Source organism: Enterobacter sp. MG-EB028 (genome assembly GCF_056673305.1).
Genome location: NZ_CP195079.1, coordinates 4,685,792 through 4,801,134 on the forward strand (window position 1 = coordinate 4,685,792; position 115,343 = coordinate 4,801,134).

Consider the following 115,343-nt stretch of genomic DNA (forward strand, 5'->3'; position numbering starts at 1 on the left):
AGTGCCGCTTCAACCTGGTCTTTACGGGTGATGTGCTGGCCAGGAATGCCGAAGGCGCTGGCCAGAGTGAGGAAATCGGGGTTATCGGTCAGGGTTGTTTCGCTGTAACGCTCCTGGAAAAACAGCTGTTGCCACTGGCGAACCATCCCTAAACGCTGGTTATCGAGCAAGACGATCTTCAGCGGTAACTGCTTGCGCTTCACGGTGCCCAACTCCTGAACGTTCATCATGAAGGAGCCGTCACCGGAGATACAGATAACGGTATCGTTCGGGCGGGCTACCTGTGCGCCTACGGCTGCCGGCAGGCCAAACCCCATGGTGCCTAAGCCGCTGGAGGTGATGAAGTTTTCCGGGCGGGTGTAGGTCATGTGCTGTGCGGACCACATCTGATGCTGTCCCACATCCGTTGTCACCACGCTGTCTGCCGGCTTACGGTCGGAGAGTTGCTTCAACAGCAGCGGCGCGTAGATGGCCTCGCCGGGATGGTCGTAACGCCAGGCGTGCTCGGCGCGCATGTCTGCGGTGTGCTGACGCCATGCATTGATATCCAGCGGCTGCTGCAGTGCCGGTAACAGCGCGTTGAGATCGCCCTGCAGCGCGATATGCGCCTGACGCAGCTTGTTCATCTCCGCCGGGTCGATATCCATATGAATAACTTTGGCATTCGGTGCGAAGGTATTGAGCTTGCCGGTGACGCGGTCGTCGAAACGAGCCCCCACGGCAATGAGCAGATCGCACTCCTGCACCGCCAGGTTTGCCGCCTTGGTGCCATGCATTCCCAGCATGCCGAGGTAGTACGGGTAGTCCGCGTCGACTGCGCCCAGACCTTTCAGCGTGCAGGTAGCGGGCATCTGCGTCACCGCGATAAATTCGCGCAGGGCAGGAACGGCCTGCGCCATGCCTACACCACCGCCGACATAGAGCATCGGCTGTTTCGCCTGCGCCATCATCTGACGCGCCTCTTCAACGTCTGCATGCGGGAATGCTTCGTTGCTTTCAACGGTAGAGAAGTGCGGCTCCAGATCGCCGAGTGCAACCTGAATATCTTTCGGGATATCCACCAGAACCGGGCCAGGACGGCCAGAACTGGCAACCTCGAACGCTTCGGCCATCACGCGAGGCAGCTCTTCGAGAGATTGAACGAGGAAGCTGTGCTTGGTGCAGGCCAGCGATAAGCCGAGGACGTCCACTTCCTGAAAGGCATCGGTACCAATGAACGGAGAGGCTACCTGACCGGTAATTGCCACGACGGGGACGGAATCGAGCAGCGCGTCAGCCAGGCCGGTGATCAGGTTCGTTGCACCCGGACCTGAGGTCGCCATGCACACGCCTGTTTTACCTGTCGCACGGGCATAGCCAATGGCTGCCATCGCTGCACCCTGCTCGTGTCGGCACAAGAGGTGTTCCACGCCGCCGTCATACAGTGCATCGTAAATCGGCATAATTGCGCCACCCGGATAACCGAATACTGTCTCGACTCCCTGCGCGCGCAACGCATGTACTACCCATTGTGCCCCATTCATAGTTAGTTCCCCGTCATAAATCTGGAGAAACAGAATTTTATGCTAGTGTTCATTCTCTGCTCCTCGTTTAAGTTTTTTAGTCATAAAAAAACCCCCGGACCTTTCGGTGCGGGGGTCTTAGTTCGTTAAGGCTTGATTTCTAAGCCTTTCCTCGTCCAAGTGCAGCCCCGCACGGTGGGATAATAATCACCACCACGCTAATCACGACCAGGCTAATCACTCGTAGAAGGGCTGTCATTTTCAGTTCTTTTTGCATCTTGTTCGAAGGAATACCTAAAGAGTTATCACAGTTTTTAAATTAAACACAAGATTTATTTATGACGGACTTGGTTAGCCAGCGAATCATTTCCCATGAAGCCATTGTTTTATATAAGGAAATTTGGGGATGAATATTTTTCATTTTTTTCCTGCCGTTCTTAACGTCAAAACGGGGCTTTTTATACTCTGCGAGAGTGCTTCCACAGTTATGCAATGGTTTCACTGTGCTACCAAAATCTCTGAACAGGCAGCGTAAATACGCCAAAAGACGCTAAACAGAGAAAACGGGCAATGGCACAGTCACACCAGGAGGTAGTACAAATGTCACTGTCAGTTGTTTATACGCGAGCGGCTCTCGGGGTGAAGGCTCCGCTTATTTCCGTAGAGGTTCATTTGAGTAATGGCCTCCCCGGACTCACGCTTGTTGGGTTACCTGAAACCACGGTCAAAAAGGCCAGGGACCGCGTTCGTAGTGCAATAATAAACAGCGGTTATACCTTCCCCGCAAAGAAGATCACCATCAACCTTGCCCCCGCTGACCTGCCTAAAGAGGGTGGGCGATATGATTTACCTATCGCAATTGCGCTTCTCGCGGCTTCTGAGCAACTTAATACGACCAGGCTAGGCTCGTACGAGTTCGTGGGTGAACTCGCGCTCACAGGCGCATTGAGAGGCGTTCCCGGTGCGATATCGGGAGCGCTGGAAGCAATACGTGCAGGGCGGCAAATCGTTGTGGCCAATGAAAACGCATCAGAAGTGAGTCTTATTGCAGAAAAGGGATGCCTCATCGCAGGGCATCTCCAGGAAGTGTGCGCCTGGCTGGAGGGCCGGCACGAACTGTCCGAGCCGGAAGAGTGTGACGAGGCTATAGCGGATGCGCCAGAAGACCTCAGCGAGATCATGGGACAAGAGCAAGGGAAACGGGCGCTGGAGATTACGGCAGCGGGTGGTCACAATCTTCTGCTGATTGGCCCGCCGGGTACGGGCAAAACCATGCTGGCAAGCAGGCTGAGCGGGTTGCTCCCGCCGCTTAATAACCATGAAGCGCTGGAAAGCGCTGCCATCTATAGCCTTATCAGTTCAACGTCGTTGCATAAACAGTGGCGCCGCCGTCCTTTTCGTTCCCCGCATCATAGCGCTTCGCTGACGGCAATGGTCGGCGGTGGGTCTATTCCGGGGCCGGGTGAGATCTCACTGGCACACAATGGCATTCTGTTCCTCGATGAGCTGCCTGAATTTGAGCGGCGCGTGCTGGATGCACTGAGGGAGCCCATTGAATCCGGTGAGATACATATCTCACGCACGCGAGCCAAAATAAGCTATCCCGCCCAGTTTCAGCTTGTCGCAGCGATGAATCCCAGCCCGACGGGTCACTACCAGGGAAACCATAACCGCTGTACGCCAGAGCAAACGCTGCGCTATCTGGGAAAGCTTTCCGGCCCGTTCCTCGATCGTTTCGATTTATCACTGGAAATCCCCCTTCCGCCGCCGGGCCTGCTAAGGCAGACGCGTACACAGGGTGAAAGCTCAGCGACTGTACGCGAGCGGGTTATCGCGGCGCAGGCACGGCAGTACGCTCGACAAAACAGACTGAATGCACGGCTGGATAATGCCGGGATCCGACAGTTTTGTTCTCTTAACGCTGAAGATGCGGGATGGCTGGAAGAGACGCTGACGCGCTTTGGGCTTTCCATACGTGCGTGGCAGCGCTTGTTAAAAGTAGCCAGAACCATTGCTGACGTGGAGGGCTGTACTGGCATTGAGAGGAAACATTTGCAGGAAGCGTTGAGCTATCGGGCGATCGATCGTTTGCTTTTGCATCTACAAAAGTTACTGGCATAAAAAAGGGGCCGTAGCCCCTTTTTCTTAATCGTCAGACTCGGTGTAGTCTTCTGCACCTTCCATCTGCGGTTTACCGCCAGACAGCGTATGGAAACGTTTTGGACGCTTAATGCGAGCCATGTACTTGATCCATACACGTTCTGCTTCAGACTGCGGCTCACGCTCACCACGGCACACCGAGACAAACTGCTTTTCATCTTCGGTTGCAGGCTCACGTTTACCCAGATCCAGCTCGTTAAAGGCATAACCATGACGCTCAAGCAGCTGCGCCTCTTTGATGGTGAAATCGCCGTGACGAGAGAACCCGCGCGGATAATGTTTATTGTCGAAAAAACGATTAGTCGTCGTAAAGCTTTCCGCCATCCTACACGCTCCTAATTCTTTGGCCGAGCTATTTATGGCGCGGAGTATTAGTTACGCTTGACAGAGTGTAAAACAAAACATTTAAATCATAACGACAAATTATTTTGCGGAGAAAGATGTGGATACGGAATTGCTAAAAACTTTCCTTGAAGTGAGCAGAACGCGCCACTTCGGGCGAGCAGCTGAAGCCCTTTACCTGACGCAGTCAGCAGTCAGTTTTCGTATTCGACAGCTGGAAAATCAACTGGGTGTGAATCTTTTTACCCGTCACCGCAACAACATCCGTTTAACGCCCGCCGGTGAGAAACTGCTCCCGTATGCCGAAACGCTGATGAACACATGGCAGGCAGCACGCAAAGAGGTTGCCCATACGTCGAGGCACAATGAATTCTCAATAGGGGCCAGCGCGTCTCTGTGGGAATGTATGCTCAGTCAGTGGCTTACCCGGCTATATCACTCCCATGGCCATTTGCAATTTGAAGCCCGAATTGCGCAACGTCAGTCGCTGGTTAAGCAACTTCATGAGCGCCAGCTTGATCTTCTGATCACAACTGAAGCCCCCAAGATGGACGAATTTAGCAGCCAGATTGTGGGGCAGTTTGGTCTGGCGCTTTATGCCTCTGAGCCTTCGATGATGAAAGCAGACCTGACCTATTTACGCCTGGAATGGGGGCCAGATTTTCAACAGCATGAGACGGGATTGATTGCTCCTGATGATGTTCCACAGCTAACAACCAGTTCTGCCGAGATTGCCTGTCAGCAACTTCCCCTGTTGAAGGGTTGCACCTGGTTACCCGTTCGTTGGGCAGACACCAGGCCTGGATTGCATACCGTGGTGGATTCCACCACCCTTTCGCGACCACTATATGCAATTTGGCTGCAAAACAGTGATAAGCAATCGCAGATAAAAGATCTATTAAAAATCAATGTAATGGATTAATGATGAGGCCAGCAGAGATGCTGGCTGCATTTTAGAATGCGGAAATTTTCCCGAATTTCAGGCAAAAAAAATCCTTTGCCGAAGCAAAGGATTCTATATGGCAGGGGCGGAGAGACTCGAACTCGCGACACCCGGTTTTGGAGACCGGTGCTCTACCAACTGAGCTACGCCCCTAAAGTTTTTTGCCATTAAGCCTGCCATCACTGGCAGGCTTAATGTCTTAATAAGTGGCGGAACGGACGGGACTCGAACCCGCGACCCCCTGCGTGACAGGCAGGTATTCTAACCGACTGAACTACCGCTCCACCGAAGACTGCTTGTAACCACCGGATTAATGCACCGGCTTACTACTAAATTTGATGCCTGGCAGTTCCCTACTCTCACATGGGGAGACCCCACACTACCATCGGCGCTACGGCGTTTCACTTCTGAGTTCGGCATGGGGTCAGGTGGGACCACCGCGCTAAAGCCGCCAGGCAAATTCTGTTAATCTGTATCAGGCTGAATATTGTTTGTGTCTCTCACCGCCAAAACACCTTCGGCGTTGTAAGGTTAAGCCTCACGGTTCATTAGTATCGGTTAGCTCAACGCATCGCTGCGCTTACACATCCGACCTATCAACGTCGTCGTCTTCAACGTTCCTTCAGGAGACTTAAAGTCTCAGGGAGAACTCATCTCGGGGCAAGTTTCGTGCTTAGATGCTTTCAGCACTTATCTCTTCCGCATTTAGCTACCGGGCAGTGCCATTGGCATGACAACCCGAACACCAGTGATGCGTCCACTCCGGTCCTCTCGTACTAGGAGCAGCCCCCCTCAATTCTCCAGCGCCCACGGCAGATAGGGACCGAACTGTCTCACGACGTTCTAAACCCAGCTCGCGTACCACTTTAAATGGCGAACAGCCATACCCTTGGGACCTACTTCAGCCCCAGGATGTGATGAGCCGACATCGAGGTGCCAAACACCGCCGTCGATATGAACTCTTGGGCGGTATCAGCCTGTTATCCCCGGAGTACCTTTTATCCGTTGAGCGATGGCCCTTCCATTCAGAACCACCGGATCACTATGACCTGCTTTCGCACCTGCTCGAGCCGTCACTCTCGCAGTCAAGCTAGCTTATGCCATTGCACTAACCTCCTGATGTCCGACCAGGATTAGCTAACCTTCGTGCTCCTCCGTTACTCTTTGGGAGGAGACCGCCCCAGTCAAACTACCCACCAGACACTGTCCGCAACCCGGATCACGGGTCCACGTTAGAACACCAGCCATTAAAGGGTGGTATTTCAAGGACGGCTCCACGCAGACTGGCGTCCACGCTTCAAAGCCTCCCACCTATCCTACACATCAAGGACCAGTGTTCAGTGTCAAGCTATAGTAAAGGTTCACGGGGTCTTTCCGTCTTGCCGCGGGTACACTGCATCTTCACAGCGAGTTCAATTTCACTGAGTCTCGGGTGGAGACAGCCTGGCCATCATTACGCCATTCGTGCAGGTCGGAACTTACCCGACAAGGAATTTCGCTACCTTAGGACCGTTATAGTTACGGCCGCCGTTTACCGGGGCTTCGATCAAGAGCTTCGCGTTGCCGCTAACCCCATCAATTAACCTTCCGGCACCGGGCAGGCGTCACACCGTATACGTCCACTTTCGTGTTTGCACAGTGCTGTGTTTTTAATAAACAGTTGCAGCCAGCTGGTATCTTCGACTGATTTCAGCTCCACCCGCAGGGGCTTCACCTACATATCAGCGTGCCTTCTCCCGAAGTTACGGCACCATTTTGCCTAGTTCCTTCACCCGAGTTCTCTCAAGCGCCTTGGTATTCTCTACCTGACCACCTGTGTCGGTTTGGGGTACGATTTCGTGTTACCTGATGCTTAGAGGCTTTTCCTGGAAGCAGGGCATTTATCACTTCAGCACCGTAGTGCCTCGTCATCACGCCTCAGTGTTAGAGTGAACCGGATTTGCCTGGAACACACACCTACACGCTTAAACCGGGACAACCGTCGCCCGGCTGACATAGCCTTCTCCGTCCCCCCTTCGCAGTAACACCAAGTACAGGAATATTAACCTGTTTCCCATCGACTACGCCTTTCGGCCTCGCCTTAGGGGTCGACTCACCCTGCCCCGATTAACGTTGGACAGGAACCCTTGGTCTTCCGGCGAGCGGGCTTTTCACCCGCTTTATCGTTACTTATGTCAGCATTCGCACTTCTGATACCTCCAGCAGCCCTCACAGGCCACCTTCGACGGCTTACAGAACGCTCCCCTACCCAACAACGCATAAGCGTCGCTGCCGCAGCTTCGGTGCATGGTTTAGCCCCGTTACATCTTCCGCGCAGGCCGACTCGACCAGTGAGCTATTACGCTTTCTTTAAATGATGGCTGCTTCTAAGCCAACATCCTGGCTGTCTGTGCCTTCCCACATCGTTTCCCACTTAACCATGACTTTGGGACCTTAGCTGGCGGTCTGGGTTGTTTCCCTCTTCACGACGGACGTTAGCACCCGCCGTGTGTCTCCCGTGATAACATTCTTCGGTATTCGTAGTTTGCATCGGGTTGGTAAGCCGGGATGGCCCCCTAGCCGAAACAGTGCTCTACCCCCGAAGATGAGTTCACGAGGCGCTACCTAAATAGCTTTCGGGGAGAACCAGCTATCTCCCGGTTTGATTGGCCTTTCACCCCCAGCCACAGGTCATCCGCTAATTTTTCAACATTAGTCGGTTCGGTCCTCCAGTTAGTGTTACCCAACCTTCAACCTGCCCATGGCTAGATCACCGGGTTTCGGGTCTATACCCTGCAACTTAACGCCCAGTTAAGACTCGGTTTCCCTACGGCTCCCCTATACGGTTAACCTTGCTACAGAATATAAGTCGCTGACCCATTATACAAAAGGTACGCAGTCACACCACGAAGGTGCTCCCACTGCTTGTACGTACACGGTTTCAGGTTCTTTTTCACTCCCCTCGCCGGGGTTCTTTTCGCCTTTCCCTCACGGTACTGGTTCACTATCGGTCAGTCAGGAGTATTTAGCCTTGGAGGATGGTCCCCCCATATTCAGACAGGATACCACGTGTCCCGCCCTACTCTTCGAGTTCACAGCCTGTGTGCTTTCGTGTACGGGAGTATCACCCTGTACCCTGCGACTTTCCAGACGCTTCCACTAACACACAAGCTGATTCAGACTCCGGGCTGCTCCCCGTTCGCTCGCCGCTACTGGGGGAATCTCGGTTGATTTCTTTTCCTCGGGGTACTTAGATGTTTCAGTTCCCCCGGTTCGCCTCGTTAACCTATGTATTCAGTTAACGATAGTGCAACGAATTGCACTGGGTTTCCCCATTCGGACATCGCCGGGTCAAAGGTTCATATCACCTCGCCGGCGCTTTTCGCAGATTAGCACGTCCTTCATCGCCTCTGACTGCCAGGGCATCCACCGTGTACGCTTAGTCGCTTAACCTCACAACCCGAAGATGTTTCACTTCTGATTGCGAAAATTTGAGAGACTCGAACACACATTAACTGTGTGTCGTTTCAATTTTCAGCTTGATCCAGATTTTTAAAGAGCAAAACTTCGCAGTGCACCTTTTCAGGTTCACTCTGAAGTTTTCTTGTGTTCGCAGTAAAAGATGGTGGAGCTATGCGGGATCGAACCGCAGACCTCCTGCGTGCAAAGCAGGCGCTCTCCCAGCTGAGCTATAGCCCCATCGTATTACAAATCTCTGTACCGGTAATTTTTCCTGAGACAAGGCGTGGAAACGCGAAGCATACATCAGTATGTGAGCGTTGCCGCAACGCAGTATCAGGGAAAATTTGGTAGGCCTGAGTGGACTTGAACCACCGACCTCACCCTTATCAGGGGTGCGCTCTAACCACCTGAGCTACAAGCCTGCAGAGATTTTTACTGCTGTTTTTCATCAGACAATCTGTGTGAGCACTGCAAAGGCAGGTTCTTTAAGGTAAGGAGGTGATCCAACCGCAGGTTCCCCTACGGTTACCTTGTTACGACTTCACCCCAGTCATGAATCACAAAGTGGTAAGCGCCCTCCCGAAGGTTAAGCTACCTACTTCTTTTGCAACCCACTCCCATGGTGTGACGGGCGGTGTGTACAAGGCCCGGGAACGTATTCACCGTGGCATTCTGATCCACGATTACTAGCGATTCCGACTTCATGGAGTCGAGTTGCAGACTCCAATCCGGACTACGACGCACTTTATGAGGTCCGCTTGCTCTCGCGAGGTCGCTTCTCTTTGTATGCGCCATTGTAGCACGTGTGTAGCCCTACTCGTAAGGGCCATGATGACTTGACGTCATCCCCACCTTCCTCCAGTTTATCACTGGCAGTCTCCTTTGAGTTCCCGGCCTAACCGCTGGCAACAAAGGATAAGGGTTGCGCTCGTTGCGGGACTTAACCCAACATTTCACAACACGAGCTGACGACAGCCATGCAGCACCTGTCTCAGAGTTCCCGAAGGCACCAAAGCATCTCTGCTAAGTTCTCTGGATGTCAAGAGTAGGTAAGGTTCTTCGCGTTGCATCGAATTAAACCACATGCTCCACCGCTTGTGCGGGCCCCCGTCAATTCATTTGAGTTTTAACCTTGCGGCCGTACTCCCCAGGCGGTCGACTTAACGCGTTAGCTCCGGAAGCCACGCCTCAAGGGCACAACCTCCAAGTCGACATCGTTTACGGCGTGGACTACCAGGGTATCTAATCCTGTTTGCTCCCCACGCTTTCGCACCTGAGCGTCAGTCTTTGTCCAGGGGGCCGCCTTCGCCACCGGTATTCCTCCAGATCTCTACGCATTTCACCGCTACACCTGGAATTCTACCCCCCTCTACAAGACTCTAGCCTGCCAGTTTCGAATGCAGTTCCCAGGTTGAGCCCGGGGATTTCACATCCGACTTGACAGACCGCCTGCGTGCGCTTTACGCCCAGTAATTCCGATTAACGCTTGCACCCTCCGTATTACCGCGGCTGCTGGCACGGAGTTAGCCGGTGCTTCTTCTGCGGGTAACGTCAATCGACAAGGTTATTAACCTTATCGCCTTCCTCCCCGCTGAAAGTACTTTACAACCCGAAGGCCTTCTTCATACACGCGGCATGGCTGCATCAGGCTTGCGCCCATTGTGCAATATTCCCCACTGCTGCCTCCCGTAGGAGTCTGGACCGTGTCTCAGTTCCAGTGTGGCTGGTCATCCTCTCAGACCAGCTAGGGATCGTCGCCTAGGTGAGCCGTTACCCCACCTACTAGCTAATCCCATCTGGGCACATCTGATGGCAAGAGGCCCGAAGGTCCCCCTCTTTGGTCTTGCGACGTTATGCGGTATTAGCTACCGTTTCCAGTAGTTATCCCCCTCCATCAGGCAGTTTCCCAGACATTACTCACCCGTCCGCCACTCGTCACCCGAGAGCAAGCTCTCTGTGCTACCGTTCGACTTGCATGTGTTAGGCCTGCCGCCAGCGTTCAATCTGAGCCATGATCAAACTCTTCAATTTAAGTTTGATGCTCGTGAATTAAACTTCGTAATGAATTACGCATGTTCACTCAGAGACTTGGTATTCATTTTTCGTCTTGCGACGTTAAGAATCCATGTCACTTTGAGTGCCCACACAGATTGTCTGATAAATTGTTAAAGAGCAGTTGCAACGCGGCTTTCAGCTCACCGTTGCGAGGTCCCGTATATTACGTTTTCCTCATTCAGAGTCAAGCGATTATTTTCACTTTTCTCTGTTGGCATTCATCTCTGAACTCCGCTAACCCGGCGGCTTGCAAGCCGTTGTTCCGTGTCAGTGGAGGCGCATTATAGGGAGTTCTCAGACGTTGACAACCCCTCTTTTAAAAAAAACTTTCAACCGTCTCTTTTTTGCTCAAAACCGTGCTACAGCGCCAGTTTTTCGAGCGTTTCAAAGCCATAACGGCGTAAAACGGGTAAAAGTTGCTCAGTCTCTTTCGTAATGGCCATGCAAAACGCGATATTCGCATCGGTAGATTTCGCATCCGGCGCTTCATGCTCCAGCAGCCAGGCCGTACGACGGGCGATTGCCGCACCGGAATCCACTAGGCGCGTCCCCTCCGGAAGCACTTCTAATAGCTCTTCCTGCAATAGCGGAAAGTGGGTGCAGCCCAGCACAACCGTATCCGGTGGTTCGGGCATACGCAGCCACGGACGAAGAATACGACGCAGCTCTTCAAGCGATACCGTCTCGCCGTGCAGTTTCGCTTCCGCCATCTCCACCAGCTCTGCGGAGCCAAGCATTGCAATCTGGCATTCGTTAGCAAAACGGTCGATCAGCTCGCGGGTATAAGGACGCTTCACCGTGCCACGCGTGGCCAGTAACCCTACGATGCCGTTAGCCGTGAGGCGCGCGGCAGGCTTTATGGCAGGAACAACGCCCACAACCGGGAACTGGAATTTTTCACGCAGGGCAGGAAGGGAAACGGTGCTCGCCGTATTACAGGCAATGACCGCCAGCGAAAGGGGATAGCGCTTTTGTACCGCGGTGACGATTTCAACCACACGCTCAACGATAAAGTCTTCACTCTTTTCCCCATACGGGAAAGCGACGTTATCGAAGGCGTAGATGTAATGGAGATCCGGCAGGAGATGCCGAATCTCATCATAAACCGAAAGCCCACCGACGCCGGAATCAAACACCAGCACGGTGGAACGCGGATTAGAAGGTGTAGCTGCCAGACAAGGTGTATTCCCGTCCTGCAGTTTGGTAGCCATAAACTGTCTCGTAATCTTTATCGAACAGGTTGGCTATTTTACCACGAACTGTGAGATGTGAGGTGACAGGATATGAAACTGCGACATCCCAAAGGCTCACACCGCCCATTTTAACTTTCTCTGACGGATACGAACCAAAATCAGTGTCGTAACGCGTGCCGAGATAGTGATACGTCAGGCTCCAGTCGAAATCATAGATCTGCGTATCGAGCTGATATTTCACCTGCTGCTTAGCACGACGGTCCAGAAGTTCGTTGGTCGCTGCGTTGCGGGCATCCACATAGTCGTAGCCAACGGTATGCGTCAACGGACCCGTATCAAATGAAGCTGTCGCCTCCACACCCTTAATGCGTGCTTTGCCGACGTTGTAATATTGCTGAAGGTTATTATTGAAGTCGATGAGATTTTCAACGTCATTACGATAGCCGGACACGCGCCAGCTCACGCCTGCCGTCAGGCCTTCAAACGCCCCTTCCCACTGCTTGCTCTCTTCTGGATCAAGATGGTCATTGCCATAGAAGCCATAGAGTTGCCCCAGATTCGGTGCTTTATAGGCCGTGCCATAAGAAGCAATGAAGCGGTAACCGTCCACGAACTCCCACGCTGCACTGCTTTGCCAGGTGCCGTGGCGACCAAACTGCGAGTTGTCATCGCTGCGAACCGCCCCTTCCAGGGTGAAATCACCCAGTTGCTGCAGTCCGGTCAGGTAGACGCCGGTATTACGCAGGTCGTAGCCGTTGGTAACGTAGTTTGTACCCGGCTCGGTGCTCTGCTTCTGCCAGTCAACGCCCGCGCCAATGTTCCCGTGACCCACATCAACAGAGTTGAGCCACTGAACGTTGTACTGTTTGATTTCATCCAGTGTGGCCGTTGAATCGTAACGGCCCAAATTTGGATCGTAGTTATAGTCCTTGCTATGGCTATAGCTGGTGAGCAGCTGTGAATGGAAGATGTCACCGTTGAAGCGTAATCCTGCGTCCCAGGTCTGGCTATAGAGCTGGCGGGTATCGACCAGTACGTCAGGGGTAAATGAACTGTAGTAACCGTCGTAGGCCGTACGGTTGCTGTAGCCAAAGCCGCGAACAAATCCGCTCCACTGGTCTGAGAATGCGTGATCCAGTGCGCCGTAGAGCGTTTTATTCATAAAGCCGTCGCGATCGGTCTGGGCAAGGCCGCCATTGTTGCCGTCCGCAACCACATCAAAACCTTTGGTATAAGTGTAATCACCCGCAAGCGTGACGCGCGTGCTGTCGCCCAGCGTTTGCTGGGTACTGCCGCCATAATTCTGATAGCCGTGCGAGCCTACGCCGGCATTCAGCGTCGTACCATCCTTCGCGCGGGTGGTAATAATGTTGACTACACCGCCAATTGCGTCAGAACCGTACACCGCCGAACGCGGTCCACGAACATATTCGATACGCTGCACCAGGGAGATTGGGAACTGGCTGAGATCGGACGACCCCGTGACGCCCGCCTGGTTAAGGCGGACCCCGTCAACGAGAATCAGCACGTGGCTGGAGTTTGTGCCACGAATAAAGAGAGAAGAGAGTTGCCCCATCCCGCCATTTTGCGCCGTATCCACGCCAGGCAGGCGACGCATAACGTCCAGCACCGAGGTTGACTGCCAGCGGTCAATATCGGCACGCGTCACCACCGAGGTTGCTGCCAGAATAGTTTTTTCAGGTTGTTCAAAACGATTTGCCGTCACCACCAACGAGTCAGCGCTATCCTGCGCCCAGCCCGAAAATGCCGTGACGGACAGCGCCGTCAACAGCGATACTTTTTTAATCATTGATAAAGCATCCACAATATAAGAAGGATGCCGCAGGCCTCATCTATAGCACGCGATGATGAAACCAAATGCGACGTGATCCCGGCAGGTCTTCGGGCTGGGTGGCGTTATACGGATGAAGACTTCCCATTTTCACAGTGTCTACAGCTCTCATCCCGCCAGTCTTTACCGCTGCGCGTCAGCTCCAGATTTTCACTGGATTCCCTTTTCACTCTCAGGAGACCGGAAACAGAATGCTACAATTAGACACGTATAGATGTCCAGACAGCTATTGGCCATTAAATCTGGACATCCACTGCACAATCCCTACAATCCCCGCGTAATTCTTTATCATTCAGGACGCATCATGACCCCCGAACACCTCCCGACAGAACAGTACGACGCGCAGCTGGCAGAGAAAGTTGTCCGCCTGCAAAGTATGATGACGCCTTTCAACGCGCCCGTTCCCGAGGTGTTCCGCTCCCCTGTCAGCCACTACCGCATGCGCGCCGAGTTCCGCATCTGGCACGACGGCGACGACCTGTATCACATCATTTTCGATCAGCAGACCAAATCCCGCATTCGCGTGGACAGCTTCCCGGCAGCGAGCGAGCTCATCAACCAGTTGATGACGCTGATAATTGAAGGCGTGCGCAACAATCCGGTGCTGCGCCACAAGCTGTTCCAGATTGACTATCTGACCACGCAAAGCAATCAGGCGATTGTCTCTCTGCTGTACCACAAAGCATTGACCGACGAGTGGCGCGAGCAGGCAGAAGCCCTGCGCGATGCGCTGCGCGCGCAGAACATCAACGTGCACCTGATTGGCCGCGCGACCAAAACCAAAATCATGCTGGATCAGGATTACGTCGACGAACGTCTGCCGGTGGCGGGTAAAGAGATGATTTACCGTCAGGTGGAGAACAGCTTCACCCAGCCGAACGCGGCGATGAACGTGCAAATGCTGGAGTGGGCGCTGAAGGCGACGGAAGGGTCTAAGGGCGACCTGCTTGAGCTGTACTGCGGTAACGGCAACTTCTCGCTGGCGCTGGCGCGTAACTTCGATCGCGTCCTGGCAACCGAAATCGCCAAGCCGTCAGTGGCCGCCGCGCAGTACAACATTGCCGCCAACCATATCGACAACGTGCAAATCATTCGTATGGCCGCAGAAGAGTTCACGCAGGCCATGAATGGCGTGCGGGCGTTTAACCGCCTGGAAGGGATCGATCTCAAGAGCTACCAGTGTGAGACGATTTTTGTCGACCCTCCACGCAGCGGCCTGGACAGCGAAACAGAGAAGATGGTGCAGGCGTACCCGCGCATTCTGTACATCTCCTGCAACCCGGAGACGCTGTGCAAGAACCTGGAAACATTAAGCCAGACACACAAGGTTGAACGTCTGGCGCTGTTCGATCAGTTCCCGTACACGCACCACATGGAGTGCGGTGTACTGCTCACGGCGAAGTAATTAGCCGGCGTTTTTGGCTGGCGGCGCTTCGCTTACCTGCCCTACTCAAGCCTCATTACTCTGGCAGTTGGCTCTTGCGGCTACGCATGCGAGAGCCAATCCAGAACACCAGCGCCACAGACAGTACCGCAGGGAAGAAGTTAGAGCCGATATCCGGATACTCCGCGCGAACCACGGTGCTATACAGCAATACGCCCAGAATAAAGCAGGCGGCGGCCAGACCCGGTAACCCCACCGGCATGGTGCGGTTCAGGTAACGTTGATGCAGGCAGTAAACCGTCAGCACCAGCGCAATAAGCGGGAAAATCGAAAATGGAACGATTGAGCTAAAAATAGCGGCAAACGTGCCATTAATGGATAAGCCAGCGATCAATGCCAGCAACAGCGTCCCTTTATCCTGACCTGACTGTTTCATTACTCACCTTCACTCTTCGGTTTGATGTGCCAGTTTCTCTTGTTCACGGCGATACCAGTAATACGCGCCTTTGGAGATCATCCTGAGCTGCAGTACCAGTCGCTCTTCGAGCTGCTTGCGTTGTTCAATGCTGACATCCAGCGCTTCGGCACCCGCGCTGAATACAATCGTCACCATCGCTTCGGCCTGTGCTTCGGTAAACGCACGCGGCATATGGTTTTCGAGTTCAAGATAATCGGCAAGTTCCGCGATGAAGTGCTGAATTTCCCGCGCGACGGCGGCACGAAACGCAGCCGATGTGCCCGAACGTTCGCGCAGAAGCAGACGAAACGCGTTGGGGTTATTGCCGATAAATTCCATAAAGGTCGACACGGAGGTACGGATCACGCTGCCTCCTTTGGCGATACGCTGACGCGCCTGGCGCATCAGCTGGCGCAGCATGAGTCCGCTCTCGTCGACCATGGTCAGGCCCAGTTCATCCACGTCACGAAAGTGACGATAGAAGGACGTTGGCGCAATCCCGGCCTCGCGAGCGACTTCGCGCAGGCTCAAACTGGCAAAACTCCGCTCAGCACTCAGTTGACTGAATGCGGCTTCCACCAGCGAACGCCGGGTTTTCTCTTTTTGTTGTGCTCTTACGCCCATCACAATAGTTGAATCCTTCCAAAGGCCTGATGGCACTATACCAGAGAATAAAATTAATCTGTTTGCCCTGCTTTGTGAATGATTGTTTTCGTGCGGTTTGTGCTCCACTGCCGGAAAAAAGCACAACGATAATTGGGTTACCCTGGTAATGATGTTATGATTCTGTTGCTTTTATGTATAAGAACAGGTAAGCCTTACCATGCCACATTCCTACGATTACGACGCAATAGTTATTGGTTCCGGCCCCGGCGGCGAAGGTGCTGCTATGGGTCTGGTGAAACAGGGAGCCAGAGTAGCGGTCATTGAGCGCTACCATAATGTCGGCGGCGGTTGCACCCACTGGGGCACCATCCCTTCGAAAGCCCTCCGCCACGCCGTTAGCCGCATCATCGAATTTAACCAGAACCCTCTTTACAGCGACCACTCCCGACTTCTTCGTTCCTCCTTTGCCGACATCCTGAATCACGCGGATACCGTCATTAACCAGCAGACGCGCATGCGTCAGGGCTTTTATGAGCGTAACCACTGTGAAATTCTGCAGGGCAACGCGCATTTTGTGGATGAACATACCCTGGCACTCGAATGCCACGACGGATCGGTTGAGACAATCACCGCTGAAAAATTTGTTATCGCCTGTGGTTCACGCCCTTACCATCCGGCCGACGTCGACTTCTCGCACCCGCGCGTCTACGACAGCGACTCGATTCTGAGCCTGCACCATGAACCCCGCCACGTCATTATCTATGGCGCAGGGGTCATCGGCTGCGAATATGCGTCGATCTTCCGCGGAATGGATGTGAAAGTAGACCTGATCAACACCCGGGATCGCCTGCTGGCGTTCCTCGATCAGGAGATGTCAGACTCCCTCTCCTACCACTTCTGGAACAGCGGCGTGGTGATTCGCCACAACGAAGAGTACGAGAAGATCGAAGGCTGCGATGACGGCGTGATCATGCACCTGAAGTCTGGTAAAAAGCTGAAGGCAGACTGCCTGCTGTACGCCAACGGCCGTACCGGCAATACCGATTCATTGCGGCTGGAAAATATCGGGCTTGAGACCGACAGCCGCGGCCAGCTCAAGGTCAACAGCATGTACCAGACCGCGTTGCCGCACGTTTACGCGGTCGGCGACGTGATCGGCTACCCGAGCCTGGCATCTGCCGCTTATGATCAGGGCCGCATTGCCGCTCAGGCGCTGGTGAAGGGTGAAGCAACGGCGCACCTGATTGAAGATATCCCGACGGGTATCTACACCATCCCGGAAATCAGTTCCGTGGGGAAAACCGAGCAGCAGCTGACGTCAATGAAGGTGCCTTACGAGGTGGGTCGTGCGCAGTTTAAACATCTGGCGCGGGCGCAAATCGTGGGGATGAGCGTGGGAACGCTGAAGATCCTGTTCCACCGCGAGACGAAAGAGATCCTCGGTATTCACTGCTTTGGTGAACGCGCGGCGGAAATCATTCATATCGGCCAGGCGATAATGGAGCAGAAAGGCGGTGGTAACACCATCGAATACTTCGTTAACACCACCTTTAACTACCCGACCATGGCGGAAGCCTATCGGGTAGCCGCGCTGAACGGCTTAAACCGCCTGTTTTAACGCGCTGTCGAAATGGCCATCCATCGAACCACGGATGGCCTCTGCCAGCTGCTCATAGCGGCTGCGCAGCGGTGAACCCGGACGATACACCAGACCAATAGTGCGACGCGGTTCCGGCTTAATGCACGGCAGGTACACCACGCCATCACGCTTACGCTCGCGCGGCACGGCCAGCGCAGGCAGCAGCGTAATACCGCTTCCCGCCGCCACCATATTACGCAGCGTTTCCAGGCTGGTTGCGCGGAAATGGGTATCTTCATCGGCACCCGCTTCGAAGCAGAAGCCCATCGCCTGATCGCGCAGGCAGTGGCCGTCTTCCAGCATCAGCAGCTTTTCCCCGGCCAGATCGGCCATCGGAACGCGATCGCGGTTCGCCCACGGGTGATCTTCATAGATCGCCAGCATCATCGGCTCATCGAACAGCGGCACTTCGATAAAGGCTTCACTCTCTTTTACCAGCGCCAGAATGGCACAGTCGAGCTTGCCGCTGTCCAGCTGCGCCAGCAGCTGATGGGTTTGCGCTTCATGCAGGTACATTTCGAGTTTCGGGAACGTCTGGTGCAGCATCGGAATGATGTGCGGCAACAGGTACGGGCCAACGGTTGGGATCAGGCCAATATGCAGCGGGCCTGACATCGCCTCCCCCTGCTGGCTTGCCATTTCCTTGAGCACTTTGACCTCGCGCAGCACGGTGCGCGCCTGATCCACCAGCAGCAGACCGGCCTGGGTGAACAGCACCTTACGGCTGGTGCGCTCCAGCAGCATCACGCCCAGCTCGTCTTCCAGCTTGCGGATCTGGCCGCTCAGCGTCGGCTGGCTGACGTGGCAGGAATCTGCCGCGCGGCGAAAGTGACGATGCTCGGCTAACGCTACCAGGTATTCAAGATCACGAATATTCATTATTCATCCTCCGTCGCCACGATAGTTCATGGCGATAGATAGCATAGCAACGAACGATTATCCCTATCAAGCTTTCTGTTGAATAATACACCACATAGACGAGGCGGCCCGTGTTTGACCCTTGACGTCCCCGCACCGTCATCGAGTTTCTCTCAAAACTCGAACAACTAAAGCCAACGTGAACTTTTGCGGACCCCGTGGTCCGCTTTTTTTTGCGTAAAAAAGCCCGAGGTAAAAGCAAAATGGCAACCGAAGTTGCCATTTTTAGTGTTTGCTCCCTCTCCCTGTGGGAGAGGGCCGGGGTGAGGGCACCAGCCCGCACAAATCAAACCAACCGGTTTTTCGCATCCGCTATCGCCTGCGCTACTTGCTTCGGCGACACGCCGCCTTTTGCTGCACGCTTATCCAGGCAAGACTGCAGCGCCAGAATCGGATACACATCATCCCCGATAACCGCGCTGAACTTCTGCAGATCGGCCAGCGCCAGATCTTCCAGCGGTTTACCCTGACGAATGGCTTCCACTACCGCTTCACCCACAATATGGTGCGCTTCACGGAACGGTACGCCTTTCGCAACAAGGTAGTCCGCCAGCTCGGTAGAGTTCGCATAGCCCTGCTGCGCCGCTTCCTGGCAGCGCGGACGTTTCACCTGAATGCCGTCCAACACCAGCGCGCCCATATGCAGACAGTCCAGCCAGGTGTCGAGCGCGTCGAACAGCCCTTCCTTGTCTTCCTGCATATCTTTGTTGTACGCCAGCGGCAACCCTTTCAGGGTCATCATCATGCCGGTCAGCGCACCCTGCACGCGGCCACACTTGCCGCGGATCAGCTCCAGCGCGTCCGGGTTTTTCTTCTGCGGCATCAGGGATGAGCCTGAGGTCACGCGGTCGGACAGTTCAACGAAACCCGCTTCGCCAGAGTTAAAGAAGATCAGATCCTCGGCAAAGCGCGACAGGTGCACCATTCCGATAGACGCATTGGAGAGCAGCTCCAGCACGTGGTCGCGGTCGGAGACGCTATCCAGGCTGTTACGGGTGGCGGAGGCAAAGCCCAGCCAGCCTGCCAGCTGCTCACGGTCGATTTCATACGCCGTACCGGCCAGCGCGCCGCTGCCCAGCGGGCTGACGTCCAGACGCTTAAGGGTATCCTGCAGACGGCTTTCGTCACGCGCCAGCATCTCAACGTAGGCCAGACACCAGTGCGCAAAAGTCACCGGCTGCGCGCGCTGCAGGTGGGTATAACCCGGCATCACCGCGTCCTGGTTGTTCTGCGCGGTTTCCACCAGCGCGCTCTGCAGCTGACGGTTGGCCGCCAGCAGTTCGCCAACGGTCTCTTTACACCACAGCTTCAGATCGGTCGCGACCTGGTCGTTACGGCTGCGGCCGGTGTGCAGCTTTTTACCCAACTGGCCAACTTTGTCGATCAGCTTGCCTTCCACCCAGCTGTGAATATCTTCGGCATCGCTCTGCAGGATTTGCTGCGGATCCAGACGCACCTCTTCCAGCAGGTTGTTCAGCGCCTCTTCCAGCTGCTGCTGCTCGTCTGCGGTCAGCACGCCAACGGTCACCAGCGCTTTGGACCAGGCCACAGAGCCGACGATATCCTGTTCGGCCAGGCGGTAGTCGAAGCGCAAAGAGTCGTTGAACTGTTTGAACCGCTGATCCGCTGCCTGTGTAAAACGCCCACCCCAAAGTGCCATAACATGCTTCCTTAATATCTTTGAATTTCATTGCCCGGTGGCGCTACGCTTACCGGGCCTACAAAACATTAAATCGATTACGCTAAAATACGCGTGCCAATCGGCGTGCCGTTAAACAGTGCCGGGAGCTGCTCCGCGTGACGCCAGGAGGCGATATCAACCGGGCGGCCCAGCGTGCGTGCGGCATCCAGCGCGGCGTTCACTTTGACGATCATGCCGTCGGTAATAATGCCCTGAGCAATCAGCTGCTCGGCTTTCTCAGCCGTCATTTCCGCAATGCGCTGGCCTTTACCGTCCAGAATGCCGCTCACGTCGGAGAGCAGGATCAGGTCCGCGCCCAGCGTTGCCGCCAGCGCGGTTGCCGCCTGGTCCGCGTTAACGTTCATCAGCTCGCCCTCTTCGGTCACGCCGATAGAGCTCACCACCGGCAGGAACCCCCCTTCCAGCAGCGTGTTAATCAGCTTAGGCGAACCTGGCTGCGCCAGTCCAACGTGGCCGAGCTCTTCGTCGAGCTGGGTCACTTTTACGCTGTCGCCATCGCCCAGATAGAGGCCCACGGACGCGATGTGGTGTTTCTTCGCCCACGCCAGCAGCGTTTTGTTCGCCGTACCCGCCAGCGCGCCGGTAATGATGTCGATCTGGTCAGCAGGCGTCACGCGCAGGCCGTTCTTCTTTTTCACCGGCAGGTTGAGCCCTTTCATCAGCTCATCCACCACGCAGCCGCCGCCGTGCACGATCACCAGCGGACGCTGGTGGGATTCGCGATAGTTCACCAGCGCGGTAAACAGACGCTCCAGCGCTTCTTCGCTGTCCAGCAGTACACCACCGAGTTTGATAATTAATGGGTTCATCATCACACCTTAAATAAGAGCCTGCGTTTCAGGGAAGCCGAAACGAATATTTGCACACTGCATTGCCTGTGCGGCAGCGCCTTTGAGTAAGTTATCTTCTGCGGCGACAACGATGAGATGCTCGCCCTGCACAGCAAAGCCGATGTCGCAGAACGGCAGACCAACCACGTTTTTCAGCGCCGGAACGCCTTTGTCGTAAAGTCGCACCAGCGGTTTATCCGCATACGCCTGGGTGAAGGCCTCGTTCACCTGCTCTTTGGTCACGCCAGGCTTCAGGCGGCAGGTGATAGTTTCGAGGATCCCGCGCGGGAAGCTGCCCAGGTGCGGGGTGAAAATCACCTCGGCGCCCAGATGCGTCGTGATTTCAGGGTGATGACGGTGATTAAACACGCCATACGGCTGAAGGCTCACTTCGCAGAAGCTGTTTGAGATAGCGGCCTTGCGACCTGCTCCGCTCACGCCGCTGGTGGCGTTGATCACCGGCCACTGGCTCAGATCCAGCAGACCCGCGTCGATCAGCGGCTTCAGGGAAAGCTGAGCCGCCGTCGGATAGCAGCCCGGCACGGCAATCAGGTCCGCTTCCTTTAGCTTGTCTGCGCTCCACTCCGCCAGGCCGTACACCGCTTTTTCAAGCAGATCCGGATGCTGGTGGGTGAAACCGTAATATTTTTCATAGAACGCGCCGTCGTTAACGCGGAACGCGCCGGAGAGGTCGAACACCACGCAGCCGGCAGCCAGAAACTGCGGTGCCAGGTCGTGACTGACCTCGTGCGCTGTGGCTAAAAAGACCACGTCAACGCCGTCGGTAAACTCGCTGATGTCAGACATGGGCTGCAAAGGCAGATCGACAATGCCCTTAAGCCACGGATGCAAATCGGAAATTAACTTTCCTGCATCATTGCTTTGCGCTGACACGGTCAAAGCGGTTATGGTCATATGTGGATGGCGATTCACGTAGCTTACAAGCTCTGCGCCCGCATAACCGCTAGCGCCTACAATCAGCGTATTCAACATCGGGTTCCTTTATGCTCAACGTTAATGTATTTTTATTCACATTTATTGCATGAATATTGATACTATCACGACCTAAGGTGTGTCAACAATGAAAATGAACTTACCGCCATTTATCGAGATCTACCGCGCCCTGATTGCCACTCCTTCCATCAGCGCAACGGAAGAAGCGCTGGATCAGAGCAATGAGTCTTTAATCAATCTGCTGGCGGGTTGGTTTAGCGATCTTGGGTTTAACGTTGAGGTTCAGCCCGTCCCCGGAACACGCCACAAATTTAACCTGCTCGCCAGCACCGGAAACGGTGCGGGCGGCCTGCTGCTGGCCGGTCATACTGACACCGTACCGTTTGACGATGGCCGCTGGACGCGCGACCCGTTTACCCTGACCGAGCACGACAACAAGCTCTACGGTCTGGGCACCGCCGACATGAAAGGCTTCTTCGCCTTTATCCTCGACGCGCTGCGTGACGTAGACGTGACGAAGCTGAAAAAACCGCTCTACATTCTGGCGACCGCCGATGAAGAAACCAGCATGGCGGGCGCGCGCTACTTCTCTGAAAATACGTCGATTCGCCCGGATTGCGCGATCATCGGCGAGCCAACCTCTCTGCAGCCTATCCGCGCGCACAAAGGTCATATTTCTACCGCCGTGCGCGTGCTGGGCCAATCCGGCCACTCCAGCGATCCGGCGCGCGGCGTGAACGCCATTGAGCTGATGCATGATGCCATCGGCCGCATCATGACCCTGCGCGACGATCTGAAAGAACGTTATCACTACGAGGCGTTCACCGTGCCGTACCCGACCCTGAACCTGGGCAGCCTGCACGGCGGCGATGCCTCGAACCGTATCTGCGCCTGCTGCGAACTACATATGGATATCCGCCCGCTGCCGGGCATGACCCTGAGCGATCTCGACGGCCTGCTGAACGAAGCGCTGGCTCCGGTAAGCGAGCGCTGGCCTGGCCGTCTGACGGTCTCCGAACTGCATCCGCCGATCCCGGGTTACGAATGCCCGCCGGACCATCAGCTGGTTGAAGTCGTGGAAAAGCTGCTCGGTGAGAAAACCGACGTGGTGAACTACTGCACCGAAGCGCCGTTTATTCAGACGCTGTGCCCGACGCTGGTCCTTGGCCCTGGCTCCATTAACCAGGCCCACCAGCCGGATGAATATCTGGAAACTCGCTTCATCAAGCCGACCCGCGAACTGATTACCCAGGTTGTGCATCACTTCTGCTGGCATTAAAACCGCACCGAAGAGTCCCCTCTCCCTTTGGGAGAGGGTTAGGGTGAGGGCAACAAATCGCATGATCTCTGTCACATTTCCATAAGCATCTCTTATCTGACGCAATGCGAATTAAATTTCGTAAATTGCCCGCATTTATTCGTTTGCTGAACCGTTTTCGCAGCAATTGACGACGGGGGTTTTACGTGGCTTTATAAAGGGAGATGACAAAATAATGTCCAGAAGATTTTCGCCTGGGCATAAACAAAAATGATGGGGTGACTGGGTTTTTATGAACGAACAATATTCCGCGTTGCGTAGTAATGTCAGTATGCTCGGCAAAGTGCTTGGAGATACCATCAAAGATGCGTTGGGGGAGAATATCCTCGACCGCGTTGAAACCATCCGCAAGCTATCTAAATCTTCCCGTGCCGGTAACGAGGCCAGTCGTCAGGAGCTGCTCACCACCTTGCAGAACCTCTCTAACGATGAGCTGCTGCCCGTTGCACGCGCATTCAGCCAGTTCCTGAACCTGGCCAACACCGCTGAGCAATACCACAGCATTTCGCCAAATGGCGAAGCGGCCAGCAACCCGGAAGTCATTGCCCGCACCCTTCGTAAACTGAAAGACCAGCCAGACCTCAACGAAGCCACCATCAAAAAAGCGGTGGAGTCCCTTTCGCTGGAGCTGGTCCTGACCGCACACCCAACCGAAATTACCCGTCGTACACTGATCCACAAGATGGTGGAGGTGAACAACTGCCTCAAGCAGTTGGATAACAAAGACATTGCCGACTACGAACGCAACCAGCTGATGCGCCGTCTGCGCCAGCTGATTGCCCAGTCCTGGCACACCGATGAAATTCGTAAGCATCGCCCAAGCCCAGTCGACGAAGCCAAATGGGGCTTTGCGGTGGTAGAGAACAGTCTGTGGGAAGGGGTGCCTAACTACCTGCGCGAGCTAAACGAACAGCTGGAAGCAAACCTTGGCTACCGCCTGCCGGTCGACTTTGTTCCGGTGCGCTTCACCTCCTGGATGGGCGGCGACCGCGACGGTAACCCGAACGTGACCGCGGAAATCACCCGTCACGTCCTGCTGCTGAGCCGCTGGAAAGCAACCGACCTGTTCCTGAAAGACATTCAGGTGCTGATCTCCGAGCTGTCGATGGTGGAAGCAACGCCGGAACTGCGCGCGCTGGCCGGGGAAGAGGGTGCCAGCGAGCCGTACCGTTTCCTGATGAAAAAACTGCGTGGGCAGCTGATGGCCACCCAAGCCTGGCTGGAAGCGCGCCTTAAAGGCCAGCGCCTGCCGAAGCCGGAAGGCCTGCTGAGCCAGAACGAGCAGCTCTGGGAGCCGCTCTACGCCTGTTATAAATCGCTGCAGGCCTGCGGGATGGGCATCATCGCCAACGGCGAACTGCTCGACACCCTGCGCCGCGTGAAGTGTTTCGGCGTGCCGCTGGTGCGTATCGACGTGCGTCAGGAAAGTACCCGCCATACCGAAGCCCTGGGCGAGCTGACCCGCTATCTCGGCATCGGCGACTATGAAAGCTGGTCCGAAGCCGACAAACAGGCCTTCCTGATCCGCGAGCTGAACTCCAAGCGCCCTCTGCTGCCGCGCAGCTGGGAGCCAAGCAACGAAACCCGCGAAGTGCTCAACACCTGCAAAGCGATCGTTGATGCACCGAAAGGATCGGTGGCCGCCTACGTGATCTCCATGGCGAAGACCCCGTCCGACGTGCTGGGCGTACACCTTCTGCTGAAAGAAGCGGGTATCGACTACGCCCTGCCGGTCGCCCCACTGTTTGAGACCCTCGACGACCTGAATAACGCCAACGACGTCATGACTCAGTTGCTGAATATCGACTGGTACCGCGGCTTTATTCAGGGCAAACAGATGGTGATGATTGGCTATTCCGACTCCGCAAAAGATGCGGGCGTGATGGCGGCATCCTGGGCGCAGTATCAGGCGCAGGACGCGCTGATCAAAACCTGCGAGAAAGCCGGTATTGAGCTGACCTTGTTCCACGGACGTGGCGGCTCCATTGGCCGCGGCGGCGCGCCTGCTCACGCGGCATTGCTGTCACAGCCGCCGGGAAGCCTGAAAGGCGGCCTGCGCGTCACCGAGCAGGGCGAGATGATCCGCTTCAAGTACGGCCTGCCGGAAGTGACCATCAGCAGCCTGTCGCTCTACACCAGCGCGATCCTGGAAGCCAACCTGCTGCCGCCGCCGGAGCCAAAAGCGTCCTGGTGTCATATCATGGACGAGCTGTCTGACATCTCCTGCGATCTGTACCGCGGCTACGTGCGTGAAAACAAAGATTTCGTCCCTTACTTCCGCTCGGCCACGCCTGAGCAGGAGCTGGGTAAACTGCCGCTGGGCTCGCGTCCTGCGAAGCGTCGCCCGACCGGCGGCGTCGAATCTCTGCGCGCCATTCCATGGATCTTCGCCTGGACGCAGAACCGCCTGATGCTGCCCGCCTGGCTGGGTGCTGGTGCCGCGCTGCAAAAAGTGGTGGAAGACGGCAAACAGAACGAACTGGAAACCATGTGCCGCGACTGGCCGTTCTTCTCTACCCGTCTGGGCATGCTGGAGATGGTCTTCTCGAAAGCGGACCTGTGGCTGGCGGAATACTACGACCAGCGTCTGGTGAAACCGGAACTGTGGGCGCTGGGTAAAGAGCTGCGCGAGCTGCTGGAAGGCGACATCAAAGTGGTGCTGGATATCGCCAACGACTCGCATCTGATGGCGGACCTGCCGTGGATTGCCGAGTCTATTCAGCTGCGTAACATCTACACCGACCCGCTGAACGTTCTGCAGGCAGAGCTGCTGCACCGTTCGCGTCTGGCGGAAGAAGAAGGTAAAGAGCCGGATCCGCGCGTCGAACAGGCGTTGATGGTGACGATTGCAGGCGTTGCGGCAGGTATGCGTAACACCGGCTAATGCTTTATGCCCGGCGGCGCTGCGCTTGCACGGGCCTACGTTAAGTAGGCCGGGTAAGCGTTAGCGCCACCCGGCAATACCCTGGTATCCACCATGCACCACGACATTACCCACATCCTGACTGACCTGATCAACGGCACAACGACGCTGCGTCAGGTGCATTTTGCAAACCCAGCCATCTCCGCACCCGACCTTGCCTTAAAAGTTGATTTCCCACGTCTGGAGATCGTGCTCGACGGTTCGGTGAAAGACCAGGCAGCTTCCGTTTTACAGCAGGGTGATGTTTTATACGTCCCGGCTGGCGGCTGGAACGATCCACAATGGCAAACACCCGCGACGACGTTGAGCATCCTGTTTGGCAAACAGCAGCTTGGGTTTAGCCTTTTGCACTGGGATGGTGTTGAAGTGCGTAACCTGGCAAAGCAGCACGTTGCTCGCCGTGGCCCCCGCATTGGCTCCTTCCTGCTACAGACGCTTCATGAAATGCAGATGCAGCCGCACGAGCAGCAAACCGCACGCCTGATCATCGCCAGCCTACTTAGCCATTGCGTCGATTTGCTGGGTAGTCAGATCCAGACCGCCTCACGTAGCCAGGCTCTGTTTGAAGCCATTCGCGTTTATATTGATGAACATTATGCGACCCCGCTAACCCGGGAATCCGTCGCCCAGGCGTTTTATATCTCTCCGAACTATTTATCGCATCTTTTCCAGAAAACAGGCGCGGTAGGTTTTAATGAATACCTGACTCACACCCGGCTGGAGCACGCGCGTCAGTTGCTGAAAGGGTATGATTTAAAGGTGAAGGAGGTGGCGCATGCCTGCGGGTTTGTCGACAGTAATTACTTCTGCCGCTTATTCCGTAAAAATACGGAACGTTCGCCGTCAGAGTACCGTCGCCAGTATCACAGCCAGCTGACAGGGAAAGCGGTCAGTCCAGAATGACCTGAGTATGCTGCGGCGCGGATACCATTTTACGTACTGCAGCCATGACCTTGTGCGGATCGCGCAGGAAAGCATTAATCCCGCACTTCACATAGCGGCAGGATTCAAATCGCTCGCTGCCCGCCAGCTCAATATCCGTAATAAGCAATACGACATCAGCGCGCCGGATATCGTCCTCCGTCAATTCACTTTCAATGCCTAACGCCCCCTGAGTCTCAATGCGGGCTGACCATTTCTCCTGCTGGCAAATCCGCTCCAGCCGTTCTGCGGCCATGTAAGTATGCGCCACGCCGCTCACGCATGCGGTTACCGCCACCAGATGACGCACTGCCGTTACTGTCATTTTCAACCTCCCACGGTGACATGAAACCCTTTACGTTCCGCCATACGGCGAAAGACTGCAACTTCGTCAGTTGTCGGAGGTATCACCTCCCGCATCACCCATTGTTGCCCAAGCAGGCGGTATTTTGGTTCGCCATACGCGTGAAACGGTAATAAATGCAGCTGACGTATCCCTGTAGGCAGCAAAAATGCCAGCACGCGCGCCATGTTGGTTTCCGTCAGCGTATAGCCAGGAATAAGCGGTACGCGGGGGATGACGTTTATGCCTTCCGCCACCAGTTGCTTAATGTTATCCAGCACTCTTGGCAGATTCACCGCCGTCACCGAACGCGCCTGCTCTGGATCCATAATCTTCAGGTCAAACAGTACTTCATCGCACTGTCGTGTCAGCGGTAGCAATCGTGACAGGGGCGCATCTCCCGCCGTCTCAATGGCGGTGCGTATACCGTAACGGCGCAAACGCGCAAGCAGCTGCGTCGCAAAAGGTGCCTGCATCAATACTTCCCCGCCCGACAGCGTCACTCCGCCACCCGAAGAGCGGAAGAAAACATCGTCTTTCATCACCTCGCGTTCAAGCTCGTCCAGCGTCACGTCGCGTCCGATGCGCTCAAACGCACCGGAAGGACATTCGTCCGCATCACGCAGGCAGGGCGTGCAGCGCAAACATTTACTCTCCCGGCGAACCGTCTCAATTTTTGGGGAGATCGACTCCGGGTTGGCACACCACGGGCAGCGGTGAGGGCAGCCTTTAAAAAAGACCACCGTGCGAATACCCGCCCCGTCGTTTAACGAATAGCGCTGAATATTGAAAATACGCGCCACGTCGGCGCGTGTTTCAACGACGTCACAGCTGATGCGCGGTGCGGCGGATAATGTCATCCTGGATCTCCTTCGACAGCTCAACAAAGAAGGCGCTGTATCCGGCAACGCGCACCACCAGCCCAGCAAAATCCTGTGGACGCCGCTGCGCTTCACGCAGGGTTTCCGCGTTCACCACGTTGAACTGGATGTGTTGCAACTTAAGCTGCGTGAACGCACGCAGGAAATCTGCCAACTTTTGCAGCCCTGTGTCGCCTTCCAGCGTCGCCGGTGTGAATTTAACGTTTAATAGCGTACCGTTAGATAACAGATAGTTATCCAGCTTACTCACCGATTTGAGTACCGCGGTTGGGCCCTGCATATCTTGCCCAAGCATCGGTGAAAGCCCGCCGTCCGCCAGTTGCTCACCGGCAAAGCGTCCATCCGGTGTTGCCCCCACAACCGCCCCCAACGGCACGTGTGCCGATACGGTATAAGACCCCGGCGTAAATTGCCCGCCGCGCGGGTTACGGTATTTTTCGACCTCTTTGCAGTAGTGGCGCAGCAGTTCAGCGCTGATGTTGTCGACATCATCGATATCATTGCCGTATTTTTCGAAGCGATTGATCAGCCTTGCTCGCACTTTTTCGCCCTCCGGGGTGGCAAAGTTCGCTTTTAACACGGCTAAGAGCTCATCAAAACTTAAGCGTTGCTGTTCAAAGACCAGCCCTTTCAGGGCATGCAGTGAATCGCTCAGGTTGGCTATTCCGATCCCTTGTACACCAGAGAAGTTATAGCGCGCCCCGCCGTCGGTAATGTCTTTCCCAGATGCCAGGCAATCGCTGATAAAAGAAGAGAGCAACGGCACCGGAGCCCAATCACGATGGCCGATATCGCAGATATTGCTCCCCTCAACCATCAGCGCAATGTAGTGATTAATTTTGGCGCGAATATTCTCCAGCAACCCTTCATAACTCAACCCTGCGTTGCCTTCATTCTCGTGCATCGCGATTTCCATCACCTTCAGCAGGTTAAACATGGCAATATCGTGCAGACCGTAGGTTTTACCCGGAATCGACAGCTCAACACAGCCGACGACAGCGTAGTCGCGCGCGTCCTCCAGCGACACGCCGCGATTGAGGAAGGCAGGCACCACCACTTCATCGTTAAAAATCTGCGGAATGCCGGTGCCCAGGCGAATGGTCTCTGCGGTTTTAAGCAGGAAAGGCCGGTCGATAAGTTCATTCACCCGCACGCCGAGGTTCGGCTGAGGAAGCTGAACGCTTTGGTAGGCATCCAGGCACAGGAAGGAGAGCACGTTTACCGCACTACGGCCGCTTTCCGTCAGGCCGCCTAACAGTGCGGTATACCCGGTCGGGAACCCGGCGAAATAGCGGGCGCTGCTGGTCGAGCGTAAAAGCACGACGTCATTGCACTTCACCCACAGCGACTCAAGAATCTCTTTCAGGAACGCGGGCTCATCGCCTTGTGAGAGCGAGGCCTGATAAAACGGCAGCATGTACTGGTCAAAGCGCCCGATAGAGAGCGAACTGGCGTTGGATTCGTACTGCAAAATGATGTTCATGTACCAGAAAAGCTGACACGCCTGCCAGAACGTCTGTGGCTTCTGCTGTGCGTTGTGCCGCGAGATGTCGGCAATTGTCAGCAGTTCCTCTCGCCGCGGCACATCGCTGACCCAGGCCAGCTCTTCAGCCAGCGCCGCGTAGCGCAAAATATGGCGCTGGGAAGCCTCAAGCAGGATCAGTGCCGCTGCATAGAAAGTGTTATGGGGATCGCGGGCGCAGTGTTCACGCAGTTCCTCCACCAGCACACCCAGGCCGTTATTAAGCAGGCGTGGATAATCAATAATGATATGCCCCTGCCCTTTATCCGTCTGGTTGATGCTGAAAATCTGCGTCCCTACCGCGGTTTTCACCTCATCTGTCATCTGGCTGTTGATGAAATCCTTCATTGACCGGTTTTCCCAGTAGGGGTACAGCACGTCACGGTAGGTCTGCTTATCCTCATCGCTGATTTCAAAGCGGTCCTGCGGACGTGTGGCAAACTGATCCAGCTCCTTAAGCAGCCAGTACGGATCCATCTCCGGAGACATAATGCCTGCACGCGGTTTAACGGTGCGGTTCCCGGCAATCAGCTCCTCATCACGAATCGCGATTTTTACATGGTCGAGTATGTACGCCGTCGCTTTCGCGCGCCGGATAATCACCGGCTCACCTTCCGTCTGCTGGTGGCTGGCGGTATAGAGCAAAGCACGCTCAAGCGAGATTTCACGCGGGCTGGCAAAAAGAGCGTCTTTCAAACGCTGGGTACGATTCGTCATGAGGGAACTCCTGTAACGGTAAAACGAGCCCGCCCCGAAGGGCGGGAGAGCATCAGGCGGTTTGTGCCAGGTGGGCATCAATTTTGTTCATGATGGCGTCGGCACGTTTTACCGCGTCGCTGATATTGACGCGTACGGTGGTTTTTCCGGCAAAACGCTCTTCGAATTTAATGCCAATATCCTTGGTCAGGATCACCACATCCGCGGCGGCAACGTCTTCTGCCGTCAGCTCATTCTCAAGACCGATCGATCCCTGTGTTTCTACTTTCACTTCCCAGCCTTTCGCTTTTGCGGCGCTTTCCAGCGCTTCAGCAGCCATATAGGTATGGGCAACGCCAGACGGACATGCTGTTACTGCGATAATTCGGGCCATGTTCTCTTCCTCACTCAGTTAATTTCGAAATCCAGATCCAGGTCATCCTCTTTTTCCTCGACCTGTTTTGTATTCTTACGGGCAATACGCTTCAGCACGTTGACGCTGATTGCCGTTACCACTGCACCCACAGCAACTGCCGCGATATAGCCGAGCTTGCCGTCCACCACGGGAAGCACAATCAACCCACCCCAACCGGCATAGCATTGCGCGCCCATCACGGCAGCCGTGACCGCACCACACGCGGAACCCAGCATGATGGAAGGAATCACGCGCAGAGGGTCAGCAGCGGCAAACGGAATTGCCCCTTCGGTGACGCCAACACAGCCCATCACCAGCGCCGCTTTCCCCGCTTCACGTTCTTCATCGGAAAAATTCTTGCGGCCGACTAACGTTGCCAGGCCTAACCCCAGCGGCGGTATGCAAATAGCCACGGCGGCAATCGCAACGACGGTATAGATGCCCTGCGCAACGCAAATCAGCATGAAGGCATACGCCACTTTGTTAACCGGGCCGCCCATATCGAACGCCAGCATAAGGCCGAGAATGATGGCAAGTACCACGATGCTGCCCTGCTGCATGCCTTGCAGCCACTGAGTGAGGCTGGTGGTCAGCGCGCCTACAGGCTCGCCAAGACCCCACATCATGATGCCCGCGGTAATAGAGGTGCCGATAATCGGGATGATGAAGATGGGCATGACGGAACGCAGCACTTTCGGGACCGGCAGTTTTTTCAGGTACCAGACGATAATTCCACCGAAAATCCCAGCGATAATCGCGCCGAAGAACCCCGCGCCAAAGCTGTTGCCCACCCAGGCGGCAATGGCACAGGGAGCCAGCGCGGCGCGTTCTGCAATCGAGTAGCCAATGTAAGCGGCCAGGAAAGGCACCATCAGCGTTAAACCCGCCACACCAATATCAAAGAGCTTTTTCAGATTGGGATCGGTTGCGGCATCCGGTACCGCGCCCTTGCCGTATAGCATTACTGAAACCGCCAGCAGAATGCCGCCCGAGACCACGAACGGGATCATATGCGACACCCCGGTCATCAGATGCTGCCGCGTGTTCTTGAGAATGTGCACCAACGCTTTCATATGTCGCTCCAGGCCTAAAACCATAAAGATGTTGTGGCAAACAATAGGCAATCAGAAAGACGGCGGACAGTAGACAAAAAGGCCATTTACTGGATTTTTGTAATATCGAAATAAAAATGCGATCCGCCTCGACATTTCACACCGGCGATGCATTACGCAAAACGTCAGAACCTGTGAGTGAAATCTCATTTTTAGCGTCACATTACATTTGTCCAGCTTTTGGCAGTTTTGTCACATGGCGTGCCTCATCCTCACGCTCGTATGCTCTTTCGCATCATTGATGATTGGTTTCAGGAGTGTGTATGGCTCTGGTAGTGGAATTTACCTGTGAATTGCCCAACGGTGTTCACGCGCGTCCGGCAAGTCATGTGGAAACGCTGTGCAATACGTTTGTCTCGCAAATCGAGTGGCATAACCTGCGTACGGACCGTAAAGGCGATGCCAAAAGCGCGCTGGCATTGATTGGTACCGATACGCTGGCAGGCGATCCCTGCCGTCTGGCAATCTGCGGTGAAGATGAGCAACATGCCCATCAGCGGCTGGAGCAGTGGCTGAGAGAGGAGTTTCCGCACTGTGACGCACCGCTTGAAGGAGTTATCAGCACGGAACTGGAGCCCTTACCAGAATCACTGACACGCCTGAACCCGACGCTTTTTCGCGCCACTCCGGTATGCAGCGGCAGTGGGCAGGGCATCCTGACGGTACTGACATCGCTGGATCTCAACGCCCTGACCGATTTACCCGAAGCACAAAACGTGGAAGCTGAGCAATCGGCGCTGGATACCGGTCTGACGCTGCTGGTCAAACACATTGAGCTGCACGCGCTGGAAGGCGACAGCACCGCCAGCGCCATTCTTGAAGCCCACCGCTCGCTGGCTACGGATACCTCGCTGCGCCAGCATCTCCTGTCAGGGGTCAACCGGGGCTTAAGCTGCGCTCAGGCCATCATCGCCACGGCCAACCATTTCTGCGAGACGTTCTCTCGTTCCAGCAGCAGCTATCTGCAGGAACGCGTACTGGACGTGCGCGACGTCTGCTATCAGCTTTTACAGCATATCTACGGTGAAGCTTGTTTCCCGTCTCCGGGGCAGCTGACGCAACCGACCGTCTGCCTTGCTGACGACCTCACTCCCGGCCAGTTCCTGGAACTGGATAAAACCATGCTCAAAGGGTTGCTGTTAAAAAGCGGCGGAACCACCTCGCACACCGTGATCCTCGCGCGCTCCTTTAATATCCCGACGCTGGTGGGCGTCGACGGTGAAAGCCTGCTGCACTGGCGCAATCAGTCTGTCTTTGTGGATGGCAATGCCGGTGCGGTCGTAGTCAATGCCAGCGATGCGGTAGCGCGCTACTACCAACAAGAAGCGCGGGTACAACAGGCGATACGCGAGCAGCAGCGCATCTGGCTCGATCGTGAAGCCAGAACGGCCGACGGTCTGCGCATAGAGATTGCCGCGAACATCGCCCACGCGGTGGAAGCCCAGGGGGCATTTGGCAACGGCGCCGAGGGCGTGGGCCTGTTCCGCACTGAAATGCTTTATATGGATCGCACCAGCGCGCCCGGCGAAAACGAGCTATACAACATCTTCTGTCAGGCGCTGGAGAGCGCAAACGGGCGGAGCATTATTGTACGTACCATGGATATTGGCGGTGATAAGCCGGTGGAGTATCTGAATATTCCGGCAGAGAACAATCCGTTCCTCGGTTACCGCGCCGTGCGCATATATGAAGAGTATGCAACCCTTTTCACCACCCAGCTTCGAGCGATCCTGCGCGCCTCTGCTCACGGCAATCTGAAGATCATGATCCCGATGATCTCCTCGATGGAAGAGATCCTGTGGGTCAAAGAGAAACTTGCCGAAGCGAAACAACAGCTTCGCAATGAACATATTCCGTTTGATGAGAAAATCCCGTTCGGCATTATGCTGGAAGTGCCTTCGGTGATGTTCATCATCGATCAGTGCTGCGAAGAGATTGATTTCTTTAGTATTGGCAGCAATGACCTGACGCAGTATCTGCTGGCCGTCGACCGCGACAACGCCAAAGTCACGCGCCACTACAACAGCCTGAATCCGGCCTTCCTGCGCGCGCTGGATTACGCGGTGCAGGCAGTGCATCGCCAGGGGAAATGGATTGGCCTCTGCGGTGAACTGGGCGCGAAAGGGTCAGTGCTGCCGCTACTGGTAGGTCTTGGTCTGGACGAGCTCAGCATGGGCTCACCTGCCATTCCCGCTACCAAAGCGCGCCTGGCCCAGCTTGATAGCCGCGCCTGTCGCCAGCTACTGAACCAGGCTATGGCGTGTCGTACATCGCTCGAAGTGGAGCATCTGCTCGCCCAGTTCCGCATGAATCAGCAGGATACGCCGCTGGTGACGCCACGCTGCATCTCTCTGGATAACGACTGGAATAGCAAAGAAGAGGTCATGAAAGGGATGACCGATAACTTACTGCTCGCCGGGCGTTGCCGCTATCCGCGCAAGCTGGAAGCCGATCTGTGGGCACGCGAGGCGGTCTTCTCCACCGGGCTGGGTTTTGGTTTCGCCATTCCACACAGCAAATCGGAGCATATTGAGCAATCCACCATCAGCGTTGTACGCCTGAAATCCCCCGTCATGTGGGGAGATGAAGAAGCACAATTCATCATCATGCTGACGCTGAACAAACACGCCGCGGGCGATCAGCATATGCGTATTTTCTCCCGCCTGGCCCGCCGCATCATGCATGACGATTTCCGCAGCGCGCTGGTCAACGCCAGCTCAGAAGAGGCTATCGCCTCCCTGCTACAACACGAATTAGAACTCTGAAACGAGGAAGAGTAATGGAACTGTACCTGGATACCGCCAACGTGGCGGAAGTAGAACGCCTGGCGCGCATTTTTCCCATAGCGGGCGTCACCACAAATCCGAGCATCATTGCCGCCAGCTGCGAATCCATCTGGGACGTGCTGCCGCGTCTGCAAAAAGCCATTGGACCGGAAGGCACGCTGTTTGCTCAAACCATGAGCCGCGACGCCGAAGGCATGGTGGCGGAGGCCAAACGCCTGAGTAACGCCATCCCGGACATCGTGGTGAAAATCCCTGTCACGGCTGAGGGCCTTACCGCGATTAAGGCGCTTCAAAAAGAGGGCATTACCACGCTGGGCACTGCCGTTTATAGCGCCGCACAGGGTTTGCTGGCCGCGCTGGCAAGCGCGAAGTATGTCGCGCCATATGTGAACCGCGTCGACGCACAGGGCGGCGACGGTATTCGCATGGTCCAGGAGCTGCAATCCTTGATGGAAAAGCACGCGCCGGAAAGCAGGGTGCTGGCTGCCAGCTTTAAAACGCCGCGTCAGGCGCTGGACTGCCTGCTTGCCGGGTGCGAGGCAATCACGCTTCCCTTAGACGTAGCGCAACAAATGCTCGGCACCCCGGCGGTAGAGTCAGCCATAGAGAAGTTCGAGCAGGACTGGAAAAACGCGTTTGGTAACCTCAACCTCTAAGGGAGAAACGTTATGGACCGTATTATTCAATCGCCGGGGAAATATATTCAGGGCGCTGACGTGCTTACTCGCCTCGATGACTATCTGAAACCCCTGGCCAATCGCTGGCTGGTGGTCGGCGATAAATTTGTGCTGGGTTTTGCTGAAGAGACCCTGCGTCAGAGTTTCAAAAAAGCCGAACTGCACGCTGAAATCGCGCCGTTTGGCGGCGAATGTTCGCAAAATGAAATCGATCGCCTGAAAAAGCTGGCAGACAGTGCCGACTGTCTCGCGGTGTTGGGCATCGGCGGCGGTAAAACGCTGGATACCGCCAAAGCGCTGGCGCATTTCATGGACGTGCCGGTGGCCATTGCGCCGACCATTGCCTCTACCGATGCGCCGTGCAGCGCCCTTTCCGTCATTTACACCGACAGCGGCGAGTTCGATCGCTACCTGATGTTGCCGCACAACCCGAATATGGTCATTGTCGACACCAAAGTGGTGGCGGGTGCGCCTGCGCGCCTGCTGGCCGCCGGGATAGGCGATGCGCTCGCGACCTGGTTTGAAGCACGCGCCTGCTCGCGCAGCGGCGCAACCACCATGGCGGGCGGCAAGTGCACCCAGGCGGCGTTAGCGCTGGCCGAGCTGTGCTACAACACGCTGGTTGAAGAGGGTGAGAAGGCAATGCTGGCAGCGGAACAGCACGTGGTAACGCCAGCGCTGGAACGCATTATCGAAGCCAACACCTATCTCAGCGGCGTGGGCTTTGAAAGCGGCGGTCTGGCGGCGGCACACGCCATTCACAACGGCATGACGGCAGTGCCGGATGCGCATCACTTCTATCACGGTGAAAAAGTGGCGTTTGGCACGCTGACGCAGCTGGTGCTGGAGAACGCCCCGGTTGAAGAAATAGAGACCGTCGCCGCGCTTTGCCACAGCGTGGGGTTGCCGATCACGCTGGCACAGCTGAATATCAAAGAGGATATTCCGGCCAAAATGCGTCTGATCGCGGAAGCGTCCTGTGCCGAAGGGGAGACCATTCACAACATGCCGGGCGGCGTGACGCCGGATCAGGTTTACGCGGCGCTGCTGGTGGCTGACCAGTATGGACAGCGGTTCCTGCGGGAGTGGGAGTAATAAAAAGCCGGGCGGCGGCTGCGCCTTACCCGGCCTGTATTATTGGCAAAAATATCCCCGCCGTGGCGGGGATATTTATTTATCGCAGATCAAAACGATCCAAATCCATTACCTTCGCCCAAGCGGCAACGAAGTCACGGACGAACTTCTCGTGCGCATCGCTGCTGGCGTAAACCTCTGCCAGCGCGCGCAGGACAGCGTTCGAGCCAAAGACCAGGTCGGCGCGGGTCGCGGTATATTTCACTTCACCGCTGGCGCGATCGCTTCCGGCAAACAGTTCATTAGATTCGTCGGTCGCCTTCCACTGGGTGTTCATGTCCAGCAGGTTCACGAAGAAATCGTTGCTCAGCACGCCTTCGCGGTTGGTGAATACGCCATTCTTGCTGCCATCGAAGTTTGTACCCAGCACGCGCAGGCCGCCGATCAGCACCGTCAGTTCAGGCGCGGTCAGGGTCAGCTGCTGGGCCTTATCAATTAGCAGTGACTCCGTCGTGGACACATCCACCTGCGCACGGTAGTTGCGGAAACCGTCGGCAACCGGCTCGAGCAGGTTGAACATCTCGATATCCGTCTGGTCCTGACGCGCATCCACGCGGCCCGGGGTGAACGGTACGTTGACATAAACGCCCGCCGCTTTCGCCGCCTGCTCAACGCCCACGACGCCCGCCAGCACGATAATATCGGCCAGCGAGGCTTTATTGGTGGTGCGCTGGATAGCTTCCAGAGCCGGCAACGCGCGAACCGCCGCGGCGTTCACATCCCAGTCGCGCTGAGGAGCCAGCGCCAGACGCGCGCCGTTGGCACCGCCGCGCTTGTCGCCGCCGCGGAAGGTCGATGCAGACGCCCAGGCAACGGAAACCAGTTCGCTCACGGAGAGGCCGGAGGCCGCAATTTCCGCCTTCAGGCTTTCAATGTCCTCTTTCGACGGATTGAACACCGCCTGCGGCAGCGGATCCTGCCAAATCAGATCTTCTTTCGGCACTTCCGGACCGATGTACCGTGCTTTTGGCCCCATATCGCGGTGGGTCAGTTTGAACCACGCACGCGCGAAGGCTTCGTTAAAGGCCTGCGGATCGTTCAGGAAGCGACGGGAAATTTTCTCGAATTCCGGGTCAAAACGCAGCGTCAGGTCGGTGACCAGCATGGTAGGTTTGCGTTTCTTCGACGGGTCGAACGGATCGGGCATGATTTCCGGCGCATCCACGGCTTCAAACTGAATCGCGCCTGCCGGGCTACGGGTCTGCACCCATTCGTATTTGAACAGGTTCTCGAAGAAGTAGTTGCTCCACTGGGTCGGAGTTTGTGACCAGATGACTTCCAGCCCGGAGGTGATAGCATCAGCACCAATACCGGTGCCATGCGTGCTGGCCCAGCCTAAGCCCTGCGCTTCAATCGGCGAGGCTTCCGGATCGGTACCAACGTGCGTGGCTTCACCCGCGCCGTGGGTTTTACCGAGCGTATGGCCGCCTGCAATCAGCGCGACGGTCTCTTCGTCGTTCATCCCCATGTTGCCGAAGGTTGCGCGAATTGCCGCAGCCGCCGACAGCGGTTCACCGCTGGCGTTTGGCCCTTCCGGGTTCACGTAAATCAGGCCCATTTCAGTGGCACCCAGAGGACGCTTCGCCAGCGCTTCCGGGTCACGGTGGGTCAGCCAGGCTTTTTCATCGCCCCAGTTCACGTCCAGATCCGGTTCCCAGACGTCTTCACGACCGGCGCCAAAACCAAAGGTGCGGAAGCCGGAGTTCTCCAGCGCCACGTTACCCGCGAGGATAAACAGGTCGGCCCAGGAGATTTTTTGTCCGTATTTTTGCTTGATTGGCCACAGCAGGCGGCGCGCTTTATCCAGGCTGACGTTATCAGGCCAGGAGTTCAGTGGCGCAAAGCGCTGCTGACCGCGTCCGGCACCGCCGCGTCCGTCAACGGAGCGATAGGTACCGGCACCGTGCCAGGCCATGCGAATAAACAGGCCAGCATAGCTGCCCCAGTCGGCAGGCCACCAGGGTTGAGAGTCGGTTAACAGGGCTTTGAGATCGCCCTTGAGGGCGGAATAGTCGAGCTTGCTGAATTCTTTGCGGTAGTCGAAGTCTTCACCCAGAGGGTTAGAACGGTTGGAATGTTGATTTAGAAGATCGATGCGGAGTTGTTTAGGCCACCACTCTTTACTGCCGGTACCTGCGCCCGCGCTGTGATCGACGCCGCCCTGATGGAACGGACATTTGCCGGCGGATGCCGCGTTATTGGTCTCGTCTGACGTGCTCATCGCTATGCTCCCTTTACAGTGTTACCGTTACGATATACACCACTAGCAATAAGATATAGTTGAATTAATCCACAGATTCGATAGTTAATACCTTTTAACTTTCTACCTGACTAAAAAGCCCTCAATTTTATGAGGGCTTTTTGCTGATTACGCCGGGCGAACGCCGAGCGTGTGACAAATGGCGTAGCTCATCTCCGCACGGTTCAGCGTGTAGAAGTGGAAATCTTTCACCCCTTCGCGGCTTAAAATCTTCACCATGTCCATCGCGATGTTGGCCCCCACCAGCTTGCGGGTTTCCGGGTCATCGTCCAGCCCTTCGTACATTTTGGACATCCACAGCGGAATGCGCACGTTGGTCATATCGGCGAATTTCTTCGCCTGTTTGAAGTTCGAGACAGGCAAAATGCCAGGGATGATTTCGACGTCGATACCAGCCGAGACGCAGCGGTCGCGGAAGCGCAGATAGCTTTCCACGTCAAAGAAGAACTGGGTGATGGCGCGGTTGGCACCAGCCTCCACCTTACGCTTCAGGTTAAGCAGATCCGCCTGGGCGCTTTTCGCTTCCGGATGAACTTCAGGGTAGGCGGCTACGGAGATATCGAAGTCGGCCACCTCTTTCAGCAGCCCGACCAGGTCGGCCGCATACATCTCTGGCTTGCCGCTGCCGGGAGGGAGATCGCCGCGCAGGGCAACGATATGGCGAATACCGTTGTTCCAGTAGTCCTGGGCAATGGCGCGCAGTTCATCGCGAGTGGCGTCGATACAGGTCAGGTGCGGTGCCGCTTCCAGACCGGTTCTGTCCTTAATGCCTTTAATGATGCTGTGCGTACGGTCACGCTCGCCGGAGTTCGCACCGTATGTCACGGAGACAAACTTTGGCTTCAGGCTGCTCAGGCGATCGATAGAGCTCCACAGGGTTTGCTCCATTTCACTGGTGCGCGGCGGGAAAAATTCAAAAGAGACGTTAATCTGGCCGTTTACTTCGGCCAGGCTCTGATTCAGTGCTTCCCGCTGGTTGGCGTGAAAAAAGCTCATACCTTACCTCTATCTTTCGCGTGTCGTTGTCTGTTGTGTTGTGAACTTCTATACGTTTAGACGTCCAGATGTAAAAATGACGGAAAAGCGAAGGGACGTCAACATAAATAATCAACAATAACGGTGAGGTTTGCTCAGGGAAGATGAGAGAAATTCATGATGAGGGGGAAAAGACCGCACCGAGCAGTCCCCTCTCCCCTTTGGGGAGAGGGTTAGGGTGAGGGGTTACAGCAGCTTAGCCAGACGGTTGATGTCGGACTGGATCGCCCCGGCGGTGACGTCGCGCCCCGCGCCCGGACCGCGGATCACCAGCGGGTTATCGCGGTACCAGCGGCTTTCAATGGCGAAGACGTTATCGCACGGCAGCAGCGCCGCCAGCGGATGGTCAGGACGCACCGCTTCGACACCCACGCGCGCCTTACCGTTCGCCTCGAAACGCGCCACGTAGCGCAACACCAGCCCCATCTCATTTGCCGCTTCCAGACGCTGCACCATCTGGTCATTCAGCTCGTCACCGTTCTCGAAGAAATGGTCAACGGACCCTTCCTCGCAGCCCGCAGGGACCAGCGACTCGACGCGTACAGAATCCGGCTCGATGTCATAACCGGCTTCGCGCGCCAGGATCACCAGCTTGCGCATCACGTCTTTACCGGAGAGATCAACGCGCGGATCGGGCTCGGTTAAGCCCTGCTGCCACGCCTGATCCACCAGGTCGGTGAATGGTACGGTGCCGTCAAACTGCAGGAATAGCCAGGAGAGCGTGCCGGAGAAGATCCCGCTCAGCGCCAGAATGCTGTCGCCGCTTTCAATCAGGTCGCGCACGGTGTGGTTAACCGGCAGGCCCGCGCCAACGGTGGCGTTATAGAGCCAGTGGCGGCCCGTTTTTTCGAACGCGTCGTGGATCTGGCGGTATTTATCGGTGCTGCTTGCCCCCGCCAGCTTATTGGCGCTGATGACGTGGAAACCGTGGCTGGCGAAATCCAGATACTGATCGGCAAGCTGTTCGCTGGCGGTAACGTCCAGCACCACCAGATCGTCATACGGGTGCGCGCGCATCCACAGGAACAGCGCTTCTTCATCCTGCTCTACGGCTTCATCGTTAAAGAAGGCAAGCGCGCGGCTTGCGTCCAGCCCTTCGTAGTTCAGCAGGCTGCGGCGGCTGTCCACCACGCCCGCAAGAATAAATTCAAATCCGGTACGCGCCGAGAGCGTGACCTGCTCGCGGGCAAACAGCTCCAGCCAGCGGGAGCCGATGTTGCCTTTCCCAAACAGTACCAGCCCAATGCGTTTTTCCGCGCGGAACAGGGAGGTGTGCAGGCCCTGAATCAGGCTCTCGGTTGGCCCTTTCCGCAGGACCGCGACCAGGCTGATGCCCTCTTCCGACTGCCAGGTGAACTCCACCGGCTGGCCTTTCAGCTGCTGCCAGAAGCGGTGGCAGTGCAGCGGGTTACGGGTGACGCCCGCGCCCACCATCGCCACCAGCGCCAACCCCTGACGCAGGCGAAGCTCGCCCGGCAGGCCCGCTTCATCCAGAATTTTCAGCGCGCTGTCCGCCACTTCGGCGGTATAGCAGAACTGCAGCAGCTGACGGTCATTGTGAACGCCAACGGCCAGCGGACGCACCTGGGCGCGTTTCAGGATCGTGTCGATATCTTTATGTGCCAGTTTGAAATCCTGACCGGCAGGGACCTGGAACTCAATCAGGCAGATGTCGTCGTGGCTGGTGACAATACGCGCGCCCGTGCCGGACGCCAGCACGCGCTCAATGCGCGTGGAACCCTGGTCCGGCGTATAGCTACAGCGCAGCTGCAGGTCGATATCGCTGCCGGAAACCGGCTGCAGCGTGCGCGCGTGCAGTACCGGCGCAGCCAGCCGTGCCAGCTCGCTGGCTTCGTCGAGACGCAGCAGCGGCAGCAGACAGGCATCTTTCACCTTACGCGGGTCCGCGCTGTAAACACCGGCCACGTCGCTCCAGATGGTGACGCGGGACACGCCCGCCAGGGCACCAATCTGCGTTGCCGAGTAGTCCGAGCCGTTACGGCCCAGCAGCACGGTTTCGCCCGCGTTGCTGCGGCTGATAAAGCCGGTGACGACAATACGTTTGCCCGGATGCTGCACCAGCAGCTGCTGTAGCAACGGGTAGGACAACCCTTCATCCACCTGCGGCTGCGCGGCGCGTTCCGCGCGCAGGAAATCGCGCGCGTCGAGCCAGGCCGCTTCCACGCCCAGATGTTGCAGCACGGCGGCCATCAGACGCGCGGACCACACTTCACCGTGGCCCACCACTTCGGCATACACCGCGTCGGTAATCCCGCTGTCCAGCAGGGCAGCAAGACGCTCAAGATCGTGCGTGAAAGCGCTGATCAGCCCGTCCGCCACGTCCGCAGGCAGCAGGCCGGCAATCAGCTCGCTCTGGTAACGACGTAAGGACTGTTGCACCTGATGCGCAGAAAGGCGATCGGTCTGGCTCAGTTTCAGCCAGCTAATCAACTGGTTGGTGGTGCTGCCCGCCGCTGAGACAACCATCATGTCACCCGGCTGTGAATATTCGGTCATGATCCCTGCGACGCGCAGGTAACATTTCACATCAGCAAGACTACTACCACCAAACTTGTGCAGCTGACGACCCTTCGCCCCTGCCTGCGCTATCACACTCATGATTACCCCTTGGCTGCGATCCGGAAGCCATTTTCCAGATCGGCAATTAAATCTTCAGAATCTTCAATGCCGGTTGAGATACGCAGCAGCGTCTCGGAAATCCCGGCGGCGGCACGTGCTTCGGGTGCCATACCTGCGTGCGTCATGGTCGCGGCGTGGGAGATCAAGCTTTCAACCCCACCTAAGGATTCCGCCAGCGTAAACAATGACAGCCCGCTCAGGAAGCGACGCAGCGTTTGCTCGTCACCGTCCAGTTCAAAACTTAACATCGCGCCAAATCCCTTTTGCTGGCGCGCGGCAATCTCGTGCCCCTGGTTTTCCGGCAGCGACGGGTGATAAAGCTTCTTCACCAGCGGCTGGGTTTTCAGGAAATCGACAATCGCCTGGGCATTACGCTGCGCCACGTCCATGCGCGGCGACAGCGTGCGGATGCCGCGCAACAGCAGGTAGCTGTCGAACGCGCCCGCGGTGACGCCAATGTTATTGGCCCACCATGCCAGTTCCGTGACAACGTCGGGATCTTTGGCAATCACCACGCCCGCCACCACGTCAGAATGGCCGTTCAGATATTTAGTACATGAATGCAATACCAGATCCGCACCCAGTGCTAACGGGTTCTGAAGCGCCGGACTGAGGAAGGTATTATCCACTACACTTATCGCTCCCGCATCCCTTGCGAGCTGACAAATTTTCGCAATGTCGACAACGCGCAACAATGGGTTGCTTGGACTTTCCACCAGAACCAGCTTTGGTTTCTCTGCCAGCGCCTGTTTCAGCGCCTGTTCGTCGTTTTGATCGACAAACAGCACGCGGTAGCAGCCGCGCTTTGCCAGGCTATCAAACAGGCGATAGCTCCCGCCGTAGCAGTCGTGCGGCGCAACCAGCAGATCGCCCGGTTTCAGGAAAACTGTCGTCACCAGGTGAATGGCGGACATCCCGGTATTGGTTAATACTGCCCCTGCGCCCCCTTCCAGCTCGGCCAGCGCACGCTGGGTCACATCACGCGTAGGATTGCCACAACGCGAATAGTCATGCGCGCGGGGTTCATTAAATCCGGTGAAATTGTAGGTACTGGAAAGATGAATGGGCGGGACAACGCAGCCGTACTGCTCGTCATCATTTAATCCGCTACGCACTGCGATAGTGGCCTGTTTACGCGTCATGGTGAGGGCTTCCTGGCGAATGAGGTGAAAAGTCAGGCACCAGAGTAAACATTGAAAGTATGGACGTCAATACATCTGGACATCTAAACTTCTTTGCGTATAGATTGAGCAATGCGCAAATAGCCGTTAAAATTATATGCTTTAGTGCACGCTGCAGCGGCAATATCCGTGCCACGGTATCGTCTCTACGGTAAACTACGCAAGATTACGGTTCAAAACGGACAGTGACCGGTTTGCACCTTTAGATTAATGACTGAGAGGATTAAAGGTATCTCATGGCTGAATGGAGCGGCGAATATATCAGCCCATACGCTGAGCACGGTAAGAAGAGTGAGCAAGTAAAGAAAATTACGGTTTCCATTCCTCTGAAGGTGTTGAAGATCCTCACCGATGAACGTACGCGTCGTCAGGTGAATAACCTGCGCCACGCGACTAACAGCGAACTGCTGTGCGAAGCGTTCCTGCATGCGTTTACCGGCCAACCGTTGCCGAACGATGACGATCTGCGCAAAGAGCGTAGCGACGAAATCCCGGAAGAGGCGAAGGTGATCATGCGTGAACTGGGTATTGACCCGGAGACGTGGGAATACTGAGAAGCGGATACAAAAAAGGCACCTTGCGGTGCCTTTTTTTCGGGAAACTTATTTAGCGCCCGGGATGCTGAAACGCTTGTTGAAGCGGTCAACACGGCCACCGGTTGCAACATCACGCTGCTTACCAGTGTAGAACGGGTGGCATTTGCCGCACACGTCCAGGTTCAGATCGTGACCCACGGTAGAGCGGATCTGGATAGAGTTACCGCAAGAGCAGTTTGCAGTAATCATTTCGTATTTCGGGTGAATATCTTTTTTCATGGGAGAACCTCAGTTAAGGCCGCGTCGCTCTTCCAGCCCTAACGCCAGACACCACGCGATGTTGAATGTAAGTTCTTTGGCGTAAAGTACACCAAAGGCGGCGAATCATACAGAATTTAACCAACGTATGCAAACTGATCCGCACGCCGCTTTTACTAATGTGTATACTAACGCGCCACTTTTCAAGTCAGGAAGATTCGATGCCCGTCGCTCACGTTGCCCTGCCCGTTCCGCTTCCCCGCACCTTTGACTACCTGCTGCCCGACAGCATGAGTGCCAAAGCGGGCTGTCGCGTGACCGTGCCGTTTGGCAAACAGCAGCGCGTGGGGATCGTCGTCTCCGTCAGCGATAAAAGCGAATTGCCCCTCAATGAACTGAAGTCGGTCGTTGAGGTGCTGGACCTCGAGCCGGTTTTCTCCACCAGCACCTGGCGACTGCTGCTGTGGGCGGCGGATTATTATCACCATCCGATTGGCGACGTCCTCTTCCACGCCCTGCCTATTCTGCTGCGCCAGGGCAAGAGTGCCAGCCACGCCCCGATGTGGTACTGGTTTGCCACCGAACAGGGGCAGGCCGTGGACATTAACAGCCTCAAGCGCTCGCAGAAACAGCAGCAGGCGCTAGCGGCGCTGCGTCAGGGGAAAATCTGGCGGCATCAGGTTAACGAGCTTGAGGTCAGCGAAACCGCGCTACAGGCATTAAGAAAGAAAGGGCTGAGCGAGCTGGCCAGCGAAGCGCCTGCCCTTCACGACTGGCGCGACGGCTTCTCCGTCTCAGGCGATCGCCTGCGTCTGAATACCGAGCAGGCCACCGCGGTAGGCGCCATTCACAGCGCCTCGGACCATTTTTCCGCCTGGCTGCTGGCGGGCGTGACGGGCTCCGGCAAAACGGAAGTCTACCTGAGCGTACTGGAAAACGTGCTCGCGCAGGGTAAACAGGCGCTGGTGATGGTGCCGGAAATCGGCCTGACGCCGCAGACAATCGCCCGATTCCGCGAGCGCTTTAACGCGCCGGTTGAGGTGCTGCACTCGGGGCTTAACGATAGCGAGCGCCTTAGCGCCTGGCTGAAAGCGAAAAACGGCGAAGCGGCGATAGTGATCGGCACCCGCTCGTCGCTGTTTACGCCGTTTAAAAACCTTGGCGTTATCGTGATCGATGAAGAGCACGACAGCTCCTATAAACAGCAGGAAGGCTGGCGCTACCATGCCCGCGATCTGGCGGTCTACCGCGCGCACAGCGAGCAAATTCCCATTATTCTCGGCTCCGCCACGCCGGCGCTCGAAACGCTGCACAACGTGCGCCAGCGTAAATATCACATGCTGCGCCTGACGCGTCGCGCGGGGAACGCCCGTCCGGCCATTCAGCACGTGCTGGATCTCAAAGGCCAGCAGGTGCAGGCAGGGTTAGCGCCCGCATTGATTTCCCGCATGCGCCAGCATTTGCAGGCGGGGAACCAGGTGATCCTGTTCCTGAACCGTCGCGGATTCGCCCCCGCCCTGCTGTGCCACGACTGCGGCTGGATTGCAGAATGCCCGCGCTGTGACCACTACTACACCTTCCATCAGGCCCAGCGTCACCTGCGCTGCCACCACTGCGACAGCCAGCGCCCGGTGCCGCGCCAGTGCCCGTCGTGCGGATCAACGCATATCGTGCCGGTCGGTCTGGGCACGGAACAACTTGAACAGGCGCTTGGCCCCTTCTTCCCGGACGTGCCTATTTCCCGAATCGACCGGGACACCACCAGCCGCAAAGGCGCGCTGGAACAGCAGCTGGCAGAAGTGCATCGCGGCGGCGCGCGCATCCTGATTGGTACTCAGATGCTGGCCAAAGGGCACCACTTCCCGGACGTGACGCTGGTCGCCCTGCTGGACGTGGACGGCGCGCTGTTCTCGGCCGATTTCCGCTCCGCCGAGCGCTTCGCCCAGCTTTATACCCAGGTGGCAGGGCGTGCGGGACGTGCTGGCAAGCAGGGCGAGGTGGTACTGCAAACGCACCACCCTGAGCACCCGCTGCTGCAAACCCTGCTGCATAAAGGCTATGACGCCTTCGCCGAGCAGGCGTTGGCCGAGCGCCAGACCATGCAGCTGCCGCCGTGGACCAGCCACGTCATCATCCGCGCGGAAGATCATAACAACCAGCAGGCCCCGCTTTTCCTGCAACAGCTGAGGAATCTCCTGCAGGCCAGCCCGCTGGTGGATAACCAGCTGTGGATCCTGGGCCCGGTGCCGGCGCTGGCGCCGAAGCGCGGCGGACGTTTTCGCTGGCAAATTTTACTCCAGCACCCCTCGCGTATTCGCCTGCAGCACATCGTCAGCGGCACGCTGGCGCTCATCAACACCCTGCCGGAAGCGCGAAAAGTGAAGTGGGTACTGGACGTCGATCCCATCGAAGGCTGAAGACGGATCGAAAAATTTAACGCGCCTCACACTTTTTATGAAAATTCTGTAACCGATTCCATTAACTATCTGTAAAAATGGTGGTGTCCGCAGTTCGGTGTTCAGGCGAGGAGAAGACGTTGAAGTCCAGGAAAGAGGTTGCCACGGCGACCATGAAAGACGTTGCCGAGAAAGCACAAGTCTCAACAGCAACCGTGTCCCGCGCATTAATGAACCCGGATAAAGTCTCCCAGGCGACCCGTAACAAGGTTGAACAGGCGGCGCTGGAAGTGGGTTACTTCCCTCAGGCCATGGGGCGGAACGTCAAGCGCAATGAATCGCGGACCATCCTGGTGATAGTGCCGGACATCTGCGATCCCTTCTTTAGCGAGATCATTCGCGGCATCGAAGTGACGGCTGCGGAGCAGGGCTATCTGGTGCTGATTGGCGACTGCGCCCATCAGAACCAGCAGGAAAAAACCTTTATCGACCTCATTATTACCAAGCAGATTGACGGCATGCTGCTGCTTGGCTCACGCCTGCCGTTTGATGCCAGCATCGAAGAACAGCGCAATTTACCACCGATGGTGATGGCCAACGAGTTTGCCCCCGAGCTGGAGCTGCCGACGGTTCATATCGATAACCTGACGGCCGCGTTCAACGCGGTGAACTATCTTCAGGAGCTAGGGCATAAGCGGATTGGCTGCATTGCCGGGCCGGAAGAGATGCCGCTCTGCCACTATCGCCTGCAGGGCTATGTTCAGGCGCTGCGCCGTACCGGTGCGATTGTCGATCCGCACTACATTGCGCGCGGTGATTTTACTTTCGAAGCGGGCGGACAAGCGCTGGAGAAACTGCTGGCGCTGCCGGAACCGCCAACAGCGGTGTTCTGCCACAGCGACGTGATGGCGCTGGGGGCGCTGTCCCACGCCAAACGCCGTGGCTTACGCGTGCCGAAAGATCTGTCGATTATCGGTTTCGATAACATTTCGCTTTCAGAGTTTTGCGATCCGCCGCTCTCCACCGTGTCACAACCGCGCTATCAGATTGGCCGTGAAGCGATGCTGCTTCTGCTGGATCAGCTGCAGGGTCAAACAGTTAGCAGCGGCTCACGGTTACTGGACTGCGAGCTGATTGTTCGCGGCTCTACCCAGGCATTGACTTAAAGTAAACGCCTTTCGGACACCCTTATCTGGTCAAAGCCCCGCCGCTTAAGTAACATGGCGGGCTGACGAACGAATAAATACAGCGAAACGATAGTGGCACAACGAGATTATGTACGTCGCGGCCAGCCGGCACCTTCGCGACGCAAAAAGAGTAGTTCAAAAAGCAAGCAGCGTAATCTGCCTGCGGTCTCGCCAGCAATGGTCGCTATTGCTGCGGCGGTACTGGTGGCTTTTATTGGCGGCCTGTACTTCATCACGCACCATAAAAAAGAAGAGTCCGAGGCGCTTCAGGGCAACAAAGTGGCGGGAAATGGTCTGCCGCCGAAACCTGAAGAGCGCTGGCGCTATATTAAAGAGCTGGAAAGCCGTCAACCTGGCGTGCGTGCGCCAACCGAGCCTTCAGCCGGTGGCGAAGTGAAAAATGCCGACCAGCTGACGGACGAGCAGCGCCAGCTGCTGGCACAAATGCAGGCCGATATGCGTCAGCAGCCAACGCAGCTGAACGAAGTGCCGTGGAATGAACAGACGCCAGCACAGCGTCAGCAAACGCTGCAGCTGCAGCGTCAGCGCCAGGCACAAATTCAGCAGCAGCAACAGCAGCAGTGGACGCAAACCCAGCCGGTGCAGCAGCCGAAAGCGCAGCCTTACCAGCAACCGCAGCAGCAGACGCGTACGGTGCAATCACAGCCTGTTCAACAGCCAAAAGCGCAGCCACAAAAACAAGCGGCTCAGCCGTATCAGGATCTGCTCCAGACGCCAGCGCATACCACCGCGCAGCAGCCGAAAACGCAGCAGGCCGCGCCGGTGACCAAAGAGACCGAAGCGCCGAAGCAGACGGCAGAGAAAAAAGACGAGCGCCGCTGGATGGTGCAGTGCGGTTCGTTTAAAGGCGCCGAGCAGGCGGAAACGGTGCGTGCTCAGTTGGCGTTTGAAGGATTTGATTCACGCATTACCACCAACAACGGCTGGAATCGCGTGGTGATTGGCCCGGTCAAAGGCAAAGAAAATGCCGATGGCACCATTTCGCGCCTGAAAGTGGCCGGTCATACAAACTGCATTCGACTCGCCTCCGGGGGTTGAAACCCCCAAAATCTCCCCCATCTATCATTTAATTCAGCCCTGAGCACAGGCTCAGGGCTTCTGTTTCCCGAATTTGTAACCAGGGGGTCTGCTCGTGACAACAATAGTAAGTGTACGCCGTAACGGCCATGTGGTAATCGCCGGTGATGGCCAGGCCACGCTGGGTAATACCGTCATGAAAGGCAACGTGAAGAAAGTGCGTCGTCTCTACAACGACAAAGTGATCGCCGGTTTTGCAGGCGGCACGGCGGATGCCTTCACGCTGTTTGAACTGTTTGAACGCAAACTGGAAATGCACCAGGGTCATCTGGTGAAAGCCGCCGTTGAGCTGGCGAAAGACTGGCGTACCGACCGTATGCTGCGCAAGCTCGAAGCGCTGCTGGCGGTCGCGGATGAAACCGCTTCGCTTATCATCACCGGTAACGGTGACGTGATTCAGCCGGAAAACGACCTGATTGCCATCGGCTCTGGCGGCCCTTATGCCCAGGCTGCAGCCCGCGCGCTGTTGGAAAATACCGACATGAACGCGCGTGATATCGCGGTGAAGGCGTTGGATATTGCAGGTGATATCTGCATCTATACCAACCACAACCACACCATCGAAGAATTGACCTCCAAAGCGTAAGGACCTCCCATGTCTGAAATGACCCCACGCGAAATTGTCAGCGAACTGAACAAACACATTATCGGCCAGGATAACGCCAAGCGCTCCGTGGCCATCGCGCTGCGTAACCGCTGGCGTCGTATGCAGCTTGATGAAGAGCTGCGTCACGAAGTCACGCCGAAAAACATTCTGATGATCGGCCCGACCGGCGTCGGGAAAACAGAAATCGCCCGTCGTCTGGCGAAGCTGGCGAACGCGCCGTTCATCAAAGTTGAAGCCACCAAGTTCACCGAAGTGGGCTATGTGGGTAAAGAAGTGGACTCCATCATCCGCGATCTGACCGACTCGGCGATCAAAATGGTGCGCGTCCAGGCGATCGAGAAAAACCGCTACCGCGCGGAAGAGATGGCCGAAGAGCGCATTCTCGACGTGCTGATCCCACCGGCGAAAAACAACTGGGGCCAGGCTGAACAGCAGTCTGAGCCTTCAGCCGCGCGTCAGGCGTTCCGCAAAAAACTGCGTGAAGGCCAGCTGGACGACAAAGAGATTGAGATCGACCTCGCGGCCGCGCCGATGGGCGTGGAAATCATGGCGCCTCCGGGCATGGAAGAGATGACCAGCCAGCTGCAGTCCATGTTCCAAAACCTGGGTGGCCAGAAGCAGAAAGCGCGTAAGCTGAAAATCAAAGATGCGATGAAGCTGCTGATTGAAGAAGAAGCGGCGAAGCTGGTGAACCCGGAAGAGCTGAAGCAGGACGCTATCGACGCGGTTGAGCAGCACGGCATCGTGTTCATCGACGAAATCGACAAAATTTGTAAGCGCGGCGGCAACAGTTCCGGCCCGGACGTGTCCCGCGAAGGCGTACAGCGCGACCTGCTGCCGCTGGTTGAAGGCTGCACCGTCTCCACCAAGCACGGCATGGTGAAAACGGACCACATCCTGTTTATCGCTTCCGGTGCGTTCCAGGTGGCCAGCCCGTCGGATCTAATCCCGGAACTGCAGGGTCGTCTGCCTATCCGCGTTGAGCTGCAGGCGCTGACCACTGAAGATTTCGAGCGCATCCTGACCGAGCCAAACGCCTCTGCTACCGTACAGTACAAAGCGCTGATGGCGACGGAAGGCGTGAACCTTGAGTTCACCGAGGACGGTATCAAGCGTATCGCCCAGGCCGCATGGCAGGTCAACGAAACCACCGAGAACATCGGTGCGCGTCGTCTGCACACCGTGCTGGAACGCCTGGTGGAAGATATCTCGTATGATGCGAGCGACCTCAACGGTCAAACCATTACCATTGACGCAGAATATGTGAGCAAACATCTGGATGCGTTAGTGGCAGATGAAGATCTGAGCCGTTTTATCCTATAATCGCGGTTACTGCATTCTCATCACTGTTAATGGGGGCTAAGGCCCCCATTTTTATTGGCTAAATTACTATGACTGATATCAGCCGTACTCAGGCGTGGCTCGAAAGCTTGCGCCCTAAAACGCTTCCTCTGGCCTTTGCCGCGATTATCGTCGGTACGGCGCTTGCCTGGTGGCAAGGTTATTTTGATCCGCTGGTCGCCGCTCTGGCATTGATTACCGCCGGCCTGCTGCAAATCCTCTCCAACCTCGCTAACGACTATGGTGATGCGGTGAAGGGCAGTGATAAGCCGGACCGTATCGGGCCGCTGCGCGGGATGCAGAAAGGGGTCATTACCCAGGCACAGATGAAGCGCGCGCTGATTATCACCGTGGTACTGATTTGCCTATCCGGCCTGGCGCTGGTGACGGTCGCCTCGAAAACCACCAGCGATTTCATTGGCTTCCTGGTGCTGGGTCTGCTCGCCATTATCGCGGCCATCACCTACACCGTCGGCACGCGCCCTTACGGCTATATTGGCCTCGGGGATATCTCCGTGCTGGTGTTCTTCGGCTGGCTGAGCGTGATGGGGAGCTGGTACTTACAGGCGCATACGGTGATCCCTGCCCTGTTCCTTCCCGCGACCGCCTGCGGCCTGCTGGCGACGGCGGTGCTGAACATCAATAACCTGCGCGATATCGACAGCGACCGTGAGAACGGCAAGAACACGCTGGCGGTGCGTCTGGGGCCGGTGAATGCGCGCCGCTATCATGCCTGCCTGCTCATCGGCGCTTTGGTTTGCCTGGCGCTGTTTAACCTGATTTCTCTTCACAGTCTCTGGGGCTGGCTGTTTGCGCTTGCCGCGCCGCTGCTGGTTAAGCAGGCCCGCTTTGTGATGCGTGAACTCAGCCCGTCCGCTATGCCGCCGATGCTGGAACGTACGGTAAAAGGCGCGCTGCTGACTAACCTGTTGTTCGTCATTGGGATTGTGTTAAGTCAGACGCTCAGTTAGCTGACAAATATCAATTAACAATTGATGATTTTGCCAACAACGCATTTCGCACGATATACTGAACACATTCGCAGCAACTGAGCGTTAAACCTATGAAATACGATACCTCCGAGCTTTGTGACATCTACCAGGAAGATGTCAACGTCGTTGAACCGCTGTTCTCCAACTTTGGTGGGCGGTCGTCGTTTGGCGGTCAAATCGTCACGGTGAAATGTTTCGAGGACAACGGGTTGCTGTACGATCTGCTCGAACAGAACGGCCGTGGTCGCGTTCTGGTGGTCGACGGCGGCGGATCCGTGCGTCGCGCACTGATTGATGCCGAACTGGCCGGAATTGCCGTCCAGAACGAGTGGGAAGGCATCGTGGTGTACGGCTCCGTGCGTCAGGTGGACGATCTCGAAGACCTGGATATCGGAATTCAGGCCATCGCGGCCATTCCGGTAGGCGCTGCGGGTGACGGCATCGGCGAAAGCGACGTTCGCGTTAACTTTGGCGGCGTGACCTTCTTCTCCGGGGACCATCTTTATGCCGATAACACCGGGATTATTCTTTCCGAAGATGCACTGGATATCGAATAAATAATCCCTGTAAGATAAAGGGGGGATTTTCCCCTTTATTTCAACAAGGATGTTTATGCGTGACTCATCGGCAACCCTCATTATTTATGGGACCACACTGCTGTTCGCTTTCCTCGGTGTCGGATTGTGGTTTATATCCCTCTCGACTTATGCAATTATATTAGCCAGCATTATTTTATTTGTTTTTCTGATAATTATCGCAGGGATTATTTACTTCGCCCATAATACAACCAGCATCAGGTTGCGTTATCTTATCTGCGGCGTAGTCGCCTTTTTAATCCTTTCTACTATTCGTGGCTTTTATAAAATAACGACCCCGTGGACCTACGTCTTTCCCGAGCAACACGTTTCTATAACCTTGCCGGACAAAACGTGGAAGGTCGAGGATAAAATGCTTATTTCAAGAAATGGTGATGCGTTAGCCTTGAGCAAAATGATGACCCTGCCTGTCGATATTCTTGATAACTTTTCCCATGAAGAATTTATTTCGCTTGCATTGGGCCTCCCGACGACGGAAGAAGATATTCCTCATCATGAAAGTCAAGGCTGCTATGTTGAACATCTGGAGTGTATCTACTACATTTCAAACCGGATCAAAGACAGTCCAGACAGGATTTATTTTGTCTTTCTGAAAGACAAAGAGAAAACCTATTTATTACAATTAAGAATGACGCCACAATATCTAAAATTATACCCTGATGCAGCATCCAATATGATCGCGTCTTTAAAAAAGGGATAATCCCTGACGCTTAACAAAAAAAGCCATCATAGAACATGATGGCTTGTTAACTTGAACTCATTGAAGAAACGAGTATTAAACCTCTTCCATACGTCCCAGCAGCGCCTGCAGGCGATCCTGCCAGCCGTTCTGCTGTTCGCGCAGCTGGTTGTTTTCGCGCTCCAGTTCTTCACGGCCGTGCTGAGCGTTCTGAACTTCTTGCGCCAGGCTGTTATTCTTCTCTTTCAGCTCTTCAATTTCCATCTGCAGCAGCGTGATGGTGTCAATCGCCTGCTGTACTTTCGATTCCAGTTTCTCAAACACTTCTAAAGACATGATCCTACCTCTCCTGAATTGCAAGGCGACGCTTTACGTAAACGCGCACAACATATGTTCCGATTGTATGGAGCGCAGTCGCCCCTGTCCAGCGGCATGCCACGCAGATCGCGGTTTGCAACACTTTTCGGCCTCGTCCTGGTGCGTTCGCGGCATATACCTCTAAGTTGTTAACCCATTCGTTAAAGAAATGATTCAGCCCACCGTGCGCGACTGATTCAAAAACGCGCTTTATGGCGCGAAAACGCTCATTTTATTGACGCAGACCACACATTTTAATTTCGATATTTCTCGTTTTTGCTCGTTAACGATAAATTAACACTATGTCTACAGGGCATCGTGGCTGTCACGGGCGGCCACGCTAACAATAAACATCAATTTCTTCAGGATTCCGATTATGAGTCAGACATCAACCTTAAAAGGCCAGTGCATTGCCGAGTTCCTTGGTACCGGGTTGTTGATATTCTTCGGAGTGGGCTGTGTCGCTGCACTGAAAGTGGCGGGTGCCAGTTTTGGTCAGTGGGAAATCAGTATCATCTGGGGTCTGGGCGTGGCGATGGCCATCTACCTGACTGCAGGGGTTTCTGGTGCACATCTTAACCCGGCGGTGACTATCGCACTGTGGCTTTTCGCGTGCTTCGACGGACGCAAAGTTGTTCCTTTCATTATTTCTCAATTTGCCGGCGCGTTTTGCGCAGCGGCGTTAGTTTACGGGCTTTATTACAATCTTTTCATCGACTTCGAACAGACGCATCATATGGTACGCGGCAGCGTCGAAAGTCTGGATCTGGCAGGCATCTTCTCAACCTACCCTAACCCGCACATCAATTTTGTGCAGGCGTTCGCAGTTGAAATGGTGATTACCGCTATTCTGATGGGCGTTATCCTGGCGCTGACCGACGATGGAAACGGCATTCCGCGCGGCCCGCTGGCACCCCTGCTGATTGGTCTTCTGATTGCGGTGATTGGCGCATCCATGGGCCCGCTGACCGGCTTCGCGATGAATCCGGCGCGTGATATCGGACCAAAAGCGTTCGCCTTTATCGCAGGCTGGGGTGAGGTGGCATTCACGGGTGGTAAAGATATCCCTTACTTCCTGGTGCCGCTGTTTGCGCCGGTTGTTGGGGCTGCGCTGGGCGCATTTAGCTACCGCAAATTAATTGGTCGCCATTTACCGTGCGACACCTGTGTGGACGAGGAGAAGGAAACGACTTCTACCGCACAACAAAAAGCTTCGCTGTAATCTGACTACGGGACACATACCATGACCGAAAAAAAATATATCGTTGCGCTCGACCAGGGCACTACCAGCTCCCGCGCTGTCGTAATGGATCATGACGCGAACATTGTCAGCGTGTCTCAACGTGAATTTGAGCAAATTTATCCTCGTCCAGGCTGGGTAGAGCACGATCCGATGGAGATCTGGGCATCACAAAGCTCCACGCTGGTGGAAGTGCTGGCGAAAGCCGATATCAGTTCCGACGAGATTGCCGCTATCGGCATTACCAACCAGCGTGAAACCACCGTGGTCTGGGAACGCGAAACCGGTAAGCCTATTTACAACGCCATCGTCTGGCAGTGCCGCCGTACTTCAGAGATCTGCGAACAGCTGAAGCGCGACGGGATGGAAGAGTACGTGCGTAGCGCCACCGGTCTGGTGGTTGACCCGTATTTCTCCGGTACCAAAGTGAAGTGGATCCTCGATCACGTGGAAGGTTCACGCGAGCGTGCAAAACGCGGCGAGCTGCTGTTCGGGACCGTCGATACCTGGCTTATCTGGAAGATGACCCAGGGACGCGTCCACGTCACCGACTACACCAACGCCTCGCGTACCATGCTGTTCAACATCAACACCCTGGAGTGGGATGACAAGATGCTGGACGCGCTGGACATCCCGCGCGCGATGCTGCCTGAAGTGCGTAAGTCGTCTGAAGTGTACGGCCAGACCAATATCGGCGGTAAAGGCGGCACACGTATTCCTATCGCCGGGATCGCCGGTGACCAGCAGGCCGCGCTGTTCGGCCAGCTGTGCGTCAAGGAAGGGATGGCGAAGAACACCTACGGCACCGGCTGCTTTATGCTGATGAACACCGGCGAAAAAGCGGTGAAATCAGAAAACGGTCTGCTGACCACCATTGCCTGCGGCCCGCGCGGCGAAGTGAACTATGCCCTGGAAGGTGCGGTGTTTATGGCGGGCGCATCCATTCAGTGGCTGCGCGACGAGATGAAGCTGATCAGCGACGCGTTTGACTCCGAGTACTTCGCGACCAAAGTGAAAGACACCAACGGCGTGTACGTGGTACCAGCGTTCACCGGTCTGGGCGCACCATACTGGGACCCGTATGCCCGCGGCGCAATTTTCGGCCTGACGCGCGGTGTGAACTCTAACCACATCATCCGTGCCACCCTGGAATCCATCGCCTACCAGACGCGCGACGTGCTGGAAGCGATGCAGGCAGACTCCGGCATTCGTCTGCACGCCCTGCGCGTGGACGGTGGTGCGGTCGCGAATAACTTCCTGATGCAGTTCCAGTCCGACATTCTGGGCACCCGCGTTGAGCGCCCTGAAGTGCGTGAAGTAACGGCGCTGGGCGCGGCGTACCTTGCCGGTCTGGCGGTAGGCTTCTGGCAGAACCTGGACGAGCTGCAGGAGAAAGCGGTCATCGAACGCGAATTCCGCCCTGGCATCGAAACCACCGAGCGTAACTTCCGCTACAGCGGCTGGAAGAAAGCGGTGAAACGCGCCCTGGCGTGGGAAGAGCACGAAGAGTAAGACAAACTTAACCCCCCCTCACCCCGGCCCTCTCCCCAAAGGGGAGAGGGTTAGGGTGAGGGGCTCAGGCCGCACCGGTCCCTCCCCCCTCCTCACTCTGTGATAAACTTCGTGCAATTCCTTTTGATTGTACGAGTCCCTAATGAAACGTGAACTTGCTATCGAGTTTTCCCGCGTCACCGAAGCGGCCGCCCTTGCAGGCTATAAATGGCTTGGCCGTGGCGATAAAAATACCGCAGACGGCGCAGCCGTCCACGCCATGCGCATTGTGCTTAACCAGGTCAACATCGACGGCACCATCGTGATCGGCGAAGGCGAGATCGACGAAGCGCCAATGCTCTACATCGGTGAAAAAGTCGGTACCGGCAAAGGAGATGCGGTGGATATCGCGGTTGACCCGATCGAAGGCACCCGCATGACGGCGATGGGTCAGGCCAATGCGCTCGCTGTGCTGGCCGTGGGCGATAAAGGCTGCTTCCTCAATGCGCCGGATATGTACATGGAAAAGCTGATTGTCGGTCCTGGCGCGAAAGGCGCAATCGACCTTAGCCTGCCGCTGGATGCTAACCTGCGCAATATCGCAGCGGCGCTGGGTAAACCGTTCAACGAACTCACCGTCACAATTCTGGCGAAACCGCGTCACGACGCCACCATCTCTTATCTGCAAGCACTCGGCGTGCGCGTGTTTGCCATTCCTGACGGTGACGTTGCCGCCTCGATCCTGACCTGCATGCCGGACAGCGAAGTCGACGTGCTTTATGGCATCGGCGGCGCGCCGGAAGGCGTGGTCTCTGCAGCGGTGATCCGCGCGCTGGACGGCGATATGCAGGCGCGCCTGCTGCCGCGTCATGAGGTGAAAGGCGACAGCGACGAGAACCGTCGTATCGGTGAGAACGAGCTTGCGCGCTGCGCAGCGATGGGTATCGAAGCCAATAAAGTGCTGGCGCTGAACGACATGGCCCGCAGCGATAACGTGGTCTTCTCAGCAACCGGCATCACCAAAGGCGACCTGCTGGATGGCATTACCCGCAAGGGCAACATGGCGACCACTGAAACGCTGCTGATCCGCGGTAAATCACGCACCATCCGGCGCATTCAGTCAATTCACTATCTCGACCGCAAAGACCCGGACGTGCAGACGCACATTCTGTGAAACCGTTTGATCGATAGAGCTTTCCGGCCCGAAGGGGCTGGAAATGTTTCCCACAAGTACGGAAGATGGAACAGAGAAACAGCACAGGAGAAGATCATGGCGGACTGGGTAACAGGTAAAGTCACAAAGATAGAATTCTGGACCGATGCGCTATTTAGTCTCACCCTGCATGCTCCCGTTCACCCGTTTAAGGCCGGGCAATTTGCGAAGCTGGGGCTGGATGTCGACGGCGAGCGCGTGCAGCGCGCCTACTCTTACGTTAACGCGCCGGATAACCCGGATCTCGAGTTCTATCTGGTCACCGTTCCGGACGGCAAGCTCAGCCCCCGCCTCGCCGCCCTTAAGCCCGGCGACGATGTGCAAATCGTGAGCGAAGCGGCGGGCTTCTTTGTGCTCGAAGAGATCCCTGACTGTGACACGCTCTGGATGCTGGCAACCGGCACGGCTATCGGTCCCTATCTTTCCATTCTGCAATACGGCAAAGATCTGGAGCGCTTCAAAAACATCGTGCTGGTGCACGCTGCGCGCTACGCTGCAGACCTGAGCTATCTGCCGCAAATGCAGGCGCTGGAACAGCAGTACGGTGGGAAGTTAAAGATTCAGACCGTGGTCAGCCGTGAAACCGTAGCAGGAACGCTTACCGGTCGCGTGCCGGCCCTAATTGAGAGTGGAGCCCTGGAAGACGCAGTGGGTTTACCAATGACGGCCGAAACCAGCCACGTCATGCTGTGCGGTAACCCGCAGATGGTGCGGGACACGCAGCAGCTTCTGAAGGATACCCGGCAGATGACGAAACATCTTCGCCGCCGACCGGGCCATATGACCGCTGAACACTACTGGTGATCAGCGGTATTTCACCTCGACGGTGTCTTTACCGTATTTGTTTTCGCTCTGGGTGCCGATAAACGCGCCCAGATCGACAATCATCATCACGAAGATGACCGACGGCAGCAGTCTGCCCACGACCCACGGAAGGATGGATGGGAGCATCGCCCAGTTTCCTGCCACCAGCATCCACGCCAGAATAATCAGAAACGCCCATGCGCCGGAGCGGCCGCGATCGTGCAGGCGTTTCACCACGACGGCCGCCGTTGGCCATAGCAGGCAGACCAGCGCAAATGCCGCCGTTTGCGTGCTCAGCCAGGCGTTGTAAGCGACGAAAAACAGAAGCAGCATGGCGACAACCCACGTCACCATCCAGACCCAGAAATCACGGCGTCCAATACGCCCTTTGAATGAAAACAGCCACTGCTGTATGGTCATGTAAGGTTCCTTATTATCGTTTAGCCCGCATTTTACCCTGGAGTTGTGACCTTTTGACAAGCCGACCAGATATCGTTTTAATCATGAGCACTTACGGCCAGGTGCAATGTTGATGAAAAATTCGGCACATTCTCTTTTCCTGTGTTTAGCGATGCTCAGCGCGGGTTTTCCGCTGCACGCCGCCGACACCGCGGCCCCCACCACTGCGCCGTATTTGCTGGCAGGCGCGCCGTCTTTCGATCAATCCATCAGCCAGTTTCGCGAAGCCTTCAATCAGGCCAACCCAGCGCTGCCGCTGGATGAATTTCGCGCCATTGATAGCTCCCGCGATACCCCAACCCTGACCCGTGCCGCGAGCAAGATTAACGAGAATTTGTATGCTTCCACGGCGCTGGAGCGCGGTACGTTAAAAATCAAAAGCATGCAAATCACCTGGCTGCCGATTCAGGGGCCAGAGCAGAAAACCGCTAAATCGAAGGCGCTTGATTACATGAGCGCGGTGCTGCAGGCGTTTACGCCTGCGCTGACGAAAAAGCAAAGCCAGCAAAAGCTGCAAAAACTGCTGGCCGCCGGTAAAAACAAGCGGTACTACGCCACAACCGAAGGCGCGATCCGCTATGTGGTGGCGGATAACGGCGAAAAAGGACTGACCTTCGCCGTTGAACCGATTAAGCTGGCGCTATCTGACACCCTTGGCGGGGCGAATTAATGACAAAAAGCAAAGCCTTTCGAGGGAAAATCTCTATACTGATTCACAGACCATGCTGCCCCACCGGGCGGCCATATTCCTTAATTCGCTTATTTAGCGTGGAGAATTGAAATGCGACATCCTTTAGTGATGGGTAACTGGAAACTGAACGGCAGCCGCCACATGGTAAACGAACTGGTTGCGAACCTGCGTAAAGAGCTGGCTGGCGTGACCGGCTGCGCGGTTGCTATCGCTCCGCCGGATATGTACCTGGATCTGGCTAAACGTGCCGCTGACGGCAGCCACATCGTGCTGGGCGCGCAGAACGTTGACGTTAACCTGTCTGGCGCGTTCACCGGTGAAACTTCCGCTGAAATGCTGAAAGATATCGGCGCGAAATACATCATCATCGGCCACTCCGAGCGTCGCACTTACCACAAAGAATCTGACGAGTTCATCGCGAAGAAATTCGCCGTGCTGAAAGAGCAGGGTCTGATCCCAGTTCTGTGCATCGGTGAAACCGAAGCGGAAAACGAAGCGGGCAAAACCGAAGAAGTGTGCGCACGTCAGATCGACGCCGTACTGAAAACTCAGGGCGCGGCAGCTTTCGAAGGCGCGGTTATCGCTTACGAGCCAGTCTGGGCGATCGGTACCGGCAAATCTGCAACCCCTGCGCAGGCTCAGGCAGTGCACAAATTCATTCGTGACCACATTGCTAAAGCCGACGCGAAAGTCGCTGAGCAAGTGATCATCCAGTACGGCGGCTCCGTAAACGCCTCCAACGCTGCTGAGCTGTTCACCCAGCCAGACATCGATGGCGCGCTGGTTGGCGGTGCATCCCTGAAAGCTGACGCTTTCGCGGTGATCGTTAAAGCGGCAGAAGCGGCTAAACAGGCGTAATGGCCTTTGTGGCGGGTGGCGCTTGCGCTTACCCACCGCTCTTCTCCTCCCTCTCCTTTGGGAGAGGGTTGGGGTGAGGGGAAACCCCTCGCACCGAACTACACTTTACCTAATACGCTAAACCACAAATAATCCAGCGGCAGCAGCACCAGATACGTTGCGATAGCCAGCGCCAGACAAAGCACCATCCCCGCCCTTGCAGGCACCTTCCCGAGCCCCATCGCCACCACAATCGGCGACGCCTGATACGGCAGCAGCGGCGTGGAATAGCCCAGCACCTGAATCATGATCACCGACAGCAGCGGGAAACCGGTCGCGTCCGAGAAGCTCTGAGCCAGGGTGGTGTACAACGCCGGAACGCCGTTAGCGGTCATAATGAAGTTGAGCGCTGTGGTAATACCGGTCAGCGCCAGGAAGCTGGTAAACGGTTTGTCCGCATCCAGCGGCATAATGCGCAGCAGCGCTTCGCCCACGGCCGTTCCGATACCGGTTTGCGTCACGACGATCGCCAGCCCAAGAATACCCGCGACGTAAATGCAGGTACGCATGTTCACGCCCGCAGAAAACTCCTCCCCGGTGATAAAGCCAACGCGCGGCAGCATGACGATGATCGACGCCGCCAGCCCCGTCCACGCGGGCCCTACGCCGTGCCAGCTCTCCGTGACCCACATTCCCAGCACCAGCGCCAGCAGCCAGGCGAGACGCTTTTCGTCCCGCCCCATGGGTTCAGACAGCGCCAGTTCCTTCGGTGGTTTTGGGCTGCCGGGGAACAGCCAGCAGATGAGGCCAATCAGAATCAGGCCTTTGAGAATACCCAGCACCGGCGTATGCAGCAGCAGATACGGAACATAGTTCAGGTGAATGCCGTACGAGCCTTCCGCGGCACCGCTCATCACCAGGTTAGGGACGTTTGCAGGCAGGATAGTTGCCGAAAGCTGGAAGGTGCCGAACCCGACGGCCAGCGCCAGACCAAACCAGGCGCGGGAGCCGTCGGCGATACCGGCGCGTTTCGCCATCGCCGCGACAATGGGCATCAGCAGCGCAATACGCCCCATGTTTGACGGCATCACAAACGCCAGCGCGTAGCTGAGCAATACCACGCTCGCCACCATCAGCACCCAGGAGTCAGTGAGCTTTGCCGACAGCGCCCGGGCGGCCCTGTCCGCCAGCCCGGTTTTACGGATCGCCACGCCCAGTACAAACCCGCTGAATACCAGCCAAAAAGCCGACGAGGCAAAACCGCCGAAGATCGCTTCCGGCGGGGCGATTCTGGCGGCCATCGCCGCCGTAAAGAACAGCAGCGCGGTGATAAATTCCGGCAATAGCGACGTCGCCCACAGCACGATGGTGACGCCGACGATCAGCGAGGGCAGCAGCAGAGGATGCGTTAACCAGAGCGACATACCTGTCTCCTGTAGATTTTTTCAGCAAGTCTACGGTGACAGGCAGCCCGAGTAAACGCGATTTATGGTGGGGTTACTTCAGGATAGCGCATTGATGATCCTGCAATTCCTCTGCCGAAGCGCGGTTGAGCGTGAGCAGGTTACGCTCCGTAGCCAGCAGAATAAAAGATCCATCCGACTGCTGTGCCATTGCCAGCGCGAAACGCCCCATATGGTCGCGCGCTTCCGGTAGCTCTTCCGCCAGCATCATAAACGGGCTGCGCTGGACCAGTTCATTCTCCGTCACCCGGCGAGCGAGATACTCATGCCCTTCCAGCCCGCCCGGGAACGGTAGCCACTGGGTGCTGATTTCTCCCTGCGCCGCGTTAAGCTTCTCGCGCACGTCCGGGCGCAGGCAGGAGATATGGATATGAAAATGGTTCTGCGTACGGCCTGTCGGAGAGTTAATCGTCAGCGAAATGGCGCTGTCCGGCACCTCGGAGCCACGCTTCATGGTCATAAAGCTGCGCGACTGCCACGCCAGCCAGAAGAAGTTCGGCGTGTGAGGCTCGGTCAGGAGCGGGCTTTCGGTGCCATTGATGCGGTACGTTGGCATCAGCAGATACTGCAGCGGCCCGTTGCGGTCTTTAAATACCACATAGCCCGCGTCAGGCTTCACCTGTGCGCAGGGCGCCGGGTTACGGTGTTGCAGTTGATTAGGCAGGCACTGGTCGAGAACGATATGGCGCAACGCATTCGGATTACCCGCTTTTATCCAGTACACGCCGCCTGCGGCAAGGGCGATGACAATCAGGATCAGTAAGATAATTTTTTTCACAACGCGTTCCCTGTTTTCAATAGAGGCAAAAGAGTAACGCAAAATGATGACCAAATAAAAAACCCGGTGGATTTCTCACACCGGGTCGCCGTGTCGTTTGTTGTCGTTTAGCGCTGGCTAATCTGGTCGAAGGTGCCGCCATTAGAGAAATGCTCTTTCTGCGCTTTCGTCCAGCCGCCGAACACATCATCAATGGTGAAGAGCTTCAGTTTCGGGAATTCGCTATCGTATTTCTTCGCGACAGCCGCATCGCGTGGACGATAGAAGTTCTTCGCCGCGATTTCCTGGCCTTCCGGCGAGTAAAGATACTTCAGGTAGGCTTCCGCCACCGCTTTGGTGCCTTTCTTATCAACGACCTTATCGACCACGGAAACGGTCGGCTCAGCGAGGATGGATTCGCTCGGGGTCACGATCTCAAACTTGTCTTTACCCAGCTCGTGGGTCGCCAGCAGGGCTTCGTTTTCCCACGCAATCAGCACGTCGCCAATGCCGCGTTCGACGAAGGTGTTAGTGGCACCGCGTGCACCGGAGTCCAGCACTTCGACGTTTTTGTACAGGGATTTGACGAATTCCTGCGCTTTAGCCTGGTCACCGTTGTTGTGGTGCAGCGCGTAGCCCCAGGCCGCCAGGTAGTTCCAGCGTGCGCCGCCGGAGCTTTTCGGGTTCGGGGTAATCACAGAAACGCCCGGTTTGATCAGGTCGTTCCAGTCCTTAATCTGCTTCGGGTTTCCTTTACGCACCAGGAAGACGATGGTCGAGGTGTATGGCGCGGAGTTATCCGGCAAACGTTTGATCCAGTTTTTGTCGATACGACCACGCTCGGCGATGGCGTCGACATCATAGGCCAGCGCCAGGGTCACCACGTCGGCTTCAATACCGTTAATCACAGAGGTCGCCTGCTTACCGGAGCCACCGTGAGACTGACGAATTACCACATTATCGCCGGTTTCCTGTTTGTAGTGCGCCGCAAAGGCTTTGTTGTATTGATCGTACAGCTCACGCGTCGGGTCGTACGACACGTTCAGTAACTGGATGTCCTTTGCCAGAACGCTGGTCGATGCCAGCAATAACGTTAAACCCACGCCCCATTTATTCATCGCCCAGCTCTCTTGTTTAGTGTTTTGATGAATGCAGCGTGCCAGAAAGCGAATCGAGGATTAAAGAATAAAAAAAGATTGGCTATAACGAAGAGGAATAAAAGCCCTCTTCTGAAAGAAGAGGGCTTGAAGGATCAGTACAGTTTTTTGGCGCAGTCCAGCCAGTCACCTTTGAACGGACGCTTCATGTTTTCAATCGCGTCGATGATGTCATGGTGAACCAGCTGTTCGTTCTGAATACCGACGCAGCGGCCGCCGTGGCCCTGCAGCAGCAGCTCGATAGCGTACGCACCCATACGGGATGCCAGGATACGGTCGTACGGGCCTGGGGAACCGCCGCGCTGGATGTGACCCAAAACAGTTGCGCGGGTTTCGCGTTTGGTTTCGGTTTCGATGTACTTCGCCAGCTCGTCAACGTCACAGATGTGCTCGGTGATAGCCACGATCGCGTGTTTCTTACCCTTCGCGATGCCCGCTTTGATTTCAGCGACCAGATCTTCGCGGCTGAACTCCACTTCAGGAACCACGACGAACTCACAGCCACCGGCGATAGCCGCCGCCAGGGTCAGGTCGCCGCAGTAACGGCCCATCACTTCAACGATAGAGATACGCTGGTGAGAAGAGGAGGTGTCACGCAGACGGTCAATGGCTTCCACAACGGTGCCCAGCGCGGTGAAGTAACCGATGGTGTAGTCAGTGCCTTTGATGTCGTTGTCGATGGTGCCCGGCAGGCCGATGCACGGGAAGCCCATTTCGGTCAGACGTTTTGCACCCATGTACGAGCCGTCACCGCCGATGACCACCAGCGCGTCCAGGCCACGCTTTTTCATGTTCTCGATAGCCACTTCACGGATGTGTTCGTCACGGAATTCCGGGAAGCGCGCAGACCCAAGGAAGGTACCGCCACGGTTGATCATGTCAGACACGCTGTAGCGGTCGAGCTGAACCATACGGTCTTCATACAGACCCAGGTAACCATCATAGATACCAAAAACTTCCAGACCTTCCGTCAGCGCTGCACGGACAACCCCACGAATTGCCGCGTTCATGCCCGGCGCATCACCGCCGCTTGTCAACACACCGATTTTCTTAATCATGACTACCTCTGAACTTAGGAATGCAAAATTGAAATCTGTTGCCGGAAGAAACTTATCGACCAACGAATACTGCAAATAGTATATCAATCCCTTCTGGCTGAATTGATTCAGGTCAGACCAAATGGCGGTAATTTATACACAAAATGCTGGCCTGGCTCACTTTTTTACAACGAATTACGAAAGCCCAACATGTCCGGGTACAACCGAGCAGGGATCCTGGTGAATGATGACGTCTGAACCAGGAAAACGCTGCAAAATCGCCTGCTCGACCTGTTCAGCAATCACGTGAGCCTGAACCAGCGGCAGGTTGTCTTCCATTTCAATATGAATCTGAATAAAGCGGGTCGGCCCTGACTGCCGCGTTCGAAGATCGTGTGCACCGCTGACGCCGGGCCAGGAGGTCACGATGGAAAAAATTTCATTACGTTCCGAGTCCGGAAGAGCGCGATCGAGCAGTGATTGCACCGCGTCATACCCCATCCGCAGGGCGCTATATAAAATATAGATACCAATCCCTAACGCAAACAACGCATCGGCCCGATGCCAGCCATACCAGGCCAGACCGAGCGCAATAAGAATAGCCCCATTCATCATAACATCAGATTGATAATGAAGCATATCCGCCCGTACAGCCTGACTTTGCGTTTTGCGAACGACCCAGCGCTGGAACGTTACCAGAACAAGTGTGCTTATAAGTGCAATTACCGTGACGACCACGCCGACACCGGGATTATTCATCGGTGAAGGCGAAACCAGATGTTGAATACCGGTCAAAAACAGGAACAGTGCCGAGCCAGAAATGAACATACTTTGCGCCAGCGCGGCCAGCGACTCCGCTTTGCCGTGTCCAAACGTGTGCTCTTCATCCGCCGGCTGCAGCGAGTATCGCACCACCAGCAGGTTGGTCAGCGAGGCAGCAATATCCACCAGTGAATCCACCAGCGCCGCCAGAATACTGACCGAGCCGGTGTACCACCAGGCAAAGATTTTAATCAGCAGCAGGCCAGAGGCCATGACGGTGGCCGCAATGGCGGCCCGGCTTACCAGCCTTCCATAGGATTGATTCATAAACGCTCCTGTCATGTCATGCCGCTAGTATAACGGAAGCATGGGGAGGCAAAGGATGAATAAACGGTTAACAAATCAGAATGCGGGGCAAAAAAAACCCCCACATCATGTGGGGGAAGACAGGGATGGTGTCTTACTATTAATTTATGTCTTTGAAACCAAAGTTTTAATTTCTTGTAATGTTCACATTTTGTACCACGTCGGTCTTTAACATGACCTCCAATTGTGAAGCTCCTTCTCATCATCGTAACGAAGTGATGATGTTGACAAGTTAAGGCGAAAGCAGCATAAATTTGGGGAAATGGTGATGGCCAAACGTATCATATCCCCCTAAATTTATTACGGTATATTTTCGAACAATGATATTGCGTAAACCCATGATGGAATACTGTTTATTAAAGATTTATAACCGTCATAATCAGTATACATTGGGTTTTGACAACCGTTATTCTGAGTGTATTTTACAGCAAAGACATCAGAATTTATAAAATATTTATCCGCAAACGAAGCTAAACAAAAATAGGGTTTCTTGTTCGCATCTTTTACAAAACCCGTAACAGCAGCCATATCGTTAGACTTTATAAAAACAGGGACATCCCCCAAATCTAAAGGCGTAGCAATAACTTTAAAGTTAAAATCCTCATCTTTATCACCAACAGTTGAGAACAAATTTCGCGAGATAACATTGTTTTCATAAAAATATTTATTTAGTGCAGGCTTATGATCACCATATACAATAATAACCGCATCTTTGTCGAGCTTTTGAACCTCTTGAGCAAAACTCACTAAACGAGAAATTGACTCCGCAACTTCATATTTATAGGCTGTTTCGCCAGAATCATTCAGATGTGGGTAAGGCCCGTGAGTACCCATGGTTATAAGGTTCATAAAAATTGGCTGTCCCTTTTTCTCACGTAGCTCCTTTAATGCTGAGCGATAAAGAACGATATCATCTGTTTGCCACTGCCAAGGCTTCTTATTTTTTAATATATCAACTGGCACATCCCCCATTTGGGTTATATCGACAAACTGATCAAAACCAAACTTACGGTAAACATCACCTCTGCGCCAAAATGTTCTATTATTGTTATGAGCAGCAAATGTAGCGTATCCTTTATTTTTTAAAGCTTGAGGAAAAGATTCAGCATTAACCTTAAATGCATCAACATATTCCTGATAGATGATACCTGAAAGGTACTTACTCGTACTTGGTAAGCCGGTCAACATTTCAAACTCTATGTTAGCTGTACCAGCCCCATAATGTGGAGATGTAGCCCTTAAAGCAACAAAACCAGTATCCATTAATGGTTGGTATAGATCTTTAAAGTTGTTATTATCATACCAACACGACTCACATAAAATAAATATTACCGTCTTATTTTTAGGCTCACCAGAAATATATTGAGCACGCAACGCAACATACTTACCCACATCGTTTTTAGCTAACTCAGGTATTGAGGTACGAATACTAGTCTGAATCAGATGAAGAGGCAAACCGTGTTGACTTACATTGCCCGGCCAATCCCATGAAAAATAATTAACATCGTATTTGTTATTTAGAAGATTGACTCTTTCAACAATCCAACCAGGTAACACTCGAATGGTATTAGAATAAGATGAAAATGCCATAAACATTGTAGGTATCAAAAATACCACCAAGACGGACTTACTTGTCTTATGAATTTTCAACTTATTATCTAAAATTAATACTAACCCTCCAATAAAAACAACCCCTAAAAAAAGAAAAAAATTATTATAAGAAAGATATTTAGAAGCCAAGGAGATATTTGAACCAGCAACAATATCATTGTAGGATAGTGGCTGGCCAGTTAGCGACAACTTTGTTGAATTTATAAATGTAAGGACCGTAGCAATCAATATAACGAGATACAATGAAAAAAGAACTCTTACATTAAAAAGGCGCAAAATCAGATACAAAAGAATAACTGGCGCTGACTTCCAGTAAATTCTAATGAATTCATGAACATTAATATAGTCAGGAGTATCACCAATAATACCCAAACTTACTTTCAAAAAAACAACAATAATTAAAACACACAATAATTCAATAAACACATTCCGCAACATATTAATATTTATTTTTCCCGCATAAAAACATTTAAACTTAAACCTCATTCCTGCCAACCCCTTTAATTAATTTTTATACAAAAATGCGTCTCGTAACATAAACAATCTTCAAAATTGCGTTTTTATTCCACAAAATATGCTGTTCTTGCAACCCAGAATGTAATTGGAGTAGTTTAAGTTCTCCTGGCTTATTGATATGCCCTGTACGAGCTCCAGAATCACAGAAGTCTCGATACGGTTTAGATTCTGGCATTAATGATAACGTGCCTTGAGATATGCTGTCATGTCATACCGGGTACAAGCACGTTGAGTATCGTGGCATAAAAGGACAAAAAATCTTAGCAGTTTGAAACCCTACGCTTAGGCGTCTTACCTCGAAAATTAAGCACAACGTGAAAACATTATGATTGATGATAGGGGTAGATTTTTTAGCGTGCCGAACGCAGGCGTTATGTTGAGGAAATTCGCGGGATCTTACAGTTAATATGAAACCATACATTGCATCTAATCAGGCAATTCTATCTTTTCTCACTAAAATCCCAAAAATCCCGCAACGTAAGTAAGCACCATAGCTTATTGTTATTATTATATAAAGTATAAAATAATGACAAAAAAAACCCCCACATCATGTGGGGGAAGACAGGGATGGTGTCTATGGCAAGGAAAACAGGGTTTACTGGTTACTACGGGTACTGCTATTGCTACTGAAAAACGTTGTTTCTGAGCTTCGCTGCATCCGTGCAACCTCACGCAGCTGGTCCATTCGCTGCTGATGTTTGGTATTCAAAACCGCTTGCTGCTCGGGCGTTAGCAGGTGGAACATTTGGTTGCGGACCTTCGCCATCTCTACCTGGCGGGCAACCTGTTCCTGTGCCATTTTTTCGGCCTGAGCACGGACAGCGCTTTCGTCAAAATTTTCTGCGGTGACAAGGCGATGCATTGTCTCCATTTCGCTAACATTAACAGGGGGCTGATCGTGTCGTGCCCTCTGCATCAGATCTCGCATCTGTTGACGCTGATGTTCGGTTAAACTTATGCCGTCAAACATATGGCTTTGGCTGCTGTGCGTTGCGCCCTCTTGCGAGGAACCGTTATCGCCGATGATAGCTACAGCAGCCTGGCTAAACGCACTGAACGCCAGCGTTGAGGCCATGACGGCAGCGGTAACTTTGCGCATCACTTGCTCCCAAAATCTTTCGTGTCGCGATTCAACGAGAGACAGTCTACGATTCAGGCTGCAAACATGCGTCAGGGGGTGTAAAACAACGTAAAGTCATGGATTAGATAGCCTTGATGTCGTAATTTCTGCCTCGGAGGTATTTAAACAATGAATAAAATCCTGTTAGTTGATGATGACCGAGAGCTCACATCCCTTTTAAAGGAGTTGCTCGACATGGAAGGTTTCAACGTCCTGGTTGCCCATGATGGCGAGCAGGCGCTGAGTCTCCTTGACGACAGCATCGATCTACTTTTGCTCGACGTAATGATGCCGAAGAAAAACGGTATTGATACGCTGAAAGAGCTTCGCCAGACACACCAGACGCCTGTAATCATGCTGACCGCGCGCGGCAGCGAACTTGACCGCGTTCTCGGCCTTGAGCTGGGTGCGGATGACTATTTACCGAAGCCGTTCAACGACCGTGAACTGGTGGCCCGTATTCGCGCTATCCTGCGCCGTTCCCACTGGAGCGAGCAGCAGCAAAATACCGACAACAGCTCGCCAACGCTGGAAGTGGACTCCCTGAGCCTGAACCCGGGCCGCCAGGAAGCGAGCTTCGACGGCCAGACGCTGGAGCTGACCGGCACGGAGTTCACCCTGCTGTATCTGCTGGCACAGCATCTCGGCCAGGTGGTATCGCGTGAACATTTAAGTCAGGAAGTGCTGGGCAAACGCCTTACCCCGTTTGACCGCGCCATCGACATGCACATCTCTAACCTGCGCCGCAAGCTGCCGGAGCGTAAAGACGGTCACCCATGGTTTAAAACCCTGCGTGGTCGCGGTTATCTGATGGTTTCCGCTTCATGATAGGCAGCTTAACCGCCCGCATCTTCGCCATCTTCTGGCTGACGCTGGCACTGGTTTTAATGCTCGTTTTGATGTTGCCAAAACTCGACTCACGCCAGATGACGGAGCTTCTCGACAGCGAGCAACGTCAGGGCGTGATGATCGAACAGCACGTGGAAGCGGAGCTGGCAAACGATCCGCCGAACGATTTGATGTGGTGGCGCAGGCTTTTTCGCGCTATCGATAAGTGGGCGCCTCCCGGACAACGTCTTTTGCTGGTCACCAGCGAAGGCCGCGTGATTGGAGCCGATCGCAATGAAATGCAGATCATCCGCAACTTTATTGGCCAGGCGGATAACGCCGATCACCCACAGAAGAAGAAATATGGTCGGGTAGAAATGGTCGGTCCTTTCTCGGTACGGGATGGGGAAGACAACTACCAGCTCTATCTGATTCGCCCCGCGAGCAGTTCCCAGTCCGACTTCATCAACCTGCTGTTTGACCGTCCGCTTCTGCTGCTGATTGTCACGATGCTGGTCAGTTCCCCGCTGCTGCTATGGCTGGCGTGGAGCCTGGCAAAACCGGCGCGTAAGCTGAAAAACGCCGCCGATGAAGTGGCGCAGGGTAACCTGCGGCAGCATCCTGAGCTGGAATCCGGGCCGCAGGAGTTCCTGGCCGCAGGAACCAGTTTCAACCAGATGGTGAGCGCGCTGGATCGCATGATGACCGCCCAGCAGCGGCTGCTGTCGGATATCTCGCACGAGCTGCGCACCCCGCTCACGCGCTTGCAGCTTGGCACCGCGCTGCTGCGCCGCCGCAGCGGGGAAAGCAAAGAGCTGGAGCGTATTGAGACGGAAGCCCATCGTCTGGACAGCATGATCAACGATCTGCTGGTGATGTCGCGCAACCAGCAGAAAAACGCGCTGGTGAGCGAAACGGTGAAAGCCAATCACCTGTGGCATGAGGTGCTGGACAACGCGGCGTTCGAAGCTGAACAGATGGGTAAATCGTTCACCGTCAACTTCCCGCCGGGCCCGTGGCCGCTGTACGGTAACCCCAATACGCTGGAAAGCGCGCTGGAGAATATCGTGCGTAACGCCCTGCGCTACTCGCATACGAAGATTGAAGTGGCGTTTTCGGTGGATAAAGACGGGATTACCGTCATTGTCGATGACGACGGCCCTGGCGTCAGCCCGGAAGATCGCGAGCAGATTTTCCGTCCATTCTACCGCACCGACGAAGCGCGTGACCGCGAGTCTGGCGGCACGGGGCTGGGTTTGGCGATTGTTGAAACCGCCATGCAGCAGCACCGTGGCTGGGTGAAAGCCGACGACAGCCCCCTGGGTGGGCTACGGTTAACGCTGTGGCTACCGTTGTATAAGCGTTCGTAGTTTTCACCCGCCCCTCACCCCGGCCCTCTCCCCAAAGGGGCGAGGGTGTTTTACGTTCCCTCTCCCCTTTGGGGAGAGGGTTAGGGTGAGGGGTAAGGCGTAGCCTTATCTTCCCCACAATCTCCGCGAATTATCCTCGATCTTGCCGCTTAAGCGCCGCTTCTGCATCGTTCTGGTCCAGCTGGTTGATAACCCCGCTGCCGACAGCAGGCGGTGATACTGCTCGTCGTCAAACGGCATATGCCAGGCAATGGCGCAGGCGTCATAAACAGACACATCGCTCAGGCGCGACGCCAGCTCAAGCGGCGCGTCCGCTGAAACCTGCCCAGCCAGCACCACGCGGTACAGCCAGCCGGTTTTACCCGCTTTTTGCAGCTGGGCCGACATATCCTGAATCCCGAAATGGTAGTTGAGCTTGAAGCAAGGCGAGCGTGGCTGCGTCACCTGAATCAGGGCATCACCCCAGCGGTAGATATCGCCGATAAAGACGTTCTTCTCCGTCAGCCCTTCGGTCGAGAGATTTTCGCCAAACGCGGGCGCAACGAAGAGGTCCGCCTGCTCGGGGAATTCCGCTTTCCAGTGCTGGTAGTGCTCGCGCGGATAGTGACACAGCGCGCGCTCCGGCCCGCCGTGGATTTTCTTTTCGGCCTGTTCGTCACCCGCCAGACCGAGATCGGTTAACGTCAGTTCACCGTCGACCTGCATTTTGGCGATGGCGCTCGGGCGGCTGCCGTCGTACTCCCTGACCTTGCCTGTAAACACGTTCACCGGGTAATGCATTGCTGCCTCCATTACGCAGATACAAAAAAAGCGAGTCATAAGACTCGCTTCTCACAGGCGTCAATGCAACCTTATTTTTTAGCGGCGAAACGCGCTGCTGCTTCGTCCCAGTTCACCACATCCCAGAACGCTTTGATGTAGTCAGGGCGACGGTTCTGGAACTTCAGGTAGTAAGCGTGTTCCCATACGTCCAGACCCAGGATTGGGAAACCGGATGCGCCAGAGATCGCTTCACCCATCAGCGGGGAGTCCTGGTTAGCAGTAGACACTACCGCCAGCTTGTCGCCTTTCAGAACCAGCCACGCCCAGCCAGAGCCGAAACGGGTCGCAGCGGCTTTTTCGAATTCCGCTTTGAAGTTGTCAACGGAACCGAAGTCGCGCTCGATAGCCGCTTTCAGGTCGCCCTGCAGGGTGGTGCCGGTTTTCAGGCCTTTCCAGAACAGGCTGTGGTTAGCGTGACCGCCAGCGTTGTTACGCAGCACGGTTTTCTTGTCTGCTGGCAGCTGGTCCAGTTTGGTAATCAGCTCTTCAACAGGCAGGTTAGCGAACTCTGGCAGGCTTTCCAGCGCGGCGTTCGCGTTGTTCACATAGGTCTGGTGGTGTTTAGTGTGATGGATTTCCATCGTCTGCTTGTCGAAATGCGGTTCCAGTGCGTCGTAGGCATACGGCAGGGATGGCAGTGTATAACTCATAATCCTCTCCATTATTGTCGGGCGGCACAGCTGTTAATGCCGCGTAAGCAGTTGGTTCATTATAGTTAATTAAATGATATTGAAAATGATTATCAATGCCGTAGTTTTTATATGGTTATTCAGGTTTTGCCTAAACGCAAAATTGTGAGTCTGCTCACCAGGTTAACGCGCTGATTGCCATCCAAAACCAAAGTGCGGCAACCTTCTGAAGGTTCCTGAACCGCCTAATTTTTACACTCATCAAGTCGGGGGGAGGCCACCGGCTATAAAAACGATGAGGACGTAAAATGAATCATGCGATTACGATGGGTATCTTCTGGCATTTGATAGGCGCAGCCAGTGCAGCCTGTTTCTATGCCCCGTTCAAAAAGGTGAAAGGGTGGTCGTGGGAAACCATGTGGTCGGTTGGCGGTACCGTGTCCTGGCTGATTTTGCCATGGACCATTAGCGCCATGCTGCTCCCGGATTTTTGGGGCTACTTCACCTCCTTCAGTGCTTCCACCCTGCTGCCGGTGTTTCTGTTCGGCGCGATGTGGGGCATCGGCAACATTAACTACGGACTGACCATGCGCTACCTCGGGATGTCGATGGGTATCGGCATCGCGATTGGCATTACGCTGATCGTCGGCACGCTGATGACGCCCATTCTTAACGGTAATGTCGACGTGTTGATCAACACCAAAGGCGGGCAGATGACGCTGCTGGGCGTGCTTGTCGCGGTAATCGGCGTGGGTATCGTCACCCGAGCGGGTCAGCTGAAAGAGCGCAAGATGGGCATCAGAGCCGAAGACTTTAACCTGAAGAAAGGGCTGCTGCTGGCAGTGATGTGCGGCATCTTCTCGGCGGGCATGTCGTTCGCCATGAACGCCGCAAAACCCATGCACGAAGCGGCCGCCGCGCTGGGCGTCGACCCGCTGTACGTGGCGCTGCCAAGCTACGTGGTCATCATGGGCGGCGGCGCGTTGGTAAACCTTGGCTTCTGCTTCATTCGTCTGGCAAAAGTGAAGGATCTGTCAGTAAAAGCGGATTTCTCGCTGGCAAAATCCTTAATTATCACCAACGTGCTGCTTTCGATGCTGGGCGGCCTCATGTGGTATCTGCAGTTCTTTTTCTACGCCTGGGGTCACGCCAGCATTCCGCCACAGTACGACTACATAAGCTGGATGCTGCACATGAGCTTCTACGTGCTGTGCGGCGGGCTGGTTGGGCTGGTGCTGAAAGAGTGGAATAACGCCGGGCGTCGTCCGGTGGGCGTTCTGAGCCTGGGCTGCGTGGTGATCATCATCGCCGCTAACATTGTCGGCCTCGGCATGGCGAACTGATTACGCTGCCTTTCGACTGCGATGACGCCACTGAACCGGCGTCATCCCCACCTCGCGATTAAACACCACCGAAAAGTAATTACTGTCCTCAAATCCGCAGCGCATCGCCACTTCACTGACCATCAGCTCCGTATGCTGCAACAAATACTGGGCGTGGCAGATGCGCAGCTGGCGCAGGTAGTGGTTCACCGTCATCCCCGTCTGGGTGCGGAACTGCTGGCGCAGTGCGCGCTCGCTGCACTGCTCCTGCTCGCAGAACTTTTCCAGCATGAAACTTTTGTTCAGGCTACCCGCAAGCCGGGCGATCAGCTTGTCCAGCAGCGCTTCCTGGGCGGTCGCGGAGGGGTTGTCGGTGGCATAACGATGGCGTTTAAGGGTCATGACCAACTGGGCGAAAAGCAGCTCCGCCATCGGGTTTGCCACAGAATCGTGCTTTTGGCTCTCCTGCTCCAGCTGGGAGATCGTCTGGCGCACCTGAGCCATGCCGTTGCTGCTTAAGCGCCAGTGGGGTTCGCCTCTGGCATTGAGAAAACCGGGGATATGAGCCGCCCAGTCAACATTCAGTTTGAGCCTGTCCGGGCAGTAGATAACGTTCTGCAAAACCAGATCGTTAACCGAGGCGTAAGCGTGTTTGTCTTCGCCGCGGATGTAAAACAGATCGCCACGCGTGATGCGGTAGGGCCGGTCGTTGAGGATGTGTAAGCCGTTGCCGCGCCAAACGAGCACCAGTTCGCAAAACTCGTGGGTATGCTCGGCAAAGACATTTTGCGGGTAGCGGTCGGCCACCGCGACGGCCTGACTCGCGGAGGCAAAAAAATCATCTTTGCGAAGAATTAACTGAGCGGCCACACCACAACCTCTACGGTGAATAACCGGACATTATTAGCCATTTTGCGGCAATAAAACGGTGATTGCCTTCGCGTTACTGGATTGAAGCATCCTTCCCCTGACGGATATCGCGCGGCGACCAGCTAAACTCGCGACGAAAAAGGGTCGAAAAGTGATTACTGTCGCCGAAACCGCAGCGATACGCGATATCCGTGACGCTTTCGTCGGTGTGACGTAAAAGGTGACGCGCTTTAATCAGGCGCAGGCGGTTGAGGTAGCGCTGCGGCGTGAGCCCCGTGTGCTGCTTGAGCTGACGATGCAGCGTGCGTAACGACAGCGAAAAATTATCCGCCAGCGTTTCCCAGCACACGTCCTCGGCGAAATGGTCCTCCAGCCAGGCCATCAGCTGGTTCAGCCGCGCGTCGTTATTTGCCAGCCCTTCAACCAGGCTACTGCGACGCAACAGCACCAGCAGCTGCATAAACAGCAGCTCGCGGGTGGCAATGGCATGGGTCTCCTGCCCGTCCTCGCTCTGCTCCATTTGATTCACCAGCTGGCGCACCTGCTGCAACGTGGACTGATTCACCCGCCAGTGAGACGGGTAGTGTCCATCCTGCTCCTGGGGCAGTAGCTTGTTCAATCCCGACAGAAACTGGAACGCATCCGGGGAACGATAGAGCACGTTGGTCAGACACAGATTGTCGGTATGTTCATACAAATGCCTGTCGCGATCGCGCACGAAGCACACCATACCGCCACTGATGGTGTATGGCTGGCCGTTGAAGACATGAATGCCTGTCCCATGCTCGACAATCACAATTTCATGAAAATCATGATGATGTTCAGGAAACGCGGCCTGCGGGAGCCGTGGCTCAATCGCGATCGGAGATGTTCCCGACGGGAAAAAATCGACGCTGTGCAGTACGGTCATAGCGGCCCCCACCAATGAGAAAAGTTCTCAAAATAGTAATTAAGGCCTTCCACACTCACCTTAAATTTTTGACAGCAAACGTCGCAAAGACTGTCCGTTTTTCAAGAAACAGACGGAAAAATCGGGAAATGCGGTCAGCGTCACATTGCCCTAAAACCCCGCCCTCCCTGGAAATTGTGAACTCCCTCACGTTCATCTTTGCTTCCTTGCCAGCGCGAGATTCGTGCTGTCAGTGACGAGAAGGTGGCCTTTTCTTCCCTTTTTTACACTCAGCACCAATGACTTAAGAAGGGACCTGATCATGACTTTTCGCCATTGTGTAGCTGTCGATTTAGGCGCATCCAGCGGCCGCGTAATGCTCGCCACCTGGGACTGCGGCAAGCGCACACTCACGCTTCGCGAAATGCACCGTTTCGCCAACTGCCTGCAAAAACAGGACGGTTTTGATACCTGGGATATTGATGCCCTGGAAGCGGAGATCCGCACCGGGCTGAACAACGTCTGCAATGACGGCATACGCATCGACAGCATCGGCATTGATACCTGGGGCGTGGACTACGTTCTGCTCGACATCCACGGCGAACGCATCGGCCTGCCCGTCTCGTATCGAGACAGCCGCACCGACGGGCTGATGGCACAGGCCATAGCCCAGCTTGGCAAACACAACATCTATAGCCGCAGCGGCATTCAGTTTCTGCCGTTTAACACGCTGTATCAGCTGCGCGCGCTGGTTGAGCAGCAGCCGGAGCTGGCCAAAAAGGTGGCGCATGCACTGCTCGTCCCGGACTACTTAAGCTACCGGCTGACCGGCAACATGAACTGGGAATACACCAACGCCACCACCACGCAGCTGGTCAACATCAACACCGATAGCTGGGATGAACACCTGCTGGCCTGGACGGGTGCCTCACCTTCCTGGTTCGGCACGCCGACCCATCCGGGTAATGCGATCGGGCAGTGGCTCTGCCCGCAGGGGAACGCCATCCCTGTTGTCGCCGTCGCCAGTCACGATACCGCCAGCGCGGTGATTGCATCCCCGCTGGCCAGCAAAGACGCGGCCTACCTCTCTTCCGGCACCTGGTCGCTGATGGGCTTTGAGAGCAAAACGCCATACACCAGCGACGCCGCAATGACGGCGAACATCACTAATGAAGGCGGTGCCGAAGGGCGCTACCGCGTGCTGAAGAACATCATGGGACTCTGGCTGCTCCAGCGAATGCTGAAAGAGCAGCATATTTTCGACCTGCCGGCGCTTATCGCCGAAACCGAAAAGCTGCAGGCCTGTACGTTCCTGATCAACCCGAATGACGACCGCTTTATTAACCCGGTGCATATGAGCGCCGAAATCCAGGCCGCCTGTTTCGAGGCCGGACAACCGGTCCCGTCCCGTCCTGCCGAGCTGGCGCGCTGTATTTTTGACAGCCTCGCCCTGCTCTACGCGGATGTTCTGAACGAGCTGGCAAGCCTGCGCGGCAAACCGTTCAGCCAGTTGCATATCGTGGGCGGCGGCAGCCAGAACCAGTTGCTGAACCAGCTCTGCGCCGATGCCTGCGGCATCACCGTGGTGGCGGGTCCGGTGGAGGCCTCGACGCTCGGCAACATCGGTATTCAGCTGATGGCCCTGGACGAACTTTCAGACGTCGATGAATTCCGTTCGGTGGTCACCGCGAATACCCGCCTGACTACTTTCATCCCTAACCCCTGCCATGAAATTGCCCGCTACCGGGCGCAGTTTCAGCAAAAACGACTGACTAAGGAGCTTTGCGCATGACCACTCAACTTGAACAAGCCTGGGATCTGGCTAAACAGCGTTTCGCCGCCGTTGGCGTGGATGTCGAAGCAGCGCTGCACCAGCTCGACCGTCTGCCTGTCTCCATGCACTGCTGGCAGGGCGATGACGTCGCTGGCTTCGAGAACCCGGTCGGTTCCCTGACGGGTGGCATCCAGGCGACGGGTAACTACCCGGGTAAAGCGCGCAACGCCACCGAACTGCGTGCAGACCTGGAGCTGGCACTGAGCCTGATCCCGGGGCCAAAACGCCTGAACCTGCACGCGATCTATCTGGAGTCCGACGCGCCAGTGGCGCGTAACGCGATTAAACCGGAACACTTTAAAAACTGGGTGGAATGGGCAAAAGCCAACCGGCTGGGCCTGGACTTCAACCCCTCCTGCTTCTCGCACCCGCTCAGCGCGGACGGCTTTACCCTCTCCCATGCCAACGATGAAATCCGTCAGTTCTGGATCGACCACGTGAAGGCCAGCCGCCGCGTCTCGGCTTATTTTGGTGAACAGCTTGGCACGCCGTCAGTGATGAACATCTGGATCCCGGACGGCATGAAAGACATCACCGTCGACCGCCTGGCCCCGCGTCAGCGTCTGCTGGCCGCGCTGGATGAGGCCATCAGCGAAAAACTGGATCCGGCACACCACATCGATGCGGTGGAGAGCAAGCTGTTCGGCATTGGCGCGGAGAGCTATACCGTCGGCTCGAATGAGTTCTACATGGGTTACGCCACCAGCCGCCAGACCGCGCTGTGTCTGGATGCCGGTCACTTCCACCCGACCGAGGTGATCTCCGACAAAATCTCCGCCGCCATGCTCTTCGTGCCGCGCCTGCTGCTGCACGTCAGCCGTCCGGTGCGCTGGGACAGCGACCACGTGGTGCTGCTGGATGACGAAACCCAGGCGATTGCCAGCGAAATCATCCGTCATGACCTCTTCGACCGCGTGCACATTGGCCTCGACTTCTTTGATGCCTCCATCAACCGCATCGCGGCATGGGTGATCGGCACCCGGAATATGAAAAAAGCCCTGCTGCGCGCGCTGCTGGAGCCAACCGCGGCGCTGAAACAGCTGGAAGCAAACGGCGACTACACCGCGCGCCTGGCGCTGCTGGAAGAGCAAAAATCCCTGCCGTGGCAGGCCGTTTGGGAGATGTACTGCCAGCGTAACGATGTGCCGGCAGGCAGCCAGTGGCTGGAAAACGTGCGGGCGTATGAGAAAGACGTGTTGAGTCAGCGCGGGTAGCTGGCCCCTCACCCCTGCCCTCTCCCCAAAGGGGAGAGGGAGCAAACCATCCCCTCGCCCCTTTCGGGAGAGGGTTAGGGTGAGGGGAAACTCTCACCGCGATAACTGGAAAATAAAGACTATGCAGACTATCACCCACTCCTGGTTCGTCCAGGGCATGATCAAAGCCACCTCCGACGCCTGGCTGAAGGGCTGGGACGAGCGCAACGGTGGCAACCTGACGCTGCGCCTGGACGACGCGGATATCGAACCGTTCGCGGCCGATTTCCATCAGAAGCCGCGCTATATTGCGCTGAGTCAGCCGATGCCGCTGCTCGCGAATACACCGTTTATCGTCACCGGCTCCGGCAAGTTCTTCCGCAACGTTCAGCTCGACCCGCAGGCAAACCTCGGCGTGGTGAAAGTGGACAGCGACGGCGCGGGCTACCACATTCTGTGGGGCCTGACCGACGAGGCGGTGCCCACCTCCGAACTGCCGGCGCACTTCCTCTCCCACTGCGAGCGCATCAAGGCGACTAACGGCAAAGACCGCGTGATCATGCACTGCCACGCCACCAACCTGATCGCCCTGACCTACGTGCTGGAAAACAGCGCTGATTTCATCACCCGCAAGCTATGGGAAGGCAGTACCGAGTGTCTGGTGGTCTTCCCGGACGGCGTGGGCATTCTGCCGTGGATGGTGCCGGGTACCGACGAGATCGGCCAGGCGACCGCCAGAGATATGCAAAAACATTCGCTGGTGCTGTGGCCGTTCCACGGTGTCTTTGGCAGCGGTCCAACGCTGGATGAAACCTTCGGTCTGATCGACACCGCCGAGAAATCAGCGGAAGTGCTGGTGAAGGTTTATTCCATGGGCGGTATGAAGCAAACCATTACCCGCGAAGAGCTTATTGCGCTAGGCAAGCGCTTCGGCGTGACCCCGCTTCGGTCAGCGCTGGAAATATACGCATAAACCCTCGCTGGCCGGACGGTACGGGCGATAGTTAAGGAGAATTATCATGAGCTTTATGTTGGCACTTCCAAAAATCAGCCTGCACGGCGCGGGCGCTATTGGCGACATGGTCAAGCTGATGGCGAACAAAGAGTGGGGCAAAGCGCTGATTGTCACCGATGGCCAGCTGGTGAAGCTGGGTCTGCTGGACAGTCTGTTTACCGCGCTGGATGCGCACCAGATGTCATATCAGCTATTTGACGCGGTCTTCCCCAACCCAACGGAGGCGCTGGTACAGAAGGGATTCGCGGCCTACCGGGAAGCCGCATGTGATTGTCTCATCGCCTTCGGTGGCGGCAGCCCGATTGATACCGCCAAGGCCATTAAAATCCTCACCGCCAATCCGGGTTCGTCCACCGATTATTCCGGCGTCGGCAAGGTGAAAAACCCGGGCGTGCCGCTGGTGGCGATCAACACCACCGCAGGCACGGCGGCGGAGATGACCAGCAACGCGGTGATTATTGACTCCGCACGTCAGGTGAAAGAAGTGATCATCGACCCGAACATCATCCCGGATATCGCCGTGAATGATGCCAGCGTCATGCTGGATATTCCTGCATCTGTCACCGCCGCAACGGGGATGGATGCGTTAACGCACGCCATTGAAGCCTATGTGTCCGTTGGCGCGCACCCGCTAACCGATGCCAACGCGCTGGAAGCGATTCGCCTGATAAGCCTCTGGCTGCCCAAAGCGGTCGACGACGGTCATAACCTGGACGCGCGCGAGCAGATGGCATTTGGTCAGTATCTGGCGGGCATGGCGTTTAACAGCGCTGGTCTCGGCCTCGTGCATGCCCTGGCGCATCAGCCGGGCGCGACACACAATCTGCCGCACGGCGTGTGCAACGCCATCCTGCTACCGATCGTCGAAAGCTTTAATCGCCCGAACGCCGTGGCACGGTTTGCTCGCGTGGCGCAGGCGATGGGCGTCGACACGCGCGGCATGAGCGACGAAGCGGCCAGCCTGTCAGCGATTCAGGCGATTCGCGACCTGAGCGCCCGCGTCGGTATTCCGTCCGGCTTCAGCCAGCTTGGCGTCACAGAAGCCGATATCGAAGGCTGGCTGGATAAAGCCCTCGCCGACCCGTGCGCGCCATGCAACCCGCGCACAGCCAGCCGCGACGAGGTTCGCGAGCTATATCTGGAGGCATTATGATCCGTAAAGCCTTTGTCATGCAGGTAAACCCGGACGCGCACGAGGAGTACGCGCGTCGCCACAACCCCATCTGGCCCGAGCTGGAAGCGGCACTGAAGGACCACGGCGCGCACCACTATGCCATTTATCTCGACAGAGAACGTAGCCTGCTGTTTGCCACCGTAGAGATTGAATCAGAGGAGCGCTGGAACGCGGTCGCGAATACCGACGTCTGCCAGCGCTGGTGGAAACACATGCATGATGTAATGCCGTCGAACCCGGACAACAGCCCGGTTAGTGCCAGTCTGGAAGAGGTGTTTTATCTGGCGTGATAGTTTCACCAATGTTTACTGCACGGGATAGCGATGTATTTCGCGATTCCCGCTGTCGTCGATGATGTCCGCCTGCACCGTTTCAGCCCGATGGTGCGCCCCCGGCTCCAGCGGATAACGTTTCTCGCTAAACGGGGCAACCATCATATCGGGCTGTTGCCGCGCGCGAAGCAGCGAGCCTGATGATTCCAGCGCGAGTTCAGCAAACGAGACAAAATAGGGCGAGGCGTTATGACAGAGAAGAGCGCCACCCTCCAGACGAAACGTTAGCTGTTTTAGCGCCGTGTCCGGCTTCCCTAACCCGCGCGGGCGCCAGAAAATTTTCATTTGTGTGTTCATGGTTAGCACCATGCTTTGCTCCTGCTGCGTAACCGGAGGGATTTCATACAGATTGAGCCAAAAGACGGACTCCCTGTCAGCAGGTAACGGCATGTTATTGTAGACCAGCCGCAGCCCCTGCCCACCTTGTGGAGACAGGCGAAATACCGCCGGAATAGCAACAAAGGGGGTTTTTACGCTGCCCGGCGCGGCGTTTACATCGCCGTGATCTACCCAGCTTTGCACCACCACAGGCCAGGCATTGGCGTTCACCAGCATCAGGCTCTTTTGCGTTTCCCCTTCATGGAAAATGACCCGCGTAGCAGCGGCCACCAGCCCCGCAGAAGAAGAGGCGGACAGGCAAAGGCAAAACATCAGGAGGAGAATCCGCATCATTGCACTTTTACCCAGACGTAGGCACGCGCATCCACCCGGCCAGGTGTAACCTGCCTTCCCGGTAAGCGCGTCAGAAAAGCATTGAAGTTAATCAGATATTCACTCACGCCATTACGGTTCGATACCAGAGTGGCGCCGGCGCGTACCGGATACCAGCCGCCGCTGTTACCCGTGGCGCATCCGCCGGCCGTTGAACAGCGATCCCAGCCGAGAAACTGGCGGAGTACGCCGTCGCTTGCATTGGCAATCTGAATGCCGACCCCGCTGGCGATATCGCTCTGCCCGTAATTCTCGGACAGCAGATGGCTCACTCCGCCGCTGCTGTTCACCAGCCCGAGCGTTTGCGCGGCCTGATAGCTGGCATAAGAAACTTGTAGCCCAAGCGCCGTTTGCGAGGTGGCGACACCGCTCACCGCCGTGTTTTCACACCGCACGCTCACGGTAAACGGCGAGCGGGCCTGCTGACCGTTTTCCAGCTCCGCCCGTGAGATCGTCGGGAAAACCACCACCGGCGTAACGTTTTTCGCCACGCAGGTCGCAGTGGTGGTAAGCGTGGAAGCAGGCGCCGTGCCCATGTTCATCGCCATCCAGTTATCGTACCACCAGCCGGTATAGATAAACGCCGAGTCGCCGGTATCGCAATAAGCAATGTTCCCACTGCCAGGCGAACAAAATGCGACATAACCATTGGGCTGATTACAGGCGGAATAGCTGCCGCTGCTTTTCGGCGTCCCACAGTAGCTGCTCGGTGCGCCTGAAGCAGGGGTAATGGCGCTGACGCGAATGGCATCAGCACGGATCGGGCTAAAATCTTTAACCCGAATATTTATCTTTTTACCGTCTGCCGATACGGCATAACGGGTCATTGGGATCCGCTGATAGTTGCGGGTAAACACCGTCCCGGAATTGACGTGAGTTAAACGCAGGCCAACGTAGTTAAACCATGTGCCGTACACATTGGGATTACCGTCAGCCATGCCCATATCCCAGTATCCCCCGCTGCGATCGTCACCATTGGTTGCGATAACTTCATAGATGTTGTTTGCATCGGAGATATCACACACATACAAGACGCTGTCGGGGCCTTTATAGAGCGCGTTATCTGAGAAATTAAACACCGTGCTCGCCAGCACCGTGCCCACCGGCTGAATATCAACAGACGTGAGGTTGATATTGCCAAGACCAATCCCAACGCCCAGGGAGTCGTTTGTTGTTTTCACGAAGTCGGGGCCTTTTTGACAGACCGCACTGGCCCCGGCGCTCAGCAAACACAATCCCGCGGCCAGTAAAATACGAATCTTTTCCATCAATTCCTCCAGACGTTAACGACAGGGCAGACTTAAGACAGATAACGGCTCCGAATTGGTGGGACGTTGCCACTGGATCTGACAGCGTTCCTGTACGCTGTCGCCCCATCTGACCTGCAGTCGCCCTTTTTCATCGGCCGCACGAAAATAGATTTGGTTAGCCTGTCCGACCATCCCCACGCTGTTGTCATATTCGTCATACACCGCCGCGCCCATTGGAATTGCGCTACCGTTCGGACGTTGAGCGGCAATCAGCATCGCCTGCCCCTGCAACGTCGCGAAGCGTAGCCGTACCATCGCCCCGGCATAGGGCGCAACACGCTGCGTGGACGTTTGCAGTTCAGCATCGTCACTCATCTCCTGGGGGTCTAACCCAACCGTATTGAACTGGTAAGGCACCAGCGCCGGTGCCAGCGCATAGCCAAACGCATTCACCCTTGCTCCCTGACCGCCCATAACCTGTGCACCCGTGGCACCTGGCGCCTCAACCAACGCAAACGTATCCCCGAGGTAAGGACCGGGCGTGATACCGCCGCGGTGCGCCACCAGCGCCCCCTGAACGGAGGCCGATGCCTGCCAGTACGTGCTGGAGGTTGACCACGAGGCACCGCCGTTGGCCCACGGGAAGTTTTTGCGTACGTTTGCCCCCCAGACGGCGCGATCGCCGTGCTCATCAGCGGCATAGTTCAGGCTGTAGCTCATCGGATCACGCTCGCCGTACATTCCACTCAGGGTCGACTGGTAACCGCCGCTTTCATCATCAGCGACAGCGTTGGTGAATAGCGGTTATGGCCCAGAGGTATGGAAAAGGAGAGTGACCAGAGGGTTTGAGTGTCAGCCTGCCAGCTGGTGTCGGCAAAAAGGCTGCCGCTGGCAGGAGAGACGCGTCGCGTACGGGCGGCGGTAAAGTTCACCGAAATTCCCCCGTCGAAGGTCTTGTTCCAGCTCGCCTGCATCTGCTTATCGCGGCTTTTGCCATCACGATAATCCTGTGACGAAAGCGATATGGCCAGATTCCCCAGCGCGTTGAGGGACTGGTTAGCCGACAATTCCAGCCGCGTACGCTGCTGATATGTGGATGACTGCCACTCCTCGCTGCTCTGGCGTGCCGCCCGTGCACCGAACACATCGTACAGCTCGGCAAATCCGCGGGTGGAGTAGCGGTAGCCCGCCAGCGCAACCGACGTGGAAGTCTGCGAGAAATATTTGCTGTAGTTCATTCGGAACATCCATCCGGTCTGGTAATCGTCGTCAAGCAGGCGAGCGCGGGAGAACGTTCCGTCCATACCCCAGGCACCCAGCGACGAACTGTAGACGCCACCCAGCATAAATGATTGATACCCGTCCGCCAGCTGATTGCCCAGGTTTAAGGTCAGCGCATTGCTGATGCCTTGCCGCCAGACCAGCTCGCTGAACAGATCATCATCTCCCACATCCCGCGCACGGCCCACCGTGGCGGCATAGTCAAAAAGCCCGGCGCGCAATGATTCTGCCAGCGCCGAGAACGGAACCGTAAATGTACTCTCGCTGCCGTCCGCTTCGCGCACGGTAACGTTGAGATCGCCTGCATAGTGGGTTGGATAAAGGTCATCAATAACAAACGCCCCTGGCGCAACGGTCGTTTCATAAAGCGTGGTATTGCCCTGCTGGATGGTTACCTTAGCGTTAGTGCGGGCAATACCGCGCACCACCGGCGCATAGCCGCGCTGCGAGTCAGGGCGCATGCGGTTATCAGAGGTGAGCTGGACGCCGCTGAAGCCCATGCCTGAGAAAAAGCGGCCATCGGTATAACCTTCACCCAGCATGATTTCGCTCTTCAAAGGGAGAAGCGCACGCTGAAGATAACGACGGGAGGTTGTCCAGCGGCTGCCTGCATCGGTGTCATAGTTCAGGGAAGACTGTTCGCGGTAGCGCCACAGCCCAAGGTTAATGCCGCCGTTAAGGTTAAGAAAAGAGGAGTCCGAGTCGCCGTTGCCCGCCTGCTTCTGACTTACATGGTATTGGTTAGCCATATAGTTCAGAAACAGCATGGATTCACCTGCCTCCAGACTCTCCTCCGGTACGCTACCGCGCGGAGGCATATTCAACAACGCCCGCGGCACAGATAAATCAATGCGCATTTGCGGCATCGCGAGGTTCACCGCTACCCCATCAAATACAGCGTCGTCCGGGCGATAGCAAGACGATGCTCCCGCTGTTTTTGGCAGCGCTTTTAGCCCCGTTTTCTTCAGCGTCTGCCCGGTAAAACAGGGCGAGACGCGGTTCCCGTCGTCACTAAAGAGGATTTCATCCCGCGCAACAGCTACACCGTTAACATAGAGATCCAGCAAATAAGCGCCGGGTTTAACCAGCGTGTCCTGATTAAGCTGACGTATGTCGCTATTACTTAATCCAGTATCGCGCAGTAGCGCAGCGTCAAAATAGTAATCCTCACTGGCGAAGGCGTCGGCAGTGCGGAGAAACGCCACCGCCACCAACGGTGCGAGGTGGGAACATCGAAACATAACACTCTCCCGGTTAGAAACCTCATCACGTCAACGGGGCAGCGTAAAGGTATGACCCACGGCCGTACCGTAGTCGTTAATGGCATAAAGCGTCATGGATGTCGCCTGCGTCTCAGGCAGCGGCCATTGGGTCGAACCAAAGGGCGGAAGCGTGACCGGCTTCCCGATGCCGATCGTTTTTTCTCCCTGCTTCAGCACAGCGTTACGTACGTTAATGTGCCAGGGCGTCGGGTTTGTCAGGCTCAGGGAACGGCCTTGTCGGATCAGCTTTAACGCTGAAGGCGCCTGGTTGGCCTCCCCTTTCAATCCTGCCGGGCGATAAAAAATTTTCAGTCGGCTTTTCACCACCAGCGACAGGCGGTTACGTTCTGTATCCGCCGCTTTGACGGCGGGAAATTGCAGGTAGTTAAACCAGAACAGAGACTCGCGATCGTCAGGAAGCGGCTGGCCTGTATACTTAAGGCGCAGCGCCTGTCCCGCATTGGTATTCATGCGGAAAATTTGCGGCGTGGCAATAAACGGCGCATCGGCGGTCTCTGGCGTTGATTGGGGATTATTAGTATCCATCCAGACCTGGACCAGCATGGGCGTATCGCCATTATTCATAAATTCCACAACCTTTTCTTTCGCAGCAGCGGAATAAATAATTCTGTTTCCCTTTAATATGACACTGGCTGTTGAAGGAGCAACCGCGAAAAATAAGTAAATGACAACCCACACAAGCGTCCTGCTGATGTACGTCATATTATTAACCATGAATTAAATGAAAATAAGCGCCGCACGGGACGGCGCTTTAATGCTATTTACAAATAGGTCACCGCAAACTGTGCGCTGGATTCTACTGCCCCTGATGTCGCATTACCGGCTGCGGAATAATAACGCGCAATCATATCGAAAGTGACCGTATCCGAACCCGCATCTCCCCCGACAGACTGCTTCGAAGTTTTCGCTTCGCCGCTGGTGAAGTCCAGCGCGGTGGTGCCTTCCAGAAGCTGAATCGCAACATTCGTCGCCGGACTGGAGGCCGCGATATTCGACAGGTTAGTCCCGTCAATATTGCCACTGACGAAGCGAGCCGCCGCGTCTTTCTGCACTGACGTTGCGCTGACATCACAACCGCTGAGGGTCACAGTAAAGGGTGTATCTCCGGCGCTGGAGCCAGCGGCGGACAGCGAACCTTTATTGACGGTTGGCAACAGCACCACAGGATAGGAATCTGCGCCATTAATTTTGATCGTACACGTCTGATCGCTCACTTCACCAATAAAACGAACGGTATTATTAGCAGACGCAACGCCACTCATACCGACGGTTAAAATAAAAGCCGCAATTAATTTAGTTTTCATCATTGTTTCTCCATGAAATACCCGCTTACCGAAATATAAGGGATATGTTTTTTTAATTGATGAGCTAAGGCAAAAATACATCCTGTAAAATAAGATGTAAAGTTATTACAAAATACAACAGATGACATGCGTGTCTGGCGGGGTTTAAAAAAATCAAAACACACATTCACACAATGAATGAATTTAGCAAATGAATTGATTGGTTTTTATACATCTTCAGCAAACTGGAGAGGATTATAATTTTAAAATCAAGCAAATGGGAAAAGCATGATAAAAATAGCGAAACATTATCTAAATGATTAGGTTTCCTTAAATGTATTTTAATTTTTATTAAAATAAAGACTTATGATAAATACTGTGATTGTATTACTTTAAATCAATAGAAAAAATATATAATCAAGCATAATACACTTTAGGAATTGTGCCTGAAATAACGGTTATTAAATAATCACACCGTCCTGACGATGCAGACTCGCTGCCGCGTCAGCGGCAGCGCTTTACCTAGCTAGCTTCAATCGTATGGCTACGCGCCGCAATCTCCCGCCTGCTGCTCAGCGTAAACGCCGACACCACCGTAATCGCCAGCACGAAGCAGCCCAGCATCAGATACGTCTCCTGGAAGCCGATCCGGTCATACATATTCCCGGCAAAGGCGGAGAGGAAAATTGCCGCCGACTGTTTGGCAAACTGGAAGCCAATCAGGTAGATAGTGGCCGACAGGCGAGTATCAAACACCCCGGTGATGTACTTGAACGCGCCCACCAGCAGGAACGGCACCTCCAGCGCGTGCAGCATCTTCAGGGCAATCACCTCCACGGCGGTGGTGGCGAACGACGAGCCGATAATGCGCGTCGCCATAATCACCCCGGCGATCAGCAGCGTATTTTTCGCGCCGATGCGGTTAATGATCCACGGCGAGCAGAACATGATGATAGCGTTACAGATTTCTCCGGCAGTGGTAGCAAAACCAAAGGCGCGGGTTCCCTCCTGCGGCGTGGCGAAGAAGGTTTTGAAGAAGGTGGCAAACTGCTGGTCGAAGACGTCGTACACACAGGCCACGCCGATCACGTACAGAATGAACATCCACATTCTGCGCTGGCGGAACAGGTTAAAGACGGTTCTGGCGGTGATCTGCGGCTGGTTGGCGCCCAGCGCATTCATTACCTGCGCCGTCTGGTTGGGCTTTGGCTTCGCGACCACCAGCAGCAGCATCAGTAGCAGCGCCGCCGCCGATCCCATCCAGAAGACGTACGACGGGTCAATGCCGAACAGGATGCCGCCCGTTGAGGCGCACAGCCCCCAGCCGAGACAGCCAAACATGCGCGCCTTGCCGTATTCAAAGAAGCTGTTGCGGCTCACGCGTTCGATGTAGGCCTCAATCGCCCCCGATCCTGCCGAGAAAACAAAGCCGATATACAGCCCGCCGCTCAGCGCGCCCAGCCAGATATTGGCTTTCAGCAGCGGCGCGAAGACGTACAGGAAGAACGGTGCGAACAGAAACAGCAGCACCGAGATGATCCACAGCAGGTGTTTTTTCAGCCCCAGCTTGTCTGAAATCACCCCCAGCACCGGCTGGAACGCGATGGCGGACAGCGAGATACAGGAGAAAACAATCCCGGTATGGGTTTTGTTCAGGCCGATGATGTCCGACAGCCAAATCGGCAGGAACGGAAAGCAGGTGGCCATGATGAAGAAGTAGAGAAAGAAGAACAGCCCGAAGATCCAGAAGTTAGGGTTGTCTTTGTGGGTACAGGTTGTTGCGTTCATTATTTTTATCCTCAACGGAGGGCCGGCTGCCCGGCCCGTCACCCTTACACGCATTCCACGCCAATCAGAATGGCGGTTTCCGGATCCAGAATCGGCAGCGCAATGCCCGCCTGCATCAGCCATTCACCGCTCACCGTTTGCGGCGCGGCCATCCACGCCGGCAGCCTGCGCATGGTGTGCCCACCCTCACCTGTAATCTGAATATTCGGGTGATCGAGCAGCGTGATGCGGTACCGGGCTTGGGCGTCCAGCCCCGGCATGCGCAGCGGCATCATCAGGGTGTAATCCGGCATCGCCAGCTGGCTGACCATAAACAGCCCTTGGGTCTTGTCTTCGCTCACTATACCCTGCGCCAGCGTGGTGGCGTCCGGCATATCGATGCGCCACTGGGTACCATGATGGATCACCTCTCGCCACTGCTTGTGTAGTGCGGCGTAATAGCGATAGCCTTCGCGCTCCTGCACGTCCACGGTGAGCGGATCCAGCTCCAGCCCCATATGGCCAAACAGCGCCGTCAGCCCGCGGAAAGCGATGCTGTGCTGGCGGAAGGTGGCGTGGCATTTATGATGACCGATATGCGCACCCATCACTTCCGGCGGAAAGAAGTAGCTCATGCCGCGCTGGATGGTGTTGCGCTCCAGCGCGTCGTTGTTATCAGACGCCCAGAAACGGTGGCTGCGGGTCAGTACCTCGTAATCAATACGCCCGCCGCCGGAGGAGCAGGATTCAAACTCAATGTGCGGAAAGCGCTCGCCCAGCACGTCCAGCAGGCGGTAAAACTGGCGGGTCTGGGCATCGGCGGCAGCTTTGCCACTGTGGCCCGGCTGCACCAGCTCGCGGTTCATGTCCCACTTAACGTAGTCGACCGCATGTTCGCCCAGCAGCCAGCTCATGCGTTCCACCAGGTAATCAAAGGCCTCCGGGATGTTGAGATTGAGCACCAGCTGGTGTCGTCCGGTCACCTGGGGATAGCCCGGCAGCGCCAGTACCCAGTCAGGGTGCGCGCGGTACAGATCGGAATCCGGGTTGATCATCTCCGGCTCAACCCAGATGCCAAACTCCATGCCGAGCCGTTTGACGTGGTCGATCACCGGCGTCAGGCCGTTCGGGTATTTCTTCTCGTCCAGATACCAGTCACCCAGCGCCGCGTGGTCGTCGTTGCGGCCCTTGAACCAGCCGTCATCGATGATAAAGCGCTCCACGCCCAGCGCGGCGGCCTCGTCCGCCATGCGCATGATGTAGTCCGGGTCGTGGTTGAAGTAGATCCCCTCCCAGGTATTGAGGTGCACCGGGCGCGGTTTGTTTTCCGGGAAGCGGATAATGTTGTCACGCAGGTAGCGGTGGAACTGCTGGCTCATACCGTTCAGGCCACGCGGGGAGTAGCTGGCATACAGGCGCGGCGTCCAGAGCGTTTCGCCTTCATCAATCGCCATTTCACCCGGCAGGTAGAGCGCTTCGGCCTGCAGATAGCGGCGACCGTCGGTTTTCGCTTCCGCGCGCAGGCGGTGGTTGCCGCTCCAGCCCAGATGCGCGCCCCAGACGTCACCCTGCATTTCGCTGAACGACGGCGTACCGGCAATCAGCGCCGGGAAGTGTTCGTGGGAGGTTTTACCCCGGCGGTTTTCAATCACAAAGCTGTCGTGATCGAGCTTTACGCGGTGCGGCTGAAATTCTCTGATCCAGCGTCCGTGGAAGGCCATCACCTCCCGGGCGCGCTCGGCCACCGGTAGCGTAACGGCGAAGCGCTCCACCTGCCACGCCTGCGATTTCAGGTTGGTTAAGCCGTGGCGCACTACCAGCACGCCGCTGGCATCCAGCGCCAGTTCGCTGGTCAGGCGCAGGCCCGCATGTTCATCTTCCGCCGTTACCGTCAGGGTTTGCGCCTGCTGCTGTACGTCGGTGGTGCTGAATACCGGGGAACCGTCCAGCCCCTGCCGGTGCCCCTCAATGCCGGGTGAGCCAAACAGACCGTGCCCCAGCTCGGCCATCAGCGTAACCGGGGAGTCCACGTCCAGCCTGCCGTTGGCAACGGGGCGTACGAGCGTCGCAGCATCCTGCGGTGAAAAGTGGTGAAGGTGAGGCCCCCAGTAAAGAATTTCGGCAAACGGGCGCGTTTTTATCACCACGTCTACCGTGCTGCTTTCAAGTCGAAATATGGCATCTTGCATAAGACATCTCCTGTCATCGGGATGCCTTGAGTGTTGATCCGAAACGTTTCGGATACAAACCAAAACGTTTCGGATCTGTGATCGGGTTTGGAATTTCGCGCAGTTTAGGCCGTCTGGCCCGGGGAGAATTCCGGCTGCCAGAGCACCTGAAGCTGCTCGATATCGCCGCCGTTAATCAGCTGACGCACCATATCGGCTATCTGTTTGCCGACGCCCTGACGGGTGGACTGGATCACCGCCGCCACGTCGATATCGACGATGCTATCCTGCGGCAGGCCGTCATAGACCACCAGCGAGACGGCGTTGTCGCCAGATAAGCGCCCCAGCTGCGCCAGCGCCATTGCTGCGCCGTCGCCGTGGGTGTTGCAGTCGGTAATGATGGCCGTGGGCGGCTGCGGCAGGGCGAGAAGCTCTTTTGTGGTGGCATACCCGACGCGGCGCGAAGGCGGCATGGCGCGCAGCCACTCGCTGGAAAACCCGGCCTCACGCAGTGCATCCAGATAGCCCTGACGGCGTTGGGTAATGAACGCCTGATTATTACTCTCCCCCAGCAAGGCAATACGCTGATGTCCTTTTTCGATCAGCCAGCGGGTGGCCCTGTACGTACCGGCGTGATTGTCAAAATCAAACCACGCGTACGGCTGCGGGAGGTGGCTGCGCCCAAGCGCCAGGAAAGGAAAACCGGCGGCCTGCAGCTGCTCAAGACGCGGATCGTGATCCAGCGTATGCGCCACGATCAGCGCGTCGACGCGCCGGCTTTGTACCATGCGCATGTAGCTGTGCTTATCCGCCAGATCGTCGTCGGCGATGAGCAGTAAGTCGATCTCATGTCGCGCCAGTTCGTGGCTAATTTCGCCGACCATGTCCATAAATACGCTGTTATTGAGCGGAACGGGATGGACCGGAAACACCAGCCCGACGGCGTCAATTTTGCCCATCTTCAGGCGGCGGGCGAAGGTATTGGGCCGGTAGCCACGGCGCTGGGCCTCCGCTTCCACGCGGGCGCGCGTCTCGGCGGAGACGTCGTCATATCCGTTGAGGGCGCGGCTGACGGTGGTGACAGACAGCCCCAGTTCTTTGGCAATGGCTTTAAGCGACATGAGTTTCCGTATCTCTGTTAGTTCTGTTCCGCCACCAGCAGCGCGTGCGTATCCGGCTCCAGCGCCTTAAAGATATGCGGCTGGTCAGCGGGGTAACAAATGTAATCCCCGGCGGCGAGTTCTTCCGCCGCGTCGATCAGGCCGACCAGGGCCCGCCCCTGCATCACAATAATATGCTCTACTGAGCCAGGCGGATGTGGCTGAGAAATACGATCGGCACCCGGCTGGGTCATCAGAAGATAGACATCCCGACGCGCGCCAGGTGGACATGCGGCGAGCAAAATGGCTTCATAATTTGCCTGCCCGGCCACCACTTTCGTGCCTTCACCACGGCGGATCACCTGCGTGGTCGGCTGCTGCGGCTCCAGCAAGCGGGCAAAAGGAATATCCAGCGCCACGCACAGTGACCACAGCGTTTCCAGGCTCGGGTTACCGTTGCCGGATTCCAGCTGGGAAAGCGTGGATTTAGCGATCCCGGCACGGCGGGCAATTTCCGCCAGCGAAAGCCCGGTTCGCAGGCGTTCTCGCACCAGGCTTTTGGCGATCACGCTGATTGGCTGCGTCATAAAAACGGCCTCTGCTTATCTATAACGAACGAATCGTTCGTCTTGTAAAACGGTTTTGATGCGTTCATTATAATGGAAATACGTTCGATATGGCTAAAATGGTATGAAGAATCCTCTCTCTTGCCTGAAAGGCGACACGATAAAAGCAATCATCCTGGTTTGCCTCGCGGTTGGGGTCGTTGGGATGTCCTACGGCTCGCTGGCGATGGCCTACGGTTTCCCGCTCTGGGTGCCGTTTGTCCTCTCCCTCACTGTGCTGGCGGGCGCATCGGAGTTTATGTTTATCGGCATTGTGGCAAGCGGCGGCAATCCGCTGGCGGCAGCGGCCGCCGGTTTGCTGGTTAACGCGCGCCACGTGCCGTTTGGCGTGACGGTGCGTGAACTGGTGGGTAAACGGGGTTTGAGCTATCTCGGCTGTCACATCATGAACGATGAAAGCGTGGTGTTTGGCCTGTCGCAAAAAACGCCCGAGCAGCGTAAAGCAGCCTACTGGCTATGCGGCTTAGGCGTGGCGATTATCTGGCCGGTGGGCGCCCTGCTGGGTGCCATGGTCGGCAAACTGCTGCCGGCCCCGGAAACCATCGGGCTGGATGCTGTATTTCCGGCGATTTTACTGGCGTTAGTGGTACCCGCGTTTAAAAACCGTACCACGCTGATCCGCGCCTGCAGCGGTGCCGCATTATCACTGGCTGCCGTGCCGTTTGCCCCGGTGGGCTTACCGGTTCTGCTCTCGTTACTCGGTCTCGCTGCGAGGAAAAAATAATGGGAAACATGACGTTTTTTATTCTTGGCATCGCCATTTTGTCTGCGGGCACGTATTTAATGCGGCTTGGCGGGGCAAAGCTGGGCAACCGGCTGGCGCTTTCTGAACGGTCTCAGGCGCTGCTTTCGGACGCGGCAACGGTATTGCTGTTTTCCGTCGCGCTGGCGACCACGTTTTACGAAGGAGAACATTTCGCCGGGATGGCGCGCGTGCTGGGCGTGGCGTTTGCGGTGTTTCTCGCCTGGCGCAAAATGCCGTTAATTGTGGTGATCGTGGCGGCGGCAGTGGTGACGGCGCTGTTGCGCGTGGCGGGCATAAACTAAAAAAGCGCCCCGGGGGCGCTCTTTCGACGGTGTGACAGCTTATTTAGTCAGTTCAGCGGTCATATGCACGCGGTTACCTGAGAACGCCTGGGTAATTTTGTAGGATGACGCGCCGGCTTCCTGAGCCTGAGCCGCGATTTTCGCTTCTGCGCCGTCAATGGTTGACGCGGTTGCGGTCACGGTCTGTGCAGCGAAAGAACCGAAAGAAGTAGCCAGAGCGATTACAGCGACAAAAGTTTTGATGCTTTTCATAATATAAACCCTTTCATTAAGTTGTTTAGGTAAGGCACCGTGCCTTGATGAGATAAATACTAAACCTCATCACGAACAACTAAAAGCGGAAGGATTTGCTATTATCGTTCAAAATTACTGATTAACTATTAACCGCTGCGGATGGGTATAAATCGTCGCCCTTCCCGGCTTGCAGAAGCCCACCAGCGTCAGGTTGCAGCGCTCCGCGACATCCACCGCCAGCGTGGTTGCCGCCGACACCGCAAACAGGATCTCCACGCCGCACATGGCGGACTTCTGCACCATCTCATAGCTGGCGCGGCTGGATACTAGCGCGGCCCCCTGCTGCCAGACATCGCTTTCCCGCGCACGACGGCCTAATAGTTTGTCCAGCGCGACGTGTCGACCCACGTCTTCATGCCCTCCGGCAATATCCCCCGACGGCAGCACCCACGCCGCCGCGTGCGTACAGCCGCTCAGCTGGCCGATGGGCTGTACATCGTTGAGGTGCTCAAGCGCACGGTCGAGATGCGCCAGATTAAAGGTCTGGGTAAACGGCAGTGGCACAACGGGCTTGCCAATATCATTGAGCTGCTCAACGCCACACACGCCGCAGCCGGTGCGCCCTGCCAGCGCGCGGCGGCGCTCTTTCAGCCCCATAAAGCGGCGGCTGGAAAGTTCGATTTGCACTTCAAGACCGTTGCAGGCCTGCACCACGTCCATGCCGTAGATCTCCTGCGGGTGCGCAATGATGCCTTCCGAGAGGGAAAAACCGATGGCGAACAGTTCGAGATCTTTCGGTGAAGCCATCATCACCACATGCGAAATACCGTTGTAAACGAGGGCAACGGGCACTTCTTCTGCCAGAAAATCCGGCGTGGCATGGGTAATGTGGGGCGGTCTGCGTACCGACAGTTCCACAATGCCCGCAGGCAATGGCGATGAACGGGTAGCACGGTTTTGTTTAGACACAGCGGTATTCCTGAACAACCACGGAAGAAAGCCTGCTATTGCAGCATAAACCACAGGCCTTACGCATAGTATGGATCAACTTTTCGACACTCATTCTCCTACTCATTAAGAAGGGGTGCAACCCGGCCCCTGCTACACCCCTTTAACATGCAGAGCTTGTAGTGTGATCAGTATCACACTTTATAATCAACACAGTGATAATACGTTCACTTTGTATTAACGCCGTTAGAACAGGTATACCGACATTGTGGTATTCTGATGATATCCCTCGGAGAAATGAGGGATTAACGCAAATTTTTCTCCTTTGCGGTCAATTCTCAACCGCGAAGTTAAAACTACATATATAAGCAATGTCGAACAAGGAGTGACCCATGCAGGTCAGCAGAAGGCAGTTCTTTAAGATCTGCGCTGGCGGTATGGCAGGCACCACGGCAGCGGCACTGGGCTTTGCGCCTGGCGTAGCGCTGGCGGAAACGCGGCAGTACAAACTGCTGCGCACCCGCGAAACCCGTAACACCTGTACGTACTGCTCCGTCGGCTGTGGGCTGTTGATGTATAGCCTCGGCGACGGTGCTAAAAACGCCAAAGCGTCTATTTTCCATATCGAAGGCGACCCGGATCATCCGGTCAACCGCGGCGCATTGTGCCCGAAAGGGGCCGGTCTGGTGGACTTTATCCACTCCGAAAGCCGCCTGAAATTCCCGGAATACCGCGCGCCTGGTTCCGACAAATGGCAGCAAATCAGCTGGGAAGAGGCGTTCGACCGCATCGCAAAACATATCAAAGAAGACCGCGATGCCAACTTTATTGAGAAGAACGCCGACGGCGTCACGGTTAACCGCTGGCTCTCCACCGGGATGCTGTGTGCTTCTGCCTCCAGTAACGAAACCGGTTATTTAACCCAGAAATTTACGCGCGCACTCGGTATGCTCGCGGTCGACAACCAGGCGCGTGTCTGACACGGACCAACGGTAGCAAGTCTTGCTCCAACATTTGGTCGCGGTGCGATGACCAACCACTGGGTCGACATCAAGAACGCCAACCTCATTGTGGTGATGGGCGGTAACGCCGCTGAAGCGCACCCTGTCGGGTTCCGCTGGGCGATGGAAGCCAAAATCCACAACGGTGCGAAACTGATTGTGATCGATCCCCGCTTTACGCGTACTGCGTCAGTGGCGGATTTCTACACCCCTATTCGTTCAGGTACTGACATCACTTTCCTGTCAGGCGTATTGCTGTACCTGATGACCAACGAAAAATATAACCGCGAATACACCGAAGCCTATACCAACGCCAGCCTGATCGTGCGTGAGGATTACCACTTCGAAGATGGCCTGTTCAGCGGTTACGACGCCGAAAAACGCAAATACGACAAAACCAGCTGGAACTACGAACTGGATGAGAAAGGCTTTGCGAAGCGCGACACCACCCTGCAACACCCGCGCTGCGTGTGGAACCTGCTGAAAGAGCACGTTTCCCGCTATACGCCGGAAGTTGTTGAGAACATCTGCGGTACGCCGAAGGCGGACTTCCTGAAGGTGTGTGAGCTTATCGCTGAAACCAGCGCGAAGGACAAAACCGCGTCGTTCCTGTATGCACTCGGCTGGACGCAGCACTCCATCGGCGCGCAGAACATCCGTACCATGGCGATGGTGCAGTTGCTGCTCGGCAACATGGGGATGGCAGGCGGCGGCGTGAACGCCCTGCGCGGCCACTCCAACATTCAGGGTCTGACTGACCTCGGCCTGCTGTCTCAAAGCCTGCCGGGTTACATGAACCTGCCAAGCGAGAAACAGACCGACCTGCAGACCTACCTGACGGCCAGCACGCCAAAACCGCTGCTCGAAGGCCAGGTGAACTACTGGGGCAACTATCCGAAGTTCTTCGTCTCGATGATGAAAGCCTTCTTCGGCGACAAAGCGACGGCGGAAAACAGCTGGGGCTTTGACTGGCTGCCGAAGTGGGACAAAGGCTACGACGTTCTGCAGTATTTCGAGATGATGCACCAGGGCAAAGTGAACGGCTATCTGTGCCAGGGCTTTAACCCGGTTGCCTCGTTCCCGAACAAGAACAAGGTTGTTGAGTCTCTGTCGAAGCTGAAGTTCCTGGTAACGATTGACCCGCTCAATACCGAGACCTCAACCTTCTGGCAGAACCACGGTGAATCGAACGACGTCGATCCGTCGAAGATTCAGACTGAAGTGTTCCGTCTGCCATCAACCTGCTTCGCGGAAGAGAACGGTTCTATCGTCAACTCAGGCCGCTGGCTGCAGTGGCACTGGAAAGGCGCGGACGCCCCGGGCATCGCCATGAACGACGGCGAGATCCTGGCCGGTATCTTCTTACGCCTGCGTAAGATGTATGCGGAAGAAGGCGGCGCGAACCCGGAACCAGTGCTCAACATGACCTGGAACTACTCGACGCCGGAAAACCCTGCGCCGGAAGAAGTGGCGATGGAGAGCAACGGTAAGGCGCTGGCGGACGTTATCGACCCGGCCACCGGTACCGTGCTGGCGAAGAAAGGCGATCAGCTCAGCACCTTCGCGCACCTGCGCGATGACGGCACCACGTCAAGCGGCTGCTGGATCTTCGCCGGTAGCTGGACGCCGAAGGGCAACCAGATGGCCAACCGCGATAACGCCGACCCGTCGGGCCTCGGCAATACGCTAGGCTGGGCATGGGCGTGGCCGCTCAACCGCCGTATCCTCTATAACCGCGCATCCGCTGACCCGCAGGGCAACCCGTGGGATCCGAAGCGTCAGCTTCTGAAGTGGGACGGCGCGAAATGGGGCGGCGTGGATATTCCGGACTACAGCACCGCCGCACCGGGCAGTGACGTTGGGCCGTTTATCATGCAGCCTGAAGGGATGGGACGCCTGTTTGCTATCGATAAGATGGCGGAAGGTCCGTTCCCGGAACACTACGAGCCGTTTGAGACGCCGCTGGGCACCAACCCGCTGCACCCGAACGTGGTTTCTAACCCGGCAGCCCGTATCTTCAAGAGCGATTTTGAAGCGCTGGGTAAAAAGGACAAGTTCCCGTACGTGGGCACTACCTACCGTCTGACCGAGCACTTCCACTACTGGACCAAGCACGCGCTGCTCAACGCCATCGCGCAGCCGGAACAGTTTGTGGAGATCGGCGAGAAGCTGGCGAACAAGCTCGGCATCGCCCATGGCGATACCGTGAAGGTCTCCTCTAACCGCGGCTATATCAAAGCCAAGGCGGTGGTGACCAAGCGTATTCGCACGCTGAACGTTCACGGTCAGCAGGTGGATACCATCGGCATCCCAATTCACTGGGGCTATGAGGGCGTGGCGAAGAAAGGGTTCATTGCGAACACCCTGACGCCGTTTGTCGGCGATGCGAACACGCAGACGCCGGAGTTTAAGGCCTTCCTCGTGAACGTGGAAAAGGTGTAACGGAGACGACTTATGGCTTATCAATCTCAAGACATTATCCGTCGTTCCGCGACTAACGGTTTCACGCCCGCGCCTCAGGCGCGGGACCACCAGCAGGAAGTGGCGAAACTTATCGACGTGACCACCTGTATCGGCTGTAAAGCCTGTCAGGTGGCCTGTTCAGAGTGGAACGACATCCGTGACGAAGTGGGTCACAACGTCGGGGTGTACGACAACCCGGCAGACCTGACCGCCAAGTCCTGGACGGTGATGCGTTTCTCTGAAGTGGAGCAGAACGACAAGCTGGAATGGCTTATCCGCAAAGACGGCTGTATGCACTGTGCGGATCCGGGCTGCCTGAAGGCATGTCCGTCAGAAGGGGCTATCATTCAGTATGCCAACGGCATCGTCGACTTCCAGTCCGAACAGTGCATCGGCTGCGGCTACTGCATCGCCGGCTGCCCGTTCGACGTGCCGCGCATGAACCCGGAAGACAACCGCGTCTATAAATGCACGCTGTGCGTTGACCGCGTTAACGTGGGCCAGGAGCCTGCATGCGTGAAGACCTGCCCAACCGGCGCTATCCACTTTGGCTCCAAAGAGGATATGAAAACGCTGGCGGCAGAGCGCGTGGGCGAGTTGAAAACACGTGGTTACGATAACGCGGGCCTGTACGATCCGGCCGGGGTTGGCGGTACGCACGTCATGTACGTGCTGCACCACGCCGACAAGCCGAACCTGTATCACGGCCTGCCGGAGAACCCGGAAATCAGCGCCACCGTGAAGTTCTGGAAAGGCATCTGGAAACCGCTGGCAGCGGTCGGTTTTGCTGCCACCTTCGCAGCGAGCATCTTCCACTACGTCGGCGTTGGTCCGAACCGCGCGGAAGAGGAAGACGACAACCTGCATGAAGAGAAAGACGAGGTGCGCAAATGAGAAAACGTGACACCATCGTGCGCTACACCGCACCGGAACGCATCAACCACTGGGTCACCGCCTTCTGCTTCATGCTGGCGGCGATAAGCGGGCTGGGGTTCTTCTTCCCGTCCTTCAACTGGCTGATGCAGGTACTGGGCACGCCGCAGCTGGCGCGCATCCTTCACCCGTTCGTGGGTGTGGTGATGTTTGCCTCGTTTATCATCATGTTTTTCCGCTACTGGCACCATAACCTAATCAATCGGGATGATATCTTTTGGGCGAAGAATATTCGTAAGATCGTCGTCAACGAGGAAGTGGGTGATACCGGGCGTTATAACTTCGGCCAGAAATGCGTATTCTGGGCGGCGATTATCTTCCTGGTCCTGTTGCTGGTGAGCGGCGTGATCATCTGGCGTCCGTACTTTGCGCCTGCTTTCTCAATCCCGGTGATCCGATTCGCGCTGATGCTGCATTCATTTGCCGCAGTGGCGTTAATTGTGGTTATCATGGTGCATATTTACGCCGCCCTCTGGGTGAAAGGCACCATTACCGCGATGGTGGAAGGATGGGTAACCAGCACGTGGGCGAAGAAACATCACCCGCGCTGGTACCGAGAGGTCCGCCAGAAACAGGAAAAGTCATCTGAATGAGTATTCGCATAATCCCGCAAGATGAGCTGGGGTCGAGCGAGAAACGCACGGCGGAGTATATTCCGCCGTTGTTATTCCCCAGACTCAAGAACCTCTACAACCGCCGCGCAGAGCGTCTGCGCGAGCTGGCAGAGAACAACCCGCTGGGCGATTTTCTGCGTTTTGCCGCGCTGGTCGCCCACGCGCAGGAAGTGGTGCTATACGACCACCCGCTGCAAATGGATTTGACCGCGCGCATCAAAGAGGCCAACGCGCAGGGCAAGCCGCCGCTGGACATTCACGTCCTGCCGCGCGACAAGCACTGGCATAAACTGCTGCATTCGCTGATTGCCGAGCTGAAGCCGGAGATGAGCGGCACGGCGCTGGCGGTCATTGAGAATCTGGAAAAAGCCTCTGACCTGGAACTGGAAGAGATGGCGAGCGCGCTGTTTGCCTCCGACTTCTCGCTGGTCAGCAGCGATAAAGCACCATTTATCTGGGCTGCGCTGTCGCTCTACTGGGCGCAAATGGCGAGCCTGATCCCGGGCAAAGCCCGCGCCGAATACGGCGAGGCGCGCCAGTTCTGCCCGGTCTGCGGCTCCATGCCCGTCTCCAGCATGGTACAAATCGGCACCACGCAGGGGCTGCGCTACCTGCACTGCAACCTGTGTGAAACCGAGTGGCACGTGGTGCGCATCAAGTGCAGCAACTGCGAGCAGACCCGCGACCTGAACTACTGGTCGCTGGAAAATGAAGAAGCGGCGGTGAAAGCGGAAAGCTGCGGCGACTGCGGGACCTACCTGAAGATTCTGTATCAGGAAAAAGACCCGAAAGTCGAAGCGGTGGCCGACGATCTCGCCTCGCTGATTCTGGACGCGAAAATGGAGCAGGAGGGCTTTGCCCGCAGCTCGATTAACCCGTTCCTGTTCCCGGGTGAAGGGGAGTAATCTCCTGTGACAGTGCCGGGCGGCGCGCGCTTGCCCGGCCTACAACTCGACAGCAATACCAGCCATCTTATATGCCAGATGCTCTTCAGCCCGTAGTCCTGGATCCGTCTAAAGACGCGTTATCGCTTTAGCATCGCTTCCACGACAAATCTCAGGCAACATCCGCACTTTATGTCTGTGACGAAGGCAGATAATAAAAAAGCTCTCGCCTTTGCGAGCCACTTTCCAGGTTGTTGCCCTCAACACTATTCTTGTTTTCTTTTGAATCAAACCAGGCTATAAAACTGTTCATCCATACAGTAAAAGGGAATTTTCATGGCACTGGAACAGGGTATTGCACAGCTGGTTCAGGGATTTATCGCTGCAGGTCGGCCCTCGTCGCGTCGCCAGAGCATTGAGGTGCGACGAGCAGGCTATATTGCCAGCACGGGGCTTGCCGGGGAGACCGAAACGCGCGTTCAGGTGGAAACGCTTGTTCTTGAAGGTCTTACCATTCGGGTATTTTCACCTCTTAATGCGCCTGAAATATTGCCTGCTGCCATCTACTATCACGGTGGATGCTTTATCAGCGGCGGCTTTGATACCCATGACAACCAACTCCGTCAGTTAGCCTGCTACGGCAATTGCCGGGTGGTTGCGATTCAGTACAGGCTGGCGCCGGAGCATACCTTCCCCACCGCACATGACGATGCGGAAAGAGGTGCGGATCTGGTCTGGCAGTATGCAGACGAATTAGGCGTAGATAAGAACCGGCTCACCCTCTGTGGAGACAGCGCAGGAGGGCATCTGGCGCTGGTAACGGCGCTGCGGCTTAAGGCTAAAGGGCTGTGGCAGCCTGTACAGCTTATTCTTATCTACCCCATGCTCGACGCCACGGCCAGTTTTGAAAGCTATACCCTCAACGGCATGGATTACGTGATCACTCGCGATACCCTGCTGAGCGGCTATGAAATATATCTGGCTGGATCCGACCGTAAGCATCCTGAGGTTAGCCCGCTGTGGCGGGAAGACTTCAGCGGCCTGCCAGCTGTCCATATCGTTACCGCTGAGTACGATCCGTTATGCGATGAGGGGGAGGCGCTGTTTCAACGCCTCACGGAGCAAGGGGTGGCGTGTACCGCTCAGCGCTGGCTGGGCGTCATCCATGGCTTCTTTCAGCTTGGCGGCATTAGCCAGTCTGCGCGAGACGTTATGCGGGATATCGCCGGGCGGATTCAGCACGCCCGGGGAGTGTGAACAGGAGATCACTCCTCCTCGTTTCCACCCTCTTCATACGCACCGTACGGCTTCGCAGGGAGAACGATATAGGTGCCTTCAAACACCGCGCCCGGCGTTTCATCGCCGAACAGCTCAACCTGCATCTGCACGCGTGCTTTTCGGCCACGCGCCAGACGGTCAAGATCACCACCCAGCGCGCCAAGGTCCGCCACCGCGCTCGGCTTGCCGCTTATCGGTGCGCTATAGCGAATGTGGGCATCGGCCAGAATAATGGTGCCGCCGAGATGCCGCTCGCGCAGCATTAGCCAGATCAGCCCCCAACCGGTGAGCGTCGCCAGGGAAAACAGACTGCCGGCAAACAGGGTGTGGTGAGGGTTCTGATTGCCGGTTTCCGGCATGGTGGTAATGAATTTTTGCCCGGTGTACTGCTGGATGCGCACGCCCATTTTTTCACTCAGAGGGATGTGTTCATACCAGGCCTGCTGCAGCTGCCCGCACCAGTCCGCGCGATGGAGAATGTCGTCCAGCGTGGCGATGGGTTTGATCATCAAAAAGTGACGAATCGGCGTGGTTTGCGGAGCAGTAATTTCACCCTGGTTAACAAAACCAAGTTTGGCAAAGAACTCTACAGCATCTTCGCGGGCGCTACAGGTGACGCGCTTAACGCCTTCCTGACGGGCGACGGACTCCAGGGTCATCGCCATTAACGTCCCCAGACCTTTGTCCTGCACGGAGGGATGAACCGCCATAAAGCGAATAGAGGCTTCGTTATCGGCGTTGATATACAAACGCCCGACGGCAACAAGGTTGCCCTCTTCGTCCATCACCATCTGATGGTGGGCCATCGCGTCCCAGGCATCGCGTTCAGAGCCTTTTGGCTGATGCAGTGGCTTGCGCAGCATTTCCCAGCGGAACTGGTAATACGCGTCTAACTCTTCTTCCGTTTGCGGTACTCGAAGGTGATACATAGCTGTACTCTCTCTTGTTACCCGCGGCCACGCCGCCAGTTGGCTCATACCTGGAGCCAGAATGTGACGGGGCCATCGTTCACCAGCGAGACCTGCATATCTGCAGCGAATCGTCCGGTTTGCGTATTCATTTCCTGTTGGCGACAACGCTCAACAAAGTACTCGTAAAGTGCTTCTGCACGATCCGGCGCGGCGCCTTTAGAGAAACTCGGGCGCATGCCGCGCTCGGTATCCGCTGCCAGCGTAAACTGGGAAACCACCAGCACGCTCCCGCCCGCCTGCTGGACGTTCAGGTTCATCTTGCCTTCCGCATCGCTGAATATGCGGTAGCCCAGCACGCGCTCGCATAAGCGGTTAGCTTTTTGTTCGTCATCATCCTTTTCGACACCTAACAACACCAAAAGTCCTGGGCCAATTTCACCCGTCACCTCTCCCTCCACGGTGACGCTGGCACGGGTTACGCGCTGTATCAATGCAATCATGGTTGGTCTGCTTCTAATTGTTTTTCAGCTTCTGCTGCTTTTTTAAGTTCGCGGTATACGCCGAGAGTGACAGTTATTTCGGCGCCAAGCAAGACGATACACCAGGTCCAGTAAACCCAGACAAACAAAATGGGGATCACCGCCAGCACGCCGTAAATCAGCTGATAAGAGGGGAACATGGTGATGTAAAGGGCAAACCCTTTTTTACCCAGTTCAAAAAGCACTGCCGCCACCAGCGCCCCAACTACCGCATCTCGGTTAGGCACGCGCGTGGTCGGTACAACGCTATAGAGCAGCCAGAACGAGAGCCATGACAGGATCAGCGGAAAAATACGCAGCACATTATCAATCACGCTGTTTAAATCACTCGCCCAGCGCAAGGAGAGAAGATATGAGCTGATTGCCAGACTCGCCCCGGCCAGCAATGGCCCCAGCGTTAAGATCATCCAGTAAACGGCAAAGGAATAGACCTTAGGACGGATTTTTTTGCTTCGCCAGATGGTGTTAAGCGCGCTGTCGATGGAGTACATCAGCAGCAGCGCGGTAACGATAAGGCCGCACGCCCCCACCGCCGTCATCTTGCTGGAGTTGGCAACAAACTGCTCGATGTAGTTCTGGATAACATCCCCGGTGGCCGGGATGAAGTTCGCGAAGACGAAATGGCGAAGCTGCAGGCTGACGTCCGCAAACATCGGGAAGGCGGAAAAGAGCGCAAAGATAACCGCCACCAGCGGCACTAACGAGAGCAACGACACGTAGGCGAGGTTACCCGCCAGCGTGGTCATGTTGTCCTCATCAATACGGTGCCAGAGCAGCTTCAGCCAGGCCCTCAGTGGGCGAGTATGATGCGTGGCTTTTTGATGAACGGTTTTTAGCATAACTGCTTCGCAAAGTAGTTCGGTATCGTCTCTTTTCCGGTCACCAGAATTGACGTGATACCCAACTGGTTAGCTCCCTCTATATTATCGGCGTTGTCGTCGAAAAAGACCGCATCGGCCGCGGTGAATCCTTCTGCCTGCAGAACAGCCTGATAAATTCGCGCTTCAGGCTTACGCATACCCATCTCTTGCGAAAGATAGATTTTATCTGCCGCCGCCTTAACCTCGGGGTATTCCTCCGGCCAGAAGGTGGTGTGCAGGCGGTTGGTGTTCGACAACACCACCACCCGATGCCCCTGCTCGCGCAGTTTGTGCATAATGTCGATCACCTCAGGCCGGATGGCGACAAATACCGCCTGCCAGCCATGGGAAAACTGTTCATAGCTTAACGAAAGCCCCATCTCCTGGCAGAAGCGTTCAGCAAACGCTTCATCGCCGATCTCGCCGCGCTCATGCTGATGGAAGGTCTCACCCATCGCAAAATTCTGCTTTAACGTCGCCAGCGGAACACGGCTAAAGTCGCTCCAGGCACCCAGCACCCGGTTAAAATCGATATCGACGATTACGTTTCCTAAGTCAAAGATATAAAGCATGTTTATCTCCTGCTCGCCGTGGAGAAGTAACTGTAGCGGGAATCACGAGATTTGACTATGCGTGCCGTCTAAGGTGTGCGATCGATTTTTACGGCGCGTTTTTACGACAGTACAGCGAAGGGACGTTTGACGCGGCAAAAAGCCAGGCTCCGCGATACTCATCAATCATCAGGCTCAGATCTCTTCCCGGCGTGCGATAAAAGCCCGGCAGGGTTGCATTGATATCGGTCTCATCCGCCCTATCAGCAAAGGTTTTAACAATACGATCGTTATTTAATACACGCGCATTCTGATGATAGCTGTAGTGGAAATAGATGGTACGGTTAACTTCAGAAACCGCGTGACCAAACAATTTACCGTTAATGACAGCAGTCCCTTCCCTATGCTGCATTCGCCAGGAAACGGTACCTACAAACCGATTTTTACCAATCGTCCACTCTACATCACCTGTACAGCGTATCGGCTTACTTGAAAAATGCGAATACGCTAACCAGCCGCTGGTAATAGCAGCCCCCAGAAACGCCCCCAGTAAAACAATACGGTTCCCGAGTATCTTCATTGCTCATGCGCCCAAAAATAATGCGTGGTACATAACGCCGTCGCGTCATGTCGCGCATCGTTATTACAGACAAATGCCGCGATTCGCTCCGTTTTACTATAGCCGATGAGAAAAACGTACCGGTTCTCGGCACACAGGGCAGGATAATTCTTTAACAAGCGCAGGTAATGGTCCTGCATAGGTTCATTAGGTGCATAAAAAGGCTGGCAGGGGCCGACCTTACTGCCCGTTGAGAGCGGAATATAATTACTGAACGGCATCGTCAGGCGGTGTTTATATAACACCACTCCGTTGATAAGTACGATCAGTAAAAGCACAGTGGTGGTAATGATCAACCAAACCGGTCTCTGTATCACGGTGTCAGCGACTGTTTCCTCGTCTTTATTGACTATCACCGCCTCAGTGGTTGGGGTAAATACCTCAACGTGGGTTGTTTTGGAAAGCATCAGCCCACGACGCGAAATCGTTTTAACGGTATCACGCGGTAACCCCACCTCAGCCAGCGCATTGCGCAAAGTCAAAATGGCCTGATAAAAGGTATTTGGGGTAGTAACGTCATTACGCTCCCCCCATCCCACCACCATTAACTGATTTTGCGAAATAATTTCTCCGGGATGGGTAACGAGATAAAGAAAACAGAGATTAGCAGGAAGCTGCAATTGTATCGTGCGCCCGGATATGGGATTCGCCAGGGTTTTGTTTTCCGGATCATATTCGACCAGTTTGTTAATGAGATACAATTTTACTTTCCTCAGCAATAACAATATTTAATCCTAAACACCCTAAACACTTACGAATATTTAACAACAGTATAGGTCACGATGATTAGGGTGCGAGAACACCATACCTAAGATTAAAATCAAACTATTATTTTTCAAACAGTTACATTGATGTTTTCTTAGGTGAGTCTCAGCTAAACCCACATAATGCGATTTCATTACACTTCGCCAGGCCGAATAATTATATTGAGTTCCACATTGAGAAGAGACTGACGTCCAGGCAGATCGAGGAGAAGAATCTTTAGCTATTAGTGCTATTCCCTGAATCTTCTTCCAGGCTTTTTTTTGCCGAATAATCTTAAAGGATTGATGAATATTCCTGGATTATGTCTGGCTACTGATGTTATGCCGTTATGGCTACAGCCTGACAAAATAGATACCGCCAGGAATTTATTTTAACTGCCGCTATTTTTTATAAACACGTCAGGATCCCTGGATATGTTTCAAGATTGACACATTTGAAAGGCAGTGAAATATTGACAATGAAAATAAGACAGGAGTGGGCTGGATGATAACGTCGTCGCAAAAGGTTGTCCGCTGCATAAGCTGTGAACTGTCCTGTCAGTTATTCCCGGATAACGCAGTGCGCTCACAATACTGTGGTAACGCTTCGTTTGCAGTTTGGCCGATTGGTAATCATTTCTTGCAACTTGCGGTAGCAAATAAAATATTGCGGGGAAACAAGAATCACTTATTACGTGGGTTTATTTTTGTAGATTTTTCGATGTACAACCTGCGCGTACTTGCCGATCCGCAATGGATTGAGCATCTGGCGATAACTAACATGCACATCGTTCTTATCTCGGACCGCAAGCTGGAGGCATTGGCTAATTACTTATTCGCTCATCATGATGAAATAAAGGGAATTATATATTCAGATGACAATGACGCTGTATTACAGGAAAAAATTAACCACCTCTTTTCCGGCAGACGTGTGAACAGTAGACGAGGAAACACCCTGAATACTGTTGAATTCACTTTGCTTAACAGATTTATGTCAGGAGTGTGCCTCCAGGAGATAATAAAAACAGACAGCATTGATGTGAAAAAAATTTATGTTCATAAAATACGATTAGAGAGGAAGTTAGGTACCAGCATTCATAAAATACTCGTTTCTGTTTTGTAATTTCATCTCCTTAACATACCCACATTTAATGGTGTGGAGGATGTTCTACGCCTGAAAGAAAGGGGGCAGTTATGCCATATATAATGAAACATTCACCTGTCGCCGTTGCGATTTCGCTGGCGCTATCGTCAGCGCTATTTACCGCAAATGCAGCAGTTATTGATTTTGCTAATTTACCTGCCTCCGGAGCGGTAACGGATTTGCCTGCAGAAATACAGGCGCTGATTCCTGCAACGGCAAACGCAAATTTTAGCAAAAATACCAACGATCCTAACTATGTCTACCAGTACAGCCCAGGCAATATTCCCATCTACGGAGATGGGATCACCCTTGACGGGCCGGGAGCGGAAGCCTTCGAGCACTCCGTGACCGTTATTCAGAATTCCACGTCCGGCAGCCCGGGGGTGATATTTGGTGACGACCTGACTATTCGTACCCAGTCAAAAGTGGCCGCCAATAACGGTAAAGATGTCGACGGTATTCGTACCCATGGTATGAACACGCCGAATAACCCGGTGTTTATCATTACCGGCGACCGCACCCACATTTACGTGAATGGCCAAAGCGGCGATGGCATTAATGCAGGGTACAGTTCCTTCAGTCAGGGCTCTCTCGGCTCCGCCAATATATATGTGGGTGACGATCTTTATATCGAAACCACCGGCAGTACCGGTCGCGGCATTAGCGCCTATGCCTTGAATGACGCTTCTAAGGCAAAAAATAACGTTATCGTCGGCGATCGTGCACATATTGTGACGCGGGGTACCTATGCCGAGGGGATTCGTACTAACCAGAGCGGATCGTACGTCCGTCTGGGCAATGAAGCCATTCTCGAAACGTACGGCGCATCGGCCTACGGCCTGTATGCGGGCTCGGCGTCAAAAATTGAGCTCGGAAAAAGTGCGAACATTACCACCGACGCGGCCAGTGCCTCCGGCGTGTACTCTACCGGTTCGTCAACCATCACCCTTGATGAAGGCGCAACCATCACCACCAACGGTGCCAGCGCGCATGGCATCTACGCTTACACAGCAGCGGTGAATGTGGGAGATAACGTCACTGTTGCGGTAAATAGCAGCGAGAAAACCAGCAGCTCCGCCCAGGCGCCGCACGGGATGTATGCCTGGTCACGCGGCGTGATAACGCTCGACGGCGGGGCAACCATTACCACCGCAGGCCAGCGCGACAACGGTAGCTATGCCCTGAACGCCAGCAATGGCGGAATTATTGATGCCTCCGCAGGCGGAAAATTCATCCTTAACGGCGATATCCTTGCCGCAGGTGGCGTGGCGGCCAACAGCACCCTTCCGGCACAAAACAGTACCATTACGCTGACAATGGAGAATAGCTCGCTGTGGAACGGAGCGTCTTATATAGAGAGCAACGCCGCCGGCACCGGGACTATCGCGCTTACGATGAATGACGCCGTGTGGAATATGCGCGACAGCTCCACGGTGACCAGCCTGACGCTGAATGCGGGCGGCACGATAAATTTCCAGCACGATGAAGACACGGCCTGGCAAACCCTGACCATCAATGAGGATTACATCGGCAACGGCGGCAAGCTGGTTTTCAATACCGTGCTGTCTGATGATACCTCTGAAACCGACAAGCTGATTGTTGAAGGAAATACGTCCGGTCATACCGCGGTTGACGTGAACAACATTGGCGGTGCTGGCGCACAAACCGTTGAAGGGATTGAAATTGTCAGCGTTGGCGGCAACTCAGCGGGGACGTTTGAGAAGGCCAGCCGTATCGTAGCGGGGGGTTATGACTATAACGTTGTACAGAAAGGTAAGAACTGGTTTCTGACCAGCCTGGTTGAACCCGTTGACCCACCGGTCGACCCGGTAGATCCCCCTGTGGACCCGGTAGACCCACCGGTAGACCCCGTCGACCCGCCTGTTGACCCGGTGGATCCACCTGTCGACCCCGTAGACCCACCAGTCGACCCTGTCGATCCACCCGTCGACCCGGTGATTCCGCCGCAAGAACCGGTACCACCTGCCGCGCCGCCGAAAAGCGAGCATCAGTATCGCCCGGAATTCGGCAGCTATCAGGCGAACAGCTATGCGGCAAATACGCTGTTTATGACCCGCCTGCACGATCGCCTGGGTGAAACGCAGTACACCGACATGCTCACCGGCGAGCAAAAAGTGACGAGCCTGTGGATGCGTAACGTCGGCGGACATACGCGCTTCAAAGATGGCAGCGGCCAGCTAAAAACAACGGCCAACCGCTATGTGCTGCAGCTGGGTGGTGATATCGCTCAGTGGAGCAGCGACGGCCTGGATCGGTGGCATCTTGGCCTGATGGCGGGCTACGGCAACAGCCAGAGCCGGAGCGCTTCCAGCCTGACCGGATACCACTCACGCGGCGAAGTAAATGGCTATAGCGTAGGTTTGTACGGTACCTGGTACGCAAACGAAGCCGATAAAAGCGGCACCTACGTTGACAGCTGGGTGCTGTATAACTGGTTTGACAATAAGGTCATGGGGCAGGATCAGGCCACTGAGAATTATCGCTCCAGCGGTGTGACCGCCTCTGTCGAAGCAGGCTATAGCGTTAAGGTGGGTGAAAGCGGCCGCAACAGCTACTGGATCCAGCCGAAGGCGCAGGCCGTTTGGATGGACGTGCAGGCTGACGACCATCGCGAACGTAACGGTACGCGGGTGAAAGATGAAACTCAGGGGAATCTGATGACACGTCTCGGCGTGAAGGCCTACATCAGCGGACATAACGCGATGGATGACGGTAAATCACGCACCTTCCAGCCGTTTATCGAGGCGAACTGGATCCACAATACCCAGACCACGCGCATTCGCATGGATGACGTCAGCAATGAGATGCGCGGTGCACGCAATATTGGTGAGTTAAAGACAGGCGTAGAGGGGCAGATTACGCCGCAGCTTAGCGTCTGGGGCAATGTGGCTCAGCAGATTGGCGACAAAGGCTACAGCGATACGCAGGGGATGCTTGGGGTGAAATACAGCTTCAAGTAACAACAAAAAAGCCGCTGAGGGATCAGCGGCTTTTTGCTTCAGGCAATATCATCGCTGGTACAGGCCAGCACCGTTTCAACCTTACTGGATTTCAGATGATTTTGCAGCACCGAGCCGGGCATCTCATCGGTGAAGAGCGCAGTAGCCTGCGACACGTTACCAACCTCAACGGCCGCAGAAGCGGTATATTTCGTATGATCGGCCGCTAACAGAATATGGCGGGAGTGGGCCATCATGGTTTTCACCACGCTGGCTTCGTTGACGTCAAACTCCATCATCGCGCCGTCGTGCTCAATCGCCCCGATGCTGGTCACCAGATAATCTGCACGGAAGCCAGACACAAAGGCGGTTGCCGCAGGCCCGATGATGCCGCCATTGTGCGGGCGCAGCGTGCCACCCGGCACCATCACTTCAAAGCGCGGGTTCTTATACAAAATATGCGCCACCCGAAGGCTGTTGGTAATAATGCGCAGATGATTATGGTTGAGCAGCGCCCGGGCAACATGCTCCACGGTCGTGCCGATCGTGATGAAAATAGTCGAGCCGTCCGGAATATAGTCCGCAATCGCCTCGGCAATCGCCCGCTTCTCTTCGGTAAGCGACACTTCGCGCTGTTCGAACGCCGTGTTCACCACGCTGGATGCCCTGCCCGCGCCGCCATGATGACGCGTGATCAGCCCCTGCTCGCTGAGCTTGCGGATATCCCGGCGCACCGTTTGCGTGGAGACATCCAGCAGCTGCGCCAGTTCATCAATGTTCATATAGCCGCGGTCGGCAATCAGCGTCAGCAGCTGATCGTGACGCGGGTTGCCGGTCAGTTCGGTAAGGCTCATGGGCTGTCCTCTGAAAACCATCACGCCCCGCATTTTATACAAAAAGTGACAAAAAAGAGCGGGTTTGATCACAGTCGGGTATACCCGCGCGCCCGCCGGGCCTGGTGCATTTCAGGGCTGCGACGGCGCTGGCAAAACGCACAGCGTCGGCTGAAGACGTTTGTTGTCCCAGACTGACCGCCAGCGCGCCGTGGAAAACGTCACCCGCCCCGGTAGTATCTACCACGTCCACCTCAAAGCCGGGCTGATGGCACAGCGTGTCATTTTCCAGCCAAAAGCAGCCGTCTCGCCCCTGCGTGACGTACACATGTCCATTTGTGAGCATTTGTGCTTTTTTCAGCGCGTCTTCGGTTTCATCCAGCTGCGTTAAGCGCCGCAGGCCCGGCGCGGAGAAAGCCGCATGGTCGCTTAAGGCAATCAGCTCCGCGATCTCCTGCGGGGTGACGTCGGCATCAAGCAAAGTAGGAACGCCCTGCTGCCGGGCCAAAGTAAACGCCTGTTTTGCCCCGTCATGCCAGCGCACGTCTGCTAAAACGATATCCCATTGCGAGAAGTCGATTTCACGTAGCCAGTCTGCCGCGGCAGGGAGATCGGGGCTGGGGTAGTTCGCAATGACGCGCTCTCCGCTGCCGTCCACCAACACCGCCGACTGTGACGATCGGGCACCTTTAAAGACGCGCGTGTAGCGGGTATTCACCCCCAGGGATTCCAGCTCCGCCAGCAGCCGTTTACCGGTGTCGTCGTCCCCCACCCGGCCAATAAAATCCACTTCCGCGCCCAGTTTCGCCGCCGCCACCGCCGCAGTGGCCGCCGGACCGCCGCCCACTTCCGTATAGTCTTTTGCGACATATTTCCCACCTTCCTTAGGTAAATCATCGAGATACCAGATGCGATCCAGCACGGTAATGCCGACACAAACGATGCGAGTCATGGTAATTCCTTCTGCGATTTCTGATGCTTTCATTTTAATTTCATCAAATGTTTAAAAAGTGACCCGTGTCAATTTTTTGACTATAAATTACAAATACGATCAAAAACAGACAACACAAACGCGCAAAAATTGACACGATGTGACAGGAGAGAGGCATGTCAGCAATCGCATTTATCGGTTTAGGGCAGATGGGCGCGCCAATGGCGAAGAATCTGTTGAAACAGGGCCACCAGCTTAACGTTTTTGATGTGAACCCGCAGGCGGTGCAGGCGCTGGTGGAGAGCGGCGCACAGGCGGCGGCAACGCCCGCGCAGGCCGCCACGGACGCCGAATTCGTCATCACCATGCTGCCAAATGGCGACCTGGTGCGCAGCGTGCTGTTCGATGAGTACGGCGTGTGCGAGGGGCTATCCCCCGACGCGCTGGTGATAGATATGTCCACCATTCACCCGCTACAAACCGACGCGCTGATCCGCGACATGGCTGGACGCGGCTTCAGCCTGATGGACGCGCCCGTCGGACGCACGTCTGACCACGCCGTCGCCGGTACGTTGCTCCTTCTGGCTGGCGGCACGGCGCAGCAGGTTGAGCGCGCTACTCCCGTATTGATGGCAATGGGCAATGAGCTGATTAACGCCGGCGGGCCGGGCATGGGCATTCGCGTGAAGCTTATCAATAACTATATGAGCATCGCCCTGAACGCCCTTTCCGCCGAGGCCGCCGTGCTGTGCGAAGCGCTTGGCCTCTCCTTCGATGTGGCACTTAAGGTGATGAGCGGTACGCCTGCAGGTAAAGGCCACTTCACCACCTCATGGCCGAACAAGGTGCTGAAAGGGGATCTTTCTCCCGCCTTCATGATCGACCTTGCGCATAAAGATCTGGGGATCGCCCTGGACGTGGCCAACCAGCTCCACGTTCCGATGCCGCTGGGCGCGGCTTCCCGCGAAGTTTACAACCAGGCACGCGCCGCCGGGCGCGGGCGCGAAGACTGGACAGCCATTCTTGAACAGGTTCGCGCATCTGCCGGGCTGAAAAAAACACACTGATACGAAAGGACTGAGGAATGACGATGTACACCCTGAAAGATATCACCCGACCTTCCGGCGGTTTTGCGATGCTGGCCGTGGATCAGCGCGAAGCGATGCGCCTGATGTTTGCCGCCGCAGGCGCACCGGTGCCGGTAACCGACCAGCACCTGACGGATTTTAAGGTCAACGCAGCGAAAATTCTGTCGCCGTACGCCTCTGCCATTCTCGTCGACCAGCAGTTCTGCTATCGCCAGATTGTGGAGCAGCAGGCCGTTGCCAAAAGCTGCGCGATGATTGTGGCGGCCGACGAGTTTATTCCGGGGAACGGTATACCGGTCGACAGCGTGGTGATCGACAAGAACGTCGACGCGCAGGCGGTCAAACGCGATGGCGGCAAGGCGCTGAAGCTGCTGGTGCTGTGGCGCAGCGATGAAGATCCGCAGCAGCGTCTGGAGATGGTGAAGGCGTTCAATACGCTGTGCCACGATAACGGTCTGCTGAGCATTATCGAGCCGGTTGTACGTCCGCCGCGTCGCGGTGCCGCATTTGACCGCGAGCAGGCGATTATCGACGCGGCCAAAGAGCTGGGCGACAGCGGCGCAGACCTCTACAAAGTGGAGATGCCGCTGTTTGGCAAAGGCACGCAGCAGGAACTGCTGGCCGCCTCGCAAAGGCTAAACGAGAACATCGCTATGCCGTGGGTGATCCTCTCCTCCGGCGTGGACGAAAAATTATTCCCGCGCGCCGTGAGCGTAGCGATGCAGGCAGGGGCATCTGGCTTTTTAGCCGGTCGCGCCGTCTGGTCATCGGTGATTGGCCTGCCGGACACCGGGCTGATGCTCCGCGATATTTCTGTACCCAAACTGCAGCGTCTGGGTGAGATCGTCGACGAAATGATGGCTCGCCGCTGAGAAAGGACCCGAACATGAAATGGTTTAACACCCTGAGCCATAACCGCTGGCTCGAACAAGAGACCGACCGCATCTTTGATTTCGGTAAAAACGCCGCCGTACCGACCGGCTTTGGCTGGCTGGGCAATAACGGCCAGGTGCGCAGCGATATGGGCACCCATCTGTGGATCACCGCCCGCATGCTGCACGTATACGCGGTGGCGGCAAACATGGGCCGCCCCGGCGCGTATGCCCTGGTCGAGCACGGCATCAGCGCCCTTAACGGCCCGCTGCGCGACAAACGGCACGGCGGCTGGTACGCCTGCGTTAACGATGAGGGCGTGATGGATGCCTCCAAGCAGGGCTATCAGCACTTCTTCGTTCTGCTGGGCGCGGCGAGCGCCGTCACCACCGGCCACCCGCAGGCGCGCAGGCTGCTGGACGATGCCATCGAGGTGATTGAGCGCTACTTCTGGAGCGAGCAGGAGCAGATGTGCCTGGAGTCCTGGGATGAGGCCTTCAGCAAAACGGAAGATTACCGCGGCGGGAACGCCAACATGCACGCCGTGGAAGCTTTCCTCATCGTCTATGACGTGACCCACGACCGGAAATGGCTCGATCGCGCCCTGCGCATCGCCTCGGTGATTATTCACGACGTGGCGCGCAACGGAGAGTATCGCGTTAACGAGCATTTCGACGCGAACTGGAACCCAATCCGCGACTACAACATCGATAACCCTGCTCACCGCTTCCGCGCCTACGGCGGCACGC

The 115,343-nt window shown here is 55.7% G+C and carries 100 protein-coding genes, 4 tRNA genes, 3 rRNA genes and 1 riboswitch (2 of these 108 running past the window's edge); of the genes, 45 read left to right on the forward strand and 62 right to left on the reverse strand.

What is annotated here, in order from left to right:
* The 3 genes from ilvG to ilvL all read right to left on the reverse strand — a co-directional run.
* Positions 1-1,523: the 5' portion of an acetolactate synthase 2 catalytic subunit gene (ilvG, locus tag ACR42C_RS22195; protein ID WP_116343684.1), read on the reverse strand. It extends 124 nt beyond the left edge of the window; the window shows 1,523 of its 1,647 coding nt (coding positions 1-1,523); it begins with the start codon at positions 1,521-1,523; its stop codon lies beyond the left edge, outside the window.
* A 2-nt stretch (positions 1,524-1,525) separates the two neighbouring features.
* Positions 1,526-1,576, reverse strand: coding sequence for a peptide IlvX (ilvX, locus tag ACR42C_RS22200; RefSeq protein ID WP_192985207.1), 51 nt, complete (start codon positions 1,574-1,576; stop codon positions 1,526-1,528).
* Between the two features lie 86 nt (positions 1,577-1,662).
* Positions 1,663-1,761: an ilv operon leader peptide gene (ilvL, locus tag ACR42C_RS22205; RefSeq protein ID WP_001311244.1), complete on the reverse strand. Its 99-nt coding sequence runs from the start codon at positions 1,759-1,761 to the stop codon at positions 1,663-1,665.
* 341 nt (positions 1,762-2,102) lie between these two features.
* On the opposite strand from ilvL, the gene ACR42C_RS22210 reads away from it, so the two are divergent.
* Positions 2,103-3,623 carry a YifB family Mg chelatase-like AAA ATPase gene (locus ACR42C_RS22210; protein WP_479984569.1) on the forward strand — a complete coding sequence of 507 codons (1,521 nt, stop codon included), beginning with the start codon at positions 2,103-2,105 and terminating at the stop codon, positions 3,621-3,623.
* A gap of 24 nt (positions 3,624-3,647) precedes the next feature.
* Here the strand turns inward: ACR42C_RS22210 and ACR42C_RS22215 are convergent, their stop codons facing one another.
* Entirely contained in the window at positions 3,648-3,986 is a 339-nt protein-coding gene (locus tag ACR42C_RS22215) for a MaoP family protein (RefSeq protein WP_008501577.1), read from the reverse strand.
* Between the two features lie 118 nt (positions 3,987-4,104).
* On the opposite strand from ACR42C_RS22215, the gene hdfR reads away from it, so the two are divergent.
* Complete coding sequence (gene hdfR / locus ACR42C_RS22220) at positions 4,105-4,926, forward strand: HTH-type transcriptional regulator HdfR (protein ID WP_116343682.1); 822 nt, start codon at positions 4,105-4,107, stop codon at positions 4,924-4,926.
* A gap of 98 nt (positions 4,927-5,024) precedes the next feature.
* Here the strand turns inward: hdfR and ACR42C_RS22225 are convergent.
* The 9 genes from ACR42C_RS22225 to btuB all read right to left on the reverse strand — a co-directional run bounded on the left by ACR42C_RS22225 (position 5,025) and on the right by btuB (position 13,446).
* Positions 5,025-5,100, reverse strand: a tRNA-Trp gene (locus tag ACR42C_RS22225).
* A 54-nt stretch (positions 5,101-5,154) separates the two neighbouring features.
* Positions 5,155-5,231, reverse strand: a tRNA-Asp gene (locus ACR42C_RS22230).
* 56 nt (positions 5,232-5,287) lie between these two features.
* A 5S ribosomal RNA gene (rrf, locus tag ACR42C_RS22235) occupies positions 5,288-5,403 on the reverse strand.
* 71 nt (positions 5,404-5,474) lie between these two features.
* Positions 5,475-8,379, reverse strand: a 23S ribosomal RNA gene (locus tag ACR42C_RS22240).
* A 170-nt stretch (positions 8,380-8,549) separates the two neighbouring features.
* Positions 8,550-8,625 (reverse strand) — tRNA-Ala (locus ACR42C_RS22245).
* A gap of 108 nt (positions 8,626-8,733) precedes the next feature.
* Positions 8,734-8,810: transfer RNA gene (locus ACR42C_RS22250), tRNA-Ile, on the reverse strand.
* A gap of 69 nt (positions 8,811-8,879) precedes the next feature.
* A 16S ribosomal RNA gene (locus ACR42C_RS22255) occupies positions 8,880-10,419 on the reverse strand.
* Together the 16S, 23S and 5S rRNA genes with 4 tRNA genes alongside form the textbook arrangement of a ribosomal RNA operon.
* Positions 10,420-10,802: 383 nt before the next feature.
* On the reverse strand, positions 10,803-11,654 hold the full coding sequence (gene murI / locus ACR42C_RS22260) for a glutamate racemase (protein WP_479984570.1): 852 nt from the start codon (positions 11,652-11,654) through the stop codon (positions 10,803-10,805).
* The gene (gene btuB, locus ACR42C_RS22265) at positions 11,599-13,446 is read right to left on the reverse strand and encodes a TonB-dependent vitamin B12 receptor BtuB (protein WP_166712614.1); all 1,848 of its coding nucleotides are present in this window, start codon (positions 13,444-13,446) and stop codon (positions 11,599-11,601) included. The genes murI and btuB overlap by 56 nt, the downstream gene beginning before the upstream one ends.
* A gap of 66 nt (positions 13,447-13,512) precedes the next feature.
* Positions 13,513-13,688: riboswitch (cobalamin riboswitch) on the reverse strand.
* Between the two features lie 104 nt (positions 13,689-13,792).
* Here btuB and trmA point away from each other — a divergent pair.
* Positions 13,793-14,893 carry a tRNA (uridine(54)-C5)-methyltransferase TrmA gene (trmA, locus tag ACR42C_RS22270; protein ID WP_163330980.1) on the forward strand — a complete coding sequence of 367 codons (1,101 nt, stop codon included), beginning with the start codon at positions 13,793-13,795 and terminating at the stop codon, positions 14,891-14,893.
* A 55-nt stretch (positions 14,894-14,948) separates the two neighbouring features.
* Here trmA and ACR42C_RS22275 read toward each other — a convergent pair whose 3' ends face one another.
* Both ACR42C_RS22275 and fabR read right to left on the reverse strand, forming a co-directional pair.
* Positions 14,949-15,308: a YijD family membrane protein gene (locus tag ACR42C_RS22275; RefSeq protein WP_008501783.1), complete on the reverse strand. Its 360-nt coding sequence runs from the start codon at positions 15,306-15,308 to the stop codon at positions 14,949-14,951.
* 9 nt (positions 15,309-15,317) lie between these two features.
* A complete protein-coding gene (fabR, locus tag ACR42C_RS22280) occupies positions 15,318-15,956 on the reverse strand; it encodes an HTH-type transcriptional repressor FabR (protein WP_008501784.1) in 639 nt (212 codons plus the stop codon).
* A gap of 196 nt (positions 15,957-16,152) precedes the next feature.
* Between fabR and sthA the strand changes: the two genes are divergently transcribed.
* Positions 16,153-17,553 (forward strand): Si-specific NAD(P)(+) transhydrogenase, encoded by a 1,401-nt coding sequence (gene sthA, locus ACR42C_RS22285; protein WP_061096478.1) that lies wholly within the window; start codon positions 16,153-16,155, stop codon positions 17,551-17,553.
* Here sthA and oxyR read toward each other — a convergent pair.
* The 4 genes from oxyR to argC form a co-directional block, all read right to left on the reverse strand.
* A complete protein-coding gene (gene oxyR / locus ACR42C_RS22290) occupies positions 17,536-18,453 on the reverse strand; it encodes a DNA-binding transcriptional regulator OxyR (protein ID WP_023309664.1) in 918 nt (305 codons plus the stop codon). The genes sthA and oxyR overlap by 18 nt on opposite strands.
* 325 nt (positions 18,454-18,778) lie before the next feature.
* Positions 18,779-20,152, reverse strand: a complete 1,374-nt coding sequence (gene argH / locus ACR42C_RS22295; RefSeq protein WP_061096479.1) for an argininosuccinate lyase — start codon at positions 20,150-20,152, stop codon at positions 18,779-18,781.
* Positions 20,153-20,229: 77 nt separating this feature from the next.
* Complete coding sequence (gene argB, locus ACR42C_RS22300; RefSeq protein WP_090420882.1) at positions 20,230-21,006, reverse strand: acetylglutamate kinase; 777 nt, start codon at positions 21,004-21,006, stop codon at positions 20,230-20,232.
* Positions 21,007-21,012: 6 nt separating this feature from the next.
* The gene (gene argC, locus ACR42C_RS22305) at positions 21,013-22,017 is read right to left on the reverse strand and encodes an N-acetyl-gamma-glutamyl-phosphate reductase (RefSeq protein WP_320720975.1); all 1,005 of its coding nucleotides are present in this window, start codon (positions 22,015-22,017) and stop codon (positions 21,013-21,015) included.
* Between the two features lie 88 nt (positions 22,018-22,105).
* Between argC and argE the strand changes: the two genes are divergently transcribed.
* The 3 genes from argE (at position 22,106) to ACR42C_RS22320 (ending at position 27,122) form a co-directional block, all read left to right on the forward strand.
* Positions 22,106-23,257: an acetylornithine deacetylase gene (gene argE / locus ACR42C_RS22310; protein ID WP_116344059.1), complete on the forward strand. Its 1,152-nt coding sequence runs from the start codon at positions 22,106-22,108 to the stop codon at positions 23,255-23,257.
* A 271-nt stretch (positions 23,258-23,528) separates the two neighbouring features.
* Positions 23,529-26,180 (forward strand): phosphoenolpyruvate carboxylase, encoded by a 2,652-nt coding sequence (ppc, locus tag ACR42C_RS22315; protein ID WP_116344058.1) that lies wholly within the window; start codon positions 23,529-23,531, stop codon positions 26,178-26,180.
* A 93-nt stretch (positions 26,181-26,273) separates the two neighbouring features.
* Positions 26,274-27,122 carry a helix-turn-helix transcriptional regulator gene (locus ACR42C_RS22320; RefSeq protein WP_116344057.1) on the forward strand — a complete coding sequence of 283 codons (849 nt, stop codon included), beginning with the start codon at positions 26,274-26,276 and terminating at the stop codon, positions 27,120-27,122.
* On the opposite strand, the gene ACR42C_RS22325 is transcribed toward ACR42C_RS22320, so the two are convergent.
* The 5 genes from ACR42C_RS22325 to ACR42C_RS22345 are packed head-to-tail and all read right to left on the reverse strand — an operon-like array spanning position 27,109 to position 32,070.
* Positions 27,109-27,465 (reverse strand): PTS fructose-like transporter subunit IIB, encoded by a 357-nt coding sequence (locus ACR42C_RS22325; protein ID WP_116344056.1) that lies wholly within the window; start codon positions 27,463-27,465, stop codon positions 27,109-27,111. The two genes, ACR42C_RS22320 and ACR42C_RS22325, sit on opposite strands and share 14 nt — an antisense overlap.
* Positions 27,466-27,467: 2 nt before the next feature.
* Positions 27,468-28,343: a [formate-C-acetyltransferase]-activating enzyme gene (locus ACR42C_RS22330; RefSeq protein ID WP_116344055.1), complete on the reverse strand. Its 876-nt coding sequence runs from the start codon at positions 28,341-28,343 to the stop codon at positions 27,468-27,470.
* Positions 28,309-30,603, reverse strand: coding sequence for a formate C-acetyltransferase (locus ACR42C_RS22335; RefSeq protein WP_479984571.1), 2,295 nt, complete (start codon positions 30,601-30,603; stop codon positions 28,309-28,311). Before ACR42C_RS22335 ends, ACR42C_RS22330 begins: the two co-directional genes overlap by 35 nt.
* Positions 30,604-30,655: 52 nt before the next feature.
* Positions 30,656-30,976: a PTS fructose-like transporter subunit IIB gene (locus ACR42C_RS22340; RefSeq protein ID WP_116344053.1), complete on the reverse strand. Its 321-nt coding sequence runs from the start codon at positions 30,974-30,976 to the stop codon at positions 30,656-30,658.
* 14 nt (positions 30,977-30,990) lie between these two features.
* The gene (locus tag ACR42C_RS22345; RefSeq protein ID WP_479984572.1) at positions 30,991-32,070 is read right to left on the reverse strand and encodes a PTS fructose transporter subunit EIIC; all 1,080 of its coding nucleotides are present in this window, start codon (positions 32,068-32,070) and stop codon (positions 30,991-30,993) included.
* A gap of 302 nt (positions 32,071-32,372) precedes the next feature.
* On the opposite strand from ACR42C_RS22345, the gene ptsP reads away from it, so the two are divergent.
* The 3 genes from ptsP to gldA are packed head-to-tail and all read left to right on the forward strand — an operon-like array spanning position 32,373 to position 36,667.
* Positions 32,373-34,874: a phosphoenolpyruvate--protein phosphotransferase gene (gene ptsP / locus ACR42C_RS22350; protein WP_479984573.1), complete on the forward strand. Its 2,502-nt coding sequence runs from the start codon at positions 32,373-32,375 to the stop codon at positions 34,872-34,874.
* A 14-nt stretch (positions 34,875-34,888) separates the two neighbouring features.
* Positions 34,889-35,551, forward strand: a complete 663-nt coding sequence (fsa, locus tag ACR42C_RS22355) for a fructose-6-phosphate aldolase (protein WP_479984574.1) — start codon at positions 34,889-34,891, stop codon at positions 35,549-35,551.
* Between the two features lie 12 nt (positions 35,552-35,563).
* The gene (gene gldA / locus ACR42C_RS22360) at positions 35,564-36,667 is read left to right on the forward strand and encodes a bifunctional L-1,2-propanediol dehydrogenase/glycerol dehydrogenase (protein WP_479984575.1); all 1,104 of its coding nucleotides are present in this window, start codon (positions 35,564-35,566) and stop codon (positions 36,665-36,667) included.
* 79 nt (positions 36,668-36,746) lie between these two features.
* Here the strand turns inward: gldA and katG are convergent, their stop codons facing one another.
* The 4 genes from katG to metB form a co-directional block, all read right to left on the reverse strand.
* Positions 36,747-38,927, reverse strand: a complete 2,181-nt coding sequence (gene katG / locus ACR42C_RS22365; protein WP_116344049.1) for a catalase/peroxidase HPI — start codon at positions 38,925-38,927, stop codon at positions 36,747-36,749.
* Positions 38,928-39,074: 147 nt separating this feature from the next.
* The gene (gene metF / locus ACR42C_RS22370; protein ID WP_008501796.1) at positions 39,075-39,962 is read right to left on the reverse strand and encodes a methylenetetrahydrofolate reductase; all 888 of its coding nucleotides are present in this window, start codon (positions 39,960-39,962) and stop codon (positions 39,075-39,077) included.
* Between the two features lie 225 nt (positions 39,963-40,187).
* Positions 40,188-42,620 carry a bifunctional aspartate kinase/homoserine dehydrogenase II gene (locus ACR42C_RS22375; RefSeq protein WP_116343780.1) on the reverse strand — a complete coding sequence of 811 codons (2,433 nt, stop codon included), beginning with the start codon at positions 42,618-42,620 and terminating at the stop codon, positions 40,188-40,190.
* A 2-nt stretch (positions 42,621-42,622) separates the two neighbouring features.
* On the reverse strand, positions 42,623-43,783 hold the full coding sequence (gene metB / locus ACR42C_RS22380; protein ID WP_479984576.1) for a cystathionine gamma-synthase: 1,161 nt from the start codon (positions 43,781-43,783) through the stop codon (positions 42,623-42,625).
* Between the two features lie 275 nt (positions 43,784-44,058).
* Between metB and metJ the strand changes: the two genes are divergently transcribed.
* Positions 44,059-44,376, forward strand: a complete 318-nt coding sequence (metJ, locus tag ACR42C_RS22385) for a met regulon transcriptional regulator MetJ (protein ID WP_003862042.1) — start codon at positions 44,059-44,061, stop codon at positions 44,374-44,376.
* A 48-nt stretch (positions 44,377-44,424) separates the two neighbouring features.
* On the opposite strand, the gene rpmE is transcribed toward metJ, so the two are convergent.
* Positions 44,425-44,637, reverse strand: coding sequence for a 50S ribosomal protein L31 (gene rpmE, locus ACR42C_RS22390; RefSeq protein ID WP_003862040.1), 213 nt, complete (start codon positions 44,635-44,637; stop codon positions 44,425-44,427).
* Positions 44,638-44,837: 200 nt separating this feature from the next.
* Here rpmE and priA point away from each other — a divergent pair, with 200 nt between their 5' ends.
* The 8 genes from priA to ACR42C_RS22430 all read left to right on the forward strand — a co-directional run bounded on the left by priA (position 44,838) and on the right by ACR42C_RS22430 (position 53,533).
* Positions 44,838-47,033, forward strand: coding sequence for a primosomal protein N' (gene priA / locus ACR42C_RS22395; protein WP_192984575.1), 2,196 nt, complete (start codon positions 44,838-44,840; stop codon positions 47,031-47,033).
* Positions 47,034-47,152: 119 nt separating this feature from the next.
* On the forward strand, positions 47,153-48,178 hold the full coding sequence (cytR, locus tag ACR42C_RS22400) for a DNA-binding transcriptional regulator CytR (RefSeq protein ID WP_080330329.1): 1,026 nt from the start codon (positions 47,153-47,155) through the stop codon (positions 48,176-48,178).
* Positions 48,179-48,271: 93 nt separating this feature from the next.
* On the forward strand, positions 48,272-49,258 hold the full coding sequence (gene ftsN, locus ACR42C_RS22405) for a cell division protein FtsN (RefSeq protein WP_316380719.1): 987 nt from the start codon (positions 48,272-48,274) through the stop codon (positions 49,256-49,258).
* Between the two features lie 94 nt (positions 49,259-49,352).
* Positions 49,353-49,883, forward strand: coding sequence for an ATP-dependent protease subunit HslV (gene hslV / locus ACR42C_RS22410; protein WP_008501802.1), 531 nt, complete (start codon positions 49,353-49,355; stop codon positions 49,881-49,883).
* 9 nt (positions 49,884-49,892) lie between these two features.
* The gene (hslU, locus tag ACR42C_RS22415; RefSeq protein WP_116343777.1) at positions 49,893-51,227 is read left to right on the forward strand and encodes an HslU--HslV peptidase ATPase subunit; all 1,335 of its coding nucleotides are present in this window, start codon (positions 49,893-49,895) and stop codon (positions 51,225-51,227) included.
* A 62-nt stretch (positions 51,228-51,289) separates the two neighbouring features.
* On the forward strand, positions 51,290-52,216 hold the full coding sequence (menA, locus tag ACR42C_RS22420) for a 1,4-dihydroxy-2-naphthoate polyprenyltransferase (RefSeq protein ID WP_479985220.1): 927 nt from the start codon (positions 51,290-51,292) through the stop codon (positions 52,214-52,216).
* Positions 52,217-52,308: 92 nt separating this feature from the next.
* Complete coding sequence (gene rraA, locus ACR42C_RS22425) at positions 52,309-52,794, forward strand: ribonuclease E activity regulator RraA (protein ID WP_059355391.1); 486 nt, start codon at positions 52,309-52,311, stop codon at positions 52,792-52,794.
* Positions 52,795-52,849: 55 nt separating this feature from the next.
* Entirely contained in the window at positions 52,850-53,533 is a 684-nt protein-coding gene (locus tag ACR42C_RS22430; protein WP_479984577.1) for a hypothetical protein, read from the forward strand.
* A gap of 75 nt (positions 53,534-53,608) precedes the next feature.
* Here ACR42C_RS22430 and zapB read toward each other — a convergent pair whose 3' ends face one another.
* Positions 53,609-53,848, reverse strand: coding sequence for a septal ring assembly protein ZapB (zapB, locus tag ACR42C_RS22435; protein WP_010436935.1), 240 nt, complete (start codon positions 53,846-53,848; stop codon positions 53,609-53,611).
* 397 nt (positions 53,849-54,245) lie between these two features.
* Here zapB and ACR42C_RS22440 point away from each other — a divergent pair, with 397 nt between their 5' ends.
* The 4 genes from ACR42C_RS22440 (at position 54,246) to fpr (ending at position 58,617) form a co-directional block, all read left to right on the forward strand.
* Positions 54,246-55,091 (forward strand): MIP/aquaporin family protein, encoded by an 846-nt coding sequence (locus ACR42C_RS22440; RefSeq protein ID WP_116343775.1) that lies wholly within the window; start codon positions 54,246-54,248, stop codon positions 55,089-55,091.
* A 21-nt stretch (positions 55,092-55,112) separates the two neighbouring features.
* Positions 55,113-56,621: a glycerol kinase GlpK gene (gene glpK, locus ACR42C_RS22445; RefSeq protein ID WP_062936027.1), complete on the forward strand. Its 1,509-nt coding sequence runs from the start codon at positions 55,113-55,115 to the stop codon at positions 56,619-56,621.
* A 142-nt stretch (positions 56,622-56,763) separates the two neighbouring features.
* Positions 56,764-57,774 (forward strand): class II fructose-bisphosphatase, encoded by a 1,011-nt coding sequence (gene glpX, locus ACR42C_RS22450; RefSeq protein ID WP_479984578.1) that lies wholly within the window; start codon positions 56,764-56,766, stop codon positions 57,772-57,774.
* Between the two features lie 96 nt (positions 57,775-57,870).
* Positions 57,871-58,617, forward strand: coding sequence for a ferredoxin--NADP(+) reductase (gene fpr, locus ACR42C_RS22455; protein ID WP_116343773.1), 747 nt, complete (start codon positions 57,871-57,873; stop codon positions 58,615-58,617).
* Here fpr and ACR42C_RS22460 read toward each other — a convergent pair whose 3' ends face one another.
* Positions 58,618-59,037 (reverse strand): DUF805 domain-containing protein, encoded by a 420-nt coding sequence (locus ACR42C_RS22460; RefSeq protein ID WP_028014847.1) that lies wholly within the window; start codon positions 59,035-59,037, stop codon positions 58,618-58,620.
* A gap of 112 nt (positions 59,038-59,149) precedes the next feature.
* Between ACR42C_RS22460 and ACR42C_RS22465 the strand changes: the two genes are divergently transcribed.
* Positions 59,150-59,746, forward strand: coding sequence for a DUF1454 family protein (locus ACR42C_RS22465; protein ID WP_116343772.1), 597 nt, complete (start codon positions 59,150-59,152; stop codon positions 59,744-59,746).
* Between the two features lie 111 nt (positions 59,747-59,857).
* On the forward strand, positions 59,858-60,625 hold the full coding sequence (tpiA, locus tag ACR42C_RS22470) for a triose-phosphate isomerase (protein ID WP_006808674.1): 768 nt from the start codon (positions 59,858-59,860) through the stop codon (positions 60,623-60,625).
* A gap of 98 nt (positions 60,626-60,723) precedes the next feature.
* Here the strand turns inward: tpiA and ACR42C_RS22475 are convergent, their stop codons facing one another.
* From ACR42C_RS22475 to cpxP, 7 genes are all read right to left on the reverse strand, one after another.
* Complete coding sequence (locus ACR42C_RS22475) at positions 60,724-62,028, reverse strand: SLC13 family permease (RefSeq protein WP_479984579.1); 1,305 nt, start codon at positions 62,026-62,028, stop codon at positions 60,724-60,726.
* Positions 62,029-62,101: 73 nt separating this feature from the next.
* Positions 62,102-62,845 carry a CDP-diacylglycerol diphosphatase gene (locus ACR42C_RS22480; protein ID WP_116343769.1) on the reverse strand — a complete coding sequence of 248 codons (744 nt, stop codon included), beginning with the start codon at positions 62,843-62,845 and terminating at the stop codon, positions 62,102-62,104.
* A gap of 107 nt (positions 62,846-62,952) precedes the next feature.
* Positions 62,953-63,942, reverse strand: a complete 990-nt coding sequence (locus ACR42C_RS22485; protein ID WP_116343768.1) for a sulfate ABC transporter substrate-binding protein — start codon at positions 63,940-63,942, stop codon at positions 62,953-62,955.
* Positions 63,943-64,076: 134 nt separating this feature from the next.
* A complete protein-coding gene (gene pfkA / locus ACR42C_RS22490; protein WP_028014852.1) occupies positions 64,077-65,039 on the reverse strand; it encodes a 6-phosphofructokinase in 963 nt (320 codons plus the stop codon).
* A gap of 174 nt (positions 65,040-65,213) precedes the next feature.
* Positions 65,214-66,107, reverse strand: a complete 894-nt coding sequence (fieF, locus tag ACR42C_RS22495; RefSeq protein ID WP_028014853.1) for a CDF family cation-efflux transporter FieF — start codon at positions 66,105-66,107, stop codon at positions 65,214-65,216.
* 339 nt (positions 66,108-66,446) lie between these two features.
* Positions 66,447-68,243, reverse strand: coding sequence for an LTA synthase family protein (locus ACR42C_RS22500; RefSeq protein WP_479984580.1), 1,797 nt, complete (start codon positions 68,241-68,243; stop codon positions 66,447-66,449).
* Between the two features lie 625 nt (positions 68,244-68,868).
* Positions 68,869-69,372: a cell-envelope stress modulator CpxP gene (gene cpxP, locus ACR42C_RS22505; RefSeq protein WP_061096505.1), complete on the reverse strand. Its 504-nt coding sequence runs from the start codon at positions 69,370-69,372 to the stop codon at positions 68,869-68,871.
* Between the two features lie 150 nt (positions 69,373-69,522).
* Here cpxP and cpxR point away from each other — a divergent pair, with 150 nt between their 5' ends.
* Both cpxR and cpxA read left to right on the forward strand, forming a co-directional pair.
* Positions 69,523-70,221 (forward strand): envelope stress response regulator transcription factor CpxR, encoded by a 699-nt coding sequence (gene cpxR, locus ACR42C_RS22510; protein WP_006179159.1) that lies wholly within the window; start codon positions 69,523-69,525, stop codon positions 70,219-70,221.
* Positions 70,218-71,591 carry an envelope stress sensor histidine kinase CpxA gene (gene cpxA, locus ACR42C_RS22515; protein WP_015569937.1) on the forward strand — a complete coding sequence of 458 codons (1,374 nt, stop codon included), beginning with the start codon at positions 70,218-70,220 and terminating at the stop codon, positions 71,589-71,591. The genes cpxR and cpxA overlap by 4 nt, the downstream gene beginning before the upstream one ends.
* 105 nt (positions 71,592-71,696) lie before the next feature.
* Here the strand turns inward: cpxA and yiiM are convergent, their stop codons facing one another.
* Both yiiM and sodA read right to left on the reverse strand, forming a co-directional pair.
* Complete coding sequence (yiiM, locus tag ACR42C_RS22520; protein ID WP_479984581.1) at positions 71,697-72,371, reverse strand: 6-hydroxyaminopurine reductase; 675 nt, start codon at positions 72,369-72,371, stop codon at positions 71,697-71,699.
* Between the two features lie 71 nt (positions 72,372-72,442).
* Positions 72,443-73,063 (reverse strand): superoxide dismutase [Mn], encoded by a 621-nt coding sequence (gene sodA / locus ACR42C_RS22525; protein WP_003861999.1) that lies wholly within the window; start codon positions 73,061-73,063, stop codon positions 72,443-72,445.
* A 287-nt stretch (positions 73,064-73,350) separates the two neighbouring features.
* Between sodA and rhaT the strand changes: the two genes are divergently transcribed.
* The gene (gene rhaT, locus ACR42C_RS22530; protein WP_479984582.1) at positions 73,351-74,385 is read left to right on the forward strand and encodes an L-rhamnose/proton symporter RhaT; all 1,035 of its coding nucleotides are present in this window, start codon (positions 73,351-73,353) and stop codon (positions 74,383-74,385) included.
* On the opposite strand, the gene rhaR is transcribed toward rhaT, so the two are convergent.
* Positions 74,386-75,234: an HTH-type transcriptional activator RhaR gene (gene rhaR / locus ACR42C_RS22535; RefSeq protein ID WP_116343763.1), complete on the reverse strand. Its 849-nt coding sequence runs from the start codon at positions 75,232-75,234 to the stop codon at positions 74,386-74,388.
* A gap of 73 nt (positions 75,235-75,307) precedes the next feature.
* The gene (rhaS, locus tag ACR42C_RS22540) at positions 75,308-76,144 is read right to left on the reverse strand and encodes an HTH-type transcriptional activator RhaS (RefSeq protein ID WP_316380710.1); all 837 of its coding nucleotides are present in this window, start codon (positions 76,142-76,144) and stop codon (positions 75,308-75,310) included.
* 301 nt (positions 76,145-76,445) lie between these two features.
* On the opposite strand from rhaS, the gene rhaB reads away from it, so the two are divergent.
* The 5 genes from rhaB to rhaM all read left to right on the forward strand — a co-directional run bounded on the left by rhaB (position 76,446) and on the right by rhaM (position 81,629).
* Complete coding sequence (rhaB, locus tag ACR42C_RS22545; protein ID WP_479984583.1) at positions 76,446-77,915, forward strand: rhamnulokinase; 1,470 nt, start codon at positions 76,446-76,448, stop codon at positions 77,913-77,915.
* Positions 77,912-79,171, forward strand: a complete 1,260-nt coding sequence (gene rhaA / locus ACR42C_RS22550; protein ID WP_316380708.1) for an L-rhamnose isomerase — start codon at positions 77,912-77,914, stop codon at positions 79,169-79,171. Before rhaB ends, rhaA begins: the two co-directional genes overlap by 4 nt.
* A gap of 121 nt (positions 79,172-79,292) precedes the next feature.
* Positions 79,293-80,123, forward strand: a complete 831-nt coding sequence (rhaD, locus tag ACR42C_RS22555) for a rhamnulose-1-phosphate aldolase (protein ID WP_163331005.1) — start codon at positions 79,293-79,295, stop codon at positions 80,121-80,123.
* A 46-nt stretch (positions 80,124-80,169) separates the two neighbouring features.
* A complete protein-coding gene (gene fucO / locus ACR42C_RS22560) occupies positions 80,170-81,318 on the forward strand; it encodes a lactaldehyde reductase (RefSeq protein WP_479984584.1) in 1,149 nt (382 codons plus the stop codon).
* Entirely contained in the window at positions 81,315-81,629 is a 315-nt protein-coding gene (gene rhaM / locus ACR42C_RS22565) for an L-rhamnose mutarotase (protein WP_316380705.1), read from the forward strand. Before fucO ends, rhaM begins: the two co-directional genes overlap by 4 nt.
* 15 nt (positions 81,630-81,644) lie before the next feature.
* On the opposite strand, the gene ACR42C_RS22570 is transcribed toward rhaM, so the two are convergent.
* The 10 genes from ACR42C_RS22570 to ACR42C_RS22615 all read right to left on the reverse strand — a co-directional run bounded on the left by ACR42C_RS22570 (position 81,645) and on the right by ACR42C_RS22615 (position 93,101).
* Positions 81,645-82,343 carry a fimbrial biogenesis chaperone gene (locus tag ACR42C_RS22570; RefSeq protein WP_320720969.1) on the reverse strand — a complete coding sequence of 233 codons (699 nt, stop codon included), beginning with the start codon at positions 82,341-82,343 and terminating at the stop codon, positions 81,645-81,647.
* On the reverse strand, positions 82,340-83,650 hold the full coding sequence (locus ACR42C_RS22575; protein ID WP_316380703.1) for a fimbrial protein: 1,311 nt from the start codon (positions 83,648-83,650) through the stop codon (positions 82,340-82,342). Before ACR42C_RS22575 ends, ACR42C_RS22570 begins: the two co-directional genes overlap by 4 nt.
* Positions 83,651-83,665: 15 nt before the next feature.
* Positions 83,666-84,373, reverse strand: a complete 708-nt coding sequence (locus ACR42C_RS22580) for a fimbria/pilus outer membrane usher protein (RefSeq protein WP_479984585.1) — start codon at positions 84,371-84,373, stop codon at positions 83,666-83,668.
* Positions 84,374-84,378: 5 nt separating this feature from the next.
* The gene (locus tag ACR42C_RS22585; RefSeq protein WP_479984586.1) at positions 84,379-86,154 is read right to left on the reverse strand and encodes a fimbria/pilus outer membrane usher protein; all 1,776 of its coding nucleotides are present in this window, start codon (positions 86,152-86,154) and stop codon (positions 84,379-84,381) included.
* Between the two features lie 30 nt (positions 86,155-86,184).
* Positions 86,185-86,910, reverse strand: a complete 726-nt coding sequence (locus tag ACR42C_RS22590; RefSeq protein WP_479984587.1) for a fimbrial biogenesis chaperone — start codon at positions 86,908-86,910, stop codon at positions 86,185-86,187.
* Between the two features lie 47 nt (positions 86,911-86,957).
* Entirely contained in the window at positions 86,958-87,503 is a 546-nt protein-coding gene (locus ACR42C_RS22595; protein WP_479984588.1) for a fimbrial protein, read from the reverse strand.
* Between the two features lie 498 nt (positions 87,504-88,001).
* A complete protein-coding gene (locus ACR42C_RS22600) occupies positions 88,002-89,267 on the reverse strand; it encodes an oligosaccharide MFS transporter (RefSeq protein WP_479984589.1) in 1,266 nt (421 codons plus the stop codon).
* A gap of 44 nt (positions 89,268-89,311) precedes the next feature.
* Positions 89,312-91,435, reverse strand: coding sequence for an alpha-galactosidase (locus ACR42C_RS22605; protein WP_479984590.1), 2,124 nt, complete (start codon positions 91,433-91,435; stop codon positions 89,312-89,314).
* A 104-nt stretch (positions 91,436-91,539) separates the two neighbouring features.
* Complete coding sequence (locus ACR42C_RS22610) at positions 91,540-92,535, reverse strand: LacI family DNA-binding transcriptional regulator (RefSeq protein ID WP_479984591.1); 996 nt, start codon at positions 92,533-92,535, stop codon at positions 91,540-91,542.
* Positions 92,536-92,552: 17 nt separating this feature from the next.
* On the reverse strand, positions 92,553-93,101 hold the full coding sequence (locus tag ACR42C_RS22615; RefSeq protein WP_116343753.1) for a helix-turn-helix domain-containing protein: 549 nt from the start codon (positions 93,099-93,101) through the stop codon (positions 92,553-92,555).
* Between the two features lie 103 nt (positions 93,102-93,204).
* Between ACR42C_RS22615 and ACR42C_RS22620 the strand changes: the two genes are divergently transcribed.
* Both ACR42C_RS22620 and ACR42C_RS22625 read left to right on the forward strand, forming a co-directional pair.
* Positions 93,205-93,864 carry an AzlC family ABC transporter permease gene (locus ACR42C_RS22620; RefSeq protein ID WP_116343752.1) on the forward strand — a complete coding sequence of 220 codons (660 nt, stop codon included), beginning with the start codon at positions 93,205-93,207 and terminating at the stop codon, positions 93,862-93,864.
* Positions 93,864-94,187, forward strand: a complete 324-nt coding sequence (locus tag ACR42C_RS22625; RefSeq protein WP_116343751.1) for an AzlD domain-containing protein — start codon at positions 93,864-93,866, stop codon at positions 94,185-94,187. The genes ACR42C_RS22620 and ACR42C_RS22625 overlap by 1 nt, the downstream gene beginning before the upstream one ends.
* 39 nt (positions 94,188-94,226) lie before the next feature.
* Here ACR42C_RS22625 and ACR42C_RS22630 read toward each other — a convergent pair whose 3' ends face one another.
* Positions 94,227-94,439 carry a YdgH/BhsA/McbA family protein gene (locus tag ACR42C_RS22630; protein WP_023309747.1) on the reverse strand — a complete coding sequence of 71 codons (213 nt, stop codon included), beginning with the start codon at positions 94,437-94,439 and terminating at the stop codon, positions 94,227-94,229.
* Between the two features lie 114 nt (positions 94,440-94,553).
* Positions 94,554-95,390, reverse strand: a complete 837-nt coding sequence (gene fdhD / locus ACR42C_RS22635) for a formate dehydrogenase accessory sulfurtransferase FdhD (protein WP_116343750.1) — start codon at positions 95,388-95,390, stop codon at positions 94,554-94,556.
* Positions 95,391-95,761: 371 nt separating this feature from the next.
* Here fdhD and fdnG point away from each other — a divergent pair, with 371 nt between their 5' ends.
* The 5 genes from fdnG (at position 95,762) to ACR42C_RS22660 (ending at position 102,521) form a co-directional block, all read left to right on the forward strand.
* Positions 95,762-98,812, forward strand: coding sequence for a formate dehydrogenase-N subunit alpha (fdnG, locus tag ACR42C_RS22640; RefSeq protein WP_166712631.1), 3,051 nt, complete (start codon positions 95,762-95,764; stop codon positions 98,810-98,812).
* A 12-nt stretch (positions 98,813-98,824) separates the two neighbouring features.
* Positions 98,825-99,727: a formate dehydrogenase subunit beta gene (gene fdxH / locus ACR42C_RS22645; RefSeq protein ID WP_003861960.1), complete on the forward strand. Its 903-nt coding sequence runs from the start codon at positions 98,825-98,827 to the stop codon at positions 99,725-99,727.
* Positions 99,724-100,359 (forward strand): formate dehydrogenase cytochrome b556 subunit, encoded by a 636-nt coding sequence (fdoI, locus tag ACR42C_RS22650; RefSeq protein ID WP_010436852.1) that lies wholly within the window; start codon positions 99,724-99,726, stop codon positions 100,357-100,359. Before fdxH ends, fdoI begins: the two co-directional genes overlap by 4 nt.
* Positions 100,356-101,285 carry a formate dehydrogenase accessory protein FdhE gene (gene fdhE, locus ACR42C_RS22655; RefSeq protein WP_116343748.1) on the forward strand — a complete coding sequence of 310 codons (930 nt, stop codon included), beginning with the start codon at positions 100,356-100,358 and terminating at the stop codon, positions 101,283-101,285. The genes fdoI and fdhE overlap by 4 nt, the downstream gene beginning before the upstream one ends.
* A gap of 315 nt (positions 101,286-101,600) precedes the next feature.
* Positions 101,601-102,521, forward strand: coding sequence for an alpha/beta hydrolase (locus ACR42C_RS22660; protein ID WP_320721002.1), 921 nt, complete (start codon positions 101,601-101,603; stop codon positions 102,519-102,521).
* Positions 102,522-102,529: 8 nt separating this feature from the next.
* On the opposite strand, the gene fabY is transcribed toward ACR42C_RS22660, so the two are convergent.
* From fabY to ACR42C_RS22690, 6 genes are all read right to left on the reverse strand, one after another.
* Positions 102,530-103,471, reverse strand: a complete 942-nt coding sequence (gene fabY / locus ACR42C_RS22665) for a fatty acid biosynthesis protein FabY (protein WP_162875000.1) — start codon at positions 103,469-103,471, stop codon at positions 102,530-102,532.
* Positions 103,472-103,515: 44 nt separating this feature from the next.
* Positions 103,516-103,953, reverse strand: a complete 438-nt coding sequence (gene dtd, locus ACR42C_RS22670) for a D-aminoacyl-tRNA deacylase (RefSeq protein WP_008501836.1) — start codon at positions 103,951-103,953, stop codon at positions 103,516-103,518.
* Entirely contained in the window at positions 103,950-104,831 is an 882-nt protein-coding gene (locus ACR42C_RS22675; protein ID WP_045260235.1) for a virulence factor BrkB family protein, read from the reverse strand. The genes dtd and ACR42C_RS22675 overlap by 4 nt, the downstream gene beginning before the upstream one ends.
* Positions 104,825-105,424: a glucose-1-phosphatase gene (gene yihX / locus ACR42C_RS22680; RefSeq protein ID WP_116343744.1), complete on the reverse strand. Its 600-nt coding sequence runs from the start codon at positions 105,422-105,424 to the stop codon at positions 104,825-104,827. The genes ACR42C_RS22675 and yihX overlap by 7 nt, the downstream gene beginning before the upstream one ends.
* A gap of 88 nt (positions 105,425-105,512) precedes the next feature.
* Positions 105,513-105,983 (reverse strand): hypothetical protein, encoded by a 471-nt coding sequence (locus ACR42C_RS22685; protein ID WP_479984592.1) that lies wholly within the window; start codon positions 105,981-105,983, stop codon positions 105,513-105,515.
* On the reverse strand, positions 105,980-106,723 hold the full coding sequence (locus tag ACR42C_RS22690) for a winged helix-turn-helix domain-containing protein (RefSeq protein WP_116343742.1): 744 nt from the start codon (positions 106,721-106,723) through the stop codon (positions 105,980-105,982). The genes ACR42C_RS22685 and ACR42C_RS22690 overlap by 4 nt, the downstream gene beginning before the upstream one ends.
* Positions 106,724-107,270: 547 nt before the next feature.
* Between ACR42C_RS22690 and ACR42C_RS22695 the strand changes: the two genes are divergently transcribed.
* Positions 107,271-107,888 (forward strand): helix-turn-helix transcriptional regulator, encoded by a 618-nt coding sequence (locus ACR42C_RS22695; RefSeq protein ID WP_116343741.1) that lies wholly within the window; start codon positions 107,271-107,273, stop codon positions 107,886-107,888.
* A 71-nt stretch (positions 107,889-107,959) separates the two neighbouring features.
* The gene (locus ACR42C_RS22700) at positions 107,960-110,890 is read left to right on the forward strand and encodes an autotransporter outer membrane beta-barrel domain-containing protein (RefSeq protein WP_479984593.1); all 2,931 of its coding nucleotides are present in this window, start codon (positions 107,960-107,962) and stop codon (positions 110,888-110,890) included.
* 38 nt (positions 110,891-110,928) lie between these two features.
* Here the strand turns inward: ACR42C_RS22700 and ACR42C_RS22705 are convergent, their stop codons facing one another.
* Positions 110,929-111,723 (reverse strand): DeoR/GlpR family DNA-binding transcription regulator, encoded by a 795-nt coding sequence (locus tag ACR42C_RS22705; RefSeq protein WP_479984594.1) that lies wholly within the window; start codon positions 111,721-111,723, stop codon positions 110,929-110,931.
* A 34-nt stretch (positions 111,724-111,757) separates the two neighbouring features.
* Positions 111,758-112,654: a sugar kinase gene (locus tag ACR42C_RS22710; protein WP_316380691.1), complete on the reverse strand. Its 897-nt coding sequence runs from the start codon at positions 112,652-112,654 to the stop codon at positions 111,758-111,760.
* A 155-nt stretch (positions 112,655-112,809) separates the two neighbouring features.
* On the opposite strand from ACR42C_RS22710, the gene yihU reads away from it, so the two are divergent.
* The 3 genes in view from yihU to yihS are tightly spaced (at most 17 nt apart) and all read left to right on the forward strand, a layout consistent with a single transcriptional unit that may run on beyond the window.
* Complete coding sequence (gene yihU, locus ACR42C_RS22715; protein ID WP_316380690.1) at positions 112,810-113,700, forward strand: sulfolactaldehyde 3-reductase; 891 nt, start codon at positions 112,810-112,812, stop codon at positions 113,698-113,700.
* Positions 113,701-113,717: 17 nt separating this feature from the next.
* Positions 113,718-114,593: a sulfofructosephosphate aldolase gene (gene yihT / locus ACR42C_RS22720; RefSeq protein WP_479984595.1), complete on the forward strand. Its 876-nt coding sequence runs from the start codon at positions 113,718-113,720 to the stop codon at positions 114,591-114,593.
* A gap of 14 nt (positions 114,594-114,607) precedes the next feature.
* Positions 114,608-115,343: the 5' portion of a sulfoquinovose isomerase gene (yihS, locus tag ACR42C_RS22725; protein ID WP_320721006.1), read on the forward strand. Its footprint extends 506 nt past the window's final position; only the first 736 of its 1,242 coding nucleotides appear in the window; it begins with the start codon at positions 114,608-114,610; the stop codon falls past the right edge of the window.

Coding starts and splice junctions, on each gene's coding strand:
- ACR42C_RS22330 (WP_116344055.1), bottom strand. CDS start 28,343: ATGACATTATCCGCCGCACCGCGCATCAGCTGTGACGTCGTTGAAACA.
- ACR42C_RS22590 (WP_479984587.1), bottom strand. CDS start 86,910: ATGGTTAATAATATGACGTACATCAGCAGGACGCTTGTGTGGGTTGTC.
- ACR42C_RS22340 (WP_116344053.1), bottom strand. CDS start 30,976: ATGGCCCGAATTATCGCAGTAACAGCATGTCCGTCTGGCGTTGCCCAT.
- ilvL (WP_001311244.1), bottom strand. CDS start 1,761: ATGACAGCCCTTCTACGAGTGATTAGCCTGGTCGTGATTAGCGTGGTG.
- ACR42C_RS22610 (WP_479984591.1), bottom strand. CDS start 92,535: ATGTCGCTTAAAGCCATTGCCAAAGAACTGGGGCTGTCTGTCACCACC.
- rraA (WP_059355391.1), top strand. CDS start 52,309: ATGAAATACGATACCTCCGAGCTTTGTGACATCTACCAGGAAGATGTC.
- ACR42C_RS22710 (WP_316380691.1), bottom strand. CDS start 112,654: ATGACTCGCATCGTTTGTGTCGGCATTACCGTGCTGGATCGCATCTGG.
- dtd (WP_008501836.1), bottom strand. CDS start 103,953: ATGATTGCATTGATACAGCGCGTAACCCGTGCCAGCGTCACCGTGGAG.
- ACR42C_RS22605 (WP_479984590.1), bottom strand. CDS start 91,435: ATGCAAGATGCCATATTTCGACTTGAAAGCAGCACGGTAGACGTGGTG.
- ACR42C_RS22630 (WP_023309747.1), bottom strand. CDS start 94,439: ATGAAAAGCATCAAAACTTTTGTCGCTGTAATCGCTCTGGCTACTTCT.
- ACR42C_RS22580 (WP_479984585.1), bottom strand. CDS start 84,373: ATGTACGGCGAGCGTGATCCGATGAGCTACAGCCTGAACTATGCCGCT.
- cpxR (WP_006179159.1), top strand. CDS start 69,523: ATGAATAAAATCCTGTTAGTTGATGATGACCGAGAGCTCACATCCCTT.
- zapB (WP_010436935.1), bottom strand. CDS start 53,848: ATGTCTTTAGAAGTGTTTGAGAAACTGGAATCGAAAGTACAGCAGGCG.
- ACR42C_RS22275 (WP_008501783.1), bottom strand. CDS start 15,308: ATGAAACAGTCAGGTCAGGATAAAGGGACGCTGTTGCTGGCATTGATC.
- argE (WP_116344059.1), top strand. CDS start 22,106: ATGAAAATGAACTTACCGCCATTTATCGAGATCTACCGCGCCCTGATT.
- ACR42C_RS22660 (WP_320721002.1), top strand. CDS start 101,601: ATGGCACTGGAACAGGGTATTGCACAGCTGGTTCAGGGATTTATCGCT.
- fdxH (WP_003861960.1), top strand. CDS start 98,825: ATGGCTTATCAATCTCAAGACATTATCCGTCGTTCCGCGACTAACGGT.
- ACR42C_RS22440 (WP_116343775.1), top strand. CDS start 54,246: ATGAGTCAGACATCAACCTTAAAAGGCCAGTGCATTGCCGAGTTCCTT.
- ACR42C_RS22460 (WP_028014847.1), bottom strand. CDS start 59,037: ATGACCATACAGCAGTGGCTGTTTTCATTCAAAGGGCGTATTGGACGC.
- ACR42C_RS22485 (WP_116343768.1), bottom strand. CDS start 63,942: ATGAATAAATGGGGCGTGGGTTTAACGTTATTGCTGGCATCGACCAGC.
- ACR42C_RS22215 (WP_008501577.1), bottom strand. CDS start 3,986: ATGGCGGAAAGCTTTACGACGACTAATCGTTTTTTCGACAATAAACAT.
- fdoI (WP_010436852.1), top strand. CDS start 99,724: ATGAGAAAACGTGACACCATCGTGCGCTACACCGCACCGGAACGCATC.
- trmA (WP_163330980.1), top strand. CDS start 13,793: ATGACCCCCGAACACCTCCCGACAGAACAGTACGACGCGCAGCTGGCA.
- ACR42C_RS22595 (WP_479984588.1), bottom strand. CDS start 87,503: ATGATGAAAACTAAATTAATTGCGGCTTTTATTTTAACCGTCGGTATG.
- tpiA (WP_006808674.1), top strand. CDS start 59,858: ATGCGACATCCTTTAGTGATGGGTAACTGGAAACTGAACGGCAGCCGC.
- priA (WP_192984575.1), top strand. CDS start 44,838: ATGCCCGTCGCTCACGTTGCCCTGCCCGTTCCGCTTCCCCGCACCTTT.
- ACR42C_RS22695 (WP_116343741.1), top strand. CDS start 107,271: ATGATAACGTCGTCGCAAAAGGTTGTCCGCTGCATAAGCTGTGAACTG.
- argB (WP_090420882.1), bottom strand. CDS start 21,006: ATGATGAACCCATTAATTATCAAACTCGGTGGTGTACTGCTGGACAGC.
- ACR42C_RS22500 (WP_479984580.1), bottom strand. CDS start 68,243: ATGAGGTTTAAGTTTAAATGTTTTTATGCGGGAAAAATAAATATTAAT.
- metB (WP_479984576.1), bottom strand. CDS start 43,783: ATGACGCGTAAACAGGCCACTATCGCAGTGCGTAGCGGATTAAATGAT.
- fieF (WP_028014853.1), bottom strand. CDS start 66,107: ATGAATCAATCCTATGGAAGGCTGGTAAGCCGGGCCGCCATTGCGGCC.
- btuB (WP_166712614.1), bottom strand. CDS start 13,446: ATGATTAAAAAAGTATCGCTGTTGACGGCGCTGTCCGTCACGGCATTT.
- ACR42C_RS22625 (WP_116343751.1), top strand. CDS start 93,864: ATGGGAAACATGACGTTTTTTATTCTTGGCATCGCCATTTTGTCTGCG.
- ACR42C_RS22585 (WP_479984586.1), bottom strand. CDS start 86,154: ATGTTTCGATGTTCCCACCTCGCACCGTTGGTGGCGGTGGCGTTTCTC.
- fpr (WP_116343773.1), top strand. CDS start 57,871: ATGGCGGACTGGGTAACAGGTAAAGTCACAAAGATAGAATTCTGGACC.
- fabY (WP_162875000.1), bottom strand. CDS start 103,471: ATGTATCACCTTCGAGTACCGCAAACGGAAGAAGAGTTAGACGCGTAT.
- ACR42C_RS22465 (WP_116343772.1), top strand. CDS start 59,150: ATGAAAAATTCGGCACATTCTCTTTTCCTGTGTTTAGCGATGCTCAGC.
- ACR42C_RS22335 (WP_479984571.1), bottom strand. CDS start 30,603: ATGACGAATCGTACCCAGCGTTTGAAAGACGCTCTTTTTGCCAGCCCG.
- oxyR (WP_023309664.1), bottom strand. CDS start 18,453: ATGAATATTCGTGATCTTGAATACCTGGTAGCGTTAGCCGAGCATCGT.
- ACR42C_RS22700 (WP_479984593.1), top strand. CDS start 107,960: ATGCCATATATAATGAAACATTCACCTGTCGCCGTTGCGATTTCGCTG.
- ptsP (WP_479984573.1), top strand. CDS start 32,373: ATGGCTCTGGTAGTGGAATTTACCTGTGAATTGCCCAACGGTGTTCAC.
- rhaD (WP_163331005.1), top strand. CDS start 79,293: ATGCAGACTATCACCCACTCCTGGTTCGTCCAGGGCATGATCAAAGCC.
- ppc (WP_116344058.1), top strand. CDS start 23,529: ATGAACGAACAATATTCCGCGTTGCGTAGTAATGTCAGTATGCTCGGC.
- ACR42C_RS22430 (WP_479984577.1), top strand. CDS start 52,850: ATGCGTGACTCATCGGCAACCCTCATTATTTATGGGACCACACTGCTG.
- ACR42C_RS22210 (WP_479984569.1), top strand. CDS start 2,103: ATGTCACTGTCAGTTGTTTATACGCGAGCGGCTCTCGGGGTGAAGGCT.
- fucO (WP_479984584.1), top strand. CDS start 80,170: ATGAGCTTTATGTTGGCACTTCCAAAAATCAGCCTGCACGGCGCGGGC.
- ACR42C_RS22475 (WP_479984579.1), bottom strand. CDS start 62,028: ATGTCGCTCTGGTTAACGCATCCTCTGCTGCTGCCCTCGCTGATCGTC.
- yiiM (WP_479984581.1), bottom strand. CDS start 72,371: ATGCATTACCCGGTGAACGTGTTTACAGGCAAGGTCAGGGAGTACGAC.
- rpmE (WP_003862040.1), bottom strand. CDS start 44,637: ATGAAAAAAGATATTCACCCGAAATACGAAATGATTACTGCAAACTGC.
- rhaA (WP_316380708.1), top strand. CDS start 77,912: ATGACCACTCAACTTGAACAAGCCTGGGATCTGGCTAAACAGCGTTTC.
- argC (WP_320720975.1), bottom strand. CDS start 22,017: ATGTTGAATACGCTGATTGTAGGCGCTAGCGGTTATGCGGGCGCAGAG.
- ACR42C_RS22345 (WP_479984572.1), bottom strand. CDS start 32,070: ATGAAAGCGTTGGTGCACATTCTCAAGAACACGCGGCAGCATCTGATG.
- hslU (WP_116343777.1), top strand. CDS start 49,893: ATGTCTGAAATGACCCCACGCGAAATTGTCAGCGAACTGAACAAACAC.
- cpxP (WP_061096505.1), bottom strand. CDS start 69,372: ATGCGCAAAGTTACCGCTGCCGTCATGGCCTCAACGCTGGCGTTCAGT.
- ACR42C_RS22675 (WP_045260235.1), bottom strand. CDS start 104,831: ATGCTAAAAACCGTTCATCAAAAAGCCACGCATCATACTCGCCCACTG.
- yihU (WP_316380690.1), top strand. CDS start 112,810: ATGTCAGCAATCGCATTTATCGGTTTAGGGCAGATGGGCGCGCCAATG.
- sthA (WP_061096478.1), top strand. CDS start 16,153: ATGCCACATTCCTACGATTACGACGCAATAGTTATTGGTTCCGGCCCC.
- ACR42C_RS22570 (WP_320720969.1), bottom strand. CDS start 82,343: ATGATGCGGATTCTCCTCCTGATGTTTTGCCTTTGCCTGTCCGCCTCT.
- katG (WP_116344049.1), bottom strand. CDS start 38,927: ATGAGCACGTCAGACGAGACCAATAACGCGGCATCCGCCGGCAAATGT.
- metJ (WP_003862042.1), top strand. CDS start 44,059: ATGGCTGAATGGAGCGGCGAATATATCAGCCCATACGCTGAGCACGGT.
- ACR42C_RS22325 (WP_116344056.1), bottom strand. CDS start 27,465: ATGACAGTAACGGCAGTGCGTCATCTGGTGGCGGTAACCGCATGCGTG.
- ACR42C_RS22615 (WP_116343753.1), bottom strand. CDS start 93,101: ATGACGCAGCCAATCAGCGTGATCGCCAAAAGCCTGGTGCGAGAACGC.
- rhaT (WP_479984582.1), top strand. CDS start 73,351: ATGAATCATGCGATTACGATGGGTATCTTCTGGCATTTGATAGGCGCA.
- ACR42C_RS22620 (WP_116343752.1), top strand. CDS start 93,205: ATGAAGAATCCTCTCTCTTGCCTGAAAGGCGACACGATAAAAGCAATC.
- argH (WP_061096479.1), bottom strand. CDS start 20,152: ATGGCACTTTGGGGTGGGCGTTTTACACAGGCAGCGGATCAGCGGTTC.
- cpxA (WP_015569937.1), top strand. CDS start 70,218: ATGATAGGCAGCTTAACCGCCCGCATCTTCGCCATCTTCTGGCTGACG.
- ACR42C_RS22320 (WP_116344057.1), top strand. CDS start 26,274: ATGCACCACGACATTACCCACATCCTGACTGACCTGATCAACGGCACA.
- metF (WP_008501796.1), bottom strand. CDS start 39,962: ATGAGCTTTTTTCACGCCAACCAGCGGGAAGCACTGAATCAGAGCCTG.
- yihT (WP_479984595.1), top strand. CDS start 113,718: ATGACGATGTACACCCTGAAAGATATCACCCGACCTTCCGGCGGTTTT.
- ACR42C_RS22600 (WP_479984589.1), bottom strand. CDS start 89,267: ATGAACGCAACAACCTGTACCCACAAAGACAACCCTAACTTCTGGATC.
- ACR42C_RS22705 (WP_479984594.1), bottom strand. CDS start 111,723: ATGAGCCTTACCGAACTGACCGGCAACCCGCGTCACGATCAGCTGCTG.
- ACR42C_RS22575 (WP_316380703.1), bottom strand. CDS start 83,650: ATGGAAAAGATTCGTATTTTACTGGCCGCGGGATTGTGTTTGCTGAGC.
- rhaM (WP_316380705.1), top strand. CDS start 81,315: ATGATCCGTAAAGCCTTTGTCATGCAGGTAAACCCGGACGCGCACGAG.
- glpX (WP_479984578.1), top strand. CDS start 56,764: ATGAAACGTGAACTTGCTATCGAGTTTTCCCGCGTCACCGAAGCGGCC.
- rhaS (WP_316380710.1), bottom strand. CDS start 76,144: ATGACCGTACTGCACAGCGTCGATTTTTTCCCGTCGGGAACATCTCCG.
- ACR42C_RS22685 (WP_479984592.1), bottom strand. CDS start 105,983: ATGAAGATACTCGGGAACCGTATTGTTTTACTGGGGGCGTTTCTGGGG.
- fsa (WP_479984574.1), top strand. CDS start 34,889: ATGGAACTGTACCTGGATACCGCCAACGTGGCGGAAGTAGAACGCCTG.
- murI (WP_479984570.1), bottom strand. CDS start 11,654: ATGGCTACCAAACTGCAGGACGGGAATACACCTTGTCTGGCAGCTACA.
- ACR42C_RS22375 (WP_116343780.1), bottom strand. CDS start 42,620: ATGAGTGTGATAGCGCAGGCAGGGGCGAAGGGTCGTCAGCTGCACAAG.
- rhaB (WP_479984583.1), top strand. CDS start 76,446: ATGACTTTTCGCCATTGTGTAGCTGTCGATTTAGGCGCATCCAGCGGC.
- glpK (WP_062936027.1), top strand. CDS start 55,113: ATGACCGAAAAAAAATATATCGTTGCGCTCGACCAGGGCACTACCAGC.
- sodA (WP_003861999.1), bottom strand. CDS start 73,063: ATGAGTTATACACTGCCATCCCTGCCGTATGCCTACGACGCACTGGAA.
- yihX (WP_116343744.1), bottom strand. CDS start 105,424: ATGCTTTATATCTTTGACTTAGGAAACGTAATCGTCGATATCGATTTT.
- gldA (WP_479984575.1), top strand. CDS start 35,564: ATGGACCGTATTATTCAATCGCCGGGGAAATATATTCAGGGCGCTGAC.
- fdhE (WP_116343748.1), top strand. CDS start 100,356: ATGAGTATTCGCATAATCCCGCAAGATGAGCTGGGGTCGAGCGAGAAA.
- pfkA (WP_028014852.1), bottom strand. CDS start 65,039: ATGATTAAGAAAATCGGTGTGTTGACAAGCGGCGGTGATGCGCCGGGC.